Below are 115,343 nucleotides of genomic sequence, written 5' to 3' on the forward strand. Positions count from 1 at the left end.
CAGTTCCGCCCCTTCAGCGCCGCATCCAGCTTCTCGATCAGCAACGGCACGTTCGCGCGCTCGTTGAACGTCGGGATGACAACTGCCAGCTCGAGATCCGCGGCGGGGGCGATGCGGACGAACCGGGCGATCTCGCCGTCGAGAAAGAGCTTCATGCGATCCCTTTTCTGGCCCTGTATTTGGGCCCCGGGAGGGGCGCGCCGGGGCACGGATACGCATGGCGCGCCCCTCCCGGGGGTTCGAGGCAACACCATCGAGCCGGGGGACGACTATCGTGGCTTGCCTCGGGGGCATGGTTGAGACGGAGCCCGTGCGGCGATCCCGCAACGGATCCTCAAAAAAACCTAGAAGCCGATTTCGACTCCGAGCCGCACGGTGCGGGGGCGCAGTGGCGTGATCTGCTTCTCGTCGCGGATCAGCAGCGGCGTGCCGAGCGCGAAGCGGTTGCCGCGGGTATCGAGCAGGTTGGTGGCCGAAAGCGTGATCGCACGCCGGCCGCGCGCGAGCCGGAGCTCGAGGCCGGTATCGACATAGTCACCCTGCGGCCGGCCGAGCACCGGGCCGATGCCGAGCGTCGAGCGACCGACATAGCGCAGATAGCCGGTCGTGGAGAATTCCGCGTCGCCGGCCAGCGTCTCGCGCCAGGCCGCGCCGAGCCGGCCGCTCGCATCGGCGACATTGGGCAGCCGGTTGAAGTCCGACGGCCCTTCGGCCAGCGGGAACACTGCCTGCGAGGGATTGGTAACCTTGCTGTCGTTCAGGTAGAGCGAACCGTCGAGATCGAGCCCCGGCAGCGGCCGCCAGCGCACCGCGACGCCCAGCGAGAGCACGCGCCCGTCGCCGATGTTCGCGGTGGTGGGAAAGCCATAGCCGTCGATCAGGTCCGCCTGGATGCTCGTCCACCAGGTCACCGATGCATTGGCCGAGACGGACAGGCCGTTCTCGGTATAGCGTCCCCCCGCTTCCACGGTGGAGAGGCGATCTCCCTGGAAACGCTGGATCACGTCGCGGCGCACCGCCAGGCCGCCGGGCCGGAAACCCTGCTCGAAACGCCCGAACACGGTGAGCCCGTCGGCCGGCCGCCAGGCGATCGCGGCGGAGGGCAGCAGCCGCGTCTCGGTGCGCGCCGCCCTGGCCCGCGGGTCCTCGCGAAAGGCGAAATGGAGGTCCGCGTCCTCCGAATTGCCCGTGAGGTGGGAATTGGTGAGGCGGCCCCCGGCGGTAATCGTCACGCCGCGCACCGGCTCGATCGTGCCCTCGCCATAGAGCGTGGCTTCGTCGACGCTGTTGCGCACCCCGGTGAGCGCCGCGCGGGCCACGCCGAAATTGCGGTTCACCCGCCCGCGATTCTGCAGGAAGCTGACGCCGATCAGCCAGCCGGTGCCGCGCGGCCCGTGGCGCGCGAGCCGGGTTTCGCTGGTGAGCATGCTCACGCGGTTGATCTGCTGATAGCCGATCAGCGGCGCATCGGCCGCGGGCAGCGGAAAGCCCTGATTGACGTCGCTGACCGAAGCGCCGGCGAACACCTCCGACACATATTGGCGGGCATAGGCCACGGCCGAGCTCAGCTCGAGATCGCCCCAGCGCTTGCGGGCCACCAGCTCGCCCAGCCAGAAATCGTTCTGGAAGGGCTGGGCGATCGAGCTCCGGCGGGACAGCCCGTCGCCCTTCCCGTCCGAATATTGCGCGTCGCGCCCCACGATGCTCTGGCCGACGCCATTGAGGTCGATGGTCCAGCCGTCCATGTCCCAGCGCAGCGCCAGCCGCCCACCGGTGGTGCGCACGCTGTTGACGTCCTTCAGGCCGCGCTCGCGATCGTCGATATAGCCGCCGTCCAGGGCAGTGAAGGCGAGCGCACGCACCGCCACATCCCCTTCCTTGACCGGCAGATTGACGATGCCGCCGATATCCCAACCCAGCGCGCCGTGCTCGGTGGCCGAGCCGCCGCCCCAGACCTGGCCGCCCCGTGCCCAGAGATCGGGCGCGCGCGGCACCACCCGCACCACGCCGCCGAGCGAGCCGGCGCCGTAGAGCGTGCCCTGCGGCCCCTCGAGCACCTCGACCCGGCCGATATCGTAGAGCTTCAGGTCCGGATCGGGCGCGCTGTAGGTGATGCGGCTGTTGCCCCAATATTGCCCGACGGTCGCCTGGGTGGGGCCGACGAAGCTGGAATCGGCGATGCCGCGGATGAACAGCTTGTTGCGGCCCGGCCCGAGATGGGTGGAGGCCAGGCTGGCGACGCGATTGGCGATCACGTCGCTGCCCTGCCCGCCTTCCGAGACGGGAATGTCGCTGCCCTCGACGATCTGCACGCCGCCGGGATAGGCCTTGAGCGGCACGTCGCGCTTGCTGCCGGTGACGAGGATCTCGGCAGGCGGCGCATCGGGCATCTCGGGCGGCGGCACGGGGCGCGGTCGGGGCCGTTCGGGCGGCATGCGCTCGATCAGCCAGGTGGCGACGGCGACGCGGCGCGCGCGGGCGCCGGAACCGCGCAGCATCTCCGCCAGCGCACCGTCCACCGTATGCCTGCCCTTTACCGGACGGACCTTGATCCCCGAAAGGCCGGGCTCGCGCAGACCGATGCTGCTGCCGGTCTGGCGGCCGAGGGTGAACACCGCCGCGTCCAGGCGGCTGGCGGGCACCGAGACGGAGTGGCGCCTGTCCTGCGCCAGCGCCGGCGGAGCCGCCAGCAGCACCAGGGGGAGGATCAGATCAGCGCGGCGCACCGTCGATCGCGTCCAGCATCCATCCATTGCCTGCGCGGGTCGCCCGCGTGCCGGTGAGCGCGGCGATACGCTCGATCACTGCGCCGGGGCCGCCCTGGGTGGAGATCGTGCCGGTGAACGGGATATCGCCGGTTCCCTTCCCCGCCCGAACCTGAATGCCCAGGTTTCGGGAGACATCCGCCGCGACGCGCTCCAGCGTGGCGTTGCGATAGACGAGCTGCCCGCCGCGCCAGCTGCCGACATCGGCAGCCATGGTGCGCGTCACCTCGGGCCGGCCGGCGCCGGCCACGCTCAATGCGTCGCCGGGAGCAAGGCGTACGGCATCGGCCTGGGGCTGATAGATCACCGCGCCCTCGGCCACCGAGACGCGCAGGCCGGTCTCGTCGCGCACCACGTTGAACACGGTGCCGGCGTCCTCGAGCGTCACGCCGCCGGTCTTGACGATGAAGGGACGCGCGGCATCGTGGCGCACCTCGAACAGCGCCTCGCCCTCGATCAGTTCGGCATGGCGCTTGTCGATCAGCGCGACGCGGGTGTCGCCGTTGAGGACTATTCTCGAGCCGTCCGCCAGCGCGAACTCCTGGCGCTCGCCAGGGGCGGTGCGATATTCGACCGGTCCCTTCGCACCGGGAACGAGGCTGGTCCAGCCGATCACCACCGCCAGCGCGGCGGCGACGGCTCCACCCGAGATCAGGAACAGCCGGCGCGACGGACGGACGGCCGTCTGCGCCGCTGCCGCCGGCGCCAGACGGAACAGCCCGGCCATCGCCTCATCGGCTTCGAGCGCGGAATTATAGGCGGGCAGGTGTGCGGGATCGCGCTCGAGCCATTCGGCGAACGCGTCCCAATCGGCGAATGCCGTGTCCTGCAGCCGGATCACCCAGCCACGGGCATCCTCCGCAAGATAGTCCGAAACCTGCCCGTTCATGCCCACCTCTGCGCAGGGACGGAGTCGACGCGCTCATTCCGCATCGAATTTGTCCTTGAGTTGCGCAAGGGCGCGATATGCCTTTTGCAGATCCTTCTCCACCGAGCTCAAGCTTATCCCCAATTCCCGAGCGATCGCTGCCTGGCCGAGCCCATCCAGCCGGTAGCGACGGAAAATCTGATCGACTCGCGGCCCGAGCGCAAGCAGCGTCGCCTCGGCCTCGCGCAGCCGCTCGCGCGCGATCAGCACCCGCTCGCCCTGGGGAGCGTCGTCGCTCCCGGCGAGGTCGTGCCATTCATGCTGGCGCCGATCCCGGCTGAGCGAGGCGCGCTGGCGATCGCGCAGCACATTCTCGGCGGCACGGAAGAGATAGGAGACCGGATCGGCGACCGGACGCGCCTCGACCCCGGAGATCTTGTGCCACAGGTCCTGCAGCACGTCCTCCGCATCGTCGCCCGCGCCGCGAGCCGCAAGGAAGCGGAGCAGCCGCGGCCGCTCATTTTCCAACACGCGTTGCAACCCGCCGGTCTGCGAGGACGAATCCATGTCCGCGCCCAAAGCACTGTGTGCGGGAATTGCCAAGCCTTGGCTTCGCGATTGTGCGAATGCGCTGCCCCGCACCGGCTCAGGCACCGGGCCGGCGCCGATAGACGATGCGGCTGCGGCTGCCCACCGGCACCTCCAGCGCGGGCGCATAGTCGCGCTCCAGGAGCCTGGTCATATAGGCGAGCACCTCCGGGCTGAGATCACGATCGGGCCGCGTGCTGGCGACGACGAATTCGGGCCGCTTCGCCATGATCCGCGCGACTTCGGCCATGGGCTCGCCGCCGATCGCGCGCGATTCGCGGGTAAGGGTCAGGTGGCTCGGAAAGGGCCAGCGCGTGGGCAGGCAGCTGCCGGTCAGGCGATAGAGCGCCGGCTCCCCGTCGAACACATAGAGGCAGTCGCGAAGCTGCGGACGGATGAAATCGGCCATGCGCTCCACCTGCGGCCCCCAGCCGCGCGCGCGCCGATTGTCGTTGACGGTCTGGAGCGAGACGAACGTGATCAGCACCATCATCGCCACACCCGCGGGAACGCGCCAGCGCGTGCGACCCGAGACGAGCACCAGCCCCGCCGCACCGTCGCCGAACCAGGCCGCGGCAAGCACGCAGAGCGGGGCGATGAGCGGCAGGGCGTAGTGATCGAAATAGGTACCGAAGAGCAATACGCCCGCGATGGCCGCAATCGCCCAGCCATCCAGCAGGCGGCGCACATCGTCGCTCACCGGGCGCGCCATGCCGCGCCCCAGCCAGGCGGCCAGCGCCAGCGGCACGAGGCAGAGGACCATCCCGGCGAGCCGCTTGAGCGCGATGCCGAGCCCGTCGGAGCCGCGATCGAGGATCGACAGGAAATTGGCCTGGACGAAGGCATCGCCATGGCCGATCGCCGCGTACCAGGCCCAGGCGGCGAGCGTGGGGAGCAGGGCCGCGCCGATCCAGGCCAGCGCCATCGCGGCAAGCGTGCCCCGCCCCGTCCCACGCTTGAAACCGAGCCAGAGAAGCGCCAGCCCGAAGAACAGCCCCTCGAACAATGCGGTGTATTTCACCTGCATCGCCACGCCGATCAGCAGCATCGCCACCATGCCGCCGCCGAACGCGAGGGTGCCGAAGCCGGGACGCCGGACAAGCCCGATCATCGTCCAGGCGGCAAGCGCGACGAACAGGTCGTAGAAGACCGGCGACTGGCCGCCCTCCCCCCCGAAGATGCCGAGATAGAGGATGTACACCACCCCCGCCGCGGCGGCGCCGTGCGGGCCCGAGAGATTGCGGGCGATGCGCGCGACGACGAGCGCGGTTGCCACCGCGAAGAGCGTGGCGACGATCTGATATTGCAGCACGCCGGCGCCGCCGAGCAGCCGGATTCCCGCGTAGATCAGGAACAATCCGATCGGCTTGCGATCCCAGATGTCGACATAGGGCAGCGCGCCGTGGAGCATCCGATCGCCGGTGAGCAGGTAGAATTCGTCATCGACCTGGACGACCGGATTGCCGAATTGCGCCGCCCGCGCCGCGACCGCGACGAGAAGCAGCAAGGCGGCGAGCCGCGCCGGACTGTCGACCCAGGCCCGCGCAGCCGCGGCCAGCCGCACCGTCCAGGGCAGGCGCTCCGGCTCTACCAGGCGCAGTCGCCGGAGATGGGAAGGATCGGGCCAGGCCCGAGCTGGTGAACGCGGCATACTCACGACCCGACAAATGGCTGCAGGTCGAGACGGAGCAGCGGCGGCAGTTCCGCAAGGCGGACACGATCAGATGCACCTGGGAAACGACAGGTGCCTCGATCCGCCCAATGGGCCGAACCTCTAGCTGCGCGGCTTGGTATAGGGGACGAAGTCGCCCAGCCCGACCCAGCCGGTCGTCATGCGAACGCCGGTGTCGTACAGCTTCACCGTATCGATGCTGCACAGCTGCGACGAATGCGTGTCGGTCACCAGCACATTGGTCCAGTTGAGCGATTCCGCGCCGCTCTTCGGCCGGTTCACATAGAAGACGCCGTTGTTCATCTCATAGACGATCGCGGTACCGTCGATGATCCGCGACGAGCGGATGTCGCGCAGCAAGATGCAATCGACGGGCTTGCCGGCGGTGCGCCCGGCGATCGCCTTGGCGAGATCCGCCTCGCCGTCGCGCGCGGCCGCTGCGGCGGGCGTCGCGACCGCGGCGAGCAGCGCGGCGCCGAGCAGACTGATCGAGATCCTGTTCATGGCACTGTCCTTTCGATCCCCTTTCGGGGAGATGACGGAGCATATAGGCACGATCCGCATCCGGATCATCGGCGCCAAGGCGATTCTTGTGTCGCAACTTGTCGCGGCGGCGCCCTTCAATTCTCGGGGCCGGCCCAGCCGGGCAGATAGGCGGCACGCTTCCGCCGCGCGAGCGCGAGCGCATGTTCGAGCGCCTTGTCGAAATCGACCTCCAGCAGCTTGGCGGACACGTGCCGCCGCAGGAAATCGGCCCAGAGGAACTCCGAATAGGGCGTGAGATCCTTGGCATAGCCGCCGCTGCGGCGCAGCTCGCCGGCCAGCGAGCGCCAGGGATCGTCGAGCAGGCCGCCGACATGCTTGGGCAGGTGCCGCGCATCCAGCCTGTGACCCTGCGGATCATAGGGATGGAGCCAGCCCCGGCTGTCCATGAAGGTGCGGAAGGCGCGGCCCGGCAAGGCGGAAAGGTCGGCGATCTCGCGCACCAGCACGAAGTCCACGCCCTCGTCGTGCAGCGCGCGGGCAAGGTGATGGGCATCGACGATCCAGAAACGGTCCCTGGGGCCCCGCACTGCGGGGATCATGTGGCGGCCGAGGAACTCGGAGCCGTCCGTTCCCGCCCGCGCGCGCCAGTCATGCCGCTTGCGAGCCACTTCGCGGAAACCGACGGTGATCTGGGTGGGCCGCAGCGCATCGATCGAGACGGGGCGCAGAAACGGTTCGGGCTCGCGCATCAGGGGTTCTCCAGCCGCGCGACCGCATCGGCCACGCTATAGTCGCAGCGCGCGACCAGGGCGTCCGCGCCGGCGGTGTGCAGCAGGTCGCGCACCCGGTCATGCACCCGGGCATAGCGCAGGGCAAAGCCCTTGGTTGCCATCGCCCGGTCGAAATCGAGCAGCGCGTCCAGCGCCGTGCTGTCGATGTCGCTGCTCTCCTCCAGGCTGATCACCACGGCGCGGGTCCCCGGCCCGGCCAAGGTCCGCCGCGCGATCTCGGCGAACATCCGCTCGGCATTGGCGAAGAACAGCGGCGCTGCGGGCCGCCAGATCGCGATCCCGGCGGGCACCTGGGCATCCGGATGGCGATCGGCATCGACGAAGTCATGGCTGGCGCCCAACCGCCCGAGCCGGGCCAGCCGGGCATTGCCGAAGCGCTGCACGAGCGCGGCCAGCGAAAGCAGGATCGCGCACAGCATCCCGTCGAGCACCCCCAGCAGGAGCACGCCCAGCGCGGCGGCGAGCGCGATATACTGGTCGCGGTCGAGCGCCCAGAGCCGGCTGATCGGCCGCGGATCAAGCGCATGGGTGAGCGCGGCGATCACCACCGCGGCCAGCACCGGCTGCGGCAGCAGCGCGACCAGCGGCATGGCGAACAGCACGAGCGCGCCGAGCGCCAGCGCCGCGACCGCTCCCGCCAGGCGCGATTGCGCGCCCGAGGCCTCGTTGGCCGCGCTGGCGGACAGGCCCGCGCCGACCGGCATGCCCTGCACCAGCGCCGCCGCGAGATTGGCGAGCCCCAATGCGCGCAACTCGCGGCCGGGATCGAGCAAGTCGCCATGCCGGAGCGCCAGCGCGCGCATCGTTCCCCAGCTCTCCGCCAGCAGGATCAGCGCGAGGGGCACCGCGAGTTGCGCCGTTTCCAGCACCAGCGCGAGCGAGAAGGCGGGCATTGGCGAGGTCCCCGGCATCAGGGCGATCCGGCCGACGGTAGCGACGCCGTGCGCGCCCAGATCGAGCAGGCCCGAAGCGGCGACGCCGGACACGAGCACGATCAATGCCCCCGGCATGCCGGGCCAGCGCCGCAGCGTCAGCAGCGCGGCGAGTGCCACCAGGCCCACGGCAAGGCTGGGCAGGTGCCAGTCCGGCAGGGAACGCATCACTTCGAATCCGGTATGGAACAGACTGCCGCCGGGCGGGGGAATGCCGGTGAGTACGGGAAGCTGCTTTACGCAGATCGTGATCGCCAGCCCGAAGGCGAAACCGCGCAGCACCGGATGCGAGATGAATCCGGTGAGCCCGCCCAGCCGGAAGATCCAGGCGAGCAGGAACAGCAGCCCGGCAAACGCCACCGCGACGATCAGGAACAGGGCGCGCACGCCCGCTCCTCCCGGCAGCGTCGCCAGCGACGCGGCGAGGATCGCGGCCGAGGAGGAGGTGGCGGAAACGATGGCGAAGCGGCTGCGACCGGCCAGGGCATACGCGAGCGTGCCGACGATGGCGGCGAGGATCGCATGCCCCGGACCGACGCCGGCGATCGTGGCATAGGCCACCGCCTCGGGCAGCATCAGCCCGGATACCGCGAGGCCCGCAACGATGTCGGCGCGAATCTTCAAGCCATCCCTCCGGCCGATCATGCTGCGCTCTTCGGCGGCGGATGGGAAGTCGTGAGAGGCGCTGGCTTGCCACTTCCGGGAGTCGAGGCGCCTGGTCCCGAGGTCATGGCGCCAAGGGGCAGGACTCCACGGGCAAACCCGCCGTCCCCGCCTGCGCGGAGAGGAGGGAAACGAATAGGAGTCCTCAACCTAGCGCAGTTGCCGCTTCTCCAGCTTCCGCGCGAGCGTACGGCGGTGCATTCCCAGCCGTCGCGCGGTCTCGGAGATGTTGAAGTCGGTCTCCACCAGGGTCTGGTGGATATGCTCCCATTCCACCGTCTTGATCGATGAGGGCCGGCCGGCGAGCGGCGCGTCGGGATCACCCTCCTCGCGCCCGAATGCCGCTTCGATGTCGTCGGTGTTGGAGGGCTTGGCGAGATAATAGGAAGCGCCGAGCTTGATCGCCTCCACGGCGGTGGCGATACTGGCGAAGCCGGTCAGCACGACGATCTTCATCGCCGCATCGGCCGCGCGCAGCGTCTGCACGCAGACCAGCCCCGAGGCGCCCCCGAGCTTGAGGTCGACCACGGCATAGGCGGGGTCGAACCGCTCGAGCAGCGCGGTCAGCGCCTCATGGCTCGCCGCGACTTCCACCATGTACCCGCGCCGCTCGAACGAACGGCGCAGCGTCCGCGCAAAGGCTTCGTCGTCCTCGACGATCAGCAGCTTGCGGATGGCGGTCATGCCTGTTCCTCCCCGGGCCGGGCGATCGCGTCAAGCGGCAGGCGGATGCGCACCAGCGCGCCGCCGCCCGGACGGTTCTCCGCGCTCGCCGCGCCGCCCAGCTTGCGCAGCACGTTGACGAGGAGGAACAGCCCCAGCCCACCGCCCGGCTTGCCCTTGCTCGAGCGATAGGGCTGGCCGAAGCCCGCGAGCATCTCGGGCGCGAAGCCCGGCCCGCGATCGGAGATCTCGATCACCAGGTCGTCCCGATCGCGCGAAGCGGCGATGCCGATCCAGTCGGGCGAGACTTCGGCGGCATTGTCGATCACGTTGCTCAGCACCTGGCGCAGCGCGGGATCGGCGACGATCGGCATGTCGGGCCCGAAGCCATCGGCATAATCGAGCATGCCGGTGAGCCGACTGGCACGCCATTCGGCGACCACCGCATCGAGGAAGCGGCGGACGGTGGTGAATTCCGAGGCGATGCCGCGCGCCTCGCCTGCGGAGAGCAGGATGCCGCTGACGATCGTCTTGCAGCGCGCCACTTCGGCCTGCATGTCGGCCACGTCCTGCGCCAGGTCCCGGTCGCCGGCGATGCGCGGCATGCGCTGCCAGTCGCCCAGGATCACCGAGAGCGAGGAGAGCGGCGTGCCCAGCTCGTGCGCCGCACCGGTGGCGAGCAGGCCCATGCGGACGATATGGTCCTCCTCCGCCGCGCGCTGGCGGATCGCTGCACGCTCGGCATCGCCTTCGCGCAGGTTGCGGGCGATGCGGGTGATCAGGAGGACGAGCAGCACCGCGATCAGCGCGAAGCAGATCAGGCTGCCCGCGAGATAGAGGCGGAACGGATCATTGACTCCGGTCGGCAGGTCGAGCGGCACCGGGCTGATCGCGACGGCGAAGAGCGCGAGGCTGGCCGCGCCGACGATCATCCAGCTCGACCCCGGCTGGAGCAGCATCGCGCCGGTGACCACCTGGAGCAGGAAGAGCGAGGCGAAGGGATTGGCGAGCCCGCCGGTGAAATGCAGCTGCCATGCCAGCGCGGCAACGTCCGCCAGCATCGCCACGGTCAGCTCCCAATTGGTGATCGCGGCGCGGCGATCGAGGAGCGGATAGGTGGCCAGGTTGATGCCCGCGAGCATCAGCGGCGCGATGAACAGCGGCACCAGCGGCAAGTGCACGCCCATCACGAAATGGACGAAGCCGATCGTGCCCAGCTGCCCGCCCACCGCGATCCAGCGCAGCTGCACGAGCAGCCACATGTTGCGGCGGCCGGGATCGGTGTCCTCCAGCCCCCCGGCAGCGATCATGCGACGGCTCCGCGCCGCCGGCCGACGAACCATGCCGCCCACAGCGCCATCGCGGCAAGCCCGAACCAGGTGAGCGCGTAGACGAGGTGATTGTCGGCGAAGCGCACCACGGTCAGCCCGCCCACCGGCCAGCCGCCGGGATTGGGCGCGGCATCCGCATCGATGAAATAGGGAGCGACCTGTCCAAGCCCATGGGCCTGGGCGATAGCTGCGACGTCGCGCGAATACCAGCGATCGCCCCCGGGATCGTTGGCGCGAAGGAACCCGCCACCCGGCTCGGTAATGCGCAGCAGGCCGGTGACGCTCGCCTGCCCGGGCCCGGAGGGCGGGCGCCGGCGCATGGCCTCGGGGAGGAAGCCGCGGTTGACCAGGACGGTGAAGGACGGCCCGGCAAGCGGCGTCATCACCCAATAGCCCGGGCCGCGCTCGGTGACTGCCTTCACCAGGGTAGTGCGGTCATTCTCGAACCGGCCGGAGAAGCCGACGCGGCGATAGGCGTCCTTGCCGGCAGTGATCCCGCCCCACGCCGCCGGCCCCGGGGCAGGCACCGGCGCGGCATGGATGCGGGCATCCACTGCCGCGATGAGCTCGTGCTTCCAGGCCCGCCGCTCGAGCTGCCAGATGCCCAGCCCCGCCAGCACCGCCGCGCAGAAGAGCGCCGCCAGCGCGGCGCCCCACCGTGCGCGGGGCCGGCGGGCTTCCGTCACGGAAGCTGGCTCGGGTCGTGCAGCGGCATCATGTTGGCGTTCAGATGGTACATCACCCAGAGCGAGCCGGAGAGCATGATCGCTACCACGATGATGGTGAACAGCAGCGCGGTGACCGACCAGCCGCCCTCGGCCTTGGGGCTGAGGTGGAGGAAATAGACCATGTGGACGACGATCTGGACCATGGCGAGGACCATGATCGCCGCGGCGGTGGCGCCGTCCGAGAGCGGACGCGCCATCACCAGCCAGAACGGAATCGCCGTAAGGATCACCGAAAGCACGAAGCCGATGACATAGTCGCGCATCGAGCCGTGCGGGATCTCGACCCCGTGGCCATGATCGCCGTGGCCGTGATCGCCATGCGCATGCGCGCCCTGCGTGTGCGGATCGTGGCTCATCGCAGCATTCCCATCAGATAGACAAAGGTGAAGACGCCGATCCAGATGACGTCGAGGAAGTGCCAGAACAGGCTCAGACAGGCCAGCCGGCGCTGGTTCGCGGCGGTCAGGCCGAAGCGGCTCACCTGCACCATCAGCGTGACCAGCCAGATCGAGCCGAAGGTGACGTGCAGGCCGTGCGTGCCCACCAGGGTGAAGAAGGACGACAGGAACGCGCTGCGCCACGGGCCGGCGCCCTCATGGATCAGCTCGCTGAATTCGTAGAGCTCGATGCCCAGGAAGCAGGCGCCGAACACCAGGGTGACCGCCAGCCAGATCAGCACCTGGTTCTTGTTGCCCCGCGCCATGCCGAGCATCGCGAAGCCATAGGTGATCGACGAGAACAGCAGCATCGCCGTGTTCAGCGCGACCAGCGGCAGGTCGAACAGCTCCTTCGGGCCGGGGCCGGCCGCGAAATTGCCGCCGAGCACGGCGTAGCAGGCGAACAGGATCGCGAAGATGAGGCAGTCGCTCATCAGGTAGATCCAGAAGCCCAGCATGGTGCTGTAGCCTTCCGGGTGCGGATGCTCGTCGAAGTCGTAGAAGCGGACCGGTTCGTCCGCGGGGGAAAGCGTGGTGGTGCTCATCGATCAGGCTCCGGCGGCGAGCTGGCGCGTGCGCGCCGCCTCGGTCTCGGCAACGACTGCGGCGGGAATGTCGAAGTCGCGCTTGTAGTTGAAGGTGTGGACGATCGTCGACGCGATCAGCGCCACGAAGCCCAGGCCGACCAGCCACCAGATGTGCCAGATCAGCGCGAAGCCGATCAGGGTGCTGATGCCGGCCAGGATCACGCCCGCGCCGGTGTTGCTCGGCATGTGGATGTCCTTGAAGCCGGCAAGCGGACGCTCGCAGCCGCGCGACTTCATGTCGTACCAAGCGTCGAGATCGTGGATCACCGGCGTGAAGGCAAAGTTGTATTCCGGCGGCGGCGAGCTGGTCGCCCATTCCAGGGTGCGGCCGTTCCACGGATCGCCGGTCGTGTCCTTCAGCGCCTCGCGCTTCCAGATGCTCACCGCGAACTGGACCAGCATCGCGCCGATGCCGGCGGCGATCATCACCGCGCCGAACGCGGCGATGACGAAGAGGAACTGGATGCCGGGATCGTCGAACACGCGCATGCGCCGCGTCACGCCCATCAGGCCCAGGATGTAGAGCGGCATGAACGCCACCCAGAAGCCGGGGACCCAGCACCAGAAGCTCACCTTGCCCCAGAACTCGTTGAGCTTGAAGCCGAACGCCTTGGGCCACCAATAGTTGATCGCGGCGAACACGCCGAACACCACGCCGCCGATGATCACGTTGTGGAAGTGCGCGATCAGGAACAGCGAGTTGTGCAGCACGAAGTCGGCCGGGGGCACGGCGAGCATCACGCCGGTCATGCCGCCGATCACGAAGGTCAGCATGAAGGCGATCGTCCACATCATCGGCAGCTCGAAGCGGATGCGGCCGCGATACATGGTGAACAGCCAGTTGAAGATCTTGGCGCCCGTCGGGATCGAGATGACCATCGTCGTGATGCCGAAGAAGCTGTTGACGCTGGCGCCCGAGCCCATGGTGAAGAAGTGGTGCAGCCAGACAAGGTACGACAGGATCGTGATGACGATCGTGGCATAGACCATCGAAGAATAGCCGAACAGCTTCTTGCCCGAGAAGGTCGAGGTGACTTCCGAGAACACGCCGAACAGCGGCAGGATCAGGATATAGACTTCCGGGTGGCCCCAGATCCAGATCAGGTTCACGTACATCATGGCGCTGCCGCCAAAGTCGTTCGTGAAGAAGTTGGTGCCGACGTACCGGTCGAGCCCGAGCAGCGCGAGCACCGCGGTCAGCACCGGGAAGGACGCGACGATCAGCACGTTGGTGCACAGCGACGTCCAGGTGAAGACCGGCATCTTCATCAGGCTCATGCCCGGCGCGCGCAGCTTCAGGATGGTGACGATCAGGTTGATGCCCGACAATGTCGTGCCCACGCCCGCCACCTGCAGCGCCCATAGATAATAGTCGACGCCGACGCCCGGGCTGTACGCCAGCCCCGATAGCGGCGGATAGGCCAGCCAGCCGGTCTGGGCGAACTCGCCGACGAACAGCGACGCCATCACCAGCACCGCGCCGCCGGTGGTCATCCAGAAGCTGAAATTGTTGAGGAAGGGGAACGACACGTCGCGCGCGCCGATCTGCAGCGGCACGATATAGTTCATCAGGCCCGTGACGAACGGCATCGCCACGAAGAAGATCATGATCACGCCGTGCGCGGTGAACACCTGGTCATAGTGATGGGCGTTCAGATACCCCTCGGACCCGTTGAACGCGAGCGCCTGCTGGAGGCGCATCATCAGCGCATCGGCAAAGCCGCGCAGGAACATCACCAGGCCCAGGATCATGTACATGATCCCGATCTTCTTGTGATCGACGGTGGTGAACCACTCCTTCCAGAGATAGCCCCAGAGCTTGAAATAGGTGAGCGCGGCGACAAGGCCGATGCCGCCCAGCGCGACGACCGCGAAGGTCGCCACGACGATCGGCTCGTGCAGCGGCAGCGCGTCGAGCGAGAGCTTGCCCAGGATCGGGCTCACGGGTGCGGGTTGCGGGATCATATCTCGATTCGCGATCAGGAGAGAGGACGCGGCCGGGTCTCGGACGCAACGCTGGGAGCGGTCGGGCTCGGCTCGGCCGAGGGCTGCTTCATGCCCGCGCCGGTCAGCGGCTTGGGATTGCCGGCCTTCGGCGCGGCGCGGACGGCAATGTCCTGCTTGTCGGCGCAGATCTCGCCGACAAAGCTCTTGCCGCCATGCGCATGGGTGCCGCGGCCGCCGAACTTGTCATAGGCGAGCTGGCGGACATTGTAGAGACCGGCCTTGCCCATGCCTCCCTTGGCGTCGAGCGACATCATCTGGTGCATGCACATCTTGCCCGGCTCGACGCACAGGTTGGTCACCATGTCGAACAGCCCGGCCTCGACTCCGGCGAAGCGGCGGACCGGCTCCTTCTCGCTCGGGCGCTCGAGCTTCAGATATTCGGCCCGGTCGAGCGTGGCGCCGGCCTTCTTCGCCTCGGCGACCCAGGCGTCGAAACCGGCCTGGTCGGTGCTGTGCGCCTTGAAGCGCATCGAGGAAAAGCCATGGCCGCTGTAATTGGCCGAGAAGCCCTGGAACGCGCCCGTCTTGTCGAACACGGCGTTGAGCGGCGTCTCCATGCCCGGCATCGCATAGATCTGGCCGGCGAGCGCGGGGATGTAGAAGGAGTTCATCACCGAAGAGGCCGAGATCCGGAAGCGGATCGGGCGGCCGACCGGTGCGGCCATCTCGTTCACCGTGGCGATGCCCTGTTCGGGATAGATGAACAGCCATTTCCAGTCGAGCGCGACCACCTGCACCTCGAGCGGCTTCACGTCGGCCGCGACCGGCTTGCCCGGTGCGGTGCGCGAAAGCGGGCGATAGGGATCCAGCAGGTGGGTGCTCACCCAGGTGATCGCGCCCAGGCAGATGATGATCAGCAGCGGCGCCGACCAGATCACCAGCTCCAGGCTGGTCGAGTGATCCCAGTCCGGCGCATAGGTCGCGTCCTTGTTCGACTCGCGATAGCGCCAGGCGAACAGCACCACCAGCGCCATCACCGGCACGATGATCAGCAGCATCAGCAGAGTCGAAACGATCACCAGATCGCCTTGCTGACGGGCGATGTCGCCGGCGGGGTTGAGCACGACCATGTCGCATCCGCACAATAGCGCGAATGCCGGCAGGATCAGCAGCGCACGGAGGCGTGCGGAGAGCGGACGGGGGCTAGGCATGGCGGGCGCCTAGGCTGCTCATGTTGCACCGCACATAGGACATTTTGTCCAATCCCTGCGTTGTCTGCTATGGCGCAAGAGCGCCGCGCCGGGGGCACTCTAGCCTCCTCCACGGCGTTATGAAACGCGCTCGCGCGGCGCGTGTTGCAGGAAAGTTCGAACTCGATGAGCGGCGATACCGTCCCCACCCTTCCCGCCGAGCGCGATGCCCGCGCGCTGCACGGCGACGGCCATGCCATCCATCCCGGCGAAATCGCGATCGGCGTGATCATCGGCCGCACCTCCGAGTTCTTCGACTTCTTCGTCTATGCCATCGCCTCGGTGCTGGTGTTCCCGAAGCTGGTCTTCCCGTTCCTCGATCCCCTGCAGGGAACGCTCTGGTCGTTCGCGATCTTCGCGCTCGCCTTCATCACCCGCCCGATCGGCACGCTGATCTTCACCGCAGTCGACCGCGCCTATGGCCGCGGCGCCAAGCTGACGGTCGCGCTGTTCCTGCTCGGCGGCTCCACGGCCTCGATCGCCTTCCTGCCCGGCTATGCCGATGTCGGCATCACCGCGGCGCTGCTGCTCGCGCTGTTCCGCATGGGCCAGGGCGTGGCGCTGGGCGGCACCTGGGACGGCCTCGCCTCGCTGCTCGCCATCAACGCGCCGAACGACAGGCGCGGCTGGTACGCCATGATCCCGCAGCTCGGCGCGCCGCTCGGCCTGTTCGTGGCGAGCCTGCTCTTCGCCTTCTTCATCGCCGCCCTGCCCGCCGAGGATTTCCTCAGCTGGGGCTGGCGCTATCCCTTCTTCGTCGCCTTCGCGATCAACGTCGTGGCGCTGTTCGCCCGGCTGCGCATCGTGGTGACGCCCGAATATGCCCGCCTGTTCGAGGACCGCGAGCTGCAGCCCGCCCCGATCGCCGAGACGGTGCGGACCGACTGGCGGATCATCGTGATGGGCGCCTTCGCCCCGCTCGCCAGCTTCGCCATGTTCCACATGGTGACGGTGTTTCCGCTTTCCTGGGTGTTCCTCTACACCCAGAACAGCCCGGTCGACTTCCTGGTGATCGAAGCGGTCGCCGCCGTGGTCGGCACCATCTCCATCGTCGTCTCGGGCCAGCTTGCCGACCGCGTCGGCCGCCGCACGCTGCTTGGCGCCTCGGCGCTGGCGATCGCGGTATTCAGCGGCTTCGCACCGCAGCTGCTCGCCGCCGGCGAGGCGGGCGAGATCGTGTTCATGCTGTTCGGCTTCGCGCTGCTCGGCATCTCGTTCGGCCAGTCGTCGGGCGCGCTGTCCTCGATGTTCTCCAAGCCGCACCGCTATACCGGCTCTTCGCTCACCTCGGACCTGGCCTGGCTGTTCGGCGCGGCCTTCGCCCCGCTGGTGGCGCTGTGGCTCGGCAGCAGCTTCGGCCTACTCGCCGCAGGTGCCTATCTGCTTTCGGGCGCGATCGGCACGCTGCTGGCGCTGTGGCTGAACCGCGAGCTCGCCAAGACGATCGACTGATCCGGATGAAGGGGCGGTCGGGCAACCCGGCCGCCCCTGCTCAGAGCATGATCCAGTCGTATTTCGCGCGGCGGAGCATCGGCGCGCCGCAATAGCGGCACTTGCTCGTATGACGGCCATCGCGGGTCGGGCGGACCTCCTTGAAGTTGCGCTCGTGCTTTCCGACGACGCAGCGCGCCCGCCCCCTTATCCAATGTAGCATTCCCTCTCCGGTGTCCGGTGCGCCCCGGGCCGCCGCGCGAGCGCGGATGCCGGGGGCTCGGCACCTTATTCGGCGACTTCGCCGCAATCGGCCGACAGGAAGGTGCCGACCTGATGGTTCTCGAGCGTCATCGGCTGGCCCTTGTGCTCGAAGCCGAGCACGGCATCGAGCGTGAAGCCGGCGGCGGTGTAGCTGCCCTTGAACGACATCCTGCCCTTGGCCGGGCCATGCGCCTCGAAATCGATCACACCGCCCGAGGCCCGGTTGCGGACCACCGTCCAACCCGGCTGCACGTCCTTGGCGGCGACATAGCCGCCCTTTGCCAGCGTCTCGGCAGTGATGCAGCGCTCGGTCTCTTCATCCGCATCGCCCGTCTGGACGATCTTGTAGAGCCCGGGGCGAAGCGACCCGCCAAAGCCCTGGAGCGCCGGCTGCGCCGTCGATCCGGCACCGGCATTGGCGCTGGCCGCGTCCTCCTGCCCGCACCCGCCCAGCAGGCACGGTAGCAACAGCGAGAGAGTCGCGATCCGGCGCGCGGCCCGAACATACCCGACATTGTGCGTCATCAGCAGCCGCTCCCTTCGCCGGAGCTGTCCTGGCTGGGCGATGCCGGCTGGCTCGCCGCAACGTCGATCGCCGTGCTCGCCGCGGAGTGCGCGAGATAGGCGTCGCCGCCGACACGCCCGGCAATGCCGCCGATCAGGCCCGAATTGCGCGCGGCGCGCAGCACGCCGCCAAGCCCGAGACCACCCTTCTTCTTCTTTTTCTTCGGCTTGCACTCGGGCGTCGCCTGGCCGGCATCGGCGGAAGCGGCCGGTGCCGCCTGGGGAACGTCCTGGACACCCGCCTGGGCGGGAATCGCGAACAGGATGGCCGCACAGGATGCGGCCGCGACGATCTTTCTCATCACATGGTTCTCCTTGAACAAGGCGGCCATGCGTCGAACCAACGGAACAAGGGAGACGCGCAGAGCCGCGCCCGCGCCCCGTGGCAGCGGACCGGCCCTGGACGAAGGTTTCTGCGACCAATGCCGCCAGGGTGCGACGAAGCCGGCCGGCGGAACGGTTCTTGTTTGCCTTGTCCGGCATCGGGTTTGGGATAGGCTGGACCGAGAAAGGGCAAGCGATCGCCTCGACAGGAGAAAGAACCGCGCGTGGCAGCGCCTCCATCCCGGCCGTATGACGCGATGCGCGCGCCGCTCGGGCGCAACCTCACCTATGGCCTGCTCGACCGGCTGGGGCGCGCGATCGTCATCGGCCAATATGCGCGCCGGCCCTTCCCCACCGAGGCCGAGCTGACCAGGGAACATGGCGTGAGCCGCTCGGTGACTCGCGAGGCCGTGAAGATGCTCACCGCCAAGGGGCTGCTGCGCGCCCGTCCGCGCCAGGGCACCATGGTGGAGCCGACGTCATCCTGGAACCTGTTCGACACCGACGTGCTGCGCTGGCTGCCCGAGCGGCAATCCTCGGTCGACCTGCTCGTCCAGTTCGACCAGCTGCGCGTCGCGATCGAGCCCGAAGCCGCCGCGCTCGCCGCCCGCTTCGCCACCGACGCGGATATCGAGGCGATCGAGAAGAGCCTCGCCCGCATCGCCGCCGCCGAACAGGGGCCGGGCGACATGCAGGAGGCGGACATCGCCTTCCACGTCGCGATCCTGCGTGCCTCGGGCAATCCCTTTTTCGGCCAGTTTCGCGACCTGGTCGGCACTGCGATCCGTGTCGCCGGCCACTCGACGGGCCGCGCCGCCGCCATCGAGGATCCCGGCAGGGTGTTCGCGGCGATCAGGGCCCGCGATCCCGAAGCCGCCCGCGCCGCGATGCGCGCGCTGATCGATGCGAACATGCCGCGCGACCGCGGCCCCGGCAGCCCGATCGGGCACCCATCCCGAGAAGGCTGAGCGGCCCCGCAGGTCGCACCACCTTGCCGGACGCAAGAGGCCGATCGGTCACCATCGATCGCCCCTTCCCCATCGCAACATTCACTCGGTAGTGAATTAGTGTTGCAAGCCTCCGGGCTTTGCGGCATCCTCGCCCGATCGTGCCGAAGAGCGCGTGTGGAGATGGATGTGGGAGGGACCCTGATGGAATATCGTCCGTTGCTGCTCGGCGCCTCGGCGCTGGCCCTGGTCTGGAGCGGCGCGGCCGCGGCGCAGACCGCCGCCGAACCGGCACAGGATGCACCCGCCGCCGCATCCGCGGCGGACGCCGAAGAGAGCGAGATCGTCGTCACCGCGCAGCGCCGCAACGAGAATCTGATGACCACGGCGGTCTCGGCCTCGGTGCTGTCGGGCACCCAGCTCGACAACAAGGGCGTCGCCAATGTCGATGCGCTGCAGTTCGCGATGCCCAGCATCGTCGTCAACAATTTCGGCCAGGGCAACGACTTCAACATCCGCGGCATCGGCAAGGCCGAGCACAACACCCAGACCACCACCGGCGTGATCACCTATCGCGACGGCGTGCCGACCTTCCCGGGCTATGTGCAGGGCGAGCCCTATTACGACGTCGCGAACATCCAGGTATTGCGGGGACCGCAGGGAACGATCGTCGGCCAGAACGCCACCGGCGGCGCCGTGTTCGTCAACACCAACGACCCGGTCATCGGCGGCGGCATCCACGGCTATTTCAACCTGAACTACGGCAACTACAACGAGGCCGGCGCCCAGGGTGCGGTGAACCTGCCGCTGAGCGACACCTTCGCCGCGCGCGTGGCGCTCTACGGCTCGCGCCGCGACAGCTTCTACAACATCACCGGCCCGAACGGCGGCCCCTACCCCTATGACAAGGGCAATGTGGGCATCATGGCCGGGCGGATCAGCTTCCTGTGGAAGCCGAGCGACAGCCTGTCGGTGCTGTGGAAGACCGATCTCGGCCATCTCGACATGGGCGCCTATCCGGCGAGCCCCTATGCCAACCACTTCAAGACGCTGCCCGGCACCGCGACGCCGAACCCGAATTATCGCGACCTGTTCGACGTGTCGTTCAACGCGCCCCAGGCGGCGCGCGACGAGTTCGTCCGTTCGACGCTGAAGGCCGAATACGAGTTCTCGGGCGGAGTGAAGCTCCGCTCGGTCTCGAGCTACCAATGGGCCAACACCCTGTACCGCGCGGACCTGGACGGCACCGCGACCGGCATCAGCACCTTCTTCGACAGCGTCGACGAGCAGCAGGTCACGACCGAGCTCAACCTGATCTCGCCCGACAACCAGCGCGTCACCTGGCTGCTCGGCGCCTTCGGCCTGTGGAACGACTATTATTTCCGCAAGCCCTATCAGTTCGTCGTCGACCTCGCCGATCCGTTCAACCTGCCAACGGCGCAGTACAAGCTCCAGGGCACCAACCCGACGCGCTCGCTGGCGGCGTTCGGCCAGATCGGCTTCGCGATCACGCCCAACCTGAAGATCGACGCGGGCATCCGCTACACCGCCAGCCGATCGACCAACCATGTCGACGTGCTCCAGTACGGCACCTATATCCGCCAGGACCAGACGGTGAAGTCCGACAATGTGTCGTACAAGGTCTCGCTGGGCTGGAAGGCGAGCGAGAGCCAGTATCTCTACGGCTTCGTCGCCACCGGCTTCCGTCCCGGCGGGCTGAACGTGCCGGTGGGCCTGGGCCTGCCCGCGCCGTTCAAGCCCGAGGAAGTCACATCGTACGAAGCGGGCTGGAAGGCCAATTGGGCCGGCGGCAAGGTCCGCACGACGATCACCGGCTTCTACAACGACTACAAGAACTTCCAGGTCATCATCGGCTATCCGACCTTCCCGACCTTCGGGATCGAGCTCAACGTGCCCGACAAGACCAAGATCTACGGCTTCGAGGCGGAGACCGAACTCCATTTCGGCGGGCTGCGGATCGATGCCGGCGTCAGCGTGCTGCACAGCGAGCTGGGCACCTTCTATGCGGTCGACACGCGCAACCCGCCGGCGGGCACGCCCACCGATCCGGTGCTGCCGTGCAACCCGGCGACAGGCCCGGCGAGCGCCAAGTGCATCAACCTCACCGGCCGCCGCCAGACCTATGCGCCGAACTTCACCTTCAATGTCGGCGCCCAGTACGAGATCGGGCTCGGCAATGGCGACAAGCTCACCCCGCGAGTCAATTTCGGCCATGTCGGCGATCAATGGGCGACGCTGTTCGAGAACCCGGCGCGCGGCGACCTGCTCGAGGCGCGCAACATCCTGAACGCGCAGCTGGCCTATCAGCACAAGAGCTGGACGGTGACGCTCTACGGCACCAACCTGACCGACCAGCATTATCCGGCGGCGCTCAATTCCGGCCTCTACTTCGCGGGGCCGCCCCGCCAGTACGGCATCAAGCTGCTCAAGACCTTCTGATTTCCTGCCGGCCGCCGGGGCTCCCTCTCCGGCGGCCTTTCCTTCCCTCCGTACGCCCCAAGGTTTCATGCAGCCCTACGGACTGACAGTAGACAAGTTCCTCGATCATGCCGCCAAGTGGTTCCAGGACTGCGAGGTGGTCGAGGCGGACGCGGGGACGGTCATCCGGCGGACCAACTATGCGGCGCTGCGCGAGCGCAGCAACCGCTTGTCGGGCGCGCTCGCCGCGCTCGGGCTGGAAGCGGGCGACCGGGTGGGCACGCTCGCCTGGAACACGATCCACCATTTCGAGATCTATTATGCGGCGATGGGCGTGGGGATGGTCTGCCACACGCTCAACCCGCGGCTGACCGCGGCCCATCTGGCCGCGATGATCGACGAGGCCGGCAACCGCGTGCTGGCGGTGGCGGCGGACCTGCTGCCGCTCGCCCGCGACCTGATCGCCCGCTGCCCGACGATCGAGCATGTCGTCATACTGGACCGGCCCGACGCCGATGTCGGCGCCCTCGGATCGCACCGGGCGCGCATCTGGGAGCATGAAGCGCTGCTCGCCGCGCACGGCGCGCCGGTGCCCTGGGGGGAGTTCGACGAGAATGCGCCGGCGGGGCTCTGCTACACCAGCGGCACCACCGGCAGCCCCAAGGGCGTGATCTACACGCACCGCTCCAACTATATTCACACGCTGCGCGCGTTGCAGGCCGATGCGGTGGCGATCACCGCGCGCGACACGTTGCTGCTCGGCGTGCCGATGTTCCATGCCAATGGCTGGGGCATGCCGTTCGCGGCGCCGGCGGCGGGCACCAAGCTGGTGCTGCCGGGGCGAACGCTCGACGGGCCCAGCCTCGCCCGGCTGATCCGCGAGGAAGGCGTGACCGTTGCCGTCGGCGTCCAGACCGTCTGGTTGACGCTGGCCGACCAGGCCGAGGCGACCGGCGAGACCTTCCCCACCCTGGAGCGCGTGCTGATCGGGGGGTCGAGCTGCCCGGACGCGCTGATCCGGCGGCTGGAGGAACAGCTGGGCGCCGCGGTGCAGACGAGCTGGGGCATGACCGAGCTCTCGCCGATCGGCACGGTGGCGCCGCGCGACCTGCCCGCCGATGCGGCGCGCGGATCGGGGCGGCCGATCCTGGGGCTCGACCTGAAGCTCACCGATGCCGGGGGCAATGCGCTGGTGCCCCAGCGCGGCGTGCTGGGGCATCTGAAGGTGAAGGGGCACAGCGTGATCGAGCGCTATTTCCGCGCCGAGGCGAGCGCCCTGGACGCCGAGGGCTATTTCGACACCGGCGACCTGGCGATGATCGACGAGGCCGGCAACCTGACGATCTGCGGCCGCGCCAAGGACCTGATCAAGTCGGGCGGCGAGTGGATCAACCCGAACGAGATCGAGGCGATCGTGGGCACGCATCCCGCCGTCCGCCACGTCGCGGTGATCGGCCGGGCCGACGACAAATGGGGCGAGCGGCCGGTGCTGATCGTCGAGACCCAGGGCAGCGAAGGCGATCCGCGCGCGCTGCTCGCGCTGCTGCGCGGCAAGGTGGCGGACTGGTGGATCCCCGGCGAAGTCGCCGAGGTGCCGGCGATGCCGCTGGCCGCGTCGGGGAAGATCGACAAGAAGCGGCTGCGCGAGGACTATGCCGAAGGGCGGATCGCCGGGCGCAAGGTGGGACGGTAGGCGGCTCGGCATGACCGAGCGATGGCCGCAAGAGGGTATCGCTCACGCCGCCACGCCGCTCCCGAAACAAGGGGCCGATCGTCCCCCGAGACAAATGACCCTTTCGTCATCCCCGCGCAGGCGGGGATGACGACGGAAAATCAGATACTCGCTTGGGTTCTCAACTTAGGGCCAATCGACATTTGGGCGTGCGATGAGAGCCGGGCAGCCCTTCGCCGGGCAGCCGCATGGGGGACCGCCAGTCTCGCAAATGTCGATTGGCCCTAGTCCGGCAAGGCGGAGCTCAATCGCACCCAGGCGCCTTGGGCGGCAGCTTGGGCGCGGCGAGTCCGGCGTTCCAGTTCCACGCCACCCCCACCGCGCGCCTGCGGCAGACCACGGCTTCATACTGGTCGTACATGCCCGGCATCAGTCCGCGCTCCGCCCTGGGGGCGTCGGCGATGTGGAGATAGTCGCGATCCTTGCCGAAGGCGGGCCACGCCGGCGCGTCCTTCGCGGCCGGGGTGCCGGTCTTGGCGAAGCTGGTCCAATAGCCGAGCATCGCATCCGAGAGCGGGCGATCGCTCTCCGGCATGACCGGCCATTTCGGCGGCAGCGGCGCGAGATTGCCGAACACATAGGGCAGCTCGCTGGCGTGGAAGGCATGCAGCCCCGCCGCCGCCATCGCCGGATAGCCATGATCCCAGAGATAGACATAGGCGGGCTGGCCGATCGCCGCCTGCTTGCGGGCGAGCCGCTCGGTCGTCCAGCCATAGAGCGCGTCGCGGCTCGTCGCCAGGATGCTCTCCTTGTAATCCGCGGCGGGATAGAGCTTCAGGAAGCCATCGGCGAACTCGCCATATTTCTCGCGGATGCTCTTCTCATAGTCCTCCGCCGTCGCCGGGGCCTTGGGCGCCAGCACCATCAGCGAGCGGATCTCGCCCTGGTTGAAGCCGGTGAGGATCGGCACCGGGGCCTGCCTGCCCTGGTCGAACGCGTCGACCATCTGCGTCGGCAGCACCAGCCCGTCGACCACCCCGAACGGGAAGAAGCCGAGCTTGGCGGCGCTGTCGGTCAGCGTCTGCGCGTCCATGCCGCGCAGCGCGGCGAGATCGGGCGCCTGGACGCCGGCGGCGAGCATCGTGCCCACGGCCTCGGCCGAAGGCGCGCCGTACGCCTGCTTCTTCAGCTCGGGCATGGCGACCATATAGGCGCTCTGCGCGATCGCCTTGCCGAAGGTGCCGCGGGCGAGCGGGGATTCCATCAGGAACATCACGCTGAGCCCGCCGGCGGATTCGCCCGCGATCGTCACCCTGGCGGGATCGCCGCCGAACGCCGCGATATTGTGCTTCACCCAGGCGAGCGCCGCCATCTGATCGAGCAGCCCGTAATTGCCCGAGACCTTTTGCGGCGATTCGGCCGAGAGCGCCGGATGGGCGAGCCAGCCGAGAACCCCCAGCCGATAGTTGATCGAGACGACGATCACGCCCTGCTCGGCCATCTTCCTGCCGTCGTACATCGGCTCGCGGCTGGAGCCGCCCGACAGCGCGCCGCCATGGATCCAGAAGAAGACCGGTGCCTTTTTCGCGTCGGCCGGCGCCCAGATGTTGAGCGTCAGGCAATCCTCGCTCACCGGCAGCGGCGCAGCGGGGGAATAGACCGAGACCGGCGTCTTGCTCTGCGACTGGACGCAGGCCGGGCCGAAGTCCCTGGCGTCGCGCACCCCCTGCCAGGGCTGCATCGGCGCAGGCGGGCGCCAGCGCATGCCGCCGACGGGAGGCACCGCATAGGGAATGCCCTTGAACGCGCGGATATCGCCCTCGCGCGTGCCGCGCACGCTGCCCGAAGGCGCGGCGACGACCGGCTCCTGCGCGGATGCGGTGCCCGCAAGCAGCAGGGCGGCGGCGATGGCGGCGGGACGGAACGGCTTCATGCGGACCCCTTGGCGTTCTGCTCGGCGCGCAGGATGCGGGCGAGCGTGAGGAATAGCGCGATCGCGATCAGGTAGAAGGGCGAGAGCGTGTAGAGCGCGAGCTGGAGGCCATGGTCCCAGCCATGGTTCCGGAACCAGTCGCTGGCGGCGCCGACATAGGTGGGCCCGAGGCCGAGGCCGATGAAGTTCATCACCAGCAGCAGCAGCGCGCCCGAGAGCACGCGCTGGTCCGGGCGGACTTCCTCCTGCACCAGCGCGACCGAGGCGGAGAGGTAGAAATAGTTGAAGCAGTTGACGATGGTCAGCAGCACCAGCGCGAGCGGCCAGCCCGGCGCCCAGACGAAGGCGATGTAGAAGGGCATGGCGATGGCCAGCGAGACCGCCGGGCCGAGCGCATAGACGAGGCGGCCGCGGCGGCGGAGGCGGTCGATCACCCGGCCCGAGACGAGCATCGCGGCGCTCATCCCGATGCCGACGACGATCGCATACCACAGTGCGATCTCGGACAGGGTCATCCCCTTTTCGCGGATCAGGAACAGCACTGCGAAATTGCCCAGGCCATAAGTGACGAACTGGGTGGCGCCGCTGCCAAGCGCGGCGAGCATCAGCACGGGATGGGTGAGGAACATCCAGCAAGTGCCCCAGAACGGCGCCTTGGCGGCCGGGCGGGCGGCGGGGGCCGAGTCGGTCGCACCGCGCTTCGGCTCGCGCACGACGATACGGACGAGGATCGCGGTGACCACGCCGACCACGCCGATCGCCACGAAGGCGTCGCGCCAGTCGAACATCGCGGCGATGGTCGCGCCGAACGCGATGCCCAGCGCTGCGCCGATCGGGGGCCCCAGGTTGAAGATGCCGAACGCCGTGCCGCGCTGGCCGGGCGGGAAAGTGTCGGTGATGATCGCATAGCTGGGCGGCACGCCGCCCGCCTCGCCGAAGCCCACGGTCATGCGGGCGATGACGAGCTGGGTATAGCTGGTCGCCAGGCCGCAGGCGATCGTCGCGCCGCTCCAGATCGCGCAGGCGAGCGACAGGATCGTCACCCGGTTGGTGCGGTCGGCCAGCCAGCCCACGGGGATCGCGATGAAGCAGTAGAACATCGCGAAATAGAGCCCGCCGATCAGGCCGAGCTGCCCGTCGGTGACGTGGAGCGAATCCTGGATCGGCTTGGCGAGAATCCCGAGGAGCTGCCGGTCGAGGAAATTGAGCACATAGACGAAAGTGAGCGTGACGAGCACGATCCAGCGGCGGGCGCCGCTTGCCTGGGTTTCCACGCTTCCTCTCCCTGACGGTTCTTCCGCCTTCGCCGCATCATGCGGGCAAGCGCGCGATACTGTCAACACACACTATCACGCGTGTGAATATCTGCGCGGAGGCTTGACGCTAGGCCCTTAGACGGGAAGGAACATGGGCGTGACCGAGACCGCCAAACCCGTTCGCCGCTCCCGCAAGGCCGAGCAGCGCGCCGAGACGATGGAGCAGATCTACGACGCTGCCGAGGCGTTGTTCTCGCAGCACGGACTCTACGGCGTCACGCTCAAGGACGTCGCCAAGCAGGTGGGCGTCCACCACACGCTGCTCAACTATTATTTCGCCGACAAGAAGGCGCTGTTCGACGCCGTCTTCGCAAGGCGGGCAGTGGTGACCAGCGAGCGGCGGATGCAGGCGCTCGACGCGTACGAAGCGGCATGCGGCGGCGCGCCGACGGTGGAAGGTGCGCTGCGGGCGTTCCTCGACACCGATCTCGACACCTATATCCAGGGCGGCGAGGGCTGGAAGAACTATGCCAAGCTGGGCGCCCAGGTCGCCAACACCCCGGCCTGGGGTGCGGACCTGATGGACGCGCATTTCGACCCCGTCGTGCTGCGCCTGATCGGCCTGCTCAAGCGCGCCCTGCCCGACTGCGCCGAAGAGGATATCTTCTGGGGCTATCACTTCGTCACCGGCGCGCTGATGCTCACGCTCGCGCGCACCGGCCGCATCGACAAGCTCTCCGACGGCCTGTGCCATTCGGACGACTTCGCCGCGGTGAAGGAGCGGATGGCCTCGTTCATGGCCGCCGGCTTCCTCGAGATCTGCAACCGGAGCAGATAGCGCCACATATTCGCTATCTTGCTAGTGAATCATTGCAGCGCTACCAAGCGATCCGTCGATAGAGTCGAAGAACGGAGAGCGGGATGTCGCTGGCGGGTCGTGTAGCAATCGTGACGGGTTCGGGCGGAGGACTGGGGCGCGCGCACGCGCTGTACCTGGCGAGCAAGGGCGCCCGCATCGTCGTCAATGACCTGTCGCAGCCCGCAGCCGACGCCGTCGCCGCCGAGATCCGCGCGGCCGGCGGCGAGGCGATCGCCTTTGCCGCATCGGTGACCGACGAGGCGCGCGTCGCCGCGATGGTCGCCGAGACGCTCCACCGCTTCGGCCGCATCGACATATTGGTCAACAATGCCGGCATCCTGCGCGACAAGAGCTTCGCCAAGATGAGCATGGACGATTTCCGCCTGGTGGTGGACGTGCACCTGATCGGCGCGGCGATCTGCTGCAAGGCAGTGTGGGAGGCGATGCGCGCGCAGAATTACGGGCGGATCGTGATGACCACTTCCTCCTCGGGCCTGTACGGCAATTTCGGCCAGGCGAATTACGGCGCCGCCAAGATGGCGCTGGTCGGCCTGATGCAGACGCTGGCGATCGAAGGCGAGAAATACGGCATCCGCGTCAACAGCCTGGCGCCCACCGCGGCGACCGGCATGACCGAAGGCGTGCTCTCCGCCGAGAGCCTGGAGATGCTCGCGCCCGAGCTGGTGAGCCCCGGCCTGCTCGCCCTGGTCGGCGAGGATGCCCCCACCCGCGCGATCCTCTGCGCCGGCGCGGGCCATTTCGCCGCCGCGCACGTGACCCTGACCGACGGCATCCAGGTCGGCCGGAGCGACGACGCGGGCGAACGGGTCGTCGCCGAATGGAGCAGCGTCGCGGACCGCGCGGACGAGATCGTCCCCGCCTATGGCTTCACCCAGGCCGAGCGCGAAGTGGCCGCCGCCACGCGGCGCGCGCCGGTCGCCGCGACGGCGCGGTGAGCGAAGGCCTGCGCCTCGGCCGCCGCGCGCTGATCGTGGCGGCCGCGCTGGGCGCCGGGGCCTCGCCCGTAGCGGCCAGGCCCCTGGCCCGCCGCAAGCCCGCGCCGCCGGGCTTCCTGTGGGGCACGGCGATCTCCGCCTATCAGAGCGAGGGCAACAACACGAACGCCGACGCGTGGCTGATGGAGAATCTGCAGCCGAGCATGTTCAAGGAGCGATCGGGCGACGCCTGCGACTCCTATCATCGCTATGCCGAGGATTTCGCGCTTGCGGCGAAGCTGGGCTTCAACAGCTACCGGCTCGGCGTGGAATGGGCGCGGATCGAGCCCAGCGAAGGCCATTTCTCCAATGCCGAGCTCGACCATTATGCCCGCATGCTCGAGGCGTGCCGCGCGCACGGCCTGCGCCCGATCGTGACGCTCAACCATTTCACCACGCCGCTGTGGTTCGCGCAACGCGGCGGCTTCGAAGTGGCGGACGCGCCGCAGCTGTTCGCGCGCTATTGCCGCAAGGTCGCCGAGCGGCTGGGCGGGCTGATGCACATGACGACGACCTTCAACGAGGCGAACATCCGCCTGCTGGTCGACATGATGCCGGGGATCGCCGCCTTCGCGCCCGTGGTGAAGGCCGCCATCGCCGCCGCGGCGCGGGCGACCGGTTCGCCGAAATTCTCGCGCCTCGCCTATGCCGATCCGGCGGTGGCGACGCCGATCCTGCAGGCGGCGCACCGCCAGGCCTATGCAGCGATCAAGGAGGTCCGCCCCGCCCTGCCCGTCGGCATCACCCTGACCACGCAGGACGTGCAGGCCGATACGCCCGAGCGCGCCGCCTATTATCGCGACAAGCTCTATGGCGATTGGGTGCAGGTGGCGCGCGAGGCCGCCGATTTCTTCGGCGTCCAGACCTATACCCGCTTCGTGTTCGACGCGAACGGCATGGTCGCGCCGGCGAAGGACGCGGAGATGACGATGGCGGGGTATGAATTCTATCCCCAGGCGCTGGCCAACACGATCCGCTGGGCGCACCGGGAGATCGGCAAGCCGATCTACGTGACCGAGAGCGGCATCGCGGCGAAGGACGATGCCCGCCGCATCGCCTTTATCGACCAGGCGCTGGACGGCGTGCGTGCGTGCCTGGACGAGGGCATTCCGGTGCACAGCTATCTTTACTGGTCGCTGCTCGACAATTTCGAATGGACCTCGGGCTATGGCGTGCCGTTCGGGCTGGTCGCGGTGGACCGCGAGACCCTGAAGCGCACCCCGCGGCCGAGCGCGCTGCACCTGGGCGCGATCGCCCGGGCGAACCGGATCTAGGGTTCGGGCGGTAGAGCCGGAGGCTCGTTGCCGGAGGCTCGGCCGATGGCTGGGATTGTGGCAACCCAATCGCTCGGGTTCGGCGCGCCAGCCTCGGGGCAGCATAATGCATAGAATCTTCGGATTTGCGGCAGCGATGCAGCGTCGATACCGGACCCGACCGCCGGGGCCGAGACCGGCGCTCACCCCTCGGCGAGCGCCGGCTCCTCGTCGACGATGTTGCCCGATTGCCGGTCGAACAGCCGGCGATAGCGGCCGTCCGGATCGGCCAGCAGCGCGGCATGGTCGCCATCCTCGACGATGCGGCCCTGGTCGAACACCAGGATCCGGTCGAGCGTGCGCACCGTCGAGAGCCGGTGGGCGATGACGATCGCCGTACGGCCCTTCATCAACCGGTCCATCGCCTGCTGGATCAGCGCCTCGCTCTCGGAATCGAGGCTCGAGGTCGCCTCGTCGAGGATCAGGATCGGCGCGTCGGCCAGGAAGGCGCGGGCCAGCGCCACGCGCTGGCGCTCGCCGCCCGACAGCTTGACGCCGCGCTCGCCCACCGGCGTCGCATAGCCGCGCGGCAGCTTGACGATGAAGTCGTGCGCATTGGCCAGCCGCGCCGCCGCCTCGACCTCCGCCTGGCTCGCCCCGGGACGGGCATAGGCGATGTTGTCGGCCAAGCTGCGGTGGAACAGGATCGGCTCCTGCTGCACGATCGCGATCTGCGCGCGCAGCGACTGCTGGGTCGCATGCGACACGTCCTGCCCGTCGATCGTCACCCGGCCCTGGTTCACGTCATAGAGGCGCTGGATCAGCTTGACGAAAGTCGTCTTGCCCGATCCAGAATGGCCGACCAGCCCGACCCGCTCGCCGCCGCGAATGATGAGGTCGAGATGCTCGTAGAGCGGCGTCTCGTGCCCGCCATAGCGGAAGGTGACGTCGTCGAAGCGCACCTCGCCCGCGGTGATGCGGATCGGCGCGGCGTCGGCCCGGTCCTCGATCCCCAGCGGCTGCTCGTGCAGATCGACCAGTTCCTCCATCTCGTTCACCGAGCGCTGCAGGTGATGGATGTGGAAGCCGATGTCGAACAGATAGCTGTGCACGACGAAATAGCTGGCCAGCACGAAGGTGACGTCGCCCGGAGTCGCCGCCCCGAGCCACCATAGCCACAGCGCGGTGCCGGTGATCGCGGCGCGGATCGCCCACAGCACCGCGATCTGCGCGCTGCCCGACCAAGTGTAGCGCAACCAGGTGCGCCGGGTGCGCTTTCCCCATTTGGCGAGCAGCGTGCCGACGCGGCCTTCCTCGCGCGCCTCCGCGCCGAACGCCTTGACCACGGCGTTCGAACCGATCGCATCGGAGAGCAGGCCGCCCAGCTTCGTGTCCCAGGCATTGGACAGCGTCGCGGCGGGCGAGGCCCAGCGCGTCGCCAGCACCATCGTCATCGCGACATAGGCGACGGCGCCGATGCCCATCACGACGCCGAGCACGGGCCAGTGCCAGCCCAGCAGCAGCATCGTGCCGAGGAGCACGGCGAGCGACGGCAGCAGCTGGAGCAGCAGCACGTCGTTCAGCGTATCGAACGCCCACATGCCGCGCGTGATCTTGCGGACCGTGGAGCCGGCGAAGCTGTTGGCGTGCCAGTCGGTCGAGAAGCGTTGAACGCGGTGGAAACCGTCCTGAGTCACGTCGCGCATCATACGCAGCGTGAACGGGATGATGCCCGCCCAGGCGATGTGGCGGAGTACCACCATCGCAAGGCCGAGCGCCGCCATCGCCGCGAACAGCGCCAGCGCGTCGTTGCGCAGATCGGCGGCCAGCGCGTCGATCAGCCGGCCGGCGAACATCGGGACGAAGATTTCCGTCGCCGTCGCGGCAGTGATGAAGAAGGCGATACAGGCGGCGCGCGTCCGCTGCCGCGCCCAGTGGCGGAAAGTGAAACGCAGGACGCGGCGGATCGCATCCGGGCGGTCGGTGTCGTGGGTCATGTCGTGAACCGGCGCCGGGGCGCCGTCTCCAATGCGATGTCGATCAGGGGTGATGCGGGTGGAAGGCCCGGATCAGGGAGGCTTCAGGACCTAGTGGTGGAAGCGCCCGATGGTGCGGAACGCACCGGGGAGGCGTGTGGTAACATCTGTCATCTACGCCCTCCCTTTTTTCGCAGTGGAACGATCCTGCCATGTAGCGACATCGGATGTGGCTGGCAAGCCGTTGGCACCCGGCTCCGCACCTGCGACAAGGGAGCGGCCGAATGCGGAAGGGGCACAGCAATGGAATGCCGGCACGTGATGACCGTCAACCAGGTCACTCCCAGCGCCCGCGGCTGCGAGGAGTGCCTGGCGATCGGCAGCCCCTGGGTGCATCTGCGCCTGTGCCGGGCCTGCGGCCATGTCGGCTGCTGCGACCAGAGCCCGCATCGCCATGCCACCGCGCATTTCCATGCGACTCGCCACCCGATCATCGAAGGCTATGATCCGCCCGAAGGCTGGGGCTGGTGCTATGTCGACGAGGTGGTGGTTGAACTGCCCGACCGGACACCCCAGCTGGGGCCCATTCCGCGCTACGTCTGATTTCCCCCGGAGCATCCATGACCACCCCCCTGCCCCTGGCCGCCGGCACGGCACCGGACCGGCTTGGCCGTCCGCTGATCTTCGCGATGGCCGCCGCCACCGGGATCGCGGTCGCCAACATCTATTATTGCCAGCCGATGCTGGGGGTGATGCAACGCGACCTGCCCGGCGAGCTGACCGTGCTGGTGCCCACCGCAACCCAGGTCGGCTATGCGCTGGGCCTGTTCCTGCTGGTGCCGCTGGGCGACCTGGTCGAGCGCAAGCGGCTGATCGCGATCCAGTTCGTCGTGCTGGCGGGTGCACTGATGCTCGCCGCGATCGCGCCCAGCGCCGCGCTGGTGATCGCTGCCTCGGTCGCGGTCGGCTTCGCCGCCACCGTGGCGCAGCAGATCGTGCCCCTCGCCGCGCACCTGGCCGCGCCCGAGCGGCGCGGCGCGGTGGTGGGCACGGTCATGGCCGGGCTGCTTTGCGGCATCCTGCTCAGCCGCACCCTGGCCGGCTTCGTCGCGGCGCATGCGGGCTGGCGCGAGATGTTCTGGCTGGGCGTCCCGCTGGCGCTCGCCGCGGGCGGGGCGATGGCGCTGACCCTGCCGCACAGCGCCCCGGATTCGGACCTGCGCTACCACCAGCTGCTCCGCTCGCTCGGCGGGCTGTGGCGCGAATTCCCGGCGCTGCGCCGCGCCGCGATCACCCAGGGGCTGCTGTTCGCGGCGTTCAGCGGCTTCTGGACGATCCTGGCGCTGCGCCTGCAGCAGCCGGACCTGGGGCTGGGCGCCGAAGTGGCCGGCCTGTTCGGCGTGGTCGGTGCGGTGGGCGTGCTCGCCGCCCCGATCGCCGGGCGGATCGCGGACCGGAAGGGACCGCGCCCGGTGATCCTGCTCGGCGCGGCCGCGGTGCTGGCCGGCTGGGCGTTCAACGGCCTCTGGCCCTCGATCCCCGGCATGGTGATCGGCGTGCTCCTGCTCGATTTCGGCGTGCAGGGCGCGCTCGTCTCGCACCAGCACATCGTCTATGCGCTGCGGCCCGAGGCGCGGGCGCGGCTCAACACCATCTTCATGGGCGCGATGTTCGTCGGCGGCGCCACCGGATCGGGTGCTGCGACCTGGGCCTGGGCGCTGGGCGGCTGGAGCGCGGTGTCGCTGCTCGGCGCCGGGTTCGCGGCGGTGGCTGTGGCGATCCAGCTCGCGGGGCGCCGGGCCTAGGCCTCGCGCACCCGCAGCGTCGCGAGCGCCGCCAGCCCCATCACCGCCGCCGCGATCGCCATCGTCCAGATCGGCTGGCCCGGGAAGAAATGGCGCATCGCCGTGCCGATCACCGCGGCGACGAGCAGCTGGGGGATGACGATGAAGACGTTGAACAGGCCCATGTACACGCCGAGCTTCGCCTGGGGCAGCGCCGAGGCGAGGATCGCATAGGGCATGGCGAGGATCGAGGCCCAGGCGATGCCGATCCCGATCTCGGCGGCGAGCAGCAGGTTGGCATCGCGGATCACCAGGAAGCTCGCATAGCCGAGCCCGCCGAGCGCCAGCGCGATCGCATGGGTGCGCACCTTGCCGACGCGGGCGGCGAGCGGGCGGAGCAGGAATAGCGCGGCAAGGGTGGCGACCGCGCTCTGGGCGGCCATCAGGATACCGACCCAGTTGCCCGCCGCGTTGAACACGGCCCCGGTGGTATCCGGCGCGTGGAAGACATATTGGGCCACCACCGGGGTGGTATAGATCCACATGATGAACAGCGCCGACCAGCTGAAGAACTGGACGAGCGCGAGCCGCTTCATCACCGGCGGCATGCCCGAGAAATCGCCCATGAGATCGCCGAGGATGCCCGCCCTGGTCACCGCGGTGATCATCCGGGCGAGGCCATAGGCGGCGAGCAGGCCGGCCAGCAGATAGAGCTCCTTCTCCAGCTCCAGCGCGAAGACCAGCGCCCCCAGCGCCGCGCCGCCGACCAGCCAGGGCAGGCCCGCGCCGATCGTGGCGGGCGGGGCCGGATGCGCGGCGGGCGCCGCCTCGCCGTCGAACGCCGCGATCTCCTCGGGCGAATATTCGCGGGTGGTGAACACGGTCCACAGCACGGCGAGCAGCAGCGCCGCGCCGCCCAGATAGAAGCTCCAGCGCACCGTATCGGGCAAGGCGCCGCCGATCGCGACATTGGACACGCCGCACCGGTCGAGCAGCCAGGGCGTGGCCGATCCGATCACCGCGCCGGCGCCGATGAACGCCGTCTGGATCGCATAGCCGGCGGTGTGCTGGCTCCTGTCGAGCATGTCGCCGACAAATGCGCGGAACGGCTCCATCGAGACGTTGAGCGACGCATCGAGCACCCAGAGCAGCAGCACCGCGGCGAGCAGCACCGGCGCATTGGGCATGGCGAACAGCGCCAGCGCCGCCAGCACCGCGCCGGCCAGGAAATAGGGTCGCCGGCGGCCAAGGCGGCCCCAGGTCCGGTCCGAATAATGGCCGATGACCGGCTGGACGAGCAGCCCGGTCAGCGGGGCGGCGACCCACAGCAGCGCCAGATCGTCAATCTTGACGCCCAGCGACTGGAAGACGCGGCTCATGTTCGCATTCTGCAGCGCGAAGCCGATCTGGATGCCGAGGAAGCCGAAGCTGATGTTCCACAGCCCGGCGAACCCCTGGCGCGGCCGCCCCCCGGCCGAAGTCACCGGCGGCGCGCCTTGGCGGCCGGCGCGACGAAGCGGATCGCCTCGCCGCCGCCCGGCGCCAGCGCGATCGTCAGCGTGTCGCCCTTCTTCACCGGCCTGCTCTCGATCGTGATCGCATGGCGGGCCTCGGTGCGATAGTCGGCGCCGGGGCCGTCGCGATAGATCTCGGCGACATAGGTCTTGCCCGCATCGAGGAAGTCGAGCGTCACCACCGAGCTGCGCGCCTGTTCGTCGCCCACCGCGCCGAGGAACCAGTCGTCGCCGCCCCTCGCCTTGCGCACGATCGTCGCATAGTCGCCCACTTCGCCGTTCAGCACGCGGGTGTCGCTCCAGTCGGTCGGCACGTCGCGGATGAACTTCATCTCGCGCGGATATTTGGCGTAGTTCTCCGGCGTGTCGGCCGCCATCACCACCGGCGAATAGAGCACGACGTACAAAGCGAGCTGCTTGGCGATGGTCGACTGGATCGCCGAGCCGTTGGAGCCGCTCAGGCTGAGCACGCCCGGCGTGAAGTCCATCGGGCCGCCGAGCAGCTGGGTGAAGACCATGTTCGCCTCATGCTCGGGCGGATTCTTGCCGCCTTCCCAGGCGTTGTACTCCATGCCCCGCCCGCCCTCGCGCGCCACCCAGTTGGGCCAGGTGCGGCGCAGGCCGGTGTCCTTCACCGGCTCGTGGCTGTCGATCGAGACATGATATTTCGCGGCAGTCTCCACGACGCGGAGATGATGGTTCACCATCCACTGGCTCTCATGCCATTCGCGGTGCTGCGCGCCGTCGGGATCGACCCGCTCGATCTGGCCGGCATCGGTGACGTAACCGGTCTTCACCACCGGGATGCCATGGTCCTGGGCATATTTGAACGCGCGGTCGAGCTGGCTGTCGTAATGACTGGCCGAGCCGCCGGTCTCGTTATGGCCGATCAGGTACACGCCCTTGGCCTTGGCGTAGCGCGCCAGCTCGGCCGCGTCGAAATCCTCGGTCGGCCGATCGAACTGCATCTCGTTGCCATTGCCGAACCAGTTGCCGTCCCAGCCGATGTTCCAGCCCTCGACCAGCACGCCGGGGATATGGTTGGCCGCGGCGAAATCGATATATTGCTTCACATGCGCCGTGGTGGCGCCGTGCTTGGCTCCGCGCGACCAGGTCCATTCGCCCTTGATCATGTTCCACCAGACGCCGACGAACTTGCCCGGCCTGATCCACGACACGTCGCCCAGCTTGTTCGGCGCGTTGAGGTTCAGCGTCATCCGGCTGGCGGCATAGAGCCCCGCCGCGTCATCGGCGATGGCGATGGTGCGCCACGGCGTCGAGAAGCCGGCATCGCGCGACACCTTGGGCGCGCCGGCCCCCGGAGTCAGCGAGGCCTTGAAGGTGTTGCCCTCGGCCCGCTGGAGGTTCATCGCCGAATAATCGACCAATGCCGCCTCGTGCAGCGCGACATGGGTGCCGCCGGCGAGCTTCACCGTCATCACCGTCTGCGCGGTGCCCACCGCGTCGAGCGGCGTCTTGTTGTAGAGATATTCCTCGCGGTTCCACAGATAGGCCGGCTTCCACCAGGCGGTGCCCGGCTCGGCAAAGGCGAACTCGGTCAGCTCGTCGGCGATGTTCGCATGCTTCAGGTTGGGCTGGCTCGGCAGCGTGTAGCGGAAGCCGACGCCGTCGTCGAAGATCCGGAAGGTCACGTCCATCTCGCGCGCGAGATCGGCCTTCTCGCGCAGCCGCACCGTCATCTCATTGTGGTTGTCGCGGATCGTCGTCCATTCGCCGAAGGGCTGGGTCCAGCTGGTGTCGGCCTTGTCGCGCTTCACTTCGACCAGCGCCATGTTGCGGTCGAGCTTGGGCGCGTCGGTGAACAGGAAGCCCAGCCGGCTGTCGGCGAGCAGCGGCTTGCCGGCGCGCTGCACGGCATAGCTCGCCCGGCCCTCGCCATCGATGCTGACCGTCACGGTGATCCCGCCATCGGGCGAGGCGGCGCGGGCGACGACATTGCCGTCCCGCTTCTGCGACAGGTCGTCCTGCGCCAGCGCGGGCGCCGCGAAGGGAAAGGCGGCGAGCGCCAGCGCGAGGGGGGCGAGCTTCATGATTTCTCCTCAGGCTTCGTAGCGGGCGATCAGCCCGGAATGGGGTGCGAAGGTCCAGTCGCCGGCGCCGCCGGTCGCGAGCAGCGGACGCCAATGGGATGCGTTCGCCGGCGTCCAATGCTGCGCGACATCGCCCAGGTTGAACAGGCAGAGCAGACGCTCGCCCTCCGCCGCGCGCTCGAACGCGAGCAGTTCGCCTGGCGCGTCGTGGAAGGCGATGTCGCCGGTGCGCAGTGCCGGCGAGGCGCCGCGCAGCGCCAGCACCCGGCGCGTCCAGGCGAGCAGCGAGGCGGGGTCGGCATCCTGCACGTTCACTGCCAGCGCTTCATGGTTGGGGCCGACCGGCAGCCAGGGCCTGCCGCTGGTGAAGCCAAGCTCGGGCGCCGTCGACGACCAGGGCATCGGCGTGCGCGCGCCGTCGCGCGACAGGGTGCGCGGCCAGTTGGCGATCGCTTCGGGGTCCTGCAGCGCCTCGAAGGGGATCTCGACCTGATCGAGCCCCAGCTCCTCGCCATAATAGAGGAAGATGTTGCCGCGCAGCGCCGCGAGCAGCAGCATCTTCATCCGCGCGAACGCGTCCGCCGTCTTGGGCCGGGTCCAGCGCGACACGGCGCGCGGCGCATCGTGATTCTCGAACGCCCAGCTCGGCCAGCTGCCGCCCGCCGGCCAGTTCTGCAGCGCGGCGCGCACGCCCGCGGCAGTGAGGCGGGAGGCATAGAGAAAGTCGAAGCCATAGGCGGTGTTCAGCCGGTTGCCGCCCGCGGTGAACAGCTTCATCTCGCGATCCGCATCCGCACCGCCCACTTCGGCGACGGTGAATCGATCGGGATATTCGTCGAACACCCCGCGCAGCCGCTCGAGAAAGCCGGGAATGTCGGCATGGCTCTGATTGTAGATGTGGAGCTGGAAATCGAACGGGCGCGTGCGCGGCGTGCCGTCGTCCGGGGCCGGCGGATTGTCGCGGAATTCGGGATCGTGCATCGAGAAGTTGATCGCATCGATGCGGAACCCGTCCACGCCGCGATCCAGCCAGAAGCGCGTGATCGCCAGCAGCTCCGCCTGCACTTCGGGATGATGGCAGTTGAGCTGCGGCTGTTCCTTCAGGAAATTGTGCATGTAATATTGGCCGCGCCGCGCGTCCCAGGTCCAGGCCGGGCCGCCAAAGACCGACTGCCAGTTGGTGGGCGGCGAGCCTTCCGGCTTCGCGTCGTGCCAGACATACCAGTCGGCCTTGGGATTGGCGCGGCTGGCCCGGCTCTCGATGAACCAGGCATGCTGATCCGACGTGTGCGCCCAGACCTGGTCGATCAGCACGCGCAGCCCCAGCGCATGTGCGCGGGCGATCAGCGCGTCGAAGTCGGCGAGCGTGCCGAAGATCGGATCGACGTCGCGATAATCGGCGACGTCATAGCCGAAATCGGCCATGGGCGACTTGAAGAAGGGCGACAGCCAGACCGCATCGACGCCCAGGCCGGCAATGTGATCGAGCCGCGCGGTGATGCCCGGCAGGTCGCCGATGCCGTCGCCGTTCGAATCGAAGAAGCTGCGGGGATAGATCTGGTAGATGGCCGCGCCGCGCCACCAGGGCTGCGCATTCCGGGTCTCCGCTTTCGCGGCAAGCTGGTTCACTGGTTCGTCTCCGCCGCGCACACCGCATATCCGAGCGGCGGCAGGGTGATGGAAAGGGAGCCGGGAGCGCTGGCCGTGGCGGCGCAGCTTCCGGCTAGCGGATGAAAACGGAGGGATCGCGTCTCGACCTGGACCTGCCGGGTCAGCGGCTCGGTGGAGGTATTGAAGGCGAGCAGCACTTCGGCGCCGGTGACGGGATCGAAGCGCGAGAAGGCGAGCAACCCCGGCTTGTCCTCGCGAGCGCGCAGCAATTGCCGTCCGCGGGTGAGCGCCGGCGTGGCGGTGCGCACGCGCGCCAGGGCGGCGATCTCGCGGAAGATCGGATGCGCCTCGTCGAAGCGCGGCGTGGCGATGCTCGCATCGCTGCCGACCAGCTTGCGCGCGGTATATTGCGCGACCTTGCTGCCGAACTGATCCTCGCGCGCGTCGACGTCGTTCGCGCCGCCGGCAAAGCCCTGTTCGTCGCCGGCATAGATGGTCGGCACCCCGCGCAGCGTGAGCAGCAGCGCGTTGGAGAGCAGCACGCGCCGCAGCACTTCCGCCTCGCTCGCCTGGGGAAAGGCCTTGCGGACGAACCAGGCGAAGCGGCCATTGTCGTGGTTGCCGCTGAAGGTGGGCAGCGTGATCGCGGTATCGAAGCCGCGGGCATAGAGCACGTCGTCGTCGAACAGCTTCTCGAACACGTCGGTGCCCTTCGTCCCGGCAACGCCGTCGAGCAGCGCCTGACGGAAGGCGAAGTCGAGCACCGAGGGCAGCTTCGCGGCGATCGTGTGCGCGGCCTGGGCAGCGGGATCCGCAACTTCGCCGAAGATGTGGAAATTGGGGATGCCCCGGGTCCTGGCCCGCGCCAGCATCGCGGGAACGAAGCCCTGCCAGAATTCGGGGTTCACGTGGCGGGCGGTGTCGATGCGGAAGCCGTCGACGCCGAACCGGTCGATCCAGCTGCCATAGATGTCGATCATGCCGGCGAGCACGCGCGGATCCTCGGTCATCAGATCGTCGAGGCCGACGAAATCGCCCATCGTCGAGCTCTCGCCGGCGAAGATCGAGTCTCCGCGATTGTGATAGTGAATGGGGTCGTTGAGCCAGGCGGGATGCTTGGCCGCCCGCTCCGCTTCGGGAACGAAGGGCGTATAGGCATAGCCCGGATCGGTCAGCTTCGCGAAATTCTCCGCCGTCTGGACCGCATCGCCCGCGAAGCCCGGATTGATCGGTGCGCCGTGCACGCCGCCGCGGCGCTGATAGGGATAGTCCGCCCGGCCGCGATAGGGGCAGGCGCTCGCGCCCACGCACTCGCGATACTGGATCACATCGGCCGTGTGGTTGGCGACGATGTCCATATAGACCTTCATGCCGCGGGCATGCGCGGCGTCGACCAGCGCCTTGAACGCCGCATCGGTGCCGAAATGCGGGTCGACATGGGTGAAGTCGGTGATCCAATAGCCGTGATAGCCCGCGCTCTGCTGGCCCGGCCCGCCCTGGACGGGCTTGTTCACGAAGATCGGCGCGACCCAGATCGCCGTGATGCCGAGTGCCTGGAGATAGGGCAGCTTCGCCGCCAGCCCCTTCAGGTCGCCGCCATGATAATAGCGCGCGTCGGCGGGATCGAAGCCGGTGGTGCCGCGATCGCCGGACAGGCCGCCGCGATCATTGGCCGGATCTCCGTTGGCGAAGCGATCGGGCAGGACGAAATAGATCACTTCGTCCTGCGGCAGGCGCGCGCGGAAGTCCTGCGCGGCGGCGGGGGCCGCGGCCTGGAGCGCAAGCGCGAGAGCAGTTCCCCGGCGAAGGCCGGGGCCCAGTTTCGGCGCAGCTGGAGACGCGGTCTTCCCTATCGAACGACGTGGCAACTGGGGCCCGACCGTCGCCGGGGAACAAATTCGCCGAATATTGCGCCAGCGGATCTTCATGCCGCCGCCGCTCCCGCGCAATGCTGCGCCACATAGGCCGCGTGGTCCGACATCTGGCCGGCTTCGCGGGCGTTCAGCAATTCGATCAATCCGAGATACTCCGCGATGTGCTCGCGCGGCGGCGCATCGGCGAGCGGATGGTGGGCGGCGGCGGCGATCCCCTGCCCGGCCAGCACCTGCAGCCAGGCGACTTCGCTGAACAGGTCCGCCTCGCCGCGCACGATCCGGCCGGAGGCGCGCCACAGCGCGACCTTGTGGCGGAGGCAGGCCGGCAGCGCCGCCGCGCGCCGCTCCGCCCAGAAGGGCTCGTCGCGATCGTTCGCCCAATAGTGCAGCACCAGGAAGTCGCGGATGCGGTCATATTCCAGATGCGTCTGGCGATCATATTCCTCGCGCTGCGCCGGGGAGGTCTGCCGGCCGGGAAGCAGGCTCAGGATCCGCTCGATCGCCGACTGGATCATGTGGATGCTGGTCGATTCGAGCGGCTCGAGGAAGCCGCTCGCCAGGCCGACCGCGATCACATTGTGCTTCCAGAAACCGCGCCGCTTGCCCGCGGCGAAGCGCAGCGGCCGGGGATCGGCGAGCGCCGGTTCGTCCAGGCCGGCGAGCAGCCGCGCCGCGGCCTCGTCGTCCGAAAGATGCGCGCTCGCATAGACCAGGCCGTTGCCGGTGCGGTGCTGGAGCGGGATGCGCCATTGCCAGCCGGCAGCGTGCGCGGTGGCGCGGGTATAGGGGGTGAAGTCACGCGCGCGCGCGGAGGGCACGGCAATGGCGCGGTCGCAGGGGAGCAGGTCGCTCCACCCCTCGAACCCCGTGCCCAGCGCCTCGCCGATCAGCAGGGCGCGGAAACCGGTGCAGTCGAGGAACAGGTCGCCCGCCACCTCGCGCTCGCCCTCCAGCTCGAGGGCGCTGACGTCGCCGCTCTCCCCATCGCGCGCGACCGCGACGATCCGGCCCTCCACCCGCGTGACGCCGCCGCTCTCGGCCAGGCCACGCAGGAAGCGGGCATAGAGGCCCGCATCGAAATGGAAGGCATAGGGCATTTCGGGCAACAGCTTCGCCGTACGCGCCGGCCCGCGCTGCATCCGGTTCGCCAGCGCCGCCACATTGTTGAGCGAATAGGCGGCGAGCGGCCGGGCGACGCCTTCGGCCAGCCCGCGCAGCCAGCTGTGCTGGAAGGCGAGCAGCCCGTTCGCGCGGCCGACATCGCCGAACGCGTGCATGTAGCGCCCGCCCTTCGTCCAGCCGACGAACTCGATGCCGAGCTTGAAGCTGGCCTGGGTGGCAGCCATGAACGCGTCCTCGTCGATGCCCAGGCCGGCATTGAACAGGCGGATCTGCGGGATCGTCGCCTCGCCCACGCCGACCGTGCCGATCTCTTCCGATTCGACCAGGGTGATCCGGAAACCGGGGCCGAGGAACCGGGCGAACGCGGCCGCGGCCATCCAGCCCGCGGTGCCGCCGCCGGCGATCACGATCCGGATCGGCTGCTCACTCTGCACGTCTGCCCCTCGATAAACAGGCGGCCCGGCGCGGTGCCGGGCCGCATTTCCACGCGTCAGAACTTGTACGTGATGCCGATATAATAGTCGCGGCCGTAACGCTGATATTCGCGCACCAGGCGTGGGTCGCTCGCCTCGGTGGTGACGAAGGGCTGGTCGGTCAGGTTCTTCGCCTGGGCGAGGATCGAGAGTCCGCTCAGCGGCCCGCTGCGGAACTCATAGCCGATCTGCGCGTCGAGCACGCCTTCCGGGCGGCCCAGGCGATATTCGGGATTGGCCGAGAGGCCGGCCAGCTCGGCCAGGAAGCTGTCGCGCCAGCGATAGGTGGCACGCGCCTGGAAGCCGTTCTTCTCGAAATAGGCGGTGCCGGTGGCGACCCATTTCGACTGGCCCGGCAGCGTGATCGGCGTGACGTTGTTGGCGTAGCGGATCTTGCTGTCGACATAGGTGCCGGTGGCGAAGATACCGAAGCCGTCCAGCGCCTGGCTGAAGACGGTGAAGGGCAGCGAGGCGGTGGCTTCCACGCCCAATATGTCGCCGCGGCCGGTGTTCTTGGGCGAGCTGACCAGGCCGATATGCGCATTCTGCGCCACCACGATCGCACGCTGTGCCGGCGTGAGCGCGGAGAGCAGCGGCGAGAAGTCGTAGAGCACCGAATTGTTCGGATCGACGAAGTCGGTCAGGTGCTTGAAGAAGCCGGTCAGCGCCAGATAGCCGCCGCCATTGCCCAGATACTTCTCGAACGAGATGTCGATGTTGGTCGACTGATAGGGCCGCAGGCGGAAATTGCCGCCGTTCGAGCTGAACGGGCTATTCTGCGGCTGGCTGCCCAGGCCGATCTTCGAGAGGTCGATCGACACGGCCTGGGTGATGCGCTCCTGGTCGAGGCGCGGGCGCACCATGGTCTGCGCGGCGCCGAGCTTGATGTAGAAGCTGGGCTCCAGCTCGAGGCTGAACGAAGCCGAGGGCAGGACATTGGTGTAGCTCTCCGAACCCGCCACCTGCGAGATCGTCACCACGCCGCCCACCAGCGCCGCGATCTGGCCCGCCGATTGCTGCTTGGTGTGGATCACCTGCACGCCGAGCGAGCCCTTGAGCGGCTTGCCCCCCACCGTGCCGTCCACGGTCAGCTTGGCATAGCCGGTCCACACATCCTCGCTGACGACATTGTCGCGCACCAGCGAATCCGGCCGGTTGTCGTACACCGAGTTGAGCAGGCCATAGACCTTCATCGGATCGACGGTCAGCATCCTGGGCACGCCCAGATAGTCGAGGCTCACCGTCTCGCCGAGCAGCACGTCGTTCGGCACCGCGAGGCTGGTCGGCGTGCCGCTGGCGACGGTGCAGTTGGTGCCGCCGCCCTTGGGGCAGAGGAAGTAGCTGGTGTAGTTGCTTTCCTTCTTGCGGCGGCTGAAATTGCCGCCCACTTCCCAGGCGCTCAGCACGCTGCCGCCGATCTCGCCCTTCAGGCTGGCGCGCAGCGCCTTGAGGTCGTCGACGAAATCGGGCCGGTTGAGGAAGCCGGCCTGCACCACCGCGGTGGTGCCGTTATAGCCCCAGCCGCGCGGATCGGTCAGGCGGATGACGCTGGTATTCGAATAGTCGATCGTCGGCACGATGTCATAGGTGCCGTCGCCATTCTGGTGGATCCTGATCGTGTCCTTGGCGCCGCTCGAATTATAGCCGGTGCCCGAATAGGTCTCGAGCAGGAAGTCCGTGCGGGTGGCGCGGCTCCAGCTGGCATCCACGTTGAGATGGATCGTGTCGCTGAGCTTCAGGTCGTTGTTCCACCCCAGCGAGATGTTCTCGGCCTTGCGCTCGTTGAGGTCGTTGCGCTGGACGGCGACGAGGTTGCTGATCGTCGCGTCGGTGACCAGCCCGTCCCGCACCGTATAGCCCGGCGCGATCACGCCGCCCGAACCCCAGGCCGGCGCGACGCCGAACTCGATGCCGCGCAGGTGCTGGGTTTCCTTGAAGTTCGAATAGAGCGCATCGAAGGTCGAGTGGAAATTCTCGCTCGGTGCCCATTCGATGGTGGCGACGCCGCCATAGCGCTTCAGCAGGTTCGACTGGACATAGGGCTTGGCGCCACCGAGGAAGAGGTTGCCGCCGGCGGCCGGCTCGGTCGGGAAGCCCCAGGCCGCGTAGCGCTCGATCTGGGTCGGCGTGTTCTGCGCCGATACGCCCAGCGCGATACCGAGCGTGTCGCCGGCGAACTTGCCGACATAGGTGGCGGACGCCTTGTAGCCATAGCGGGTGCCGTCGGGATTGAGCTTGTCCTTCTCGTTCATCTGGCCGCGCAGCGAGACGACGAACGTGTCCCTCTTCTGGTCGAGCGGGCGCAGCATCCGCAGGTCGACCGTACCGGAGATGCCCGCCGCGATCAGCGAGGCGTCGGCCGACTTGTAGACGTTGACGTTCTTGAAGAATTCCGACGGATATTGATCATATTCCACGCCGCGATTGTCGCCGACGGTGACCTGCTCGCGGCCGTTCAGCAGCGTGGTCGAGAAGTCCGGGCCCAGGCCGCGGATCGACAGGCGCTGGTCGCGCCCTTCCAGGCGCTGGGCGGTGACGCCGGGGATGCGCGCCAGCGAGTCGGCGATCGAGACGTCGGGCAGCTTGCCGATATCCTCGGACGAGACCGAGTCGACGATCGTCACGTTGTTGCGCTTGATGTTCGCCGACGAAGTCAGCGAGGCGCGGATGCCGGTGACGACCAGATTGCCCTCCTCCGGCTGGTCGGCGGGCGCCGGTGCGGGCGTCGTGCCCTGGGCAAAGGCCGGGGTCGCGCCCAGCAGCAGCAGCGCCGCGGCGAGCGCGCGGCTGCTCGTTCCCAGCGAAAGCGCCGAACGGGCGCGCAGCATCTCGGCGTGATTGGACAGAGCCATCGTCTTCCTCCCCAAATATCCTCGCCGCCTTCACTGGCGACGGTTTTTCTAAGCCTCCCCCAATTCGCCGCATGCGGCCGACAAGTGAAGGCAAGCGCATACGTATTCAGCCCTGCTTCCGATTCCGGCCCGGGCAGGGTAGTTGCAACAAGCGCGCAACAATTGCGCGGCTGGGGAGCAGGGAGCGGCATGGCCTCGCCGGACAAGCCGACATCGTTCGACATCGCGGCATTGGCGGGAGTCTCGCAGCCGACGGTGAGCCGTGCCCTGCGCGGCGATCCCACCGTGAACGAAGGCACGCGCAAGCGGATCGAGGCGATCGCGGCGCAGCTCGGCTACAAGGTCGACAAGAACGCATCGTCGCTGCGCCGCGGCCAGAGCAGCACGCTCGCCCTGCTCTTCTTCGAGGATCCGCTGCCCGACGGCACCGCGATCAATCCCTTCTTCCTGGCGATGCTCGGTTCGATCCTGCGCACCTGCGCCAAGCGGGGCTACGACCTGCTCACGTCGTTCCAGCAGCTCTCGTCCAACTGGCACAAGGACTATGAGGACGCGCGCAAGGCCGACGGGCTGATCCTACTCGGCTATGGCGATTACGAGCTGTACCGCGCCCGCCTGCAGGACCTGGTCCGCCAGGGCACGCATTTCGTGCGCTGGGGTTCGGTGGAGCTGGACGGGCTCGGCACCACGATCGGTTGCGACAACATGCTGGGCGGCCGGCTCGCCGCGGCCCATCTCCTCGCCCAGGGCCGCCGCCGGCTGGCGTTCATCGGCGAGGCGACCAGCCACTATCCCGAATTTCGCGACCGCTATCACGGCTTTTGCGACATCCAGCTCGAAGCCGGGATCGAGCCCGATCCGCGCCTGCAGACCGGCGCGCTGTCGATCGAGGAATCGGGATTCGCGGCTACGCGCCAGCTGCTCGCCAACCAGCTGCCCTTCGACGCGATCTTCGCTGCATCGGACCTGATCGCGATGGGTGCGCTGCGGGCACTGCAGGAAGCGGGCAAGTCGGTGCCCGGCGACATATCGGTGGTGGGCTTCGACGATATCCCCGCCGCCAGCCTCACCCATCCCCCGCTCACCACCATCGCGCAGGATTACAATGCCGCGGGCGAGATGCTGGTCGACACGCTGATCGGCGAGATCGGCAACCATTCTTCCGAGATGCGGCTGCTCCCGCCCCGGCTGGTGGTGCGGCGGACGAGCTAGGCGCGAATTCCGGCAAGCCGGCGGTGCCGCCACCGCATTTGCACATTGCCCCCGCCGCCGCGCAACCTCGCGGTTTACTGCACCGCGATTGTGCGCCCATAAAGCGGGCGATGACGAAGAAGACCGCCAAGGAGCGGCCCGGCAAGGCGGGCGCCCGACTCACGATGCAGGACATCGCGCGCCTGGCCCAGGTTTCCACGCCCACCGTGTCGCGCGTGCTCAACGGCAGCCCGCTGGTGACCGAGGAAACGCGCGAGCGGGTGATGGAAGTGGCGCGCCAGCACGGCTATGCCGTCAACCGCAACGCCGCCAAGCTGCGGCACACGCGCACCAACACCGTGGCGGTGATGCTCGATTTCGGCTCGCACCGGCACGGCGCGATCGGCGATCCCTTCATCTTCGAGCTGCTCGCCGGCGTTTCCGAGGCACTGTCGATCCGCAACCAGGACCTGCTCCTTTCCCCGCCGGGGCTCGAGGACGTCCGCGCCTTTCGCGATTTCTACCAGGCCCGCGGCGCCGACGGGTTCATCGTGCTCGGCCAGGGCACGCGCGACACGATGCTGCGCGAGCTCGGCCGCAGCGAAGTGCCGCTGGTGGTCTGGGGCGCGGTCGCGCCGGACGCCGGCTATTGCTCGGTCGGCAGCGACAATTTCCTGGGCGGGGAACTGGCCGGGCGCCATTTCCTGCGTGCCGGACGCAGGCACTGGCTGTTCGTCGGCGACATCCGCCACGAGGAGCTGCGGCTGCGCTATGCGGGGCTGTGCGCGGCCGCCAAGGATCAGGCCGACGTGACCGTCGATTTCCTGCCGATCGCCTCGATGGCGTTCCACGCCACTGCCGACACCGTCACTGCCTATCTCGCCGCCGGCCGCCAGCCCGATGCGGTATTCGCCTTTTCGGACACCGCCGCCATGGCCGTGACCGGCGCGTTCAAGGAGCGTGGCCTGGCCGCACCGCGCGACTATTCGCTGGTCGGCTACAACAACATCCCGCCCGCCGCGCATTTCAGCCCGGCGATCACCACGATCAACCAGAAGACCGACGTGGCCGGCGCGCTGCTCGTCGAGAAGCTGATGCAGCAGGTCGATGGCGGCCGCGCGCGCTCCACCACGCTCCCCACCGAGATCGTCGTGCGCGATACCTGATCCTTTGTTCTTGAAAACGATATCAAAGAGCCTGTAACGCAACTTTTCATAAGAGTTGGGGAGCGGGTGTTGGCTCGGACATTGAACGGCGCGGAAGATGGTGTGCTCTTCGCGGAGGACGGTTGGTCGCTGGACGTGATCGGCGACGACTCGGCCCGCGAGGGCTGGGCCGCGACGATTCTCGCCCTCTCCAACGGCACGATCGGCGTGCGCGGAGCGATCGAGGAGCGCGCCCAGGCCACCACTTTCCTGGCCCATGCCTATGAACAGGCGCCGATCCACTATCATGAGAAGCTCAAGGGCTTCGCCGCCAACTCCGATTCGCGCGTACCCGTTGCCGAATCCCTGGGCATCGACGTGCGGGTCGACGGCGAAGCAATCGATTTCACGGCCCTGCGTTCGGCGACGCGGCGCACGCTCGACCTGCGCGCCGGCATGCTCCGCCGCGAGACGCGCTGGTCCTTGCCGGACGGCCGGCTGCTGCGCATCCGCACCGAGCGGATCGTGCCGCTCGACGGCAGCACGCTGCTGGTCCGCCGGCTCCAGGCCGAGATCGAAGGCACGGGCAGCGTCACGCTGCATCCCCGCCTCGCCCCCGCCCCCAGCGGCGCCGCCCAGTCCGACGATCCGCGCATCGGCGTGAACCTCGCCTCGCGAGGCTTCGAGACCGAGCAGGCGGAGCAGGACATCGTCGTCGAGCGCCTGCCCGGCAGCGGCATCGCCGTCGCCGCCGTGCAGCGCACCCGCGAAGACGCCGGCTGGCTGCTGGCGGCTACCGGTTTCGCTACTGGCCGCGATGCCTCGGGCGCGCTGGCCGAACGGGCCGCCACGCTCGCCGACACTGCGCTCGCCGCCGGCTTCGAAGCCGCCGCGGCCGCGCAGCATGCGCTGCTCGAGCGCTTCTGGGCCGCCGCCGACCTCGCCATTGCCGGCGAGCCGCGCCTGGCTGCGACCCTGCGCGCCAACCTGTTCCACCTCTTCGCCTCGGCCGGGCGCGACGGCCGTTCGAGCGCCGCGGCCAAGGGCCTGACCGGCGAGGGCTATGAGGGCCATTATTTCTGGGACACCGAAGCGTTCATGCTGCCGGTGCTCTCGGTGCTCGCGCCCGACATCGCCCGGGCGATGCTCGTCTACCGCGCCGGCACGCTCGATGCCGCCTTCGCCAACGCCCGCGCGCTCGATCACCGCAAGGGCGCGCTCTATGCCTGGCGCACGATCGAGGGCCGCGAATGCTCCGCCCATTATCCGAGCGGATCGGCGCAATATCACATCAACTCGGCCATCGCCTTCGCGATCGGCGCCTATGTCGACGCGACCGGCGACGAGGGCTTTCTGGTCGAGCATGGTGCGCGCATGCTGGTGGAGACCGCGCGGATCTGGGTGACGCTGGGCGATTGGGCGGACGGCCGCTTCCACTTGCGCGGCGTGACCGGGCCGGACGAGTATACCGCGCTGGTCGACGATAACTGGTACACCAACCGGATGGCGCAGAAGCATCTGCGCCTCGCCGTCTCCGCCGCCGCGCACGTCGCCGCGCTGGCGCCCCGGGCCTGGGCCGGCCTGGCCGCCAAGATGGCGCTGGATGCGGACGAGCTCGCCGAATTCGGCCGCGTCGCCGATGCGATGCACCTGCCCTGGGACGCAGCGCGCGAACTCGACGCGCAGGATGCGAGCTTCCTCGACAAGCCGCGCTGGGACCTGGCCGGAACGCCCGCCTCCGAATTCCCGCTGCTGCTCCACTATCACCCCATGACGCTCTACCGGCACCAGGTCTCGAAACAGGCCGATCTGGTGCTCGCGATGGTGCTGGGCGGCGAGGATGTCTCGCTGGAGCGCAAGCGCCGCGTGTTCGACCATTACGAGCCGATCACCACGCATGATTCGACGCTCTCCGCTTCCACCTTCGCGATCCTGGCAAGCGAAGTCGGGCACGAGGCGCAGGCCCTGCGCTTCTTCGCGGAGACCAGCCTGGTCGATATCGACGATCGCCATGGCAATACCGGGCACGGCGTCCACATGGCAGCGCTGGCGGGTTCCTGGCTGGCGCTGGTCTGGGGCTTTGCGGGCTTCCGCCCCCAGGGGCCGGCCCTGCGCTTCCGCCCCACCCGCCCGGCGGCCTGGCAGGGCTATGGCTTCGGCCTCGTCTGGCGCGGCACGCTGGTGCGGGTCGAAGTGGCGGGCGATCGGATCACCTATCGCGCCGTCTCGGGCCCGGGGATCACGATCGGGCATCATGACGGCGAGGTTCGCCTCGCCCCCGGCGAGAGCTGGACCGGAGCGCTGGCCGCATGACCCTGAAGGGCGTCGCCTTCGACCTGGACGGTGTGCTGACCGACACGGCGCGCGCGCATTACCGCGCCTGGAAGAAGCTTGCCGACAGCCTCGGCATTCCGTTCGACGAGGAAAGGAACGAGGCGCTGAAGGGCGTCGACCGGATGGGCAGCCTGGCGCTGATCCTCGGCGACCGGCCGGCCTATGACCTGACCGAGCGCCAGCGCCTCGCCGCCCGGAAGAACGACTGGTATCTCGAGGAAATCGCGCATTTCGGCCCCGCCGACCTGTTTCCCGGCGCCCGCGCCGCGCTCGAGCAGTGCCGTGCGGCCGGGCTCGGCATCGCCCTCGCCTCGGCCAGCCGCAATGCGCCGCTGCTGATCGCGCGGATGCAGGTGGCGGACCTGTTCGACGCAGTGATCGATCCCGCCAGCCTCGCCGCCGGCAAGCCGGCGCCGGACATCTTCCTCGCCGCCGCCGCCGTGCTGGGCGTCCACCCCGCCGCGATGCTGGGGGTCGAGGATGCCCCTGCCGGGGTCCAGGCGATCCATGCCGCCGGCATGAAGGCGCTCGGCGTCGGCACCCGCGCCGCCCTGCCCGATGCCGACTGGATCATCCCGGCGATCCGCGATTTCGATCTGGCCGCCTATTCGGCCTGACCGCTCCCTCCCGTCATCCTTCCCCCACTTGGGATGACGGACCTAGTTCCCCGGTGCCGGCACCCAATGGCCGCACCGGGGAACCATCTTTCAGGCCTTGCGCGTCAGCCGCTCCAGCCGCACCAGCGCCAGCGCGATCAGCACCAGCGGCACCAGCACCAAGTAGAATGCCGTCTGGCCCGAGAAGCGATCGAAGGTGAAGCCGGTGATGAACGATCCGATCGTGCCGCCCAGCGCCGAGAAGATCACCATCAGGCCCACCATCGCCGCATGCCGCTCGCGGGGCAGCGCGCTCAGCACCACCGACGATACGATCGGATAGATCGGTGCCATGAACACCCCGATCAGCGGGAAGATGTAGGCGGCCACCGGCGCGTCGAACCAGCCCATGTTCGCGCGCGGGTGGAGCCCCTGGGTGGTCGGCAGGGTGAGCATCACCAGGGCCGCGATCAGCGCGAGGCAGCCGAGCAGCAGCCTGAGCCATCCCAGCCGCGCGACCAGCCCGCTGGCGCTCAGCCGCCCCACCGCCAGCGCGGCGATGAAGATGCTCGACGCCTGCACGCTCATCGCACCGGGCAGATGCAGCACCTGGTTGTTGAAGGTCGGCAGCCAGGTGCCGACGCCCTGCTCGATCAGCACATAGAGGAAGATCGCGGCGAGGAAGGCGATGGTGGAGGGCAAGGCAAGCAGCGCCAGCGCGTCGCGATAGCCGGTGGCCGGCTGCCCCTCCACGGCCTTCGCCGCCCCCTCGTCGAGATCGGCGAACCACCAGAGCACCGCCGTCGCCAGCGCGAGCACCGCCACCACCCGATAGACGCCCAGCCAGCCCTGGCCGGTCGTGTCCTGGCCGATGAACCAGCCGAACAGCCAGATGCCGGCGAGGATGCCGACCATGAACACGCCCTCGATGAGCGAGGTCAGGCTGGCGTGGCGCGCCGGATCGGGGCGGACCAGGCCGATCGAGCTGTAGGTCGCCACCTTGGCGATGCCGAAGCACAGGCCGACGAGCACGAAGAACAGCTGCATCGCCCAGAAACTGTTCGCGAACGAAATGGCGAACGCCCCGGCGGCGACCGCAAGCGTCACGCCGATCTGCGCGCGCCGGAAGCCGAAGCGCGGCAGCGCGGTGGCGAAGAGGAAGGAGGCGACGACCACCGACAGGTCCTTGCACGCCTCGAGCGTCGCCGCCTGCGGCTTGGTGACGCCATAATGCGCGATCGACTGGAGGATCACCGTGCCGACGCTGTTCATCAGCAGCCCGAGCAGGGCGTAGCTGGTGATCAGGGCGGGTACCGCCCAGGCTGCGCGCTTCATCCGTGACCTCTCCCGTTTCTCTGTCGCCTGGCAGCGAAGCAGATCATGCAATGCATTTCAACGCCTGCGTCAAACCGCGTCGAATTGGCTGTGGAGTTCCTCGCCCCCGGCACCGACCCACAGATCGAACGCACCCGGCTCGACCCGCCACTGCCCGTCCGCGGCGACCAGGGCGAGCTCGGCATGGGGAATGGCGAGCGTCACGATGCGCCGCTCGCCGGGATCGAGCGTGACGCGGGCATGCGCCTTCATCTGCCGCACCGGCCGGGTCCGGCTGGCGACCCGATCATGGATGTCGGCGCGGACGAACGCCTCGCCCCGCCGCGCGCCGGCATTGGTGACCGCGACGCGCACCTGCAGCACCTCGTCGCTGGCCAGGCGGGGCGGCACTTGCAGGTCGGCGAGCGTGAAGCGGGTATAGCCCTGCCCGCTGCCGAACGGGAACAGCGCGCGGTCTGGCGCGTCGCGCCAATGGCTGCGGCCGGGCGCCACCGGATCGGCATCGGGCGCCGGCCGGCCGGTGCCGCGCCGATCGTACGACCAGGGCTGCTGCCCGGTCGCCAGCGGGAAACTCACCGGCAGGCGGCCGGTCGGCTCGCGTACGCCGAAGAGTATGTCGGCCACGGCAGCGCCGGTCTGCTCGCCGAGAAACCAGGTGCACAGCAGCGCCGGCGCATCGCGCACCGCGCCCTCCAGCGCCAGCGCGCGGCCGTGACGGAGCAGCACCACCACCGGCCTGCCCGTCATGGCCACCGCCTCGGCCAGCGCCTGCTGCGCCGCCGGCATGGTGATCTCGACACGGCTATTGCCCTCGCCCGACATGTCGCCCGCCTCGCCGATCGCGAGCAGCACGACATCGGCCGCCTTCGCCGCCGCCACGGCCCGCGCGATGCCGCCGGGAAGCGGTTCGTGGATTCCGCTTCCGGCTTCCACCACGAACGCAGCGGGATCGGCGAGCAATGCGCGGATCCCGCTGGCAAGGTCGATGCCGTCCTTCGCATCGCCGGCAAAGGACCAGGGCCCGTTGAGGTTCGCCCGGTCCGCCCCGAACGGGCCGATCAGCGCGATCCGCCTGCCCTTGCGCGGCAGCGGCAGCAGGCCTTCCCGGTTCCGCAGCAGCACGATCGACCGGGTCGCCACCTCGCGGGCCAGCGTCCTGATCGCCGGGGTCGCCGTCCGCTTCTTCTCGGTCGCGGCATCAAGCGAACGGAAGGGATCGTCGAACAGCCCCAGCGCGTCCTTCAGCGCCAGCACGCGCCGCACCGCTTCGTCCACCCGTGCCATCGGCACCCGGCCGCTGGCGACCAGCCCGGGCAAGTGCCGATTGTAGAGCCCGCTCTGCATCGACACGTCCACGCCCGCCAGGATCGCCAGCCGCGCCGCATCGGCCTCGTCCGCGGCCACGCCGTGCGCGATCAGCTCGCGATCGGCATCATAGTCGGAGACGCAGACGCCGCCAAAGCCCAGCTCGCCGCGCAACATGTCGGTGAGCAGCCAGCGATTTGCGGTGGCGGGAATGCCGCCAAAGTCCGTGAACGAAGCGATCGTCGCCAGCGCGCCCGCGCCGAAGCCGGCCGCGAAGGGCGGCAGATAGGTCTCGCGCAGCTCGGCCACGCTCATGTCGACCGCGGCATACTCCATGCCGCCGCGCACCGCCGAATAGCCGGCGAAATGCTTGGGCGTGGCGAGCAGGCCGTCCGGCCGGCGCAGATCGGGGCCCTGGAGCCCGCGCACCCGCGCCGCGGCAAGCTGGCGGTTGAGCAGCACATCCTCGCCCGCCCCCTCCGCCACGCGGCCCCAGCGCTGGTCCCGCGCCACATCGACCACCGGCGCGAACGTCCAATGCAGCCCGCCCGCGCTCGCTTCTTCGGCCACGGCCCGGGCGGCGCGCTCGGAGAGGTCGGGATCGAATGCCGCGGCCTCGGCCAACGGGATCGGGAAGATCGTGCGGCAACCATGGATCACGTCGGCGGCGAAGACCAGCGGAATGCCGAGCCGGCTCCGCAGCGCCGCCTGCTGCGCCTGGCGCGCACCGGCGACGCCATAGCCGTTGAAGAGCATGCCCACCCGGCCGGCCCGGATATCGGCGAGCATCGCGTCGGCGCCCCGCGGATCCACCACGGGATTGAACACTGCCCCCACCGGCCGGATCTCGTCGTTGAAGCAGCTGAGCTGGCCGGCCTTCTCCGCGATCGTCATTCGCGCGATCAGGTCGTCGATCTGCGCGGACGCGGCCCGCGCCGCGACGGGGAGCATGCCGAGCAGCGCCGCCTGGGCCGATCCGGCAAGCAGGGCGCGGCGGCCGATTCGCGTTCCGGCGCCGCGCGCCGCCCTTTTCTGCGTCAAGATTCACTCTCCCCACTCGCCGCCAAGGCGACCGAAATCGTTGGAATCAGGACGTGTTGCCCCAGTGCACCACTGGTTGGCAAATTCCGCGTGACAGTTGCAGAAAACGATTTCATTATCTCGTTGCCGGGACTAGTCGGGCGGGATCAACCGCCGGACGGTCCGGCGATAAACTCGGTTGGGGAGGATATATGTTGTTTTCCGTTCGCGCCGGCGTTCGCGCTGCGCTGTTGGCCAGCGCAGCCATGCTGCCGCTCGCCGCCCAGGCCCAGACCGCGGCCACCGACGCGGCCGCGCCCGCCGCGCAGGACGACGCCGCCGACGAGGGCCAGATCATCGTCACCGGCCAGACCACGCCCAATCGTCCGCTGATCACCGCTTCGGCCGACATCACGCTCGCCAATCGCGAGCTGATCGACCAGAAGGCCCCGCGCTCAACCGCAGACCTGCTCGAGATGGTTCCGGGCATCTTCGTCGAGGCGACCGCCGGCCAGATCTCGAACAACTATTCGGTCCGCGGCCTGCAGGGCGGCGGCCAGCGCTTCGTCCAGCTCCAGGAGGACGGCATGCCGATCCTCTATGGCGGCGGCGGCGCCGACTTCTTCTTCGACCAGGACCTGACCATCGATCGCCTCGAAGCGGTCAAGGGCGGTTCGTCGGGCGTGCTCACCGTCAACGGCGCGGGCGCGACGATCAACTTCGTCTCGAAGAACCCGAACCACGAGAAGGCGGAGGGCATGGCCCGCTTCACCGGCTATAATTACGGCCTGAAGCGCGGCGATTTCTATTATTCGCAGCCGATCACCGACAAGCTGGCTTTCAATATCGGCGGCTATTTCCAGTCGAGCCCGGGCGTCCGCAAGAACCCGTTCGACTATCAGGGCTGGCGCCTGAAGGGCGCGCTCGAGTACAAGTTCGATGACGGCGGCTATATCCGCCTGTCGGGCAAGGGCGGCAACGTCGAGAACGCGTACTACGCCGACCAGCCCTATCGCTTTCAGAACGGCAAGCCGGCCGGCATCCCCAGCCTCGACACCCAGTTCGGCAATGTCGGCGGCGACGCCTTCGCGAACATCGCCGTGCCGGTCTCGACCTTCGCGCATTCGAGCGGCTATCGCGACTTCAAGTATCGCGACGGCGTGGTCGCCAAGACCTGGCAGGCGCGCCTCGACTTCGAGAAGCCGGTCAGCGACTCGCTCACGCTGTTCGGCCATGGCCGCTATCTGGACTATTCGTACGACTTCAACGGCCTGTTCCCGGGCTCGGGCACCGGCAATGCGGGGCTGACCAGCGCGGTCAACTATCTGACCCCGGGCAACAGCTCGCCGATCAACGACCTGCTCACGCTCGGCCAGGCCGCCTTCCCGACCACCGTGCGCTACGGCATCAAGAACCTGCGCACCGGCCAGGTGATCGGCTCGAACCAGACGGCGCTGCTCAACGCGCTGAACGGCAACGGCTTCCTGCAGCGCACCACGCTCAACCACGACGCGATCGACGCCTATGACTTCGGCATGAATGTCGGCGGCCGCTGGAGCTTCGAGAGCGGCAGCTTCAAGAACTCGCTGACCGCGGGCGTGATGTACTACAACACCAAGCGCAATCAGGATCAGTCGGCGACCGCCAGCGTGGTCAACGACGTGCGCACCAACAGCGACATCTACGACATCGTCGCGCTCAACGCGAACAACCAGGTCATCGGCACGCTGTCGGACAACGGCCTGGTCTCCTATGGCGACTGGGGTGCGGGCATCCGCAGCCGCAAGGATTCGAGCCTGTCGCTCTATGTGAACGACGAGTTCTCGATCGGCGACCTGCACGTCGATGCCGGCGTGCGCTGGGAGCATGACAGCGCCACGGCGTGGGACGGCAACCAGGCGGCAGTGAACCAGCCGGTTCCGGCCGGCACCGCGGGCGTGCTGCCCACGGTCGGCTCGACCTGGGACGGCACCTATTCGGTGCGCAAGGCGAACAAGAAGGCGGTGGCCTATACCGTCGGCGCGAACTACCTGATCACGCCGAACTTCTCGATCTATGCCCGCTACGCCAACGGCTTCCAGATGAACAATGTCGACCCCATCACCGGGATCGAGTTGTACGAAGCCGGCCTGCGCTATCAGATGGGCCGCCTGATCTCGGCTTCGGCAACGGTGTTCCGCACCAACTTCCGCAACCAGAACTACAACTTCGCCGATCCGGTGAACCCGTCGCAGCAGAGCAACATCAACGCCGACCTGCGCACCAACGGCGTCGAGCTCAACCTGAACGTCCGTCCGATCGATGCGTTCTCGATCGACTTCCAGGGCGTGTTCCAGGATCCGAAGCTGGTGAACCTGGCGATCAACGGCGCCAACCAGGCCGGCTTCGAGGGCAATCGCCCCGAGCGCACCCCGGCCCGGCTGTTCACGATCACGCCGAGCTACAAGCTGCCGAACGGTCTCGGTGAGATCTACGGCCGCTACAAATATATCGGCAAGATCTATGCCGATGCCGGCAACGGCGTGGCCCTGCCGAGCTATGGCGTGACCAGCGTGGGCGCCTCGTTCAACCTCAGCAAGCAGCTGCAGGTGAGCGTGAACGCCGACAATATCTTCAACGTCATCGGCCTCACCGAGGGCAATCCGCGCCAGGGCCAGACGCAGGCGATCACCAACGGCTATTTCTACGCCCGCGGCATTGTCGGCGCCACCTATGGCGGCACGATCACGTTCAAGTTCTGATAACCCGCGAGGGTCGCAAAAGGGGGGCGCGGCAACTGAGAGGTTCGCCGCGCCTTTCCATATCTGGAAACGAGAGGAGGAAGCGGATGCGAGGTTCGATGCGGTTGATGCTGGTGGGCGGGCTACTGCTCGCGGGCACGAGCACGACGGCCATGGCGCAGCAGCGCGGCGGCAAGGCGCCCGAGCTGGCCTACAGCCTGACCGAGGGGCAGAATCTCAATGCCTTTGTCCGCGACGGCAAGGTCGCCGCGCACCTGCTGCTGCGCAACGGCAGCGATCCGCGCATCCTGGTCGCCTTCCCGGCCGGCAACAGCGGCGTCGGCCTGTGGTTCCAGCCGCTCGCCCGCCCCGCCACCTGGCGGCTCGACCAGGCGCCGCGCCCGGTCACCTTCGCCGATGCCAGGGGCCGCCCGCTCCACGGCATCGAGAGCATCGCGACGATCGATGCCGCCCGCCTCGCCCCCAAGCAGGCGGTGCTCTCCAATGTCCGCTTCCTGCGCGACTATCAGTCGATCAGCCGCTTCCCCGCCGAAGTGGCCGCGCCGATGCGCGTCGAGGGCAATCGCATTCTCTATGCCCGTGACCGCGTCGACGGCGCGCCGGGCTACAGCCTGGAGATCCAGGTGCTGGGCGGCCGGATCGACAAGGGCGAGATCGTCGCCGGTGCCGATGGCCGCATCCGCCTGCGCATCGTCGCGGCGACGGGCGACACGCCGCTCACCGGCCTGAGCAAGGCCGAGCTGCTGAACGCCAGGGCCGCCGCCGATCCCGCCGCGCGCAACGCCCTCGCCTTTCTCAGCTACCGCGAGAAGTTCCTCGCCGGCTCGTGGCGCTTCGATACCTATTTCGGCCGCGACACGCTGATGTCGGTCCGGCTGCTGATGCCGGCGCTCAAGGGCGCGGCGGTCGAGGCCGGGCTCGGCGCCGTGCTCGCCCGCCTCGACGACAAGGGCGACGTCGCGCATGAAGAGGGCCTCTCCGAGTTCGCGCTGGTCGATCACCAGCAGCATGGCCAGGGCGGCGGCGACACGCCGACGCTCGATTATGCGATGATCGACGACGACTATATGCTCGCGCCGGTCGCCGCGGAGTATCTGCTCGCCCCGGCCAATCGCGCCGCCGCGCAGCGCTTCCTGGCGGGCGCGGTGCCGAGCGTCGCGCATCCCGGCACCGCCCAGCCCGCCGGCGCGCTGCTGGTGCGCAACCTGCGCTTCGTGCTCGAGCATGCCGCGCCCTTCGCGGACGATCCGCGCTGGGACAAGCTGGTCGCGGTCAAGGCCGGGCGCCTCACCGGCGAGTGGCGCGACAGCGAGGAAGGGCTCGGCCGCGGCCGCTATCCCTATGACGTCAACGCCATCCTCGTCCCCGCCGCGCTGGAAGCCGCCGACAAGCTGCTGCGCGCCGGCTTGCTCGACCGCTATCTGACCCAGGCGGATCGCACGGCGCTTGCCCGTGCCCATGCCATGGCCGCCACCTGGCGCGGCAAGGCTCCGGGCCTGTTCGCGGTGGAGACGCCAGGCGCGCAGGCCACCGCGCAGATCCGCGACTATGCCGCGCGCGTCGGCGTGCCCGCCGCGCCCGCGCTCGCCGCACTCAAGGGCCAGGCGCTGCGCTACCACGCGATCGCGCTCGACGATCATGGCCAGCCCGTGCCGATCATCAACTCGGACGAAGGCTTCGCGTTGCTCTTCGGGCATCCCGATGCGGCCGATCTCCAGGCCTATGTCGGCGCGCTGGCACGGCCCTTCCCCGCCGGCCTGATGACCGATATCGGCCTGCTCGTCGCCAATCCGGCGCTGGCCAGCACCGAAGTGCAGGACCGCTTCACCCCGGCCGCCTATCACGGCGCGGTGGTGTGGTCGTGGCAGCAGGCGCTGTTCGCCGCCGGACTGGAACGCCAGCTCGCCCGCACCGACCTGCCCCCCGCCACGCGCGCGGTGCTGAAGGATGCGCAGGCGAAGCTGTGGCGCGCGATCCAGGCGACGCGCGCGACGCAAAGCTCGGAGCTCTGGTCCTGGGCCTTCGAGAATGGCCGCTACAAGGTCGTCGCCTTCGGCGCCGGCAAGACGGACGTCGACGAGTCCAATGCCGCGCAGCTCTGGAGCACCGTCTATCTCGCGGTGCAGCCGCCCAAGGCCCCCGCGCGGAAGAAGCGCTGAGCTTATCCAACACCCCACCTCGGCCCGTCATCCCTCCCCGGGGTGGCGGGCGATTTTTGGGTGCCGCCCGCCTTCGTCCCGAGGGGAGCTAGGCAGCCGCCAGAAACGCCGTCACCGTCAGCCGCCCGGTCGCCGGATCCGCGTCCAGCACGGCGCCGGGCGAGATCGCGCCGCTGTGGAGCAGCGCACTGCGATAGATCACCGCGCGGTTCGTCCGCGCCTCGACATGGGCGATCCGCTCGAACAGCGCCGTGTCGCCGAACGGATAGGCCGCTGCCGGCGGGTCGCTACGCAGTTCGGCATTGAGCGTCGCCAGATAGCCTGCCGAGCGCGCTGGATCGATCGTCTCGAAGCCGGTGGCGCGGTGGCGGAAGAACGCCGTCCCCTCGCCCTCCGACAGATAATGGACCAAGGCGATCCGCCCGGGCTCCACCGCATCGACATGCGGCAGGCGCTGCTCAACGCCCAGATCGCCCGGCCGCATCGTCACCATCGAGAAGCTGGCATCGAGTAGCTGGACGCCGCCTCCCGCCCCCAGCACCTCGCGCAGCACCGGCACCAGCGCCGGCCGCACCAGCGCGAAATAATCCGCCGGCAGCGCCGCGCGGATTCCGGGATAATGGTGCCGTCCAGGCTCGAACGCGGCAGCCATGGCAGCGGCTCGCAGCGCATCCGGGTCGGGATGGAAGCCGTCGACGATCGCGATCGGCTGGCCCTCGCTGCCGATCCGCCGGGCGACGATATCCGGCTTCGTCACCCGCCCATCGCCGCCGCCAGCGCGGCATCGTGCAGCGGCAGCGTCGGTGCGGCGCGCCTGATCACCTCGGCGACCTGGCGGACCTGCGTGCTGTTGGCGGCGCTGTCGAGCACGTCGGCCAGCGGATTATAGTCCTGCGCCACGATCTCCTGCCCGTTGAGCACCGCCAGCCAGCTGGCGTCGCGGAACAGCTCCTCGGGGCCCAGCATCAGCCGGCCGGAGCGGCGATACTGTTCCTCGCGCGCCACCAGGGTCCCGGGCAGCGCCATCTCGCGCCGCTCGACCCAGAACGGGTCGCTCCGCCCGGGATTGGCGTGATAGTGCAGGATCAGGAAATCCTTGATATTGTCCATGTCGGCGCCCAGCAGCGCATTGTAGCGCTCGGCCAGCATCGGATCCATGTCGCGATCCGGGAACAGCGTCAGCAGCTTGGCGATGCCGCTCTGGATCAGATGGATGCTGGTCGATTCCAGCGGCTCCAGAAAGCCGGAGGAGAGCCCGATCGCCACGACATTGCCGATCCACGCCCGGCGCCGGGTGCCGGCGGTGAAGCGCAGCGTGCGCGGCTCGGCCAGCGCTTCTCCGTCGAGATTGGCGAGCAGCATCGCGGTCGCCTCGTCCTCCCCCATGAAGCGGCTGGAAAAGACATGGCCGTTGCCGATCCGGTGCTGGAGCGGGATGCGCCACTGCCAGCCCGCCGGGCGTGCCGTGGAACGTGTGAAGGGCGTGGTATGCTCGGTCCGCGCGCAGGGCACGGCCACGGCGCGGTCGCAAGGCAGCCAGTGCGACCAGTCCTCGAACGCGCCGCCCATGGCCCCGTCGATCAGCAATGCGCGGAAGCCGGAGCAGTCGATGAACAGCTCGCCTTCGATCCGCTCGCCGCGCTGCGTGGTGAGCGCAGTGACCAGGCCGCTTTCGGCGGCACGCTCGACATCCTGCAACCTGCCTTCGACGCGGATGACCCCCGCCGCCTCGGCGAGGCCGCGCAAATGCTTCGCATAGAGGCTGGCATCGAAATGATAGGCATAGCCGAGCGTCGACAGGATCGAGCGCGCATCGCCCGTCGGCATGGCGAAGCGCCCCTGCCCGGCCAGCTCGGTCGCCAGCGAGAAGGCGGAGAGCGGCAGGTCCACGCCCTCGGCCCGCGCCTTCATCCAGCGATGGTGGAAGGCGACGCCGGGGAAGCGCACGCCATATTCTCCGAACGGGTGGAAATAGCGGTGGCCGGGACGCACCCAGTCGACGAACTCGATGCCCAGCTTGAAGCTCGCCTTGGTCTCGCGGAGGAAGGCTGCCTCGTCGAGCCCGATCAGCTCGTTGAACCAGTGGATCGTGGGGATCGTCGCCTCGCCCACGCCGACGGTGCCGATCTCCTCGGATTCCAGCAGCGTGATCCGCACCGTCCGCCCGAACTGGCGCGACAATGCGGCGGCGGTCATCCACCCCGCGGTTCCGCCGCCCAGGACGACGACCGAGCGCACCCGCCGCGGCTCCCGGGCCATTGGGGAAGTCATGTTGCTGGATGCGGTCATGGGGGGCTTCTCATGCTTGTGAAGCCCGGGATTAGCGCGCCGCGGCAATCCTTGAAATGCATTTCCTTGCCGGGTCCGCCCGCATTCCGGGCGGATCACCGGAGCGGGCGCAGCCGCTCCGGTGAAATCATCCTCTCCCGTGGATCTATTCCTGCATCAGAAGGCCGCGCTGACCGAGAAGATCACCGCGCCGTCCGCGATCGAGCTGCCATCCTTCACCCGTGAGAAATTAGGCTGGATATAGGTCGCATCGGCCTTGCTGATATTGGTGTCGACATAGGCGATGCCGAGCGTGAGCGGGCCCACCGCCGCATCGGCGCCGAGCGACCAGTCCAGATATTTGCCGGTGGGCGCCACGCTGGTGCCGTTCGGTCCCAGGCCCGGATTGCCGCGCGAGCCGCCGAGATGCGCCTTGAGCGTGATCGGGGTGCCGGGAATGCCGCTGCTGGCGTCGGCCCACAGATAGAGATTGTCATGCTTGGCGCCGGGGCGGCTGCGGGGCGTGTTGCTCCAGTCGCCCAGGGCCTCCTGGCTCGGCGCATAGGCCACGCCGGCCAGCATCGAGACCGGCCCGATCGAGCTGCTGAGCTTGACATAGGGCTCCGCGAAGTCGGTCTTGTCGGCGCCCGAGGGGTACATGTACCAGGTAACGCCGACATCGACCGCCAGCCCGTCGGCCAGCTGCCGCTTGTAGCCGGCGACCAGGTCGAGCTCCATGTTCGCGCCTCCGAAGGTGCCCCAGCCCGCAAGGTTGGAACCCCAGGTGCCGACATAGAGGCCGCTTTCATGGGAGACGGTGATTCCGCCCTGGATGGCCATGCCCTTGTCGCTCTGCGACACCCCGCGGAAGCGATAGTCGGAGACGAGCGCGACATTGCCGGAGACGGTGATCGGCTTGGGCGGCGCTTCTTCCTGCGCGAAAGCCGGTGCGGCCGTGCAGCAAAGCACGGCCGCGATCAGATAGTGTTTCATGCGGGCATTCCCCTTAGCTTGAGAATGTTCCCGCCTGCGTCGGAAAGCGCGACCCTCTCATCCCGGGATGGGTAGTGGGAAGGGAGCCGCTGCTTTCCGACTTTCAAAGTGCCGGCCCAGTCAGGCCGGCGGGTTTCTCCTTTGTGAGAAAATGTTGCTGCGCCTCAGGCCGGCTGGAGCTTGCGGAGCTGATCGGGATGACCGCTCAGTTCCACCTTGAGCCCGCGCGCCCGGCGCCGCTGCACCCAGTCGCGCAGCGTTTCGGCGCTGGTATGGTCGATCGCCGGCACCTTCTCGAAGGCGAGATGGACCGGCTTGTCGCCCGGCACCGCGTCGAGTGCGCTGTTGAGCTTGGGCAGCGTGACGAAGGTCGCGGCACCGTCCAGATTGATCCGGTGCGCATCCTCGCCCTGTTCCGCGTCCACCTTCAGGCGCAGGCGGCGGAAGTGCGGCAGCAGTTCCAGCACCGAGAGGCCCAGGCCGACCAGCACGCCGGTCAGCAGGTCGGTCGCCACCACCAGCACGAAGGTGACCGCCCAGATCGCTGCGGGCAGCATGCCATAATGGTGGAACAGGTGGCGGACATGGCTGACGCTCACCAGCTTCCAGCCGGTGACGACGAGCACGCCGCCCAGCGCGGCCATCGGGATCTCGCGCAGCAGCCACGGCAGCAGCGCGGCGAAGCCGAGCAGCCAGGCGCCGTGGAGCACCGCCGACAGGCGGGTGATGGCGCCCGCCTGGACGTTGGCCGAGCTGCGGACGATCACGCCGGTCATCGGCAGCGCGCCCGCGAGGCCGCAGAGCAGGTTGCCGACACCCTGTGCGCGCAGTTCCTTGTTATAGTCGGTGCGCACGCCGTCGTGCATGCGGTCGACCGCGGCGGCCGACAGCAGCGTCTCGGCGCTGGCGATGAACGCGACCGCAATCGCGGCGATGATGATCGTCGGGCTCAGGAACGAGCTCAGGAAACCACCCCCCGGCAGCGTCACCGCCGAGGCAAGCGAATCGGGAACCGCGACGCGGACGACGTCGAGGCCGAAGCCGAAGGCGACCAAAGTCGCACCGACCACGCCGACCAGCGCGCCCGGGATCAGGCGGAGCGCCTGGGGCTTGAGCTTGTCCCAGCCGAGCATCAGCACGATCGTCAGCACGCCCAGGCCCAGCGCCAGCTCGGTGCCGGCGATGTTGGTCGGGTCGAGGCCGAACAGCCGGCCCGGCAGCGCCGCGAGATTCTCGAGGCCGCTGGAGAGCGGCTTCGCGTCGAACAGCGTGTGGAACTGGCCGACCACGATCAGCGCGCCGATGCCGGCAAGCATGCCGTGCACCACCGCGGGCGAGATCGCGCGGAACCAGCCGCCGACCTTCACGACGCCGGCCAGCACCTGCAGGGCACCGGCAAGGACGAGGATCGCGCCGAGCGCGGCGAGGCCATGTTCGCGCACCAGCTCGAACACAATGACTGCGAGGCCCGCCGCGGGGCCGCTCACCTGGAGCGGCGAGCCCGCGATCAGGCCGACCACGACACCACCGATGATGCCGGTCAACAGGCCCTTTTCGGGCGGCATGCCCGAAGCGACGGCGATGCCCATGCAAAGGGGCATCGCGACGAGGAAGACCACGATCGAAGCCGTGAAATCACGGACGACCCAGCCCTTGGGGAGGGTGGCGGAGGTCATTCGGCGGCTTCCACCAGGTCGAAATCGGCCGCGCGGCGGCGAGCCGGCTTCACCGCGACGGGCAACGGGGTATCGTCACGCACGACGACGAAGCGATCGGTCTCGCCGTCGAGCGCCAGGATCTGGCCGGCATGGATATCGACGAACCAGCCGTGCAGCGCGATTTCGCCGCGCGCGATCCCGGAGGCGACCGAGGGATGGGTGCGCAGGTGCGCGATCTGCGCCACGACGTTCTCCAGGCTGATCGCGCGAACGCGATCGGTCTCACCCAGGCCCGGATAGGCATCGGCGACGACCTTCTGCGCCGCGTCGCTATGGTTCAGCCACACCGCGACATTGGGCATGCTCGCCACCATCTCGGGATGGGCGACGGCCTTCATCGCGCCGCAGTCCGAATGGCCGCAGACGATGATGTCGCGCACGCCGAGCGCCATCACGGCATATTCGACGGTCGCCGAGACGCCGCCGATCTTCTGCGCGAAGGGCGGGACGATGTTGCCGGCATTGCGGCAGACGAACAGGTCGCCGGGTTCGGCCTGCATGATGTGCTCGGGCACGACGCGCGAGTCGGCGCAGGAGATCATCAGCGCCTTGGGGCTCTGCCCCTGGGTTGCGAGCTTGCCATAGAGGTCGCTCTGGTTCGGGAAGACGGTCTTCTCGAAGCTGAAGACCCGACCAATCAACTCGTTCACGGTTACAACTCCTTTTACAGCGGAGTGCAACCTAAGGAGCCAGTTTTGCCGCAGCGCAGCGGAACTGTGAGAAAGTGTTGCCGTCAGCCGGGCAGGCGGATTTCCGCGATGAGCCCCCCGCGCTCGGCATTGGCGAGCGTCAGCCGTCCCTTCTCGAGCGCGACTGCCTGCTGGACGATGGCAAGCCCGAGGCCCAACCCCTTGGTATTGCGTCCACGCTCCACGTCGAGGCGGACGAAGGGGCGCATCGCCTCCTCGATCTGCGCCGGCGGAATGCCCGGCCCGTCATCTTCGATGCGGAAGACCAGTTCCGCCTCCTCGCGCGCCACCGTCACGCAAACGGACTTGCCGTAGTGCAGCGCATTCTCGATCAGATTGCTCAGCGCGCGGCGAAGCATCGACGGGCGCGCCACCCATTCCAGATGCTGCGGCCCCGAATAGCGCGCGTCGCGTCCGCGATCGGTGGCGTCCTCCACCAGCGTCGCCGCCATCACCGCGACGTCGACCGCGACGGCCGGCTCGGGATCGTCCTCTCCCTTCAGGAAGGTGAGCAGCGAGGCGATCATGTCGTCCATCTCGCTGACATCGTCCTGCATCGCGCGGCGGCTGTCCTCGTCGCGCACGTCCTCGAGCCGCAGCTGGAGCCGGGCGAGCGGCGTGCGCAGGTCGTGCCCCACCGCGGCCAGCGCCTGGGTGCGGTTCTCGATCAGCTCATGGATACGGCGCTGCATGCCGTTGAAGGCGTGGATCAGCCCGCGGATCTCGGCGGTGCCCTCTTCCTCCACAACCGTCACGCCGTCGCCCGAGCCGACCCTGCCGATCGCACGGACCAGCTTGCGCAGCGGCAGCAGCGTGCTGCGGATCAGGAGCGCGCCAAGCGTGAGCAGGAGCAGCGCCGGCACCAGCGCCACCAGCGTGCGCTCGATCGCGAACTGCCAGACCTGGACGGCCTCGCGCGTCTTGAACACGATCCAGCTGCCATCGGCCAGGCGCATCTCGCCGGCGACGACCGAGCCATGGGTGCTCGGCGCGAGGCGCAGCTGCAGATGCGATGCGGCGAGGCCCTTCTCCCAATTGGTCACCTGTGCCTCCATCCGCTTCTGGCGCGGCGGGAAGGCCGGACGCTCGGGAATGGTGGGGGACCAGCGGACGATGTAGCGATCGGTGGTGAGCTCGCGCGCGGCATCCGATCGTTCGGCCACCGGTCGCTCGCTCAGCAGCTTCTCGGCGATCACCAGATGCTCCGCGAGCCGGTGCGCGTCGCTTTCCTCGATCGAATAGCGCGAGGCGCGCTCGTACAGGAAAGTGCTCGCCCCGAACTCGATCGCGACGGTGAGCAGCAGGATGAGCAGGATCCTGCCGAGCAGTCCCAGCGGATGGCGCGGCACCAGGCTCAGGAGCGGGTTACCTCTGCGCGGAAGATGTAGCCGATGCCGCGCACCGTGCCGATCGGCGGCTGGTGGCCGGCTGCGGAGATCTTGCGGCGCAACCGGCTGACCAGCACGTCGACGCTGCGATCCGAGCTGTCGCCGAGGCGGACGCGCGACAGCTCGACCAGGCGTTCGCGCGCGATCACGCGCTGCGGCTGGCCGAGGAATGCCGCGAGCAGATCGAACTCCGCTCCGGTCAGTTCGACCACCGCGCCGCTGGGCGATTTCACTTCGCGGCGCGGGAAGTTGACGGTCCAGCCGTCGAAATGCGCCTGGGTCTCGCGGTCCCCGCCCGCCATCCGCTCGAGCCCGCCACGGCGAAGCACCGCGCGGATCCGCGCGATCAGCTCGCGCGTGCTGAAAGGCTTGCCGAGATAATCGTCGGCGCCCAGTTCGAGCCCGAGCACGCGATCCTGCTCGCTGCCCTTGGCGCTGACGAAGATGATCGGCACATCGCTCTTGCGCCGCACTTCGCGGCACAAGTCGATGCCGCTGGTCCCGGGCAGCATGATGTCGAGCAGCACCAGGTCCACCGGCCCGTTCTCGAACGCCAGCCACATTTCCGGCGCCGTGGCCGCCTGGCGGACCGAATAGCCGTTTTCCTGAAGCGCGCGCGCCGTGAGGGTGCGCAGGGCGGGATCGTCTTCCACCAGCACGATGACAGGGGCGCTCATGCCATGGTCTCGCAAAAACTCATTGCCGGCACTTAGGCGTCTCCCGGGGCACCCTCAAGGCCGCCCAGGGATTACAGCAATGCTTTGTCACGAACCAGCATCGCTTGGCAATCGGAGGGAAAATCTTCCTTACAGGCGGGCAAAGCACCGCTCAGGCGCCGTCGCTATCTCCGGGCATCGGACATAGGAGATCGCATGAAACTCGCCCTTGCCGCCGCGGCGGCACCCTTCCTGCTCCTCGCCCCGGCCGTGCAGGCCCAATCGCTGCACGAGACCCACCAGCTCGTCTGGGCGCCCTCGGGCAAGACACCGGTCGCGCATTGGCGCATGCGCGACAAGCCGGCCTGCCAGCCGGCCCAGAGCCATCACCAGGCGGGCAAGACCGCCCTGCCCGTACGCGCCAAGTGCGACGCGCAGAACATATCGGCCAAGGCCCGATAGGGACACACCCCTCCTTCCCGTGTCCCCGGCCCGCGCAGCCCCACCTGCGCGGGCCGTCCTTGCCGCCGGCCGCGATGCCGGGTCCCCAGCCTAGGCCCGGCCCGATCGCTTGATCTCGGCCAGATCGATGCCGAAGCGCGCGATCTTGTCGTACAGCGTCTTGCGCGGGACGCCGAGCTCGGCGAGCGCCAGCGACACCCGGCCGCCGTGCCGCAGCAGCGCATCGCGGATCAGATTCTCCTCGAACTTCGCCACCCGCGCCGGAAGATCCGCCCGGCCGTCCGGTCCCTCGGCACCGGCAAGGCTCCGGCCCGCCGCGACTTCGAACGCGAAGTTCCTGAGCTCGCGGACATTGCCCGGCCAGCCATGACCCGCAAGATGCGCGTGCACCGCCGCATCCAGCGCCACGTCGCCCACGCCCAGCTGCTGCTTGGCCTCCTCGATGAACGCGGCGAACAGCAGGAATACGTCGCCGGTGCATTCGCGCAGCGACGGCACGCGCAGCCGCATCGTCGCCAGGCGATAATAGAGGTCGGCGCGGAACCGGCCGGCGGCAACCGCCCCCGCGACATCCTCCTTGGCGGTCGCGATCACGCGCAGGTCCACCGGCTCCGGGCGTTCCGCCCCGATCGGCTGGACCTCGCGCTCTTCGAGCACCCGCAACAGGCGTGCCTGCATCGCCAGCGGCATCGAGTCGATCTCGTCGAGCAGCAGCGTGCCGCCGCTCGACGATGCGATGCGCCCGGTGCGCGACAGCCTGGTGTGCGGCACGCTGTCGGCGGCGTGGCCGAACAGCTCGATCTCGGCAATCCCCTCGGGCAGCGCCGCGCAATTGACCGCGACGAAGGGCTTGCCCCGCCGCCGGCTGCTCCGATGCAGCATCCGGGCGACCAGCTCCTTGCCCGTGCCGGTCTCCCCTTCGAGCAGGATGTCGACATCGGTCTCGGCGAGCTGGCCGATCATCGCCCGCAGCCTGACCATCGCCGGGCTTTCGCCGATCAGCGGGCTCTCCTCCTGCGCGGCAGTGGCGGCCGCGGCGCGCAGTCGGCGATTCTCGATGACCAGCGCGCGGCGATCGAGCGCACGGCGAACCGCGGCGAGCAGCCGCTCGGCGGCGAAGGGCTTGGGGATGAAGTCGAACGCGCCGTCGTGCAGCGCCGCAACCGCCATCGGCACGTCGCCATGCCCGGTAACCAGCAGCACCGGGATGTCGCCGTCGACCGCGCGGATGCGTGCGAGCAGTTCCAGCCCGTCCATGCCCGGCATGCGGATGTCGGAGACGACCACGCCGGGGAAGTCCGGCGTCAGCCGCGCCAGCGCCGCCGCCGCGCGATCGAAGGGCAGGACCCGGAGCCCGGCCAGCTCCAGCGTCTGGACCGTGGCGAGCCGCAGCTGCTCGTCATCCTCGACGAACATCACGGTGGCGTTGTCGGGTGCGAGCATCATGCAGCCTTCAGCAGGAGATGGAACGCCGTGCCGCCGCCCGGATTGGGCGCATGCACGATATCGCCCCCGAACTCGCGCGCGATGTCGCGGGCGATGGCGAGACCCAGGCCGAGGCCGCCCGGCTTGGCCGAAGTGAAGGGCGAGAAGAGCGTGTCCGCGATCTCCGGGTCGACGCCCGGTCCATTGTCGATCACCGAGAGCCGCACCGCCTCCCCCTCCCTTGCGCCCTGCACGAGCACGCGCGCTTCCTTCGCGCCCTGGATCGCGTCGAGCGCATTCTGGAGCAGGTTGATCAGTATCTGTTCGAGCCGGATCCGGTCGCCCCGGACCACGACCTGGCGCAATCCCCTGGGCATCCTGAGCGTCACCACGCCGCGCGCGCGCTCGCCGAGCAGCAGCAGGGTGCCGTCCAGGATCGAGCCCAGCTCGGCATTCCCCTCTGCCGGCGTCTTGCGCCGGGCGAAGGCGCGGAGCTCCGCCGTGATCGTGCCGATCCGCTCGGTCAGCGAGACGATCTGCTTCAGGTTGGCGCGCGCATTGTCGGTCGCCGCACGATCGAGGAAGGTCGTGGCGTTCTCGGCGAAGGTGCGGATGGCCGCGACCGGCTGATTGATCTCATGGGCCACGCCGGCGGTGATCTGGCCGAGCGAGCCGAGCCGGCTGGCCTGCGCCAGCTCCTCGCGCGCCGCGCGATAGCGGCGGTCGGCTTCGATGCGTTCGTCGGATTCGACGATCAGCCGGGCATTGGCGTCGCGCAGCTCGGCGGTGCGCCGTTCCACCTCCGCTTCGAGCCGCGCCTGGTGATGGCGCTGCAGGCGACGCTTCTCGGCGGCACGCAGGGCGAAGCCGAGCAGCATGCCGGCGGTCAGCAGGATCGCCAATGCGATCAGCAGCGCCTGGGTGCGCGCGGCCGCGAGCGGCGGCTCGAGCGGCGCGAGATGGATCAGATGCGCGCCCGCCAGCGGCGCCGGCTCGGCGGCGGCCCGATAACGCTGCGCCTTGCCCCCCGCCGCCACGCTCGCCACGGCCCCGTCGATGGTGAGCGGTGCGCGCCTGGGCGGCTGCGCTCCGAACTGGAGCGTACGGCGCGCATCGGCGAGCGTCGCCGCATCGAGCGCCCGCGTCGTCTGGAAGCGCCAGCTTCTGATCGAGGTGACCAGGATCACGCCATGCGCATCGGTGACGATGGTGATGCCGGGGCCCCGCGCCCAGGCCGCCTCGACATCGTCGAACTCCACCTTGACCACGACCACGCCGAGCGCCTGCCCGCCGCGATCGACCCGGCGCGCGAGATACAGGCCCGGCCGGCCGCTGATCGTGCCCAGCGCGAACAGCTCCGAAGCGCCGCGCTCCATCGCGTCGCGGAAATAGGGCCGAAAGCCATAGACCTGGCCGACGAAGCTGGTCGGCAGCTGCCAGTTGCTCGCCGCGACCGTCCTGCCATGGCGATCGATGACGTAGATCACCGCGGCATCGGTGCGCGCGGCCAGCAGCTCGAGCGTGGCGTTCAGCCGACGCTGCGCCACCGGATCGCCACCGCGCAGCGCCGGCGCAATCTCCGGATTCTCGCTGAGGACCAGCGGCAACAGCCGGAACTTCTGGAGCTCGCTCGTCAGCAGCCCGACATGCGCGCGCGCGGTCTGCCGTGCCACCGCGTCGGCAGAGGCGCGCGCCTGGCCCGTGGCCCAGCGGCTGCCCGCCCAGGCGAGCAGCAGAATCGCGGCAATCATCGCGCATGCGAGCAGCAGATGCCGATATCGGAGCGGCGCTCGGAGTCTCATTTGTGCGGTTTATCGCACATTTCGAGAGTATCCGCGCGGATTCTCACACGCTTTTCCGCGACGCCGCCACGGCGCACTTCGCATGAATATATGAAAATCAAATACTTATCCCGAAAAATCCGAACCTCTGGAGGGCCGTAGCGAGAGGGATATGGTGCACGGCCAAGGCCCCGACACAAGAGGGTGCGCGCGCCATGCCGGCGCGACGAGAGGAGAATATGATCATCCAGTCGATCCCCGACGGGCAGCCGATCGCTGCCCGCAAGCCCTTCTATCGGCACCTGTATTTCCAGGTGCTCGTGGCAATCGCGCTGGGCGTGACCATCGGCCATTTCTGGCCCTCCGTCGGCGAGTCGTTCAAGCCGCTCGGCGACGGCTTCATCAAGCTGGTGAAGATGGTGATCGCGCCGGTGATCTTCCTCACCGTGGTGAGCGGCATCGCCGGCATGCGCGAGCTCGGCTCGGTCGGCCGCGTCGCCGCCAAGGCATTCGGCTATTTCCTGTTCTTCTCCACGCTCGCGCTGATCATCGGCCTGGTCGTCGCCAACGTCGTCCAGCCGGGCGCGGGGATGAACGTCGATCCGCACACGCTCGATGGCAGCGCCGTCGCCGACTATGCGCACAAGGCGCACGAGACGACCGTCATCGGCTTCCTGATGTCGATCATCCCGACGACGCTCCCCTCCGCCCTCACCGAGGGCTCGATCCTGCAGACCCTGTTCGTCGCGGTGCTGTTCGGCATCGCCATGGTGCTGGTCGGCAAGCCGGCCGAGCCGGTGCTCGACCTGGTCGAGCGCGTCGCGCTGATCGTCTTCCGCGTCGTCGGCATATTGATGCGCGTCGCGCCCCTGGGCGCGTTCGGCGCGATGGCCTTCACCATCGGCAAATACGGCGTCGAATCGCTCGGCAACCTCGCCTGGCTGGTCGGCACCTTCTACGCCACTTCGCTGTTCTTCGTGCTGGTCGTGCTGGGCGCGGTCGGCTGGTTCAACGGCTTCTCGATCTTCAAGCTGCTGCGCTATCTCAAGGCCGAGCTGCTGCTGGTGCTGGGCACCTCGTCGTCCGAAGCCGCCCTGCCCAGCCTGATCGCCAAGCTGGAGAGCGCAGGCTGCGAGAAGGGCGTGGTCGGCCTGGTCGTGCCGACCGGCTATTCGTTCAACCTGGACGGCACCAACATCTACATGACGCTCGCCGCGCTGTTCATCGCGCAGGCGACCGGCGTGCACCTGAGCTGGGAGGAGCAGATCCTGCTCGTGCTCGTCTCGATGCTGAGCTCCAAGGGCGCGGCCGGCGTCACCGGCGCCGGGTTCATCACCCTGGCGGCAACGCTCTCGATCGTACCGAGCGTGCCGGTGGCCGGCATGACGCTGATCCTTGGCGTCGATCGCTTCATGAGCGAATGCCGCAGCCTCACCAACTTCGTCGGCAACGCAGTGGCGGCGATCGTCGTCGCCCGCTGGGAGAACAAGCTCGATCGCGCCGCGCTGGATGCCGCGCTCTCGGGTCGCCCCCATGCGCAGCCGGAGAGCCTGGAGCAGAGCCAGGCGGCCTAGAGCAAGACAGAAGACCAGAAACAAACAAGAAAAAATAGAACAGGGAGAGAATGCATGAGGAAGGGATATCGGCACATCGCCTTGACGGCGGGCAGCGCGCTCGGCGTGCTGATGCTTGCACAAGCGGCGCAGGCGCAGGAAGCGCAGGCGGCACAGGAAGGGGCTGCCGCGACCGACGAGATCGTCGTGGTCGGCACCCAGATCAAGGGCGCCAGCACCACCGCCGCCCTCCCCGTCTCGGTGATCGACGCCAACCAGATCGACGCCACCGGCGCGCTTTCGGGCGACGAGCTGTTCCGCTCGATCCCGCAGGCCGGCGACGTGACCTTCAACGAAGCGAACAATCCACAGACCAGCAACGCGGCGCGCGGCGACGTCAACTCGATCAACCTGCGCAATCTGGGCGTGGGCAACACGCTGGTGCTGCTCAACGGCCGCCGCCTCGTCAACCACCCCACCAGCCAGGCAGGCGACGGCAACGTCCCCGTGCTCGGCTACAATGCCAATTCGCTGCCGGTGGCCGGCATCCAGCGGCTGGAGATCCTGCGCGACGGCGCGGCGGCCATCTATGGCTCGGACGCGGTGGCGGGCGTGGTCAACACCGTCACCAGGACCAACATCCATGGCGGCTCGCTCGACTTCCGCTATGGCGGGGCCGAAGGCACGCATCGCCGCGAATTCCAGGTGACCGGCACGGCCGGCAGCAACTTCGCCGGCGGCCGCGGCAACGTCTCGCTGTATCTCGACTATACCCACCGCACCGCCCAGCTGGCCGAGGACCAGCCCTATACGGCGACGGACAATCTCATGTCCTATTTCGCCAATGACCCCGCCTATGCCGGCAACCTGACCGCCGACGGCCGCGCCACCCAGTCGCCCTGGGCGAACCTTGCCGTCGTCAATGGCCCCGGCACGATCCGCCGCAGCCCGGGCAATCAGGCGCTGACCTCCTCGGCGGGTGCGTTCCACACCCAGTCGAGCGCCAATCCGGGCTGCCTGGTGGCGCTCAGCGCCGACACCTGCCTGGGCAGCGGCACGCGCGCGACCGCTTCGACGCTGCGCAACGAACGGTTCGACACGCGGCCGGGGACGACGGTTTCACCGCGCATCAACCGCTACAACAGCTTCGCCAGTGCGCATTACGACATCTCGGACAGCCTGACCGCCTATGGCGAAGCGGGCTTCTATTATGCCGAGACGCGCCGCATCCAGCCGCCGACGATCAACCTCAACGCCATCGTCATCCCGGCGTCCAACTATTGGAACCCGTTCGGACCGACCACGCTCAACGGCCAGCCCAATCCGAACCGGATCCCGAACCTGACCAACGTGCCCGCCGCCGGCCTGCCGGTGCGCCTCTCCACCTATCGCTTCGTCGATGCCGGCAAGCAGGAAGTGAACGTCACCAACTGGCAGTCCCGCTTCCTGGGCGGCCTGAAGGGGCAGATCGGCAGCTTCGATTTCGACAGCGCGATCCTCTATTCGGCGGCGCAGGCGACCGACGTCTCGAACGCCATCAACATGACCAAGCTGCAGCAGAATCTCGCACTGTCGACGCCGGATGCGTATAATCCGTTCAGCGGCGGCTGCGCGGCGACGCCGAGCGTGGGCGACTGCTCGCCCGCCTCTGCCGCCACGATCGATTCCTTCCAGTTCAAGCTCAAGCGCCGCTCCAGGACGACGCTCGCGCTGGCCGACTTCAAGATGTCGAACGCGCGGCTGCTTGCCCTGCCCGGCGGCAATCTCGGCATCGCCTTCGGCATCGAGGGCCGCCGCGAGACCCAGCGCGACGACCGCGATCCCAATCTCAACGGCACGATCGGCTTCGTCGACATGGTGACCGGCGAGACGAACCTGTCGAACGTGGCCGCCGTGAGCCCGACGCCGAGTACCAAGGGACACCGCGAAGTCTTCTCTGCATTTGCCGAGCTCGCCGTGCCGGTGGTCTCGCCCGAGATGCACGTGCCGCTGGTCCATCGCCTCGATGTCCAGCTCGCCGGGCGCTACGAGCATTACAGCGACTTCGGCTCGGTGGCGAAGCCCAAGGTCGCCGCGGCCTGGGACCTGGTCGACGGCCTGCGCATCCGCGGCTCCTGGTCGCAGGGCTTCCGCGCACCGAACCTCGAACAGACCAACACCGTCGCCTATTCGCGCCTCAACTCGAACACCGACTATTATCGCTGCGAGGCCGATCTGCGCGCCGGGCGCATCGCCAATTACGGCGCCTGCTCGCGCGGCATCAGCTATTCGATCTTCGTCAGCGGCAATCCGAACCTGAAGCCGGAGAGCAGCACCAGCTGGACGCTGGGCACGGTGCTCCAGCCCAAGTTCATCCCGGAAAGCGCCGGGCGGCTGACGCTCACCGCCGATTTCTGGTCGATCAAGCAGACCGGTATCGTCGGCCAGTTCGGCGCGCAGAACGCGCTGGTGCTCGACTATCTGCTGCGCCTGCAGGGATCGAGCAACCCGAACGTGATCCGCGCCGCGCCGACGGCGGACGACACCCCGATCTTCACCGGCACCGGCCTCGCCCCGGCGGGCGTCGTCACCCGGATCAACGACCAGTTCGTCAACCTGCTGCCGCAGACGGTGCAGGGCGTCGACCTGGCGCTGCTCTACAATGTCCGCACCGGCATCGGTAAGTTCGACCTGGCGCTGAACGGCGCGCGGCTGACCAAGTTCTCGCGCGATACCCCGCCGGCGGTGCAGGCATTGTTCGACGCGCGCACGGCCGGGCAGATCAACGCCGCCACCCCGCTCACCGATGCGCGCGACCTGATCGCGGACCGCGGCAAGCCCAAGTGGCGCGTCACCGGCTCGCTCACCTGGTCGAAGAGCGGCTGGCAGGTCGGTGCCTTCGCCAACTATATCGACACCGTCTATGACAGTAACTTCCTCGACGCGAACGGCCGCCCCTACAAGCTGGACGGCCAGGTGACGTTCAACCTCTACACCCAGTATCGCTTCAAGGGCGGCGTGCTCGACGACACGCGCATCCGCATCGGCGCGCGCAACCTCTTCGACAAGCAGCCGCCGATCACCGCCGACGGCTATCTGGGCTCGCTCTACAGCCCCTATGGCCGCTATCTCTACATGACGATCGGCAAGAGGTTCTGATGCTGCGCCTGTCCTTCTTCCTCTCCCTCCTGGCCGCGGTTCTCGCCGCGGCCAGCCCCGCCCTCGCCCAGGACGGGCTGGGCACGCCCGAGGTCCATGCGGTGTGGCCGGGCAAGGCGCCCGGCTTCGGCAAGCCGACGGGCCCGGAGAAGATCGGCAACGAGGGCGGGCAGACCGGCTCCTGGTCGAACATCTCGGAGCCGCGCTACGAAGTCTATCGGCCGAAGCATCCCAATGGCGCGGCGGCGCTGCTGCTGGGCGGCGGCGGCTATTTCCGCATCCAGATCGGTTCGGCCAAGGACGTGGCCGCCAGGCTCGCCGCGGCCGGCATCACGCCGGTGATCCTCTATTACCGGCTGCCCGGCGACGGCTGGAACGCGGACGCGCCCTTCCAGGACGCCCAGCGCACGCTCCGGCTGCTCAAGGCGGGCGCCGCGCGCTGGGGCCTGGATCCCGCGCGGATCGGCGTGGTCGGCATGTCGGCCGGCGGGCACCTCGCCGGGATGATGGCGACGCGCGGCGGCCATGACTTCTATCCGCCCGCCGACGAGGCCGACCGGCTGAGCGCCGTCCCGGCATTTGCCGGGATGATCTATCCGGTCGTCTCGATGCGCCCGCCGATCGACACGACGCAAACGCGCAAGAAGCTCTCGGTCCTGCCCGATTATCGCGACGCCTATTCGGTCGAGGCGCAGGTGGGGCCGGATACGCCGCCCGTCTTCCTGGCCCACGCCACCGACGATCCGATCGCCAATGTCGAGCATTCGCTGCGCATGTTCGCGGCGATGCGCGCGGCCGGGCGGCCGGTGGAGCTCCACGTCTTCGAGAAGGGCGGGCACAGCTGGGGCGCCGGCAAGCCGGGCACTCCCGTGTCGCAATGGCCGGACCTGTTCCTCACCTGGCTGCGGCTGCACAAGGTCCTGCCCTGATCCGCGCCATCAGGGCACGGGCCCGCGCCGGTCGCGCTTGCGGGCGCAGTCGGCGCAGCACCCCGGAAGCTCCGCGAAGATCCGGTGCGTCCGGAAGCCGGCGCGCCCGGCCGCCGCTTCCACCGCTGCCCGCACCGCTTCGCCTGGCGCCACCAGGATCGCGCCGCAATGCCTGCAGTGCAGATAGAGCGGCTGGTCGCCGTCCCGCAGCAGATAGCCGCGCGCCAACAGCAGCTTCTGCACCTTGCCGGCATCGACGAGCTGGCGCAGCGCCCGGAACACGAGGCTGGGCGCGGCCGGATCGCCGCCGTCCCGGAGCCGCTCGACCAGTTCCAGGCCGCCGAGCGGACCGGGGGCCTGTGCGAGCAGCGCGACGATCCGCTCGGCCAGCGCCCCCGCGCGCCGCCTAGCCATGGCGGTGGCCGCGATGCCGCAACCGCCAGTTGCCGATATGCGCCGCGGCAAGGCAAAGGCTGCCGGCGATCGTCACCGGCGCTTCCGCCGCGCTCTCGGCAAAGGCGAACACCGCGGCTGCCATCAGCGCCAGCCCGGCACCGCCGAGCGCCAGCATCTCCGGCTGGTCGTGCCGGCGATAGCCGGCGGTCAGCGCCAGCGCCGAGCTGGGGATGGCGAAGGCGAGCAGCCAGGCATGAAGCTGTTCGGGGATCGCCAGCACCTGGGAAAGCGCCGGCAGGGCCGCGAGCAGCAGCGGCAGCCCGGCACAATGCACCAGGCAAAGCAGAGATGCGCCGACCGCCGCGTGCTCGATCAGGTCGATCGCGCGGGTACGGCGTGCGTGCGGATCGCAACGCATGCGATATCTCCAAACCGAAGGGAGGCCGGGCGGCACGCCGCCCGGCCGGTCATCAGAAGCCGAGCCGCAGCGTCGCCCGCAGGTCCCGGCCGGCCAGCGGCGCGAAGTCCTTCAGGAAGCTCGAATGGCGCCGCGCATCGACATCGAAGATGTTGTTGGCGCTCAGCGTCAACGAGATCTTCCGGTTCTGGGCGAACGGCCTGAAGCTCAGCGAGGCATTGGTGAGCGTATAGCCGTCGGTCGGCGTCTCGAACGCGGCGATGCGATCCTGGGCCCAGACATGCTCGACTTCGACGCGGGCGGTCAGCAGGCTCGACTGCGCCTCGAGGCCGCCGAGCACGCGCAGCGGCGGGATGCGGGGCACCGGATCGCCATTGTTGCCCTGGCTGGCATGGACATAGTCGCCGAGCAGGTCGAAGTTGATCGCATAGTCGCCGATCCGGGCGAGCCGCGCGGACAGGTCGCCCTCGAGCCCGTAATAGCGGGCCTTGACCTGCTGGAACTGGAAACAGGGCAGATCGACGGTGCGGCCGCTCGGCGCCGCCGCCGCTTCGCAGACGCTCTGCGCGACTTGGTTCTCGGAGATATAGCCGTCGAACCAGTCATAATAGGCCGAGGCGTCGAAGCTGAATCCGTCCTTGTGGACATGCAGCGTCGTCTCGAGGCCCCAGGACTTCTCCAGACCGAAGTTCGGATTGCCGAGCTCCCAGGCCTGGGTGCCCGCATGGCCGCCATTGGCGAACAGCTCCTCGCCCGAAGGCGCGCGTTCGGTCCGCGAGGCGTTGATCCCGATGCGGACATCGTCGGACAGGGCATAGGAGAGCCCCGCCGATCCCGAAAGGGCGTCGAAATTGCGCTTCGTATTGGGAAAGCGCAGATCGCCCGCCGCCGGGTTCGACTGGAGGCTGCTATGCTCGTAGCGGATGCCGCCCTCGGCGCGCAGCTTGCCGAAGTCGAACTGCTGCAGCGTGAACAGGCCGACCTGGCTGGTATTGTTCTGCGGCAGGAAGGCCTCGTCGCCGACCACGTTGAAGTTGCGATGGTAATATTGGACGCCCGAGGCGCCCTGCCAGCCGCCGCGATTGGCCTGGACCAGTTCCAGCCGCCCCTCGAAGCCCTTGTTGTAGAAGGCGGTGCCGATCGAGCCGTCCTCCTCGAGCTCGAAGTGGCGATAGTTCGCATAGCCGGCGCGCGCGCGAACCTTGTCGATGAAGCCGCCCCCGGTATCCACGTCGGCACGGAAATCGAAACGGTTCTGGAGCACGGAGAGGCGCGGCGCCTCCTGCTCTTCGCCCGAGGCCAGCGCATAGCGGATGGGCACGCCGTAGAGGCTGTCATAATGCGAATAGGACACGCCGATATTGGCGGTATCGCTGACATAGGCCAGGCCGGCGCCCGCGGTCCAGGTCTCGGCCTGGGTGTTGGGCAGCTTGCCCCTCAGCGCCGCGGTCTCGGCGAAATCGGGGTCGTCGGGCGTGGTCGGCCCCGCCGCGGCGGCGAGCGCCTGCGCCCGGGCCGAGGGGCTCAGCACATAGCCGCCGATCTTCAGGTCGTCGCTCTTCGAATAGGAGCCGTCGGCGTGGAAGACGAAATGCCCGCCCAGCGCCACATCGCCCGAGCCCGCGATCGAGCGCTCCTTCGCGGCCGAGCCGTAGGTGGCGATCGCATCCACGTCATAGCCATTCTCGGGCAGGGTGCGCGGGATGCGCTTGTCGATCACGTTGACCACGCCGCCGATCGCCGAGGAGCCATAGAGCAGCACCGACGGACCGCGCAGCACCTCGATGCGCTCGGCCAGCAGCGGATCGATGATCACCGCATGATCGGCCGAGGTGTTCGAGACGTCGATCGAGCCGATCCCGTCGGTAAGCACGCGGACGCGCTCGCCCTGGAAGCCGCGCAGGATCGGGCGCGAGGCGCTGGGGCCGAAGGACGTGGCCGAGACGCCCGGCTGCTTGGACAGCGTCTCGCCGATGCTGGGGCGCAGATCGCGGGTGAGCACTTCGCCCGAGACGACCGAAGTGCCGGCGAGCACATCCCGCTCGCTGGTCGGCAGGATGCCGGTGACGACGATCTCGTTGCCCTTGTTGCCGGTCGTGCTCTGCCCGTCCGGGCCGCTATCGTCCGCCGGGGCGGGCTTGGCCGGGGGCGCCGGCGGGTTGTTGCTGTCGGGGCCGGCGGCGTGCGCGGCAGCGGGGATGGCGAGCGCGAGCGTGGCCGCGCGCAGCAGGAACAGATGACGCATGGAAATTAGACTCCGAGAACCTTGGTTTTTCGCGGGAGGGACGAGGACGCGAGGGCACGGCGCGCAACTGCGCCGTACCGGGGCGGTCCCGATCCCCTAGGCCTGGAGCGGCGGTGGAGGCGCCCGGCTGCGCGCGGTTCGCGGAGGTTCGAAGAAGGAGAGGCTGGGCAGTCGCACCGGCGCCGCACGGAATGCGACCGGCGCCGGCGCGGCAAGCGCGACGGGCGCCGGAAGCAGCACCGCGCCGATATTCGCAACTTCCCGGCATATCGGGCAGCTGGCCGGGGAATCCGCGGGCGCCTGGCGATCCGTCGCCTTGCCCGCGCCGCTCGCACCCGGCCTTGCCGTTTCCAGGGCAACGCCGCGATCGAAGTGATTGTGCGTCTGGACGACGGCACCTTGCCAGACGAACGCGAAGAGCAGGGCGCAGAGGAGCGCCCACCGCGTCGCGGCCCGATCTCCGCCACGCCGCGGCCTCGTTTCGCGCAAGCGACTCGGGCGACTGCCATTCACGGATGCCGCGATGCAATAAAGGTGTTATGTTGTAAAGTCTCATATGCCGGCGGCCGGGGGCCTCCATCCTTCCGCCGCGCCCCATCCGGTTTCCCAGCACCATTCCCGCGCAGACGGCGATCCGGAACCGGAAACGATGGCCGCCAGGCTCGCTTGCCATGTCCGGCAAACCCGCGCGATTGCATCGATTGTCCGGCACTCTCCCCGATCCCCGTCCGCGCGCGGATCGCGCGCGTGCCGAACGAGCCATGGCTTGACGGAGGGGGCCTGGCAAAGCACTGCCCGCCCCCCGCGAACATGCTCCCGGCACGAATCGGCAAGGATGCCGCTCCACGCTCCGCCCCGGCGCGAGTGGCGTAATTTTGCAACTGCCACGCGGGATGTTCGCGACATATGGCATCGGCGGTCTTTTTGGGAATTGAAATGAATTTTCACCTATGACAACTTCATTGCGATCGGTGGCGTGAGATCGGCGCCCTCCGGCAAATGAAGGTCGCGTTCGGGCGGCCGGGTAATTCAGGGTGTTGTTCGTCGATGGAAACCTCTCGCCGCGGCGCCATGGCATTGGGAATGGGAAGCGCCGCCCTCGGCCTCGCCGCGCCCGCGCTCGCCCGCCCCGCGGAACGCACGCTGATCCTGTCGACCTGGGATTTCGGCGCCGCCGCCAACGCCGCGGCCTATGCCCAGTGGAAGAAGAGCGGCAGCCTGCTCGACGCCGTCGAAGCCGGCGCCCGCATCCCCGAGGCGGATCCCGAGAATCATTCGGTCGGCCATGCCGGCTATCCCGATCGCGACGGGCATGTGACGCTCGATGCGATCATCATGGACGATCGCGGCAATGTCGGCGCGGTTGCCGCGCTCGAGGATTTCGCGCATCCGATCTCGGTCGCGCGCCGGGTGATGGAGAAGACGCCGCACACGTTCCTGGTGGGCGAAGGCGCGCACCAGTTCGCCGAGGCCGAGGGCTTCGACAAGGTCGCGATGCCGACGCCCGAGGCCGAAAGGGCATGGCGCGACTGGCTGAAGACCGCCCGGTACAAGCCGGTCGCCAATAGCGAGAACCAGCGCGGCTCGGCGCTCGATCATGACACGATCGGCATGTTGTTCTGTGCGCCCAGCGGGCAGCTCGCCGGCGCCTGCACCACGTCCGGCATGGCGTTCAAGCTGCGCGGCCGCGTCGGTGATTCGCCCCAGGCCGGATCGGGCCTGTTCGTCGAGGCCGGTGTCGGCGCCGCCACCGCCACCGGCGTAGGCGAGGAAGTCACCCGGATCGCCGGATCGGCGCGCGTGGTCGCGTCGATGCGCGCCGGTATGACGCCTCAGGCCGCCTGCCGCGAGGCCGTGCTCCACATCGCCAGGCTGCGCGGCGACGCCGTGCGCGACGCACAGGTGGCTTTCCTCGCGATCGACCATCGCGGCCGGATCGGGGCCTTTGCGCTCCAACCCGGTTTCACCTTCGCGGCGACCGACCCTGCGGGGCGAACCCGGATCCAGACCGCCGGGAATTTGAAGAATCTCGCAACGACCAAGTAACCGAATCGATTTCCAAAAGGGGGGAAGTAATGAAGAAATTCAATGCATTGTTGCTAAGTTCGACGTGTTTCGCGGTGTTGCTCGCCGCGCCCGCGATGGCGCAGGACGCCGTGCCGGAAACTGGCAGGGACTCCACCACCAGCTCCGGGGACGAGGGCTCCCTCGTCGTCACCGGCACCCGCATCGTCCGCCCGAACAACCGTTCGGCCGCGCCGATCACCACCACCACCTCCGCCGAGATCGCCGCACAGGGCGCGACGACGATCGAAGAGGTGCTCAACCGCCTGCCGCAGGTGCAGGTCAACTCCGAACAGAATTTCAGCGACTCCGAAGGCCGCCAGCGGATCAAGCTGCGCAGCCTGGGCTATGAGCGCACGTTGATGCTGGTCGACGGGATGCGCATCGGCCTGCCCAACACGGTCGATGTGGGCATCATCCCGAACGCGCTGGTCGAGCGAGTCGACGTGCTGACCGGCGGCGCTTCCGCAGTCTATGGCTCGGACGCGGTCGCGGGCGTCGTCAACTTCATCCTGAAGAAGAACTTCAGCGGCATCCGCGTCGACGGCAATTACAGCTTCTTCAACCACAACAACCGTTCCAGCGCGGTGACCGACGCCGCGCGGCGGGCCGGGTTCGATTCGGCCAGCGGCATGAGCAATGACGGCGCCCGCGCCGATGTCAGCCTCGCCGCCGGCACCAACCTGTTCAACGACCGCGTCAATGTCTCGGCCTTCGTCAACTATCGCCAGTCGAGCCTCGTTCGCCTGCGCGACCGCGCGAACGCCGTCTGCGAAGTGGTGACGACGAGCAACACCTCGCCGCTCTCCTGCTCGCGGGCGAGCTACACGCCGGCCGGCACGATCATCCCGCGCGCCGGCGCCAGCGCCGGGACGGTGCTCGTCAACAACCCGAACGGCAACGGCACCTTCATCCCGATCAACAGCGGCCCCGCAGGCGCCTCGGCCAATCCCTATGACGACTGGGCGTTCCAGCGGCCGTTCAACCGCGTCAACGCCGGCGGCTTCCTGACCGCGCAGATCAACGACCATGTCGAGCTGTACAGCAACGTGCTGTGGTATCGGGACAAGTCGTACAACACCCAGCTGAACCGCACCTATTCGTACAGCGTCTATGGCAGCACGCCCTATCAGGTGAATTGCGACAACCCGTTCCTCTCGGCGTCGCAGGCGCAGACGCTGTGCGGTGCGAACGCGGGCGTGGCGGGCCAGTATGCGCCGCTCGACGTGCGCTATCGCTTCGACGGGATGCCGCTGGTCCGCCAGCAATTCACCAACACCGGCTATCGCGTCGTCGCGGGCCTGCGCGGCCGGGTGCTCGACGATGTCTGGTCCTATGACGTCGCGGGCATGCTCTCGCGCGCACAGCTCGACACCATCGACGTGCCGTTCGCGAAGTTCGACAGCGTCAACCGCTCGCTCGACGTGGTGAACGTCAACGGCCGCCCGACCTGCCGCTCGGTGGTCAACGGCACCGACGGGAACTGCGTGCCGTTCAACGCCTTCGCGCCGTTCAACAACGATGCCGCGCTCAACAACTATCTCTATGGCAACGCCTCTGGCGGCATCAGCACGCGCATTCCACGCCTGTTGCAGTTCGTCGGCACCATCAGCGGCGATCTCGGCAAATACGGCATTGCCTCGCCCCTCGCCGAACAGGGCATCGCGATCGCGCTGGGCGGCGAATATCGCGAGGAGATGGAACGCACCGTCGTCAACGCGATCTACCAGCAGAACAATGGCGGCACGAACCAGCGCGTCACCCAGAACATCCTGGAGGCCTTTGGCGAAATCCAGGCACCGCTGGTCGAGAACCGGCCCTGGACCAAGCTGCTCCAGCTGAACGCCGGCTACCGCCTGTCCAAATATAACCGCCTGGACAGCAAGTTCGGCACCTGGAAGATCGAGGGCATCTGGTCGCCGGTCGCGGACATCAGCTTCCGTGCGTCGCTCAACAAGGCACAGGCGGCCCCGGGCGTCGGCACCGCCGCCAGCGCGTCCAACATCTTCTGGAACCAGGGCTTCTACGCGGATCCCTGCGCCCCCCGGATCGATCCGGCCAACCCCAGCGCACCGCGCATCGCCCCGGTCGCCACGCAGCAGCAATGCGCCAACACCGGCCTGCCGGCGAATCTCTATGGCAGCACCACGCTGATCTGCCCGGACGATCGCTGCACCGTCCGCGAAGGCGGCTTCGACCTCAAGCCGGAAACCGCCTATACCAAGACGTTCGGCGTGGTCCTCCGCCCGCGCTTCGTGCCGGGGCTGACCGTCTCGGTCGATCGCTGGCTGATCGATCTGAAGGATCAGCTCGACTTCCTCCAGCCGCAGAACCTGATCAACGACTGCCTCAGCACCGGCAACGACTATTTCTGCCGCGCCATCGTCCGCAATGCGAACGGCACGCTGTACAGCTCGCCGGCGACGCGTCCGGCCACGGGCTGGGTCGCGCGCGGTTCGGCGAACGGCTATCGCTCGCAGTCGCATGGCTGGGACTTCCAGGGCCAGTATGACGTCGGCATGGGTTCGGTCGGCCGCCTCGAGATGAGCTTCAACGGCACGCTGATGACGCGGGTCGCCTCGCAGGCATCGCCCACCGCCACGTCGCGCAATTGCGTGGGCTATTGGGGCAATTCGTGCGGCGAGAGCATGCCCAAATGGGCGCACCAGATGCGCACCACCTGGATCCTGCCGGAGCGCATCGCCAGCGTCTCGCTGAACTGGCGCCATCGCTCGGCCATGCCGCTCGACGTCTATGCGCCGGCCAGCACCGGCATCCCGACGGCGGATCCCAGCCAGCGGCGGGACCAGTTCCCGGGCATCAAGGCCTATGACTGGTTCGACCTGGCGCTTAGCTTCGACGTCAACAAGCAGATGACGTTCCGGCTTGCCGCGAACAACATCTTCGACCGCGACCCGCCGATCGTGCCGGACAGCCGTTCGCGCATCGGCCTGCTGCGCGGCAACACGATCATGGGCTATGACCTGCTCGGCCGACAGATCGTCGCCGGTGTCTCGCTACGCCTGTAATCCTGGGGTTGCCCCTCCCCCGGAGACTGAGTCTCCGGGGGATCCGGGCGTTGGGGCGAGGGCGGCGATCCCCGCCGCGCCGGCCGCTAACAGCGGCAACGCTTTCAAGGGGGCGCGAGGGTCAATCTATATGCCCCTGCGCTTGCCTTGCGATTGGTGAAATGGCTCATCAGCCGGTCCTGCCGCGTGGCCTGTGTCTCGCTCGTCACTTGGCCCTCGGCATTGTACACGATCGCGCTGCGGCTGGCGGCTGCACACTGCCGTCGCCCCGTCATTCTCATAGTCGCTTTGGCCGATTAGGCGCCCCTGCAGGTCTATGGTCGAAGGCCGCCCGCTTTACTGCCACTCCGAACGTCCCGTTCGGCGTCACCGTCGCCCCGCCATTGGCGCTGGCCTGCTCGACGACACCCAGGCCTGCACCAACTGCCCATCGGCATTGCAGCTAGCCAGCCCGCAATCCCTCAGGCTCCCGATGCACCCGCTCGTCTCTAACTCGCGCGGCCGACGCCTGCCGATACCCCATCACCGAGAAGTTCTGGGTGAAGGTTCACCGACGATCGCTCAGGTGCAGCTCCCCTGGATCCGCCGGCCGGCATTGTCGCATTCGTAACCGATATGGAACGGCGGCGCCGAAATCTCACAACACCAATCGGCGCTCATTTATTCATTGCATCCGTAATATGTTGGAAAATACTTCCGGTGTACCAAATGCCCTGGACGCATGATAATATAGACAAAACGAGCCAGAATTACGCCACTCTTTAAAATTATCTTTGAGTAAAAATTTCATCATATATGTGTTTGATTTATAATATTTCGCAGTTTCTTGCTTGGGATATTCATTAGCAGTATCAGCTATAGATGCGAAGTTTACTTCGCCAATATTCTCTCGCTCATAAGAGCATTTTTTTGTAGCGAAGATAAACCCAGGCTGACTACTGTTTACTATTCTTGCACCAGCACGATCTACGTACAGATACAGCACACGAACCTCGCGCCCATGAAATATTTCATTTTTTATTGAATAATCCTTATGAACTAAGACGTATTCTTTATAGGAGCAGGCGGAACATGATAAAAAAGCCATAATGGAAATTATGATTCTCACGATAAAACTCCCACTACTTATAAAGCTTAATCATGTATCCCTTGGCGTACGCCTCAAACATCTGAACAAAACCAGCATGATCCCACTTAGAAGTCTCGTAGAAATAGGGGGCGGAAACGGCCTGAACTTCTCGCCTCATCGGCTTACCGAGGTTCTTAATAAAATCGTTCCGCCCGTTCGAGCCCCATTGGGTGGTCCAATCGTCCGACGTTGTCGATCGGACGTCAACCCATCGCGCAGAAGTCGACTTCACGGTTTGCGCTTGTGTGACAGAATGTCGAGAGATCCATCCCGATCCGTCGACCGGATCGACCGTAACTAGATAGTCTATGCGAAGATTTCTTGAGGCAGCATACAAACCACCCTCGAAGACTGCATTGCCACCATAGCTATGCCCGATCAAGGTTGTTGGCAGACTCAGGGCGCGCGTTACTTCAATATAGTTACGTATCCTACCGGTTTGGGGCCAACCTGCAAAATTGGCATCCTTGGAAAGACCCTTGGTAACCGGATATAGTGCCGCATAATCTCGCACTGTGGTGGTGAGCCCGGTGCCTTCCTCTCCGCCGCCGCCCACGAAAAGCGGGTTGTAGGGATCAAGGTTGGACGCCTTGGCCAGAATGAGAGCCAATGCCGGGGAGAGGGTGGCCCCGGGGGCGAGGTTCGCGATCATACGCTCAATGGTCGCGACGGTTCTGGATTCCGTGAGTCCTTGGATAATCGACGGAACATTGGTCATGTTGTGTCTCGACGCAAGGCCCTGCCCCTGCACTGAGGCATCCCAAAAGAGCGGATCGTCAATCCCCGGCCGATACACCGCGTCGCTGAATATCCCAACCTCGTCCGATATCTGAATGCCCAACGCGCCTTCGTTGCCTGTCTGATAAGTAACCGCCAGCCCAGGTGCAACAACCGGGGCCGGCGTCGAGTTATAGATTTCTTCAGGCAGCAGATTTTCAGGCCTATCATAGGTTGTCCGCTTGCCCATGCCGGCCGCGCGATCAGCCAATGCTCCCCCAATCGTTTGCCCGATGATATCGGGCAGGGCGGCAAGGATATTATCGCCGAAGTCGGTTCCGTCGATCAGGCTGCGGGATGCCGCGTTGGCGAGGCCGCCAGCGGCATTTCTGAGCATCTTGCCCGCAAAGCCTTGCGTCTTGATGGAGCCGACTGCTGCCGCGCCCAGGCCTGCCGCAGCGATGCCGGCAAAGTCGAATTTCGACTGCAGCCGGGTGGCAACGCCGATACCCTGGGTAACGACGTTGGACAGCACCCCGCGCGCCGCCGCGCCGGCAATCCCGCCGCCCGTCAGGAAGCCTCCGACCGGACCGAGTTGCGCGCGGATCGCGTCCTGAACCACCTGACCAGTGAGGGTTACCCCGCTCCTTTCAAGCGTATCGACTGCCAGCCCGGCACTGTTGCCCAATCCCTGGAAATAGCCACCGACCGCGCCGCTGACCCCCGCGAGCGCCACGCCCTTCCAGTTGAACTTGTCCTGCATGCCGGTTGCCACGCCAAAGCCTTGGCTTGCCGCGGAACCCACCGCGCCGCCAATGGCCCCACCGCCAACCCATGCCGCCATCGAGACATTGGCAACGGCAGCGCCGCCAGTCATGGCGCCAAGTACCGCACTAAAGGACTGGCCCGAAACAAGTGCAGTCGCACCGGCGGTGACGAGTGTCGTCACGGCCACGGCTATCGCCGCCACCAATATCGCCCCGAGCGCGCCGCAGCTGTTCCGCTTGGGCGGCGCCGGGGTGTTGGGGGAGGTGTTGCCGATGGCCTCGGCGGGGTCGTAGGGCCGGAAGGTGGTGGCATCGTGATGGCTGCCGACCACGCCGCCGGGGACGGTGAGCGTGGTGCCGGCGGGCACCGCGCCGCCCGCGCCGAAGCCGGGATTGGCCTCGGCGAGGCGGTACCACAGGTTGGAATCGCCCCAGAGCTGGGCCGCGATCGACTGCAGGGTCTCGCCCGCACTCGCCGAATAGCTCGAGGCGCCGCCCACCGTGCCGCCGTTCAGCGCCGTGAAATTGGCGTCGAAATCGGCGAAGATGGTGGCGTTGGTCGCGCCGTTCCGGAACGTGCCGTTGCCGGGCGCTGCCGTGCGCGCGGCGATCGCGGCGGCATAGTCGACATTGGCAGTGCCGTCGTTGCTCACCACGCCCATCTGGCGCCCGCCGAACATATAGGTGCGCGTAAGCGGCTCGTTGTTCCCCCAGATGAGGTCGGTCTCGCCGCGCAGGATCACCTGGCCCTGCAGGTCGGTCCGATACAGGATCGCGCGGGGTCGCGAACCGCCGTTGATGGCGACCCCGGTCAGCGCCCCGTCGCGGTCATAGCTGTAGCTCGAGCTGCTCGTGCCGTCGCGGTTGGTCAGTTGCACCAGCGTCTGCTGCGCGCCGTCGCGCCATGCATAGGACTGGCTGGTATAGCTGTCGGCGTAATCGAGATCGGCCTGCGAATAGCTGCCTGGGCCGCCATAGACCGGCGTACCGCCATTCTTCCAGTTCTTGGTCTCGCTATAGTAGAGCAGGCTGCCGCTCGCGCTGCCGGCCTGGCCCGACCAGCTGATCGCCGGGCCGGCGGATCCCACGCCGGTGGCGCTGTAATAGTTGACCGTGTGGGTGTAGAGCGTGTCGCTCCCCTGCCTGGTCGAGCTCTTCTCCGCCAATACCAGCCCGCGCGGGTCGTAGACGATGTCGTAGCGGCTGTGCACGCCGACGCCCCAGCCGTCATATTCGGCATAGCTCGAGACCCGGCCCAACAGATCGTAGGACGTCTGCGCGCGCGTCGTCCCACCGATCACGACCGAGCCAAGCTGCCCCACGGCGTCGTAGGCATAGGCCTCCTGCGCGTTCGAACCCGTCTGCGCGGTCGCCCGCTGGCCCGCCGCGTCATAGGTGACGTCCGTGCCGGCGCCTCCGCGCTGGATCGCTCCCGAACCCGCCGCGCCAACGAACACGCCCTTGGTCGTCACCACACGGTTCATGCTGTCATAGCGATACCAGTAGGCCTGGCTCGTCGCCGTGGTCGCGAGAAGGCCGCTCGCCTGCACCGGCAGGTAGCTGGTCGCGATCGAACGGACATTGCCGGCGGCATCATAGGTCCAGCTCTTGTCGACGGCATCGACCCCGGGCGCGTAAACGTCGCGGTAGCGGGTGATCCGGCCCGCCGCGTCATATTCGGCGCGGCCGTCCTGCCACATGCCGGTTCGGACGATGTAGCTTGCGGGAATGAAATCCCAATAGCCCTGCCCTTCCCCCTCGGGCGTGTCGGGAGACTGGCCTGGAGCCAGAACCCAGACATATCGTTCCTCCTTGAACTCCGCGACTTCGCTGACAAGGGTCTCGCGGGTCAGTTGGCCCAGCAGATCATATTCATAGCTCGCGACCTTGCGATTCCAGCTGGTGTTGACGACGGGCACGTCGCCCGAGAGGACCTGCCGGATCTGCCCGGTATTGTAATAGCTGTAGACGAGATTGCGCGCGGGCGCTCCGTCGAGCGTGCTCGTCTCGGCGACGATGCGGGCGGCGCGATCATATTGATAGCCATAGGCCTGGCCGCCCTTGTCGCTGCGCGCGACAACCCGGCCGAAAATGTCGACACGCTGGACCGCCGCATGGATGCCGTAGCTGGCCGAGGCCCGATCAGCGTCGGTGCTGGTCGTCTGAACCCAGCCGCCGAACGTCCCCAGTCCCGAGGTGGCCATGGCGCCGTCCCAGCCATAGCTGGTCGTGGTGGTGTCGCCCCCGAACGCCATTTGCAGCGTGATCCGGCCGAGCGCGTCATATTGGGTGCGCTCGCGGCCGGCATAGCCGACGGCGTTGTTCCACGCACCGATCCGGTTGCCGAGCACGTCATAGGCATAGGATTGCACCAGCGTGCCCGCCGCCGTCGCCGGGCGCGTCACCTGGGTGAGCCGCCCGAGCTTGTCATAGGCCATGCTCGTATGACGGTTGAGGGCGTCCCAGCTGTCGACCTGGTCGCCGAACACGTCATAGCTGTTGGCGACGACGCCGCCATCCGGATGCCATTCCTTGACCACCAGGGCCGCGCCGTCGCCATAGCCGGTGCCGGCAAGCAGCTGGCGCGTCGTCTTCACCCCCGAGCCCGTCTGCACGCTGTTGGCGTCCTGCGTCCCGATCAACCTACCGCCAATGTCGTAGAACATCCGCTCGGTCGGGCGGGTGCTCGATACCGTGCCGTTCTCGGCCGTGACGGAGACGCTCGGCCGCTGGATCTGCGTCACCCGGCCCATGGTGTTGTAGCTGTAGTCGGTCTGCCGGCCATAGGCGTCGGTTTCCCAGGCCAGCTCGCCGAACGCGGTATAGCCCCGCGCCGTCGCGATGTTCTGGGTACCGCCGCCGACCGCGGTCTGGCGCTGGACCTGCACTGCCTGCACCGCCTGGCCACGTGCGTCATAGACGGTCGCGCTCGCGGTGACGGTGCCACCCGCGATCAGGCCGATCGCCGAGGCTTGCGACATGCCCGACAGATCGGTGCTGCCGTTGCTCTCGATGGCGAGCGTCTGCCGGCCTGCCTTGTCATAGGCATGGATCCGCCACACTCCGTCGCCCGCGTTGGACGCGACCAGGCGCCCGGCAGTGTCGTAGCGGAACTGCTCCTGCCACCCGCCATTGGTGCCGCGCGCCGTGATCGCGCCGAACGCATCGTACGCGCTCTGCGTGGAGCTCACTTCGCTCCAGCTGCCGCCCGCGATCGTGTTGATCGCCTGGCGCACGACATTGCCGGCAAGGTCGTACTGGTACGAGATCCCCTCGGTCACCAGCGTGCCGGCGCCGAGCGATCCGCCATTGCCCAGCTCGCGCGTGTAATATTCCCCGACCTTCCGGCCGGCCGCATCGTAATAATAGCTGCGCGTCTGCCCCAGCGCGTCGCTCACCCCGGTCAGCCGGCCCGCCCCGTCATAGAGATTGGTGCTGATCCGGTCGTTGCCCGAGACGTAATAATCGCCCTGCCGCGTCACGGTGAGCTGGCCCAGCCCGTTATACTGGTAGCGGACTGTCGGATTGACGTTTCCCGTCGGGGACGCGAACGTCTGCCGCATCTCCAGGCTCAGTCGCCCGGCATTGTCATAGGCGTAGATCGTCTGGTCGCCCGTCGCCTCGACCTTGCGCACCACCTCGCCCAGCGCATTGTAGACATACTGGATCAGCGACGTGCCGCTCGCGCCCGACAGCTGGCCGTTCGCCGTGTTCAGCGACCAGGCCTCCACGCCGTAGCGCCGTTCCTCGGTCCGCCGGCCCATCTTGTCATAGGCGAACTCGGTGAGCCGGTCGTCGGTCTGGATGTCGGGCGCGGTGTAGCTGCTGCTCGAAACGCCGGTTGCCCGGCTGGCGAAGCGGCGCTCGCCGAGCACATTGCCTTCGGCATCCAACGCCCAGCGCGTCAGATAGCCTTCCTGGTCGACCTGCGCGATCTTGCGGCTGTTGGCGTCGTAATAGGAATAGACGCTCTTGCCGGCACTGTCGGTGGTCCGGACCAGGTCGCCGACGACATTATACTCGTAAGCGGTCTCCAGCGTGACGTCGGTCGCATAGACATAGGCGCTGCCGTTCCAATAGCCCACGCTCTGGTTCGCGACGCTGCTCGTCTTCAGCCGGTCGAGCGCGTCATAGGTGTTGACCGTCTCGCGATACGCCCCGCCGGGATTGCCCGGCGGCGTGCCGCCCGCCATGCCCGGCAGCGCGACCAGCGTCGCCCAGGTTCGGCTCGCGGTCAGGTTGCCCGCCGCATCATAGGCGAAGGTCGACAGCACGCCCTGCGTGCCCGCCGTCCCCGCCGGCGTCACCGTCGCGATCCTGCGGTTCAGGTCGTCATAATAGCTGAGCGTCCGCGCGCCGTTCGCGTCGATCGTCTCGACCAGGTTGCCGCGCGTGTCGTAGCGATAATATTCCCGCGGCGTCGCCATGGCCTGCGACAGCCCCACCGACACCGCCTCGCCCCATTTCGACGTCAGCCGGTTCGCCTTGTCATATTCGAACCAGCTGTCGCGCTGCTCGGCCAGGCCATACGCCTCGATCCGGTGCACCACATTGCCGCGCGCGTCATATTCGTAGCGGTTGCGCGAGAAGGCGGCGGTGACGACATTGCCGCTCCCGTCCAGGATCGCCTGGACCCTTTCCTCCGCCAGCAGCCCGCGGCGGTCATAGCTATAGTCGGTGATCCCGCCCAGCTTGTTCACCAACCGGATCCGGTTGCCGAACGCGTCATAGCCGCTCGTCTCGACCCCGCCCTCGGCATCGGTCGTCGTCACCGCCCGGCCCAGCTTGTCATAGCCGAAGCTCGTCACCGCCGCACCGCGCGTCACCGACGCCACTTCCCCGAACGCCGTGTAGCGCGTCGTCGTCGCATTCCCCAGCGCATCGACCACCGACGTCACCCGACCCGCCTGGTCGTACTCGCTGTACGTGCTGAAACCCCGCGCGTTGATCATCCGCGTCACTTCGCCGAACGCGTTGTATTCGAACACCGTCGGCGAGCCATACGCATTCGCCTGGCGGACCATCCGCCCCGCATGGTCATATTCGAACGACGTCGTATGCGCATTGGGATCGCTGACTGCGATCAGGTCGCCAAGACCATTATACGTATAGGTCGTGATCGCCTGCTCGGCCGTGCCGAACGCCGCATATGCCGCCGCCTTCCGGCCGGCTGCGTCATAGACATAATAGGTCCGGCTATCGTCCTGACTGCCTTCCGACACGATGTCCCAGGCCAGCAAGCCGTTGGCGTGATAGTAATAACGCCGCGTACCGCCCTCGCCATCGGTGGTCAGCGTGATCCGGCCTGCAGCGTCATAGGCATAGCTGCGCGCGGAAACTTCGCCGCTGACGGACGTGGCGAGCGTGTAGATCGACCAGCTGTCGGTCGCCGCGACCGGCGTACCCCAGCGTCCCTCCCAGACCTTCCGTCCCTCGGCGTCATAGATATAGCCCGTCACATAGCCTTCGGCGTCGACGGTGTAGCGCAGCTCGCCGCGCGCGCTGTAATAATAGCGGGTGACGCGGTCGTTCGCGGTGGGGTAGCTGGCGGCCCAGCTGTCCATGTCGCCCTTGCCCGGCAGCGACGCGGTCGGCCGCAGCGTGGCATATTCGACCTTGCGGATGACCTGGCCCCGGATGTCGTAGCCATAGCCCACCACCGCGCCGGTCGCGTCGATCGAATAGGCCAGGCGGCCGGCATTGTCGTAGACCGCCCAGCCCGTGCGGTTGGCGGGATCGCTCGCCAGCGCGGCAACCGCGCTCTTCACGCTCGCATAGCTGTAACTCGAAAGCGTACCGATCGTGCCGGCATAGCGCGTCGTCTGGCGGACCAGACCGGTGGCCGCCGCGCCGCTGCCATAGCCATATTCGGTGACGTGCCCCAGCGCGTCGATGGTGTAGCGCAGCAGATCCTGCCCGTCATGGACATAGCGGGTCGAGCGGTCGTTCGCGCTGGTCCCGGCGCTGTCGATCAGGCTCTGGAGGCTGCCCGATGCCCGCAGCGCCGCGCTCGTGATGTTGGCATAGGCGATCTCCTGCACCTTGCGCCCCGACCCGTCATAGATCGTGCGCGTCAGATAGCCTTCGCCGTCGAGCGCGCCGATCTTGCGGCCGTCCTTGTCGTAGAAGATCCGCGCGACGCTGTCCTTGGCGTGCGCCGCCGGCAGCCAGGCGCTCGGGCCGTTCACCTTGAACGCGTCGAGCTGCCCGCTGCTCAGCTTGTTCGCATAGCCGGTGGTCTTCACCAGCCGGCCCGAGCCGTCATATTCGTACGCCGTGACCGAGCCGTCGCCCTCGATCGCCTCGATCACCCGGCCTTCCTTGTCGTAGACCGTCCAGGTCCACTGGTCGTGGCCATTGGGATTGGGCCGGATCGACGCCATGTCCAGGCTGTTGTTCGGATCGCCCAGCGTCGCCATCGCGCCGGCACCGCCCATGATGCCATTCTCATAGCGCACGGTCCCGATCAGCCGGTTGTTCAGGTCGTACTGATATTCGGTGACGCTGCCATAGGCGTCGATATCGGCGACCTTCCGGCCGGCCTTGTCATAGACATGATAGGATTTGACGCCCGTCGCGTCGGTCATCACCCGCAGCCGGCCGTTCCTGTCATAGGCATAGCTGGCCGTGCCGCCGGCCACTGCCTCGCCGCTCTCGGTGAAGCTGACCAGCTCGCCCGCCTTGTTGTAGGTCGAGGTCTGGACGAACCCGTTCGCCAGCGTGATCACCGTCTGCGTCGCCGCATCGTTGAACACGATGCTCGTCGTCCCCCCGTTCAGGTCGGTGCTCGCCACCACCCGACCCAGCCCGTCATAGGCATAGACCAGGCTATTCTGGCCTGCGACCGTGCTCGTGATCAGGCGGCCGGCCGAGTCGTAGGAGAAGACTTCGTAGGAATAGCCTTCGCCGACATGGGGGCTCCCCGGGGCGTAGGCAGCGGCGTAGCGATAGATGTGCGAGATCGTGCCATTGGCGTGATAGAGATATTCCACGTGCGATGCCGCGGTCGGATCGGCGAGCGCATTCCGCCACGCCACCAGATCGGCCTCGGCCCAGCCGGACTGATCATAGACCTGGCCCGTATAGGCGATATCGTAGATCTTCTGGCCGTAGCCATTGTAGCGATACTCGGTGACATCGCCCTCGGCGCCGATCGTGAAGCGCAGCCGGTTGGCACTGTCATAGACATAGCGCGTGGTGTGTGCGGCGGCGGCGCTGTCCTTGTCCGAGCCGGTGCGCGTCTCGGTCAGCAGCTGGTTCGTGGCGCTGTAGGTCCGCGTGACCACATTCCCCAGCCGGTCCGTCGCCGTCAGCTGGTTGCCGTTCGCGTCATAGGTATAGCTGGTCGTATTCCCCAGCCCGTCGGTCACGCTGGTCAGGTCGCCATTGGCATTGTAGCCGAACTGCACCGTCCGCGCCTGCGCCGTGCCATAGCCGGTGGTGATCTTGGTCAGCTGGTTGGCGCGTTCGGTCGCGATGTCCTGGGTGAGCCTGGGGCCGGCGATGACGAGCGAGCCCCCCACCCGCATGCCGAGCGGGCGATCGACATAGGTGTAGATGCCGCCGGTTTCCGCGCGATCATAGGTCCGGATGATCTCGATGCGGGTCGGCGTGGTGGTGGAGAGCCCGGTGATGTTGAACAGCCCGCCGACCTCCTGGGATATGCTGCCCGGGCCCGATATGATCCGCGCCGAGGCCCAGCTATTGTCCCCCCAAATGGTCACATTGCCGTAGAGGCCAACGGACGTCGCCGTGCTGTCGCCCGAACCCTGCAGCGTGACCGTATAGGTGAAGGTGTCCCCGGCGCGCGTGGCGTTGAGCGACTGGTAGATGGCAGGCCAGGTCGCGTTCGGCTGGATCGTGTATTGATACGCCGCGCTTCCGGCCAGGGTTCCGGCCGACTGGCGCGCCGTGTCGTAATAGCTCCAATTGGCCTGATCCATCAGATAGGGATCGGTTGCGGTGGCGCTGCGCAGGAGCTCCGGATCCGCTGCAATCAGCGACGTGCCGGCCCGGTAGCCGCCGGGATAATCCGCATAGAAATAGGCGCCCACATATTGCACCTGCGTGAAGGTCCGGGTGATCTCGATCCGGGTGCCTTCGGTGGTCGACAAGCCGTCGACTTGCCAGAAGCCACCAGCGAGCTGGACCAGCCTGCCTGGGCCAGAGACAATCCTGGCGGAGGAAGCATCATTGGGTCCCCAAGCATCGATGTTGCCATGGAGGCCAAGCGCCTGACTGGTTGCGGAGCCCGACGCCTGCAGCGTCAGCGCGAAGCTGATCGTTTCTCCCGCCGCAGCGACCAGGCCGGTCGATATGCCGGACCAGCCGCCCTGGGTTTGCACCGTATATCGCGTGGCGGCACGGCCATCGATCGTCGCAGGCTGCCGGTCGACGCCTCCCCAGGCCCAGCCGTCCAGCTGGGGTGCGAAATTGCCATCGGCATATTCGAGACGGGTGACCGTGCCGGTCGGATCGGTGACGTCGGTATAGCCCGCGCCATAATAGAGGCTGGTGGTGCGCGTGTCGCCGGCAGCAACCGTCTGCGCCAGGCTGGTCACCCGGTTGGACCCGTCATAGCCGATGGCAAGCACCGATCCGTCGGTCTGCTCGATCCGCGAGACCAGGGTCGTCGCACCGACATAGCTGTACCAGGTGGAATAGAAACTGCCGCCACCGGCGCTCAGCTGCACCGCCACCTGCGAGAGCCGGCCATAGCTGTCGTAATTATAGACCGTCGCGGTGCCGTCGCCCGAGATGACTTCGCTGATATGGTTGCCGCTCCACACATAGGTGAGCGTCTCGCCATTGGCGGTGGTGAGCGTGGTCAGCTTGTCGCCGGTATAGCCATAGGTCAGGCTGTTGCCGCTGGTGTCGCTCTGCGACGTAATGCGCCAATAGCTGCCATAGGCCGCATAGCTCTCGGTGACCCGGCTGTCCCCGTCCGTCCAGGTCCAGCCCGAGCCATTGTAGCTCAGCCGGTCGAAGCTCCCCGCCCCGTCGGTCGCGACATAGCTCGTGCCGTCCCAGCCATAGCTGATCTCGCTGCCGTCCCCCGAGCGCCGCTTGATCGTGCTCCCCCAGCTGTTCAGCGTCCCCGTCAGCCCGAACACCCGCCGGTCCGTGCTCTGCAGCCAGTTGTCGCCATTGTCGTCGCTCTGGTTGCCCAGGCTGTTATAGGTCCGGCCCACCCCAGCATCCGGACCCCGCCCCACCAGGAACTCGTCCTGACGGTTGATCAGCAGGTTGCCGTTCGCCGCGTTGAGGAACACCTGCTCGCCGCTGCGCCCGAAGCTCGCCGAGCCCAGCAGCCCAGACCCGCCCAGCACGCTCCCCGATCCGCGCTCGAATCCCGTCCCGGCGCCCGTGAAGATCGCAACCATCCGTTCCCCCACACATCAACCCGGACAGCACGACACGCCGCCCCTTCACATCCAAATCGGAGGAATCTCGCGATCGTTTAGCCTCGGCCCCAAAAAATCCCGGGCCGTAGGGATTCCGCGCGCGCCGATCGCGCAACTGCGCCACGCGAATCGTGACCGGAAGATGCGATTGCGATAGATGCGTGCCGTGCCAGTGAATCGATCCGTTCTTCCCGTTGGTATTTCAGTCGCTGCGATCGTCGACCAGGCGCTGGACCTTGTTGCGTCCGGCGGCCTTGCCGAACTGACGCTGCGGCCGCTCGCAACCAGCCTAGGCGTCAGCGTACCGGTGATCTCGACGCGCATGGGCAGCAAGGAGCAGTTGCTCGAAGGCGTGACCCAGGCGGCGCATGCCAGCGATCTGGCGTTCTTCGGGAAATGGCGCGCCCTTGCGGACGCGGTTGGCGCTCCGGATACCGCCGCACGCGCCGCGATGGCGGAACTGGCCCTGCGCGAATGGGTGACCCGGGAGCGGCGCCACGTCGTTCTGCTCATCGAACTGGTCCATGATCGGGCGTTGCGGCCCGATCGGCTGCCCGCGCTCGAGCATTGGCTCGACGATGCCGGCCGGTTCTGGGCCGAACTCATATTCGGGGATGCGGCGCTGGCCGATCTGGCACTCGGCTATGTGCTCGACGAGGCGGGCTTCTCGCTCGGCGCCGACGACAGCCCGAAATATGCGCTGCTGCGCTCCCTGTGCCTCCGGCGCTTTGCCGGCGGCATATTCCCCGGGGCGGATGCCGGGGAGAGCGGAACGATCGCTTCGCTGATCGGCTTGCTCGACGCCGATGTGCCGCCCACGACACAGGAAGGAGATGCGAAGCGCCAGCGGATCGCGGGCAGCGCCGCCGACCTGATCGTCTCGCAAGGCATAGAAAGCGTGACGCACCGTTCGGTCGCGCTGGCCGCAGGCGTGCCCGCTTCCACGGTCGTCTATCATTTCGGGGGGCGCCCGGCATTGGTCGTGGCGGGGCTCCACGCCGTCATCGCCCGCTTCCACAGCCGCCGGAGCGATATTCGCGCCGGGCATGACGGCGGGCAGCCGAACGACACCAGCATCCAGGACCTGGTCAAGGCGACGTCGATGATCGCGCTTGCCAGCGCCCGCGAGCCCAGCCTGTTGCCCTATGCGCTCGACATGCGGCGCCGGCGCGGCGAGAATTGGCGGGCGAGCGATATGGCGCCCATGGGGATCGGCATCGGAGCCGGCTTCGATCGCGCGGCTGCGCAGGTGCTGTCGATCGCCGCCTTCGGCATGGGAATGATCGGCATGGCGCGCAAGATACCCGATCGCACGCACTATATGCGCGCCTTCGCCGCCCTCGAAGCGTGGCGCATGCGATCGCCCCGCTGAGCGCGCGGAGTCATCGAAACGGCATAACCCGCTGATAGGCGCCGTGCCGGAGTGCGCGGGATGGCGGATCGGGAAACACTATCGCGCACGCGCCTCGTCGTGCTGTCGCTGCCCTCGCTGGCCTTTGCCGGCTACGACCTGGCCCGGCGGGTCTTCCTGGCGCCCTATCTCTCCGGCGAGCTCGGGCTCCAGGTGAGCGTCGTCGGCTGGCTGGTGCTGCTCGCCAACTTCGCGCCGATCCCGGCCGAGCTGCTCGCGGGATCGATGGGCGATCACGGATCGAGCCGCTTCGGGCGACGACGACTATGGATGGTCCTGGGTACGGCCCTGGTGCTGATCGGCACCGCCGCCCTGCTCGCGCACGGCGCCGCGCCTTCGATCGCCTCGCTAGCGATCGCATTGGTCGCATCGGTGGTCGGCTGGGCATTGTGCAACGTCACGCATGGCGCCTGGGCGCTGGAAGCGGCGCGCGATGGCCAGGCCCGCGGACGGATATTCGGCACGCGAACCCTGTTCGGCATCGCCGGGGGCATCGGCTTCTCGGCGATCGGCGCGCTGCAGGTCCCCGCCTGGTCCTCGCCCTTCATGGCGATCATGATCTTCGTCGCCTGCGGGGCGCTGGTGCTGCATGCCGCACTCATCGCGCTGGTGTCGGATCGTGCGGCCACGCCGGGCAGGTGGCGGCTCGCCGGCCTGCTCGCCCCGCTGCGATTGCTGTTCGCCAATCGCGACAACCGCCGGCTGGCAGCGCTGTTCGCGCTCAATGGCGCGCATGCGGCGATCACCACGACAGGCTATTTCTACACGGTCAACGATGGCCTGGGGCTGCGCGGCTGGGCCCCGGCCGGGATCCTCGTCCAGACGATCTGTGCCGCCATCGGCATTCTGGCGGCGATGCGCATCGCCGCCAATCTGAGCGCGCGCACATTGCTGCGGCTGACGCTCTGGGCGAATCTGGTTCTGGCGCTCGCCCTGCCGATGCTGCCGGCTGGTTCCCCGGCTGCGCTGATGCTGTGGACCATACCCTTCGGCCTGACCTCCGCGATCGATTTCATGGCCCTGCGGATGCTGCTGGGCGCACGGCTCGATGCCGCGGACGCACCCTCGGGGAAGCGCGCCGCGGCGCATTATGCCGGATTCCACCTGCCCTTCAATCTGTGCGGGGCCGCTGCTTCGGGCCTGTTGTTCACCGGCTATCGCGCCCTGGGGTTCGATCCGCGCGCGATGCCCGCGCCTGAACAGACGTTCGCGCCGGTGCTGCTGGTCCCGAGTCTCGCCGCAGCGCTGATCACCCTGGCTTCACTGCGGGTCCTGGCGAAGGAAGCAAATTCAACGCCCTGCGCGAACCCTGGCGCATCAACTGAACAACTGTAATTCCTCTGTCATGCGAAAACCCTAGGGCGACCCTCGTATCCCGCCGAATCGGTGGTACTTCCAGGGGGATTGCGAATGAAGAACGACCTGCTTCGCGTGCTGATGGCCAGCGCGGCGACGATCGCGTGCGGCTTCGGCATGACTGAACAAGCGTATGCCCAGAACGATAGCGCTGCTCCCGTGCAGACATCGGAGGCGTCCGCGGACACCGGCCTTGCCGACATCGTCGTCACCGCGCAGCGCCGCCAGGAAAAGGCGCAATCGGTGCCGATCTCGATCACCTCGGTCAGCGGCCAGACGCTGGAGGACAGCGGCTTCACCTCGCTCACCGACCTGCAATATGTCGTGCCCGGCGTGCAATATGACCCCACGCAGGGCGCGGCCTTCCAGATCCGCGGCGTCGGCAGCACTTCGTTCGATTTCTCCAACGCCAAGTCGGTCAACGTCGTCGTCGACGACGTCGTGATGGACGCCCAGCGCGACAATGGCCTGATCGGCCTCACCGACATCCAGCGCGTCGATGTGCTGATGGGCCCGCAGGGCACGCTGTTCGGCAAGAATTCCACCTCGGGCGTGATCGCGATCACCACCAACAAGCCGGTGATCGGTCAATTCTCCGGCACTGCCTATGCCGCCTATGGCGAGCGCAACGACCGCAATGCCAACCTGACCCTCAACGTGCCGATCAGCGATCAGGCCGCACTTCGCCTGTCCGCCTTCGCGCTGGGCCAGGATGGCAAGGGCCGCTATGTCGTGCTCGACCGCAATCTGGGCCTGGTCAGCGAATGGGGCGTGCGCGGCAAGCTGCTGTTCCGGCCTGCCCCCGCGCTCGAACTGGTCCTTGCCGGCGAGTACACCCACCATATCGACACCGCCATCCGCGTGCCGGTGGGCGGCCCGGCTGGCTCGACCTATGCGCCCGCCGCCGCGCTCACCGCGGCGCAGATCGCCCTCGGCGTGATCCCGGGGCCGGAGAATGCCGACAGCGCCGATGGCTCGCTGGGCCACAACACCACGACCAACAAGGGCGGCTCGCTCCATGTGAACTACGAGATGGGCCGGCACACGCTGACGTCGATCACTGCCTATCGCGAAACGACGTTCGATAACGACACGCCCGCCGATCTGCTGCCCCGCAACATCTATGCCTTCATCCCGTTCAACTCGGGCCGGCTGAAGACGCACAAGTTCAGCGAGGAGATCCACTTCGCTTCGCCCGCGGGCGGGACGTTCGAATATCTGGTCGGCGCCTTCTACAACAAGCTGAACGCCAGGCAGACCCAGCTGCAATGGGGCACGCTCGGCGCGCCTTTGCTCTCGCCCGCCGGCGTTCCGTCGCCAACGCTCTACGCGTTGACCGGTGCATTCGATCCCATCACCAAGGCGATGCTGGGCAACGCCGTGCTGTTCGACGCCGCCAACGAGACGGCGGCCGCGTTCGGCCAGGTCAAGATCACCCCGGCCCGCCAGTTCAGCGTGACCCTTGGCGGCCGCTACAATTATGACTGGAACCGCCAGACGATCGGCTACATCAATATCGATCCGGTTCCGATCACCGGCTATTCGCCCGTCTTCGTCGCCACCAGCTCCGGACCGACCGAGGCGTTCCGATCGGGATCGAAAAAGGGTGGCCGCTTCACCTATCGCATCGCGCCGCAGTTCACGATCAGCCGCGACGTGATGCTCTATGCGAGCTATGCCACGGGCTACAAGCCGGGCGGCGTCGCCTTTGTCGGCAACCGCTACGATCCCTATAATCCGGAATCCGTGAAGAGCTGGGAAATCGGCCTGAAGAGCGAGTTGTTCGATCGCCGCGTGCGCTTCAACGTAAATGCGTTCGCGTCGAAGTTCACCAATTTCCAGGCGACGATCCTGACTCCGGTGAGCACGGGTGTCGGCGGGTTCATCCTGGCCTCGGCGATCGGCAACGCGCCGGGCCTGCGCTCGCGCGGCATCGAGGCGTCGCTGGCGATCAAGCCCGCGCGCCAGGTCACGCTCGGCGGCTCGGTGACCTACACCGACGCCGTGTTCACCGACTATGTCGCCAGCCCGACCGCCAACTATACCGGCACGCGCCTTACGAACGCGCCGGAATGGCAGGCGAGCGTCACCATGGACTATGCCGACGAGATCGGCGCGGGGCTGAACTTCAAGGCGCATCTCGACTATGGCTATCGCAGCCGCACCCAGACGGTGACGGGCGCGATGCTGGGTGATATCCTTGCCCCGCCGGTCAGCAACCCGGACGGCACCAAGACGCCCAATTCCACGTACTCGCTGATCCCGGGCTACGGCCTGCTCAACGGCCGGATCAGCCTGGCCAAGGTGGATGGCGCGGTCGAGTTCGGCGTCTATGCCCGCAATCTGCTGAACACCTATTATTCCACGGGGTGGCAGATCTACGGCCCGCTCGGCCTGCTCCACTACACCTCGCCGAACGCCTATCGGACGCTCGGCGCCTTCGCCAAGATCAACTTCTGACGCGCCTTCACCCCTCCCGGCCATTCGGCCGGGAGGGATGCGCACGCCCCGATCCACCAAGGACACCCGACATGAAGAAGTTCGCGACCGGCCTCGGCCTGATTGCCGCCTGCGCCGCCGGCGCAATCGCCACCTGCGGCGCCGCCCAGGAAGCGCCCCGCACCGGCGAAGTGCGGCTCAACGAGATCCAGGTGATCGGCACCCACAACAGCTACGCGCAGGGCGTCGACCCGCAGCTGCTGGCGATGGTGGATGCCTTGCTCGGCCCGAAACTGGCCGCCTTCGCCAAGGCCATGCCAGAGAAGATGAAGGCGGACTGGCAGGAATATCACCCCAATTTCACCAGCATGAGCGAGGGGCTGAACTATCGCTACACCACGCTGACGGACCAGCTCGACGCCGGGATGCGCAGCCTCGAGATCGATATCAACAACGATCCCCAGGGTGGCCGCTACGCGCGGCCCGCAGGTCTTGCGGCGCTGCGTGCCAAGGGCGTGAAGGACAGCCAGATGCTGCCCTATGACACCACCGACATGGAAAAGCCGGGCCTCAAGGTGTTCCATGTCGCCGATCTCGACGTGCGCTCCAGCTGCAACCTGTTCACGCGCTGCCTGAAGCAGCTTCGCGCATGGTCGGATGCCCATCCGGACCATGCCCCGATCTTCATCCTGGTCGAGGCGAAGAGCGATGCCCTGCCGATATTCCCCAACGCGACGCCGCCGCTTGCCTTCGATCGCGCCGCGTTCGACGAGATGGACCAGTCGATCTTCCGCGAGATCGGCCGCGACAAGCTGGTGACCCCCGACGATGTCCGCGGGCACCATCCCACCCTCGAAGCCGGCGTGCTGGCCCATAACTGGCCCATGCTCGCCAAGTCGCGCGGCAAGTTCGTCTTCCTGCTGCTGACCGCGATGGATCCCAAGGCGCTGGCCGCCTACCATGCCGGGCGCGAGAATCTGGAGGGTCGCGCGGCGTTCCTGCGTGCCACGCCGGGGCAGAGCTATGCCGCGTTCCTTCTGCTCGACAATGCCGATGTCCGCGCCCGGGAAATCCCCGAACGCGTGAAGCAGGGATATCTCGTCCGCGCCCGCGCCGATATCGAGACCTACGAGGCCAAGGTGGACGACCCGGGTCGCGCCAACCGGGCCTTTGCCAGCGGCGCCCAGATCGTCTCGACCGACTTCTACAAGCCGGGCAACGCCTATGGGACCAATTATGTCGTGCGGCTGCCGGGCGGCGGCGAGGCGCGCTGCAATCCGGTCAACGCACCCAAGGCCTGCCGGCTGCAACGCTGACCGATGATCGAATGAAGAGCGAAGCATCCGCTCCCGAGCGGGAGCGGATGTACGGCACCGGCCCGTGAACGGCCATTGTCGGGGCGCGCGCCTGCCCGGCTGCTCGCGCCGAACCCGGCTCGGCGGCGCGGCGCCCTTGCGAAAGGTGCGGCATGAAGGCCCTTCGCAGCCGGCCGTTGCGCATCGGCATTTGATCAATTGGCTGGGGCGGAAGGATTCGAACCTTCGGTACACGGTACCAAAAACCGTTGCCTTACCACTTGGCTACGCCCCAGCGGGAAGCGCGCTTATAGGGACTTAGGGCAGCCGTTCAACCCAGCCATGCGGGTCCGGCGCGGTTCCGCGCTGAATGCCGCCCAATTCCCCCCTGAGCTTCTCGGTAAGGATGCCCGGTCCGCCGTTTCCGATCATGAACTCATAGCCGCGGCCACGCACCTTGCCGATCGGCGTGAGCACCGCGGCCGTGCCGCAGGCAAAGGCTTCGCGCAGCTTGCCGCTCTGGGCATCGGCCTTCCACTGGTCGATCGAATAGCGCTCCTCGCGCACTTCGATTCCCTGCGACCGTGCCAGGGTGATCAGCGAATCGCGGGTGATGCCGGGCAGGATCGTGCCGCCCAGCGGCGGCGTGACGATCGAGCCGTCGTCCATCACGAACATCACGTTCATGCCGCCCAGCTCCTCGACATAGCGGTTCTCGACCGCATCGAGGAACACCACCTGGTCGCAACCCTGGTCGATCGCTTCCTTCTGCGCGACCAGGCTGGCCGCGTAATTGCCGCCGCACTTGGCCGCACCGGTCCCGCCGGGGGCCGCGCGCGTATAATGTTCCGAGACCCACAGAGTCACCGACGGCGCGCCGCCCTTGAAATAGGCGCCCGCCGGCGAGGCGATCACCATGTAGAGATATTCGCTGGCCGGCTTCACCCCCAGGAACACTTCGCTCGCGAACATGAACGGACGCAGATAGAGCGAGCCGCCCTCGATCTCCGGGATCCATTTCTGGTCGATGCGGACGAGCTCGCGGATCGAGTCCAGGAACAGCGCGTCCGGCAGCGGCGCCATCGCCATCCGCTCGGCGGATTCGCGGAAGCGGCGGGCATTCTCGTCCGCACGGAACAGCGACACGCCGCCATCGGGCAGGCGATAGGCCTTCAGCCCCTCGAAGATCTCCTGCGCATAATGGAGCACCGCGGTCGCCGGATCGACCTGGATCGGGCCGCGCGGCAGGATCTTCGCATCGTGCCAGCCCTTGTCGGCGCTGTACTTGATCACCGCCATGTGATCGGTGAACACCTTGCCGAAACCCGGATTGGCGAGCACCGCCGCACGGTCGCCGTCGCTGACCGGATTGGGATGCGCCTCGAACTCGAAATCCAGGGTGGTGGTGTCTTGCATAGCACTCGCCTTCGACTCTGCCGGACCGGCTTGCAGCGGGTTAGGCGCGGTGGCAGAAAGCGTCAACATGGCTGCCCCAATTCCTGCCTCCCCGCTGTTCCTGCGCGAGCCCGAGATCCGGCGCGGCGTGGAGCTGCTCTACTTCGGCTATGCCCATCTGACGCGTTCGATCGACGCGGGGCTGGCGGCACAGGGCCTGGGCCGCGCGCATCATCGCGCGCTTTATTTCATCGCCCGCAAGCCGGACCTGACGGTGAGCGAGCTGCTGGCGATCCTGGCGATCACGAAGCAGTCGCTCGGCCGGGTGCTGACCGAACTGGCCGATCGCGGCTTCGTCGAGACCCGCACCGGCGATCGCGACCGGCGCCAGCGCCTGTTGCGGCTCACCCCCGCGGGGGCGAAGCTGGAAGGCGAGCTGTTCGATGCGCTGCGCGAGAAGATGGCCAACGCCTATTCGAGTGCCGGACAGGGCGCGGTGGGCGGCTTCTGGGCCGTGCTCGAAGGGCTGGTGCCCGAGGAAGAGCGCCAGCGGGTGGCGGCGCTGGGCCGCTGAACCGCTCGAGCTGCACGAGGCCGCGCGCCGGCCGCGGCCACTTCCTCACCGCCGCCCCGGACCTGCTCGGGGCGCATCCCGCTTGGACAATATCGGTCCTCCATCCAGGACGGCCGGCGCGCGCTTGCAGTCGCCTCATCAATATAGCATGATATATATCTTGCTATATTGATGAGGCCCGAACGATGGCGGACGTGCTCGAAGATCTCGGCGACCTGTTTCTCGGAAGCCGCCTGAAGCGCCTCGCCGAACGCCTGCAGGCGGGCGCGGGGCGCGTCCTGCGCGACGTGGGACTGCCGATCCAGCCGGCGCAGTTCCCGATGCTCGCGGCGATCGATCGCTATGGCCCGCTCACGGTCGGACAAGCAGTGGAGGCGCTGGGCGTCAGCCAACCCGTCGTCACGCGCACGCTTGCGGGACTGGTCGAGATGGGGCTGGTGGAGACGACCCGCGACGAAGCCGATCTTCGCCAGAAGACGATCCGCCTGTCGAGCGCCGGCGAAGCGATGATGGCACGGGCCAAGCCGATGATATGGCCGCGCGTGGATGCGGCCGTGAAACAGCTCTGCGCAGACCTGAACGGGTCGTTCCTCGACCAGGTGGGCCAGATCGAGACGGCGCTCGACCGGCAGTCTCTGGATGCCCGCGTGCGGGACATCCCGCAGGGGCTGAATATCCGGCCCTATTCGGACGATCTCGCCGAGGCTTTCCACCGCATCAATGCCGAATGGGTCCAGGCGATGTTCACCCTGGAGGAGAATGACGTCCAGATCCTCACCCGCCCGCGCGAGTTGATCATCGACCGCGGCGGCGAGATCCTGTTCGTCGAGACGCCCGATTCCGGAGTGGTCGGCACCTGTGCGCTGATCAAGATCGAAGAGGGCGTCTTCGAACTGACCAAGATGGGTGTCAGCGAGGCGGCGCGCGGCCGCAAGGCCGGCGAATTCCTCCTTGCCGCGACGCTCGATCGCGCCCGCGAGATCGGCATGGAGCGCCTCTATCTGCTGACCAACCGCAAATGCGCGGCTGCCATCCATCTCTACGAGAAGCTGGGCTTCGAGCATTCGGGGGAGATCATGCGGCTATATGGCGGCAGGTATGCCCGTTGCGACGTCGCCATGGAATATCGCTGGTAGCGCGGAGCGGCGCTGCCCGTATCGCCACAGTTACGGAGCTTCCCCGCGCCCGCTACCCTGCTGGCTCATCGGCTTGGATTTGCCTCTGTCCGTCACTGCCCAAGGTCCGGGAGCATCTGCTCCCGTCCGAACCCGGATCAGCTTCGCCGCGAACGCGGCGGGCACCTTTGGCATGTGAGATCAAGATATGCCGGACGACAAGTTCGAGCTCGTCGCCTGCGCGCGATGGAAGAATCGCGTCGTCGTGCGAGCGGACGCGCGAAATCGGCCAGGCCCGTACGGCCACCGCAGCACTGTACGATCAATTGGGCTTCGATCCTCCCTGGATCCCGTGCCGTCCGGCACGGCTGTCGGCGGGGGCGCATTTGCCGGCCCTCCTGCGGGCATCCGCCCCGCGAAGCGAGGGACGCCCCCAGCCTCACGCCACCTTGAACCCTTCCCGGTTCATCGCCAGCGTCAGCGCCTTGTTCTTCTCGTCGCTCAGCTGGGCGCGCAGCATCGGGAACAGGCGCAGTTCCTCTTCCTCCATATGCGCCTCGATCTCGGCGCGGAACCGGCGGACCTTGGCGATCCAGTCGGGCGAAGCCGTGGGCATGTTCTCCAGTTCGTAGAGATGCTGCTTCACATAGCCATGCTCCTTGGTGAGCTGATCGGCGGCATCTCTCTGCCCGGCCTCGCGCAGCGCCGGATAGATCACATTCTCCTCCTCCACCGCATGTTTCATCAGCGCATGTTTCAGATGCGCGAGCAGCAGGTTGCGCCGGGTGGAGGAATGCTCGTCCGTGGCCTCGATCTGGCCGAACACCTTGCGCACCGCCTCGTGCTCAGTGGCGAGTGCCTCGTCCCAATTGCCGGCGAGCAGGCTGGGCGCCTGCACCACGGCCTTGCGCCCGAGCAGCGCCAGCATGCCCAGCGCCATGCCGCCAGCGGCGGCGCCGGCGATCACGCCGAGATTGTGGGTGGTGCTCGTCCGCTTCGATCCGGTGAAGCGGCCCTTGCTGTCGCGCGTGGCGGTGGTGGTCGTCATGGCCCTCGACTCCGATGTTACGCCGTCGCCGCAACAACGAAGGGAGGCTATGCGCGTTCCGGTCAGCGCCGGGCGGCGGCGGCCATTTCGGCACTGCGGCGCGCCGATGCGCCGAGCGTGGCGCGCAGCAGTGCCGCGAGCGCGTCGTCCGCGTCGAGCACGTCGAGCCCCTTGCGCGTGGTTCCACCCGGGCTGGCGACCTGCTCCACGAGCGCCGAGGGCGGCAGCTCGGCCTGGGCGGCGAGCAGCCCCGCCCCCTCCACCGTGGCAACGGCGAGCCGCAGCGCCTGCTCTTCGCCGAACCCGATCGACACCCCGCCCGCCGCAAGCGCATCGATGAAGCGATAGACAAAGGCCGGCCCGCAGCCGGCGAGCACGCCGAGCCGGTCCAGCCCCGCCTCGTCGCCCCATTCGACCAGCCCGAGCGGCCGCATCAGCGCGTCGACCGGCGCGCTGCGATCACCGGCCAGGCCGACCACGCCCTTGCCGATCGCGACCGGCAAATTGGGCATCGCGCGGACGATGCCCCCTGCCCGGAACCGGCCCGCAAGCGAAGCCAGCTCGACGCCGGCGAGGATGGAAATGAGCAGTGGCACCCCGGCGATGCGCGCGCCGTGCGCCTCGGCCACCGCATCGATCTGCTGCGGCTTCATGCCGAGCATCACGGCATCGGGCAGCGGACCGTCGGGGAAGGCCCTGCCCTGGCGCACGCCCCGGGGCAGCGCGCGGTCCTGGCGGTTGACGACGAAGACCCGCGCGGGGTCCACCGTTCCCGCATCGATCCAGCGGCGGAGCATCGCACCCGCCATGTTGCCGCAGCCGACCAGCCAGAGGCTGGCCGGGGGCACCGCGCTCACGCCTCGCCCTGCGTTTCGATGAGCGCGGAGGCCAGCGCGTCCTGCGGGGTCTTGCCGCCCCACAGCACGAACTGGAACACGGGATAGAAGCGCTCGCATTCGTCGATCGCGCTCTCCACCAGCAGCTCGGCCTGGGCCAGGCTGAGCGTCGGCTCCTCGCCGTCGATCAGCGCGGCGTGGCGGAACAACAGGATGCCGCTCTGCGACCAGAGCTCGAAATGGCCGATCCAGAGCTGCTCGTTGACCAGGCCGATCGTCTCGTAGACCGCCATGCGGCGCTCGTCGGCCACGCGGATGTCCGGAAAGGCGAGGAACTGGAGCACGCCATCGTCCTCGCGCCAGATCGCGCGCAGCTCATACTCCGTCCAGCTGCCCTTCACCTTCGCCACGATCTCGTCTTCTTCGCGGCTGTGCGTCCAGCCATGCGCGGCGAAATAACTTTCGAGCATGTCGATAGGGGCTGCGTCGTCGCGGTCGAATTCCGCTTCGTCGAGCATCAGTTTCTCCACTGGGGCCGGATTGCTTGGGCAGAATCTGCCAACCGCATCGGGCCCGCACAAGCGCGGGGTTCACAACCCTGCGCAAAAGCTGTGGACAAGGTGTTTATGCTTGTCCTGCCGGCTTTTTAGGCGATTTCGGCGCCTTGGGCGCGGCCGCCGGCTTGGCAGCGCCGCCCAGCTGTGCCTCGAGCGCGGCGAGGCGCGCCTGGAGCGCCTCGTTCTCGTCGCGCGCGGCCACGGCCATGGCCTTCACCGCTTCGAATTCCTCGCGGGAAACAAAGTCCATCCCGCCGATCCATTCGCGGGCACGCTCGCGCGCGGCGCCTTCGGTCTCGCGGGCGACGCCGGCCAGCGTGCCCGCCGCGCCGTTCACGAACTTCACGAAATCGTCGAACAGGCGGTTGTCGGTCTGCATTTCAAATTCCTCGCGCGATCACTTGATCTGTATTTCGTCAGCCGGACGCGCGGATACAAGGCTTCCCGCGTCCGGATTGAGCTGATGGATCTGATAGAGGAGCATGCCGGCGAACGCGATCCAGGCGAGATACGGGATCAGCAGCACCGCGGCGAAGGCGCGGATGCGGGCGAAGAGCACGAAGGTGATCAGCGCGAGCAGGAACAGCGCGCCGAGGATCGCCAGCGCCGGCACCACCTGGTGCATGCCGAAAAAGACCGGCGACCAGACGAGGTTCGCCACCATCTGCACCGCGAAGACGACCAGCGCGGGCCCGCGCAGCGTCGACCCGCGCGCATTGATGATCATCGCCAGCGCCAGCCCCATCAATATGTAGAGCGCGGTCCAAGCGACCGGGAAAACCCATTCCTCCGGCATGATCGCGGGCTTCGCCAGCCGGGCGAACCACGGGTTGGCGCTGCCCGACGGCGCCAGGCGCGCCGAGGTGAAGCCGAGCAGCAGGATGAACGGCACCGTGACCACGGCCCATCGCAGATAGGCGAGCCTCAGCTGCCCCTTCGATGCGATTTCCCTCAACGCGCCCTCCGGTTAGATCCTGTGGGCGCAAGGGCTATGTTGCAGCGCGCCGAAACGCAAGCGTTGCCGTTATGTTTCGCGCGTCGCGGCGATCAGGAATTCCACATTCCCCTCGGGCCCGGTGATCGGGCTGGCGGTGACGCCGACGACGGTCCAACCCTGCGCGGCAACCCATTCGGACACTTCGCGGCAGACGCGCTCGTGCACCGCGGCATCGCGCACCACCCCGCCCTTGCCCACTTCGTCGCGCCCCGCCTCGAACTGCGGCTTGATCAGCGCGGCCAGCCGGGCGCCGGGCCGGGCAAAGCGGAACGGCACTTCGAGCACCTTGGCCAGGCCGATGAAGCTCGCGTCGCAGACGATCAGGTCGACCAACTCGGGAATGTGCGCCTCGGTCAGGATCCGCGCGCTGGTCTGCTCATGGACGATGACGCGCGGGTCCTGGCGCAGCTTCCAGGCGAGCTGGTTGGTGCCGCTGTCCACCGCATAGACGCGGGCCGCCCCGTTGCTCAGCAGCACGTCGGTGAAGCCGCCGGTCGACGAACCGACGTCGATCGCCACTGCCCCGGTCACGTCCCAGCCGAAATGCGCGAGCGCGTGCGCCAGCTTGATCCCGCCGCGCGACACCCAGGGATGGTCGCGCCCCCGCACGTCGAGCGGCGTCTCCTCCGGGAATTGCTGGCCGGGCTTGTCCACCTTGCGATCGCCCGCGAACACCAGCCCCGCCATGATCAGCGCCTGGGCACGCGTGCGGCTCTCGGCAAGGCCGCGGTCCACGAGCATCTGGTCGGCACGCTGCTTGGGCATGCGCTTCCCTTTAGGTCCGTTTCGGCCCGGCGCAACTGGCCATCATTCCGTCGCAAGGCTTATTGCCTACTAATTCAATGGGAATAAATTGGAGCTCCGGCCTGCCCTCCCGTTGGAGTGCAATTGCAATGAGTATCTTCGCTCCGTTCGACGAACATTCCCCGATCGTCCTCACCGTCCCCGGGCTCGGTGGCTCGGGGCCCTCGCACTGGCAGACGCTCTGGGAACAATCCCGTCCCGATACCAGCCGAGTCGAGCTCGGCATGTGGGACACGCCGCACCGCAACGCCTGGGTGACCAGGCTCGACCAGGCGATCCGCGGCGCCCAGGCGCCGGTGGTGCTGGCGGCGCACAGCCTGGGCTGCCTTGCCGTCGCCTGGTGGGCCGAGCTCTCGCCCCAGCCCTTTGGCTGGCCGGTGGCGGGCGCGTTGCTGGTGGCCCCGGCCGATGTCGACCGGCCGGAGGTGAAGTCCGAGCTTGCCGGCTTCGCCCCCGCGCCGGCCAAGCCGCTCCCCTTCCCCTCGATCACCGTGGCGAGCCGCGACGATCCCTGGATCGGCATCGATCGCGCCCGCGAGCTGGCCAAGGGCTGGGGCAGCTTCTTCGTCGACGCCGGCCCGCAAGGGCACCTCAACGCCGCCAGCGGCATCGGCTGGTGGCACGAGGGGCAGGAACTGCTCGACCGCGTGCTCGATGCCGCCTCGGACCGGTCCGGCCGCGTCCGGACGGCGGCGGATGCGCGCTCGCTGCTCGCGATCAACGCAACCGAAGCCGCCCAGGCGCATTATCTGAGTCGGCATGCGTGATTCGGCGTGTGGCCGGTGCTTCCGGACGCACGCCACTGGTAACTGCCCGCAAATCCCCTAAATAGGGAGTGCGGGCGTGGCCGGGTGGCGTACCCTAGAGCGTCACCCGGCCTACCCGCGCCTTTTCCTTTTTCCTTCCGCCAGCGCCTCCGCCCGGGTACACCGGTGTCATGGATCGTCGAGACCTGCTTGCCGCCGGCCTGGCCGGCCCATTGCTCCCGCTTGCCGCCAGGGCCGTGCCGCACGGGCCCCTCGCCCCCGATGCCAGCATCAACCTCTGGCCGGGGGAAGCGCCGGGCCTGCTCGACCGGGCGCTGCAGGATCATGTCGCAGTCCGCAGTGCCGATCCGGGCTTTCCCGATCGCGCGATGGATCATGTCCGCACGCCGCGGCTCGACATATTCCGGGCGACCCAGCCGAACGGCGCCGCGATGCTCGTCATTCCCGGCGGCGGCTATGCCCGCGTCGTGGTCGACAAGGAGGGCTATGAACTGGGGCCGTGGCTCGCCGCGCGCGGGATCACTGCCTTCGTGCTCTTCTACCGCCTGCCCGGCGACCCCTGGCGCGATCCGAGCAACGTCGCCCTGGCGGATGCGCAGCGCGCCATGCGGCTGATCCGATCTCGCGCAGCCGAGTGGCAGGTCGACCCCGAACGCGTCGGCGCGATGGGCTTCTCCGCCGGCGGGCACCTCTGCGCCGATCTCGCGGCCCGCTTCGGCCGCAAGCTCCATGCGCCCATCGACGCCGCCGATGCCCTCGACGCGCGCCCGATCGTCGCGGCGCCGATCTATCCGGTCGTCTCGATGGACCCGGGCTTCGCGCATATGGGCTCGCGCACGCTGCTGATCGGCAAGGAAGCCACGCCCGGCATGGCCACCGAGCATTCCCCCGAGCGCCAGGTCGGCGCCCATACGCCGCCCTGCTTCCTCTGCCATGCCGAGGACGACGCCACCGTGCCGATCCAGAACACGATCGCCCTGCGCGCCGCGCTGAAGGCGGCGGGGGTGCCGGTGGAGACGCATCTGTTCGAGCAAGGCGGCCATGGCTTCGGCTGGGGGCCGCGCACCCTGGGCAGGCCCGCACATGCCTGGCCCGAACTGTTCCTCGCCTGGGCCAGGGGGCACGGCCTGCTGGGCTAGGCTGGGAACGCAAGCAAGCATCTGATCTTCCTCGGTCATCCGCGCTTGCGCGGGGATGACGGGGTTCGCTGAACGAGTCCCGAACCTGGCGTCCGTGCCCGATATCCGATGCGCGTCCCCGGCCCGGTTGCACGGCGCCGCTGCCCGCTCGAGATTCATGCGCATGTTATGTTGTATCTTTAACTCGCTTGCCCTATATCCGCGCCATGCCGGTGAGTCTTCCGTTGGCCCGCTTGTGGGGTGGCATTGATGCGCGTCTCGATCGTATCGCGATCGGGATCAGCGGGCTGTGCCTCGTCCACTGCGTCACGACCACCATATTGCTCACCGTGATTTCCTCGGCCGGCGGCCTGCTCAACCCGGCGATCCACGAGGTCGGCCTCACCCTCGCGATCGGCTTCGGCGCTTTTGCGCTGGTCAAGGGCGTGATGTCCCACGGCTATATGGCCCCCGCGGTGGTGGGCGCCTTCGGGCTCGGCATCATGGCGGGCGCATTGTCGCTGCCGCATGGCGATTTCGAGATTTTCTGGACTTTGGTGGGCGTCAGCCTCGTCGCCCTGGGCCATGATCTCAACCGGCGCGCCACCTACTGAACTTGCCGCGAGGGGCCTGCGGGCCTACATCATATCCATGCACGCGCACGACCATCACGAGCATCACGGCAACGACCTGACCAAGGCCGCCCAGGCGACGCTGGAGAAATCCGGCGAGCAATGGACGACGATGCGCGAGCGGGTGTTCGAAGCGCTGGCGGGCTTCGACAAGCCGGCCTCCGCCTATGACATTGCCGAGGCCGTCTCCCGGGCGGAGGGGCGCCGGGTCGCCGCCAACAGCGTCTACCGCATCCTCGACCTGTTCGTCGGCGCCAATCTCGCGCGGCGGGTGGAGAGCGCGAACGCCTATATGGCGAACACCCATCCCGACTGCCTGCACGACTGCATCTTCCTGGTCTGCGACAATTGCGGCCAGACCACGCACATCGACGACGATTCGATCACCAAGACGGTGCGCGCCGCCGCCAAGGACATGGGCTTCTCGCCCGAGCGGCCGGTGATCGAAGTGCGCGGCAAGTGCGCGGATTGCGACTGATCGCCCTTCCTGCACGGCGCCTGCACGCAAAATCCACACGCGCAAGGTTCGACTTCCCGGAATCGGAGGAGTAAGGGCAGTCGGATGGCCGATCTACCCAGCACGCCGCTGCTCGATACCGTCGATACGCCCGAGGATCTGCGCAAGCTCGATCCGAAGCAGCTTCGCCAGCTCGCCGACGAGCTGCGCGCGGAAACGATCTCGGCCGTGGGCTCGACCGGCGGGCATCTCGGCTCCGGGCTCGGCGTCGTCGAACTGACCGTCGCCATCCACTATGTCTTCAACACGCCCGACGACCGGCTGATCTGGGATGTCGGGCACCAATGCTATCCGCACAAGATCCTCACCGGCCGCCGCGACCGCATCCGCACGCTGCGCCAGGGCGGCGGCCTGTCGGGCTTCACCAAGCGCAGCGAGAGCGAATACGACCCGTTCGGCGCGGCCCATAGCTCGACGTCGATCAGCGCCGCGCTGGGCTTCGCGATCGCCAACAAGCTGGGCGACAAGCCGGGCAAGGGCATCGCGGTGATCGGCGACGGCGCGATGAGCGCGGGCATGGCCTATGAGGCGATGAACAATGCCGAGGCCGCGGGCAACCGGCTGGTGGTGATCCTCAACGACAACGACATGTCGATCGCGCCGCCGGTGGGCGGGCTCTCCGCCTATCTCGCGCGGATGGTGTCGTCGTCCGAATATCTGGGGCTGCGCAGCCTCGCCAAGCGTGCGATCCGCAAATTCTCGCGCCGCCTGACCGCGGCGGCCGGCAAGACCGAGGAGTTCGCCCGCGGCCTCGTCACCGGCGGCACGCTCTTCGAGGAGCTGGGCTTCTATTATGTCGGCCCGATCGACGGCCATAATCTCGAGCATCTGATCCCGGTGCTGGAGAATGTCCGCGATGCCGAGGACGGGCCGATCCTCGTCCATGTCGTCACCAAGAAGGGCAAGGGCTATGCCCCGGCCGAAGCGGCGGCGGACAAATATCACGGCGTCCAGAAGTTCGACGTGATCACCGGCACCCAGGCCAAGGCGCCCCCGGGCCCGCCCGCCTATCAGAACGTCTTCGCCGACCAGCTGATCAAGGACGCCGAGCACGATCCCCGGATCGTCGCGATCACCGCCGCCATGCCCTCGGGCACCGGCGTGGATCGTTTCGCCAGGGCCTATCCGGACCGCACCTTCGACGTCGGCATCGCCGAACAGCATGCGGTGACCTTCGCCGCCGGGCTGGCAGCGCAGGGCATGCGCCCCTTCTGCGCGATCTATTCGACCTTCCTGCAACGCGCCTATGACCAGGTCGTGCACGACGTGGCGATCCAGAACCTGCCGGTGCGCTTCGCGATCGACCGCGCGGGGCTGGTCGGCGCCGATGGCGCGACGCATGCTGGCAGCTTCGACGTCACCTATCTCGCCACCCTGCCCAACATGGTGGTGATGGCCGCGGCGGATGAGGCCGAACTGGTCCACATGACGCACACCGCCGTGCTGCACGACAGCGGCCCGATCGCGCTGCGCTATCCGCGCGGCGGCGGCACCGGCGTGGCGCTTCCCCAGGTTCCGCAGCGGCTGGAGATCGGCAAGGGCCGCATCGTCCGCGAAGGCAAGACCGTGGCGATCCTCTCGCTCGGCACCCGTTTGGCCGAGGCGCTGAGAGCGGCCGACACGCTCGAGGCCAAGGGGCTCTCCACCACCGTCGCCGACCTGCGCTTCGCCAAGCCGCTCGACGAGGAACTGATCCGCCGCCTGCTCACCACGCACGAAGTGGCGGTGACGATCGAGGAAGGCGCGATCGGCGGCCTGGGCGCGCACGTCCTCACCATGGCGAGCGACCAGGGCCTGATCGATGCGGGCCTCAAGCTGCGCACGATGCGCCTGCCGGACCTGTTCCAGGACCAGGACAAGCCCGAGCTGCAATATGCCGAGGCCGGCCTGAATGCCGAGAACATCGTCGACACGGTGCTGAAGGCGCTGCGCTACAACGAAGCGGTGGTGACCGACGGGGCGCGGGCCTAGGTCAAGTTCGGCGAGCTTCCTATACCATTCCCGTCATCCCGCGAAGGCGGGGATCCAGGGTCGCAAGGCGGCGTCCCAGATAACTCTGGATCCCCGCCTTCGCGGAGATGACGAGGAAGAGCGGCGAGGACAGGCTCCCCCCCAATAGCCCCAGGTTATGTCCGTCGAACCTATGTTCCGATGGACAGCCGCATTTGCCCGGACCACCCTCAGCGCCAAAGCGCCATCCGGGGAATATCCAATGCTGAACCGCCGTGCCTTCCTGCTGAGCTCGACCACGGCGCTGCTCACCGGCGCCGCCGTGGCGAGACCCCGGCTGGTCGCCGCGAAGCAGCAGAGCGTCCGCGGGGCGAGCGCGCCGATCGAAATTGTCGACGACGAATGGGGCACGCCGCACATCCGCGCCGCGAGCATCCCCGATGCGTTCTTCGGCCAGGGCTATGTCGTCGCGCGCGACCGGCTGTTCCAGATCGACTTGTCGCATCGCCGCGAGATGGGCCGGCTGGCCGAAGCGTTCGGCGCGCGCTTCGCCAGGCACGACGCCAATGCCCGCCTGTTCCACTATCGCGGCGACATCGACGCCGAGCTGCGCCGGGTGCCGGCCGATGTGCTGG

82 protein-coding genes and 1 tRNA gene (1 of these 83 running past the window's edge) are annotated in these 115,343 nt (G+C 67.9%); 33 read left to right on the forward strand and 50 right to left on the reverse strand.

The features are described from left to right. Positions 1-344 precede the first annotated feature (344 nt). The 14 genes from FHR20_RS17615 to cyoA form a co-directional block, all read right to left on the reverse strand. A complete protein-coding gene (locus FHR20_RS17615) occupies positions 345-2,726 on the reverse strand; it encodes a TonB-dependent receptor (protein WP_167300938.1) in 2,382 nt (793 codons plus the stop codon). Further along, complete coding sequence (locus tag FHR20_RS17620; protein ID WP_167300939.1) at positions 2,713-3,654, reverse strand: FecR family protein; 942 nt, start codon at positions 3,652-3,654, stop codon at positions 2,713-2,715. Before FHR20_RS17620 ends, FHR20_RS17615 begins: the two co-directional genes overlap by 14 nt. A 33-nt stretch (positions 3,655-3,687) precedes the next feature. After that, positions 3,688-4,200, reverse strand: coding sequence for an RNA polymerase sigma factor (locus FHR20_RS17625; RefSeq protein WP_167301170.1), 513 nt, complete (start codon positions 4,198-4,200; stop codon positions 3,688-3,690). A gap of 79 nt (positions 4,201-4,279) precedes the next feature. Further along, complete coding sequence (locus FHR20_RS17630) at positions 4,280-5,872, reverse strand: glycosyltransferase family 39 protein (RefSeq protein WP_167300940.1); 1,593 nt, start codon at positions 5,870-5,872, stop codon at positions 4,280-4,282. Positions 5,873-5,995: 123 nt separating this feature from the next. Next, positions 5,996-6,397 carry a hypothetical protein gene (locus FHR20_RS17635; RefSeq protein WP_167300941.1) on the reverse strand — a complete coding sequence of 134 codons (402 nt, stop codon included), beginning with the start codon at positions 6,395-6,397 and terminating at the stop codon, positions 5,996-5,998. Positions 6,398-6,513: 116 nt separating this feature from the next. Continuing rightward, positions 6,514-7,128 carry a ParB-like protein gene (locus FHR20_RS17640; RefSeq protein WP_167300942.1) on the reverse strand — a complete coding sequence of 205 codons (615 nt, stop codon included), beginning with the start codon at positions 7,126-7,128 and terminating at the stop codon, positions 6,514-6,516. Continuing rightward, on the reverse strand, positions 7,128-8,726 hold the full coding sequence (locus FHR20_RS17645; protein ID WP_243857597.1) for a SulP family inorganic anion transporter: 1,599 nt from the start codon (positions 8,724-8,726) through the stop codon (positions 7,128-7,130). Before FHR20_RS17645 ends, FHR20_RS17640 begins: the two co-directional genes overlap by 1 nt. Before the next feature lie 189 nt (positions 8,727-8,915). Continuing rightward, positions 8,916-9,449, reverse strand: coding sequence for a response regulator transcription factor (locus FHR20_RS17650; RefSeq protein WP_167300944.1), 534 nt, complete (start codon positions 9,447-9,449; stop codon positions 8,916-8,918). Next, positions 9,446-10,738, reverse strand: a complete 1,293-nt coding sequence (locus tag FHR20_RS17655; protein ID WP_167300945.1) for an ATP-binding protein — start codon at positions 10,736-10,738, stop codon at positions 9,446-9,448. The genes FHR20_RS17650 and FHR20_RS17655 overlap by 4 nt, the downstream gene beginning before the upstream one ends. After that, positions 10,735-11,445, reverse strand: a complete 711-nt coding sequence (locus FHR20_RS17660) for an SURF1 family protein (RefSeq protein WP_425057388.1) — start codon at positions 11,443-11,445, stop codon at positions 10,735-10,737. Before FHR20_RS17660 ends, FHR20_RS17655 begins: the two co-directional genes overlap by 4 nt. Beyond that, positions 11,442-11,843: a cytochrome o ubiquinol oxidase subunit IV gene (gene cyoD, locus FHR20_RS17665; protein ID WP_167300946.1), complete on the reverse strand. Its 402-nt coding sequence runs from the start codon at positions 11,841-11,843 to the stop codon at positions 11,442-11,444. The genes FHR20_RS17660 and cyoD overlap by 4 nt, the downstream gene beginning before the upstream one ends. Then, positions 11,840-12,469, reverse strand: a complete 630-nt coding sequence (gene cyoC, locus FHR20_RS17670) for a cytochrome o ubiquinol oxidase subunit III (protein WP_167300947.1) — start codon at positions 12,467-12,469, stop codon at positions 11,840-11,842. Before cyoC ends, cyoD begins: the two co-directional genes overlap by 4 nt. 3 nt (positions 12,470-12,472) lie before the next feature. Further along, positions 12,473-14,476: a cytochrome o ubiquinol oxidase subunit I gene (gene cyoB, locus FHR20_RS17675; protein ID WP_167300948.1), complete on the reverse strand. Its 2,004-nt coding sequence runs from the start codon at positions 14,474-14,476 to the stop codon at positions 12,473-12,475. 14 nt (positions 14,477-14,490) lie between these two features. Beyond that, the gene (gene cyoA, locus FHR20_RS17680) at positions 14,491-15,669 is read right to left on the reverse strand and encodes a ubiquinol oxidase subunit II (RefSeq protein WP_167300949.1); all 1,179 of its coding nucleotides are present in this window, start codon (positions 15,667-15,669) and stop codon (positions 14,491-14,493) included. Positions 15,670-15,834: 165 nt separating this feature from the next. On the opposite strand from cyoA, the gene FHR20_RS17685 reads away from it, so the two are divergent. Further along, positions 15,835-17,160, forward strand: coding sequence for an MFS transporter (locus FHR20_RS17685; RefSeq protein ID WP_167300950.1), 1,326 nt, complete (start codon positions 15,835-15,837; stop codon positions 17,158-17,160). A 267-nt stretch (positions 17,161-17,427) separates the two neighbouring features. Here the strand turns inward: FHR20_RS17685 and FHR20_RS17695 are convergent, their stop codons facing one another. Continuing rightward, positions 17,428-17,928 (reverse strand): DUF3617 domain-containing protein, encoded by a 501-nt coding sequence (locus tag FHR20_RS17695; RefSeq protein ID WP_167300952.1) that lies wholly within the window; start codon positions 17,926-17,928, stop codon positions 17,428-17,430. Beyond that, positions 17,928-18,269: a hypothetical protein gene (locus FHR20_RS17700; RefSeq protein WP_167300953.1), complete on the reverse strand. Its 342-nt coding sequence runs from the start codon at positions 18,267-18,269 to the stop codon at positions 17,928-17,930. Before FHR20_RS17700 ends, FHR20_RS17695 begins: the two co-directional genes overlap by 1 nt. 279 nt (positions 18,270-18,548) lie before the next feature. Here FHR20_RS17700 and FHR20_RS17705 point away from each other — a divergent pair, with 279 nt between their 5' ends. The 3 genes from FHR20_RS17705 (at position 18,549) to FHR20_RS17715 (ending at position 23,370) form a co-directional block, all read left to right on the forward strand. Next, on the forward strand, positions 18,549-19,259 hold the full coding sequence (locus FHR20_RS17705; protein WP_167301172.1) for a FadR/GntR family transcriptional regulator: 711 nt from the start codon (positions 18,549-18,551) through the stop codon (positions 19,257-19,259). Between the two features lie 183 nt (positions 19,260-19,442). Beyond that, positions 19,443-21,698 (forward strand): TonB-dependent receptor, encoded by a 2,256-nt coding sequence (locus FHR20_RS17710; RefSeq protein ID WP_167300954.1) that lies wholly within the window; start codon positions 19,443-19,445, stop codon positions 21,696-21,698. A 67-nt stretch (positions 21,699-21,765) separates the two neighbouring features. Beyond that, complete coding sequence (locus FHR20_RS17715; protein ID WP_167300955.1) at positions 21,766-23,370, forward strand: AMP-binding protein; 1,605 nt, start codon at positions 21,766-21,768, stop codon at positions 23,368-23,370. A gap of 283 nt (positions 23,371-23,653) precedes the next feature. Here the strand turns inward: FHR20_RS17715 and FHR20_RS17720 are convergent, their stop codons facing one another. Next, positions 23,654-25,282 carry a carboxylesterase/lipase family protein gene (locus FHR20_RS17720; RefSeq protein ID WP_167300956.1) on the reverse strand — a complete coding sequence of 543 codons (1,629 nt, stop codon included), beginning with the start codon at positions 25,280-25,282 and terminating at the stop codon, positions 23,654-23,656. Continuing rightward, positions 25,279-26,556, reverse strand: coding sequence for an MFS transporter (locus FHR20_RS17725; protein WP_167300957.1), 1,278 nt, complete (start codon positions 26,554-26,556; stop codon positions 25,279-25,281). The genes FHR20_RS17720 and FHR20_RS17725 overlap by 4 nt, the downstream gene beginning before the upstream one ends. Before the next feature lie 139 nt (positions 26,557-26,695). Between FHR20_RS17725 and FHR20_RS17730 the strand changes: the two genes are divergently transcribed. The 3 genes from FHR20_RS17730 to FHR20_RS17740 all read left to right on the forward strand — a co-directional run bounded on the left by FHR20_RS17730 (position 26,696) and on the right by FHR20_RS17740 (position 29,666). Then, positions 26,696-27,376, forward strand: coding sequence for a TetR/AcrR family transcriptional regulator (locus FHR20_RS17730; protein ID WP_341786477.1), 681 nt, complete (start codon positions 26,696-26,698; stop codon positions 27,374-27,376). Positions 27,377-27,459: 83 nt separating this feature from the next. Next, positions 27,460-28,353 (forward strand): SDR family NAD(P)-dependent oxidoreductase, encoded by an 894-nt coding sequence (locus FHR20_RS17735; RefSeq protein ID WP_167300958.1) that lies wholly within the window; start codon positions 27,460-27,462, stop codon positions 28,351-28,353. Further along, the gene (locus tag FHR20_RS17740) at positions 28,350-29,666 is read left to right on the forward strand and encodes a glycoside hydrolase family 1 protein (RefSeq protein ID WP_341786478.1); all 1,317 of its coding nucleotides are present in this window, start codon (positions 28,350-28,352) and stop codon (positions 29,664-29,666) included. Before FHR20_RS17735 ends, FHR20_RS17740 begins: the two co-directional genes overlap by 4 nt. A 182-nt stretch (positions 29,667-29,848) precedes the next feature. Here FHR20_RS17740 and FHR20_RS17745 read toward each other — a convergent pair whose 3' ends face one another. Then, positions 29,849-31,642 carry an ABC transporter ATP-binding protein gene (locus tag FHR20_RS17745; protein ID WP_167300960.1) on the reverse strand — a complete coding sequence of 598 codons (1,794 nt, stop codon included), beginning with the start codon at positions 31,640-31,642 and terminating at the stop codon, positions 29,849-29,851. Positions 31,643-31,924: 282 nt separating this feature from the next. Between FHR20_RS17745 and FHR20_RS17750 the strand changes: the two genes are divergently transcribed. Together FHR20_RS17750 and FHR20_RS17755 are read left to right on the forward strand one after the other, a co-directional pair. Continuing rightward, on the forward strand, positions 31,925-32,224 hold the full coding sequence (locus FHR20_RS17750; RefSeq protein ID WP_167300961.1) for a UBP-type zinc finger domain-containing protein: 300 nt from the start codon (positions 31,925-31,927) through the stop codon (positions 32,222-32,224). Positions 32,225-32,241: 17 nt separating this feature from the next. Beyond that, on the forward strand, positions 32,242-33,426 hold the full coding sequence (locus FHR20_RS17755) for an MFS transporter (RefSeq protein ID WP_167300962.1): 1,185 nt from the start codon (positions 32,242-32,244) through the stop codon (positions 33,424-33,426). Here FHR20_RS17755 and FHR20_RS17760 read toward each other — a convergent pair. The 6 genes from FHR20_RS17760 to FHR20_RS17785 are packed head-to-tail and all read right to left on the reverse strand — an operon-like array spanning position 33,423 to position 44,878. Continuing rightward, positions 33,423-34,889, reverse strand: coding sequence for an MFS transporter (locus FHR20_RS17760; RefSeq protein ID WP_167300963.1), 1,467 nt, complete (start codon positions 34,887-34,889; stop codon positions 33,423-33,425). The genes FHR20_RS17755 and FHR20_RS17760 overlap by 4 nt on opposite strands. After that, positions 34,886-36,970: a glycoside hydrolase family 97 protein gene (locus tag FHR20_RS17765; RefSeq protein ID WP_167300964.1), complete on the reverse strand. Its 2,085-nt coding sequence runs from the start codon at positions 36,968-36,970 to the stop codon at positions 34,886-34,888. Before FHR20_RS17765 ends, FHR20_RS17760 begins: the two co-directional genes overlap by 4 nt. A gap of 9 nt (positions 36,971-36,979) precedes the next feature. Next, complete coding sequence (locus FHR20_RS17770; protein WP_167300965.1) at positions 36,980-38,599, reverse strand: alpha-amylase family glycosyl hydrolase; 1,620 nt, start codon at positions 38,597-38,599, stop codon at positions 36,980-36,982. Continuing rightward, entirely contained in the window at positions 38,596-40,509 is a 1,914-nt protein-coding gene (locus tag FHR20_RS17775) for an alpha-amylase family glycosyl hydrolase (RefSeq protein ID WP_167300966.1), read from the reverse strand. Before FHR20_RS17775 ends, FHR20_RS17770 begins: the two co-directional genes overlap by 4 nt. Continuing rightward, positions 40,506-42,011, reverse strand: coding sequence for a tryptophan halogenase family protein (locus FHR20_RS17780; RefSeq protein WP_341786479.1), 1,506 nt, complete (start codon positions 42,009-42,011; stop codon positions 40,506-40,508). The genes FHR20_RS17775 and FHR20_RS17780 overlap by 4 nt, the downstream gene beginning before the upstream one ends. 56 nt (positions 42,012-42,067) lie before the next feature. Next, positions 42,068-44,878 carry a TonB-dependent receptor gene (locus FHR20_RS17785; protein ID WP_167301175.1) on the reverse strand — a complete coding sequence of 937 codons (2,811 nt, stop codon included), beginning with the start codon at positions 44,876-44,878 and terminating at the stop codon, positions 42,068-42,070. 213 nt (positions 44,879-45,091) lie between these two features. Between FHR20_RS17785 and FHR20_RS17790 the strand changes: the two genes are divergently transcribed. The 4 genes from FHR20_RS17790 to pgmB all read left to right on the forward strand — a co-directional run bounded on the left by FHR20_RS17790 (position 45,092) and on the right by pgmB (position 50,189). After that, positions 45,092-46,114 (forward strand): LacI family DNA-binding transcriptional regulator, encoded by a 1,023-nt coding sequence (locus FHR20_RS17790; protein WP_167300967.1) that lies wholly within the window; start codon positions 45,092-45,094, stop codon positions 46,112-46,114. A gap of 110 nt (positions 46,115-46,224) precedes the next feature. Next, positions 46,225-47,259 carry a LacI family DNA-binding transcriptional regulator gene (locus tag FHR20_RS17795; protein ID WP_167300968.1) on the forward strand — a complete coding sequence of 345 codons (1,035 nt, stop codon included), beginning with the start codon at positions 46,225-46,227 and terminating at the stop codon, positions 47,257-47,259. A 69-nt stretch (positions 47,260-47,328) separates the two neighbouring features. Beyond that, the gene (locus FHR20_RS17800) at positions 47,329-49,551 is read left to right on the forward strand and encodes a glycoside hydrolase family 65 protein (RefSeq protein WP_167300969.1); all 2,223 of its coding nucleotides are present in this window, start codon (positions 47,329-47,331) and stop codon (positions 49,549-49,551) included. After that, complete coding sequence (gene pgmB, locus FHR20_RS17805) at positions 49,548-50,189, forward strand: beta-phosphoglucomutase (protein ID WP_167300970.1); 642 nt, start codon at positions 49,548-49,550, stop codon at positions 50,187-50,189. The genes FHR20_RS17800 and pgmB overlap by 4 nt, the downstream gene beginning before the upstream one ends. Positions 50,190-50,279: 90 nt before the next feature. Here the strand turns inward: pgmB and FHR20_RS17810 are convergent, their stop codons facing one another. Then, positions 50,280-51,503 carry an MFS transporter gene (locus tag FHR20_RS17810; protein ID WP_167300971.1) on the reverse strand — a complete coding sequence of 408 codons (1,224 nt, stop codon included), beginning with the start codon at positions 51,501-51,503 and terminating at the stop codon, positions 50,280-50,282. A 69-nt stretch (positions 51,504-51,572) separates the two neighbouring features. Beyond that, the gene (locus FHR20_RS17815; RefSeq protein WP_167301176.1) at positions 51,573-53,759 is read right to left on the reverse strand and encodes a glycoside hydrolase family 3 N-terminal domain-containing protein; all 2,187 of its coding nucleotides are present in this window, start codon (positions 53,757-53,759) and stop codon (positions 51,573-51,575) included. 281 nt (positions 53,760-54,040) lie between these two features. Here FHR20_RS17815 and FHR20_RS17820 point away from each other — a divergent pair, with 281 nt between their 5' ends. Next, positions 54,041-56,569: a TonB-dependent receptor gene (locus FHR20_RS17820; RefSeq protein WP_167300972.1), complete on the forward strand. Its 2,529-nt coding sequence runs from the start codon at positions 54,041-54,043 to the stop codon at positions 56,567-56,569. An 86-nt stretch (positions 56,570-56,655) separates the two neighbouring features. Beyond that, positions 56,656-58,728: a hypothetical protein gene (locus tag FHR20_RS17825; protein ID WP_167300973.1), complete on the forward strand. Its 2,073-nt coding sequence runs from the start codon at positions 56,656-56,658 to the stop codon at positions 58,726-58,728. A gap of 88 nt (positions 58,729-58,816) precedes the next feature. On the opposite strand, the gene FHR20_RS17830 is transcribed toward FHR20_RS17825, so the two are convergent. The 7 genes from FHR20_RS17830 to FHR20_RS17860 all read right to left on the reverse strand — a co-directional run bounded on the left by FHR20_RS17830 (position 58,817) and on the right by FHR20_RS17860 (position 66,461). Next, entirely contained in the window at positions 58,817-59,485 is a 669-nt protein-coding gene (locus FHR20_RS17830) for a DUF6445 family protein (RefSeq protein ID WP_167300974.1), read from the reverse strand. Then, positions 59,482-61,017, reverse strand: a complete 1,536-nt coding sequence (locus FHR20_RS17835; protein WP_243857603.1) for a tryptophan halogenase family protein — start codon at positions 61,015-61,017, stop codon at positions 59,482-59,484. Before FHR20_RS17835 ends, FHR20_RS17830 begins: the two co-directional genes overlap by 4 nt. A 156-nt stretch (positions 61,018-61,173) precedes the next feature. Next, positions 61,174-61,989 (reverse strand): TorF family putative porin, encoded by an 816-nt coding sequence (locus FHR20_RS17840; RefSeq protein ID WP_167300975.1) that lies wholly within the window; start codon positions 61,987-61,989, stop codon positions 61,174-61,176. Positions 61,990-62,153: 164 nt separating this feature from the next. Beyond that, positions 62,154-63,665 carry a SulP family inorganic anion transporter gene (locus FHR20_RS17845; protein WP_167300976.1) on the reverse strand — a complete coding sequence of 504 codons (1,512 nt, stop codon included), beginning with the start codon at positions 63,663-63,665 and terminating at the stop codon, positions 62,154-62,156. Continuing rightward, the gene (locus tag FHR20_RS17850) at positions 63,662-64,357 is read right to left on the reverse strand and encodes a carbonic anhydrase (RefSeq protein ID WP_167300977.1); all 696 of its coding nucleotides are present in this window, start codon (positions 64,355-64,357) and stop codon (positions 63,662-63,664) included. Before FHR20_RS17850 ends, FHR20_RS17845 begins: the two co-directional genes overlap by 4 nt. Positions 64,358-64,440: 83 nt before the next feature. Then, positions 64,441-65,745, reverse strand: coding sequence for an ATP-binding protein (locus tag FHR20_RS17855; protein ID WP_380925209.1), 1,305 nt, complete (start codon positions 65,743-65,745; stop codon positions 64,441-64,443). A gap of 5 nt (positions 65,746-65,750) precedes the next feature. Further along, entirely contained in the window at positions 65,751-66,461 is a 711-nt protein-coding gene (locus FHR20_RS17860; protein WP_167300978.1) for a response regulator transcription factor, read from the reverse strand. Between the two features lie 195 nt (positions 66,462-66,656). On the opposite strand from FHR20_RS17860, the gene FHR20_RS17865 reads away from it, so the two are divergent. After that, positions 66,657-66,902 carry a hypothetical protein gene (locus FHR20_RS17865; RefSeq protein WP_167300979.1) on the forward strand — a complete coding sequence of 82 codons (246 nt, stop codon included), beginning with the start codon at positions 66,657-66,659 and terminating at the stop codon, positions 66,900-66,902. A gap of 90 nt (positions 66,903-66,992) precedes the next feature. Here FHR20_RS17865 and FHR20_RS17870 read toward each other — a convergent pair whose 3' ends face one another. Together FHR20_RS17870 and FHR20_RS17875 are read right to left on the reverse strand one after the other, a co-directional pair. Continuing rightward, positions 66,993-68,345, reverse strand: a complete 1,353-nt coding sequence (locus FHR20_RS17870; protein ID WP_167301179.1) for a sigma-54-dependent transcriptional regulator — start codon at positions 68,343-68,345, stop codon at positions 66,993-66,995. Further along, positions 68,345-70,078, reverse strand: coding sequence for a sensor histidine kinase (locus FHR20_RS17875; RefSeq protein ID WP_167300980.1), 1,734 nt, complete (start codon positions 70,076-70,078; stop codon positions 68,345-68,347). The genes FHR20_RS17870 and FHR20_RS17875 overlap by 1 nt, the downstream gene beginning before the upstream one ends. Positions 70,079-70,347: 269 nt before the next feature. Here FHR20_RS17875 and FHR20_RS17880 point away from each other — a divergent pair, with 269 nt between their 5' ends. The 3 genes from FHR20_RS17880 to FHR20_RS17890 are packed head-to-tail and all read left to right on the forward strand — an operon-like array spanning position 70,348 to position 75,728. Continuing rightward, positions 70,348-71,682 carry a dicarboxylate/amino acid:cation symporter gene (locus tag FHR20_RS17880; RefSeq protein WP_208413754.1) on the forward strand — a complete coding sequence of 445 codons (1,335 nt, stop codon included), beginning with the start codon at positions 70,348-70,350 and terminating at the stop codon, positions 71,680-71,682. Between the two features lie 54 nt (positions 71,683-71,736). Beyond that, a complete protein-coding gene (locus FHR20_RS17885) occupies positions 71,737-74,799 on the forward strand; it encodes a TonB-dependent receptor domain-containing protein (RefSeq protein WP_167300982.1) in 3,063 nt (1,020 codons plus the stop codon). Beyond that, complete coding sequence (locus FHR20_RS17890; protein WP_167300983.1) at positions 74,799-75,728, forward strand: alpha/beta hydrolase; 930 nt, start codon at positions 74,799-74,801, stop codon at positions 75,726-75,728. The genes FHR20_RS17885 and FHR20_RS17890 overlap by 1 nt, the downstream gene beginning before the upstream one ends. A 9-nt stretch (positions 75,729-75,737) precedes the next feature. Here FHR20_RS17890 and FHR20_RS17895 read toward each other — a convergent pair whose 3' ends face one another. The 4 genes from FHR20_RS17895 to FHR20_RS23240 form a co-directional block, all read right to left on the reverse strand. Then, positions 75,738-76,142, reverse strand: a complete 405-nt coding sequence (locus tag FHR20_RS17895) for a hypothetical protein (protein WP_167300984.1) — start codon at positions 76,140-76,142, stop codon at positions 75,738-75,740. Next, on the reverse strand, positions 76,135-76,542 hold the full coding sequence (locus FHR20_RS17900) for a MerC domain-containing protein (protein WP_167300985.1): 408 nt from the start codon (positions 76,540-76,542) through the stop codon (positions 76,135-76,137). Before FHR20_RS17900 ends, FHR20_RS17895 begins: the two co-directional genes overlap by 8 nt. A gap of 52 nt (positions 76,543-76,594) precedes the next feature. Continuing rightward, entirely contained in the window at positions 76,595-78,787 is a 2,193-nt protein-coding gene (locus FHR20_RS17905) for a TonB-dependent receptor (protein ID WP_167300986.1), read from the reverse strand. A 96-nt stretch (positions 78,788-78,883) separates the two neighbouring features. Continuing rightward, positions 78,884-79,300 carry a DUF2946 family protein gene (locus FHR20_RS23240; RefSeq protein WP_425057389.1) on the reverse strand — a complete coding sequence of 139 codons (417 nt, stop codon included), beginning with the start codon at positions 79,298-79,300 and terminating at the stop codon, positions 78,884-78,886. Between the two features lie 570 nt (positions 79,301-79,870). Between FHR20_RS23240 and FHR20_RS17915 the strand changes: the two genes are divergently transcribed. Both FHR20_RS17915 and FHR20_RS17920 read left to right on the forward strand, forming a co-directional pair. Then, positions 79,871-80,833, forward strand: a complete 963-nt coding sequence (locus tag FHR20_RS17915; RefSeq protein ID WP_425057390.1) for a glycosylasparaginase — start codon at positions 79,871-79,873, stop codon at positions 80,831-80,833. Between the two features lie 29 nt (positions 80,834-80,862). Next, complete coding sequence (locus FHR20_RS17920; RefSeq protein WP_243857605.1) at positions 80,863-83,880, forward strand: TonB-dependent receptor plug domain-containing protein; 3,018 nt, start codon at positions 80,863-80,865, stop codon at positions 83,878-83,880. A 664-nt stretch (positions 83,881-84,544) separates the two neighbouring features. Here the strand turns inward: FHR20_RS17920 and FHR20_RS17925 are convergent. Both FHR20_RS17925 and FHR20_RS17930 read right to left on the reverse strand, forming a co-directional pair. Continuing rightward, positions 84,545-84,988, reverse strand: coding sequence for a hypothetical protein (locus FHR20_RS17925; protein WP_167300989.1), 444 nt, complete (start codon positions 84,986-84,988; stop codon positions 84,545-84,547). A gap of 13 nt (positions 84,989-85,001) precedes the next feature. Next, the gene (locus FHR20_RS17930; RefSeq protein ID WP_167300990.1) at positions 85,002-95,876 is read right to left on the reverse strand and encodes an RHS repeat protein; all 10,875 of its coding nucleotides are present in this window, start codon (positions 95,874-95,876) and stop codon (positions 85,002-85,004) included. Positions 95,877-96,069: 193 nt separating this feature from the next. Here FHR20_RS17930 and FHR20_RS17935 point away from each other — a divergent pair, with 193 nt between their 5' ends. The 4 genes from FHR20_RS17935 (at position 96,070) to FHR20_RS17950 (ending at position 102,419) form a co-directional block, all read left to right on the forward strand. Continuing rightward, positions 96,070-97,269, forward strand: a complete 1,200-nt coding sequence (locus FHR20_RS17935) for a TetR family transcriptional regulator (RefSeq protein WP_167300991.1) — start codon at positions 96,070-96,072, stop codon at positions 97,267-97,269. 60 nt (positions 97,270-97,329) lie between these two features. Continuing rightward, entirely contained in the window at positions 97,330-98,643 is a 1,314-nt protein-coding gene (locus tag FHR20_RS17940; protein WP_167300992.1) for an MFS transporter, read from the forward strand. A gap of 75 nt (positions 98,644-98,718) precedes the next feature. Further along, positions 98,719-101,124, forward strand: a complete 2,406-nt coding sequence (locus tag FHR20_RS17945) for a TonB-dependent receptor (protein ID WP_243857611.1) — start codon at positions 98,719-98,721, stop codon at positions 101,122-101,124. A 71-nt stretch (positions 101,125-101,195) separates the two neighbouring features. Then, positions 101,196-102,419 (forward strand): Ca2+-dependent phosphoinositide-specific phospholipase C, encoded by a 1,224-nt coding sequence (locus FHR20_RS17950; protein WP_167300993.1) that lies wholly within the window; start codon positions 101,196-101,198, stop codon positions 102,417-102,419. 199 nt (positions 102,420-102,618) lie between these two features. Here FHR20_RS17950 and FHR20_RS17955 read toward each other — a convergent pair. After that, positions 102,619-102,693, reverse strand: a tRNA-Gln gene (locus FHR20_RS17955). Between the two features lie 23 nt (positions 102,694-102,716). Continuing rightward, positions 102,717-103,814 (reverse strand): branched-chain amino acid aminotransferase, encoded by a 1,098-nt coding sequence (locus tag FHR20_RS17960; RefSeq protein ID WP_167300994.1) that lies wholly within the window; start codon positions 103,812-103,814, stop codon positions 102,717-102,719. Positions 103,815-103,881: 67 nt separating this feature from the next. Between FHR20_RS17960 and FHR20_RS17965 the strand changes: the two genes are divergently transcribed. Then, entirely contained in the window at positions 103,882-104,367 is a 486-nt protein-coding gene (locus FHR20_RS17965) for a MarR family transcriptional regulator (RefSeq protein ID WP_167300995.1), read from the forward strand. 185 nt (positions 104,368-104,552) lie between these two features. Further along, a complete protein-coding gene (locus FHR20_RS17970) occupies positions 104,553-105,503 on the forward strand; it encodes a bifunctional helix-turn-helix transcriptional regulator/GNAT family N-acetyltransferase (protein WP_167300996.1) in 951 nt (316 codons plus the stop codon). 418 nt (positions 105,504-105,921) lie between these two features. Here the strand turns inward: FHR20_RS17970 and FHR20_RS17975 are convergent, their stop codons facing one another. The 6 genes from FHR20_RS17975 to FHR20_RS18000 all read right to left on the reverse strand — a co-directional run bounded on the left by FHR20_RS17975 (position 105,922) and on the right by FHR20_RS18000 (position 109,685). Beyond that, a complete protein-coding gene (locus tag FHR20_RS17975; RefSeq protein WP_167300997.1) occupies positions 105,922-106,530 on the reverse strand; it encodes a hemerythrin domain-containing protein in 609 nt (202 codons plus the stop codon). A 62-nt stretch (positions 106,531-106,592) separates the two neighbouring features. Beyond that, entirely contained in the window at positions 106,593-107,339 is a 747-nt protein-coding gene (locus FHR20_RS17980; protein WP_167301182.1) for a pyrroline-5-carboxylate reductase family protein, read from the reverse strand. A gap of 44 nt (positions 107,340-107,383) precedes the next feature. Continuing rightward, a complete protein-coding gene (locus FHR20_RS17985) occupies positions 107,384-107,887 on the reverse strand; it encodes a type III secretion system chaperone family protein (protein ID WP_455431369.1) in 504 nt (167 codons plus the stop codon). A 103-nt stretch (positions 107,888-107,990) separates the two neighbouring features. Then, the gene (locus FHR20_RS17990; protein WP_167300998.1) at positions 107,991-108,302 is read right to left on the reverse strand and encodes an accessory factor UbiK family protein; all 312 of its coding nucleotides are present in this window, start codon (positions 108,300-108,302) and stop codon (positions 107,991-107,993) included. 18 nt (positions 108,303-108,320) lie between these two features. Further along, on the reverse strand, positions 108,321-108,878 hold the full coding sequence (locus tag FHR20_RS17995) for a TspO/MBR family protein (protein WP_167300999.1): 558 nt from the start codon (positions 108,876-108,878) through the stop codon (positions 108,321-108,323). Positions 108,879-108,947: 69 nt separating this feature from the next. Further along, positions 108,948-109,685 carry a TlyA family RNA methyltransferase gene (locus FHR20_RS18000; RefSeq protein WP_167301000.1) on the reverse strand — a complete coding sequence of 246 codons (738 nt, stop codon included), beginning with the start codon at positions 109,683-109,685 and terminating at the stop codon, positions 108,948-108,950. A gap of 128 nt (positions 109,686-109,813) precedes the next feature. Here FHR20_RS18000 and FHR20_RS18005 point away from each other — a divergent pair, with 128 nt between their 5' ends. From FHR20_RS18005 to FHR20_RS18030, 6 genes are all read left to right on the forward strand, one after another. Next, the gene (locus FHR20_RS18005; protein ID WP_167301001.1) at positions 109,814-110,491 is read left to right on the forward strand and encodes an RBBP9/YdeN family alpha/beta hydrolase; all 678 of its coding nucleotides are present in this window, start codon (positions 109,814-109,816) and stop codon (positions 110,489-110,491) included. A 170-nt stretch (positions 110,492-110,661) separates the two neighbouring features. After that, on the forward strand, positions 110,662-111,630 hold the full coding sequence (locus FHR20_RS18010; protein ID WP_167301002.1) for an alpha/beta hydrolase: 969 nt from the start codon (positions 110,662-110,664) through the stop codon (positions 111,628-111,630). A 224-nt stretch (positions 111,631-111,854) separates the two neighbouring features. Continuing rightward, positions 111,855-112,223: a MerC domain-containing protein gene (locus tag FHR20_RS18015; RefSeq protein ID WP_425057391.1), complete on the forward strand. Its 369-nt coding sequence runs from the start codon at positions 111,855-111,857 to the stop codon at positions 112,221-112,223. 37 nt (positions 112,224-112,260) lie between these two features. Further along, on the forward strand, positions 112,261-112,719 hold the full coding sequence (locus FHR20_RS18020) for a Fur family transcriptional regulator (protein WP_167301003.1): 459 nt from the start codon (positions 112,261-112,263) through the stop codon (positions 112,717-112,719). 84 nt (positions 112,720-112,803) lie between these two features. Further along, positions 112,804-114,729, forward strand: a complete 1,926-nt coding sequence (dxs, locus tag FHR20_RS18025) for a 1-deoxy-D-xylulose-5-phosphate synthase (protein WP_167301004.1) — start codon at positions 112,804-112,806, stop codon at positions 114,727-114,729. Between the two features lie 241 nt (positions 114,730-114,970). Beyond that, on the forward strand, positions 114,971-115,343 hold the 5' end (the start) of the coding sequence (locus tag FHR20_RS18030; RefSeq protein ID WP_167301005.1) for a penicillin acylase family protein. It continues 1,985 nt past the right edge of the window; the window shows 373 of its 2,358 coding nt (coding positions 1-373); the start codon lies at positions 114,971-114,973; its stop codon lies beyond the right edge, outside the window.

The organism is Sphingomonas leidyi, from assembly GCF_011761945.1.
GTDB lineage: Bacteria > Pseudomonadota > Alphaproteobacteria > Sphingomonadales > Sphingomonadaceae > Sphingomonas > Sphingomonas leidyi.

Excerpts from the sequence above, each read along its gene's own strand:
- FHR20_RS17965 (WP_167300995.1), top strand. The coding sequence starts at position 103,882 with ATGGCTGCCCCAATTCCTGCCTCCCCGCTGTTCCTGCGCGAGCCCGAG.
- FHR20_RS17700 (WP_167300953.1), bottom strand. The coding sequence starts at position 18,269 with ATGAGAAAGATCGTCGCGGCCGCATCCTGTGCGGCCATCCTGTTCGCG.
- FHR20_RS17940 (WP_167300992.1), top strand. The coding sequence starts at position 97,330 with ATGGCGGATCGGGAAACACTATCGCGCACGCGCCTCGTCGTGCTGTCG.
- FHR20_RS17640 (WP_167300942.1), bottom strand. The coding sequence starts at position 7,128 with ATGCGCGAGCCCGAACCGTTTCTGCGCCCCGTCTCGATCGATGCGCTG.
- FHR20_RS18010 (WP_167301002.1), top strand. The coding sequence starts at position 110,662 with ATGGATCGTCGAGACCTGCTTGCCGCCGGCCTGGCCGGCCCATTGCTC.
- FHR20_RS17865 (WP_167300979.1), top strand. The coding sequence starts at position 66,657 with ATGAAACTCGCCCTTGCCGCCGCGGCGGCACCCTTCCTGCTCCTCGCC.
- FHR20_RS17835 (WP_243857603.1), bottom strand. The coding sequence starts at position 61,017 with ATGACCGCATCCAGCAACATGACTTCCCCAATGGCCCGGGAGCCGCGG.
- FHR20_RS17840 (WP_167300975.1), bottom strand. The coding sequence starts at position 61,989 with ATGAAACACTATCTGATCGCGGCCGTGCTTTGCTGCACGGCCGCACCG.
- cyoC (WP_167300947.1), bottom strand. The coding sequence starts at position 12,469 with ATGAGCACCACCACGCTTTCCCCCGCGGACGAACCGGTCCGCTTCTAC.
- FHR20_RS17655 (WP_167300945.1), bottom strand. The coding sequence starts at position 10,738 with ATGATCGCTGCCGGGGGGCTGGAGGACACCGATCCCGGCCGCCGCAAC.
- FHR20_RS17900 (WP_167300985.1), bottom strand. The coding sequence starts at position 76,542 with ATGCGTTGCGATCCGCACGCACGCCGTACCCGCGCGATCGACCTGATC.
- FHR20_RS17895 (WP_167300984.1), bottom strand. The coding sequence starts at position 76,142 with ATGGCTAGGCGGCGCGCGGGGGCGCTGGCCGAGCGGATCGTCGCGCTG.
- FHR20_RS17890 (WP_167300983.1), top strand. The coding sequence starts at position 74,799 with ATGCTGCGCCTGTCCTTCTTCCTCTCCCTCCTGGCCGCGGTTCTCGCC.
- FHR20_RS17795 (WP_167300968.1), top strand. The coding sequence starts at position 46,225 with ATGACGAAGAAGACCGCCAAGGAGCGGCCCGGCAAGGCGGGCGCCCGA.
- FHR20_RS17705 (WP_167301172.1), top strand. The coding sequence starts at position 18,549 with ATGCGCGCGCCGCTCGGGCGCAACCTCACCTATGGCCTGCTCGACCGG.
- FHR20_RS17845 (WP_167300976.1), bottom strand. The coding sequence starts at position 63,665 with ATGACCTCCGCCACCCTCCCCAAGGGCTGGGTCGTCCGTGATTTCACG.
- FHR20_RS17990 (WP_167300998.1), bottom strand. The coding sequence starts at position 108,302 with ATGCAGACCGACAACCGCCTGTTCGACGATTTCGTGAAGTTCGTGAAC.
- FHR20_RS17980 (WP_167301182.1), bottom strand. The coding sequence starts at position 107,339 with ATGGCGGGTGCGATGCTCCGCCGCTGGATCGATGCGGGAACGGTGGAC.
- cyoD (WP_167300946.1), bottom strand. The coding sequence starts at position 11,843 with ATGAGCCACGATCCGCACACGCAGGGCGCGCATGCGCATGGCGATCAC.
- FHR20_RS17885 (WP_167300982.1), top strand. The coding sequence starts at position 71,737 with ATGAGGAAGGGATATCGGCACATCGCCTTGACGGCGGGCAGCGCGCTC.
- FHR20_RS17765 (WP_167300964.1), bottom strand. The coding sequence starts at position 36,970 with ATGAAGCTCGCCCCCCTCGCGCTGGCGCTCGCCGCCTTTCCCTTCGCG.
- FHR20_RS17710 (WP_167300954.1), top strand. The coding sequence starts at position 19,443 with ATGGAATATCGTCCGTTGCTGCTCGGCGCCTCGGCGCTGGCCCTGGTC.
- FHR20_RS17775 (WP_167300966.1), bottom strand. The coding sequence starts at position 40,509 with ATGAAGATCCGCTGGCGCAATATTCGGCGAATTTGTTCCCCGGCGACG.
- FHR20_RS17945 (WP_243857611.1), top strand. The coding sequence starts at position 98,719 with ATGAAGAACGACCTGCTTCGCGTGCTGATGGCCAGCGCGGCGACGATC.
- cyoB (WP_167300948.1), bottom strand. The coding sequence starts at position 14,476 with ATGATCCCGCAACCCGCACCCGTGAGCCCGATCCTGGGCAAGCTCTCG.
- FHR20_RS17630 (WP_167300940.1), bottom strand. The coding sequence starts at position 5,872 with ATGCCGCGTTCACCAGCTCGGGCCTGGCCCGATCCTTCCCATCTCCGG.
- FHR20_RS17750 (WP_167300961.1), top strand. The coding sequence starts at position 31,925 with ATGGAATGCCGGCACGTGATGACCGTCAACCAGGTCACTCCCAGCGCC.
- FHR20_RS17825 (WP_167300973.1), top strand. The coding sequence starts at position 56,656 with ATGCGAGGTTCGATGCGGTTGATGCTGGTGGGCGGGCTACTGCTCGCG.
- FHR20_RS17880 (WP_208413754.1), top strand. The coding sequence starts at position 70,348 with ATGATCATCCAGTCGATCCCCGACGGGCAGCCGATCGCTGCCCGCAAG.
- FHR20_RS17975 (WP_167300997.1), bottom strand. The coding sequence starts at position 106,530 with ATGACGACCACCACCGCCACGCGCGACAGCAAGGGCCGCTTCACCGGA.
- FHR20_RS17905 (WP_167300986.1), bottom strand. The coding sequence starts at position 78,787 with ATGCGTCATCTGTTCCTGCTGCGCGCGGCCACGCTCGCGCTCGCCATC.
- FHR20_RS17860 (WP_167300978.1), bottom strand. The coding sequence starts at position 66,461 with ATGAGCGCCCCTGTCATCGTGCTGGTGGAAGACGATCCCGCCCTGCGC.
- FHR20_RS17960 (WP_167300994.1), bottom strand. The coding sequence starts at position 103,814 with ATGCAAGACACCACCACCCTGGATTTCGAGTTCGAGGCGCATCCCAAT.
- pgmB (WP_167300970.1), top strand. The coding sequence starts at position 49,548 with ATGACCCTGAAGGGCGTCGCCTTCGACCTGGACGGTGTGCTGACCGAC.
- FHR20_RS17950 (WP_167300993.1), top strand. The coding sequence starts at position 101,196 with ATGAAGAAGTTCGCGACCGGCCTCGGCCTGATTGCCGCCTGCGCCGCC.
- FHR20_RS17810 (WP_167300971.1), bottom strand. The coding sequence starts at position 51,503 with ATGAAGCGCGCAGCCTGGGCGGTACCCGCCCTGATCACCAGCTACGCC.
- FHR20_RS18005 (WP_167301001.1), top strand. The coding sequence starts at position 109,814 with ATGAGTATCTTCGCTCCGTTCGACGAACATTCCCCGATCGTCCTCACC.
- FHR20_RS18000 (WP_167301000.1), bottom strand. The coding sequence starts at position 109,685 with ATGCCCAAGCAGCGTGCCGACCAGATGCTCGTGGACCGCGGCCTTGCC.
- FHR20_RS17650 (WP_167300944.1), bottom strand. The coding sequence starts at position 9,449 with ATGACCGCCATCCGCAAGCTGCTGATCGTCGAGGACGACGAAGCCTTT.
- FHR20_RS17785 (WP_167301175.1), bottom strand. The coding sequence starts at position 44,878 with ATGCTGCGCGCCCGTTCGGCGCTTTCGCTGGGAACGAGCAGCCGCGCG.
- FHR20_RS17745 (WP_167300960.1), bottom strand. The coding sequence starts at position 31,642 with ATGACCCACGACACCGACCGCCCGGATGCGATCCGCCGCGTCCTGCGT.
- FHR20_RS17870 (WP_167301179.1), bottom strand. The coding sequence starts at position 68,345 with ATGCTCGCACCCGACAACGCCACCGTGATGTTCGTCGAGGATGACGAG.
- FHR20_RS17815 (WP_167301176.1), bottom strand. The coding sequence starts at position 53,759 with ATGCTCCCCGTCGCGGCGCGGGCCGCGTCCGCGCAGATCGACGACCTG.
- FHR20_RS17875 (WP_167300980.1), bottom strand. The coding sequence starts at position 70,078 with ATGATTGCCGCGATTCTGCTGCTCGCCTGGGCGGGCAGCCGCTGGGCC.
- FHR20_RS17790 (WP_167300967.1), top strand. The coding sequence starts at position 45,092 with ATGGCCTCGCCGGACAAGCCGACATCGTTCGACATCGCGGCATTGGCG.
- cyoA (WP_167300949.1), bottom strand. The coding sequence starts at position 15,669 with ATGCCTAGCCCCCGTCCGCTCTCCGCACGCCTCCGTGCGCTGCTGATC.
- FHR20_RS17620 (WP_167300939.1), bottom strand. The coding sequence starts at position 3,654 with ATGAACGGGCAGGTTTCGGACTATCTTGCGGAGGATGCCCGTGGCTGG.
- FHR20_RS17625 (WP_167301170.1), bottom strand. The coding sequence starts at position 4,200 with ATGGATTCGTCCTCGCAGACCGGCGGGTTGCAACGCGTGTTGGAAAAT.
- FHR20_RS17735 (WP_167300958.1), top strand. The coding sequence starts at position 27,460 with ATGTCGCTGGCGGGTCGTGTAGCAATCGTGACGGGTTCGGGCGGAGGA.
- FHR20_RS18020 (WP_167301003.1), top strand. The coding sequence starts at position 112,261 with ATGCACGCGCACGACCATCACGAGCATCACGGCAACGACCTGACCAAG.
- FHR20_RS17970 (WP_167300996.1), top strand. The coding sequence starts at position 104,553 with ATGGCGGACGTGCTCGAAGATCTCGGCGACCTGTTTCTCGGAAGCCGC.
- FHR20_RS17685 (WP_167300950.1), top strand. The coding sequence starts at position 15,835 with ATGAGCGGCGATACCGTCCCCACCCTTCCCGCCGAGCGCGATGCCCGC.
- dxs (WP_167301004.1), top strand. The coding sequence starts at position 112,804 with ATGGCCGATCTACCCAGCACGCCGCTGCTCGATACCGTCGATACGCCC.
- FHR20_RS17930 (WP_167300990.1), bottom strand. The coding sequence starts at position 95,876 with ATGGTTGCGATCTTCACGGGCGCCGGGACGGGATTCGAGCGCGGATCG.
- FHR20_RS17915 (WP_425057390.1), top strand. The coding sequence starts at position 79,871 with ATGGGAAGCGCCGCCCTCGGCCTCGCCGCGCCCGCGCTCGCCCGCCCC.
- FHR20_RS17715 (WP_167300955.1), top strand. The coding sequence starts at position 21,766 with ATGCAGCCCTACGGACTGACAGTAGACAAGTTCCTCGATCATGCCGCC.
- FHR20_RS17820 (WP_167300972.1), top strand. The coding sequence starts at position 54,041 with ATGTTGTTTTCCGTTCGCGCCGGCGTTCGCGCTGCGCTGTTGGCCAGC.
- FHR20_RS17920 (WP_243857605.1), top strand. The coding sequence starts at position 80,863 with ATGAAGAAATTCAATGCATTGTTGCTAAGTTCGACGTGTTTCGCGGTG.
- FHR20_RS17720 (WP_167300956.1), bottom strand. The coding sequence starts at position 25,282 with ATGAAGCCGTTCCGTCCCGCCGCCATCGCCGCCGCCCTGCTGCTTGCG.
- FHR20_RS17635 (WP_167300941.1), bottom strand. The coding sequence starts at position 6,397 with ATGAACAGGATCTCGATCAGTCTGCTCGGCGCCGCGCTGCTCGCCGCG.
- FHR20_RS17755 (WP_167300962.1), top strand. The coding sequence starts at position 32,242 with ATGACCACCCCCCTGCCCCTGGCCGCCGGCACGGCACCGGACCGGCTT.
- FHR20_RS17695 (WP_167300952.1), bottom strand. The coding sequence starts at position 17,928 with ATGACGCACAATGTCGGGTATGTTCGGGCCGCGCGCCGGATCGCGACT.